This window comes from Thalassoglobus sp. JC818 (assembly GCF_040717535.1).
In the GTDB taxonomy this organism is placed as follows: domain Bacteria; phylum Planctomycetota; class Planctomycetia; order Planctomycetales; family Planctomycetaceae; genus Thalassoglobus.
The window spans coordinates 288,357-403,699 of record NZ_JBFEFI010000004.1 but is presented as its reverse complement, the minus strand read 5'-3'; the positions used below and the strand labels follow the sequence as shown (position 1 = coordinate 403,699).

Below are 115,343 nucleotides of genomic sequence, written 5' to 3'. Positions count from 1 at the left end.
AAACTTGCCTGAGTCATCGCCTGCTCGATTGAATCGTGATACGTGTCAGTGATCTTTAAGCCGGTTTTGTCACAATAGAACAAGTAAAACCCCGCGTCGTTTTCGTATTGAACGATACGCAGCTCAGCTGGAACTGGCAGGAATTCTCCACCACCGAAGTGTCGAGTGTTTCCGGTCGGTCGATTGGCAAGTGTCAATTGAATACGTCGAAGGTGTTTTGGATCGTTCATGCTGCTTAACTCTAGCAAATTCGGGGAGATAGTCGTCAGTAGGACTCTGCAGAACTTGCCCATCAATCGCGACTTGGTACGACGTTTCCCGAGCGATAGAAGCACTTCCTAAGACAACAACTGAGTGAAACGCTACACTGGATTGCCTACAACTGATAGAAAAGTCTTTGTAAGGGCGGTTGATGTACAGCAATGTTTCCAGCCTATTCATGAAGTATGCAGGGGCTGCGGCGACCTTTGCAGCCTTGTCACCTCTGGTTGTCCCGGCTTCTGGGGCACTGGGCTTTTACGCTCTGCTTGCAGTTGGCCTCGGAGTTTTCCCGGCAGTTGAATTCTTCCAGGAATGGGCACAGGGGAAGAAGATTGGCGAGATCCGTGATTACCTTCACAAGAGCATTCTCCCGAAGATCGCCGGTGCCGAAATTGCTGTGGAAGACTTGGCGGCGCGGTATCCAGATGCAATTGCTGAGATGCCTGAGGACGACGCGCGAAAACCATTCGCAGTGTTGCTGAATTTGATGTCCCGCAACTGGGACGATCAAGCCGCTTTTGCACAAGCTTTCGCTGACTACCAAGAAGAGTGGAAGTCGTCGATTGAGGAAAGTCAAGCTTGGCAGGAGCAGCTTTCAAACTGGTTGCTATTGCATCAGGAAACTCTGGTTCGCGAGTTGGATTTTACGCGTGATGACATCTCTGATCTCTCAGTCGCTGTGCACCAACTTCATCAAGAACTCTTTGATGAACTTCGCGATTTGCGTCCGCAACCTCCTCTCATCTTAGCAGAGGAAGTGTACAACCCTGAGGAGCATCAACAGAAATTGGCGCGATTCGTCTTCACGCATCGACGTGTTCCCCACATCGGTCGAGCGACCGAACAAAAAGCACTGAACGACTTCTTAATGAGCGGAACCGATCGATGTCGTTGGTGGATGTTGACCGCTCCCGGTGGCGTGGGAAAGTCACGACTGGCACTGGAGACAGTTTTGTATGCCAAGTCACGAGGCTGGCTCGCCGGGTTTCTAAAAGATCTCGGGAAGAATGATGGCAGCTACAACGATTGGGAAGGTTGGAAACCGGATCGACCAACGTTAATTGTGGTCGATTATGTTGCTCGCCGCGCCGAAGAAACCGCAACGATCCTGAAAGACCTCATTCCTCGCAGTCGCCATTTTGATCATCCTGTGCGCGTGCTGCTCCTCGAACGTAAACATTCTGATCAAGACCCCTGGTGGCAGGATAACTTTGCTTCGCTGGAAGATTATCTGTACGAACCTCCTCGAGAGTTGACTCGCCTCAACGACGATCAACTCTGGACGATCTTCTCGCAGATTTTCGATGAGTTCGAGATCGCTCATCCAGACCGTCGAACCACTCTTAAGACGTTCAAACAAATCGATCCTGAATGCCGTCCCTTGTTAGCAGTGCTCTTTGCAGAGACCTTGATCGACAATCCACAATTCGCCCAAAAATGGAATGTCAGTGATCTCATCAAGGCCATTCTGAATCGGGAAGTGCAACAATGGAAGAAGCACCGAATCGATGAAGCACACGTCAACATGCTGGTACTGGCAACGATGTCCGGCGATGTATCGCGAACCGAGGCCGATGAATTGGCACAAGGAGGCTTAAACCTGCCAACACGCGTAAGCTTCGATGAAGAGCAGATTCACTTACTTACTGGTTTGGGGGGAGCACATGGAAATGATGCGATGGTCCCGCTCGAACCTGACCTTCTGGGCGAACTGTTCGTCCTGGAACGCCTGGCTGGCAGGTTTTCTGTCCAACACCCGAATCAGGGAATTATCACCGAAGAAACCACCGCACTACTCGACGCTGCATGGAGCCGCAATGAACGGAAGATCGGCGACTTCATGGCTCGCACTCTAAGCACCTTTCCCAACCATCAGCAAATTGAGCAGTTTGAGTCACCAAGAGAATCCTCTTACTGGATAAAAGCGATCGCCGCTGCGTTTGGCAATGTGATCAATCCAGAGAATCAAACATCCACCAATCGGTGGGAGGCTCTGTTGCAGGCGCATCCCAGACGAGATGCGTTAGCGATGGCGCTCATTCTTCGAGGCGCAACGCACTATAATTTTGAAAATTTCCAGGCAGCAAGCGAAGATTATACGCGAGTGATCGAGATGGAAGGGGCGCCTGTGCTTCAGGTCGCACTGGCCTATTCTCACTTGGGAACTATACATGGCAGATTGGGAGACCAGAAGGCAGCCATTGAGCATTTTACTAGAGCCATTGAGATGGAGGGGGTACCTGTCATTCTGCTCGTCGAAACCTATTCCAACCGAAGTTATTCGCACGAACTCCTGGGAGACTTACAAGCAGCCATTGAAGATTACTCGCAAGTGATTGATTTGGAGGACGCATCTCATGATCAGGTCGCACAGGCCCGTCTCAACCGAGGTGATGCGCATGGTGAATCAGGAGATTTACAGGCAGCCATTAAGGATTTCACTTGTGTGATTGAGATGGAGCAGGCATCTCTGGATCACGTCACAAAGGCCTATGTCGACCGAGGTGTTGCGTACTTTCAGTTGGGAGACTTACAGGCTGCCATTGAAAATTACTCGCAGGTGATTGAGATGGAAGAGTCACCTTTGGCTAATGCCGTAGTTGCGTATTTTTACCGAGGTATTGCGCGTAGTGAATTGGGAGACTCGCAGGCCGCTATTGAGGATTTCACTTGGGTGATTAAAAGCGAGCAGGGAGATGTGGATCGGCTCTCGGAAGCTTACTATCGCCGCGCTTCCATTCAAGCTGCAATGGGAAGAAGGGAAGAGGCATGTCGTGATCTAAAGAGTGTCATGGAGATTGCAATTGAAACTGAAAATGATCATGTGAGACGCTATGCCGAGCAAGAACTGGAGCGGTTGGGATGCGAGTGTGAGTAGCTGATTTCGTTCTTTGAATGCTGAATAGAATTCCCTGCAATTGGCTTCTCCGAAACTTCCTTGAATTGACCCGAGGAAGAATGTGGTGTTCGACGAACATTCCGTCGCTACTCGGCTATTCATCGTTTCCGCTTCATTAAATTACAAGAACCCCATTGAAGGAGATTAGCGATGACAATGGGTTCTCCCTATCCAGAAGGCTATCCCGAGAAGTTCGAGCCTGTTTCGCTACTGCTCAAGGTTCAATATCAGGTTATTCCGTGGCTGCGTCAGCGTGCCATTGAGTCCGGCATGCGAACCAAGAAGAAACAGGCACGTTTAAAGTGGCTGGACGATGCGGATGGCTGGCTGAACACAGTGATTATGCACATTGAGACACAGCCACTTTTTGCTGTCAAAATTCTCGATCAGAATTTTGTTCAAACCGGATCGTCACCAGGTTCAAAACAGAGCATCTCATATCGACATCGTGGTCAACCATGGCTGGATGTCATCAGGTACATTCTGAAAGAGCTGTTAACTGATCTTTCCACAATCCAACCTGCTCCGAAAGACCACAGGAAGTGGAGGTCTCTGATCGAAACTCTTCTTGCTGGTTTCCCAGCTCGCCCCATTGAATGGCGCCAAGGAGAAGATCTCATATGGATCAAAGAAGAAGGCAGGTATGAAGTCAGAGAGAAAAATGAAGACAAATGAAGAAGGGTCCCCCACGCTTCATCTAGATGGTTGCTCAGGCAAGAATTTCACAACCCCGCACTCACTGTCAGCGACGACCTATTCAGACGCTTTCAGTTGACTGCTGAGATCCATCAAATACAGCCATCAGTGTTCAATTCGGTGAGAATGGGCTGTCGAATTCAAGGTAGTAGGAACCATTTTGCTTACTGCTCTGGCAACAAACGCGTTCGACGAATGGACCAAACGCAGATGTGTTTCGTACACTGAGAGTATGGGTGGTTGTTGAAGAGTACGCGGATGAGAGTTCTTCCCACTCATGCGGCATATCATTTTCGTACAGATTTGTCTGTCCTTTAGCAACTCCGTGATGGAGTGTGCAATTAGATAGAAATCGGCTCGCCAGAAGGGAATTGCTATGGAAAAACCTGAACATCAGAACAAGAACCACGTAGTTCGTGCAACGGGGGTCGTCCGAATCGTCAAACAAGTTGGGAGTTTGCAGCGTGAGCATTCGGTCGCCTGCATTGAAAGAACCTGCAGCAGTTGCGGCGAAACTGTCACCCTTACTCTCGACCAAGCTGGCAAGATTCCTCCCGATCAAACGGACTGTCCAGAGTGCTTTCGCAAGCTGATCAAAGAGGGTTTCGACGAGCTACAGCGGCAAGGAATTATACTGTCGACGATCTCTCAGAATTCCGTCGAATGAGATGACTTTGTGAGGACAGCACACCTCCTGCCAGGTGGCAATAAGGTTGCCATTTCTGTGGTGAGCCCAATCCACAGCAACGACTTTGCCACTTCCAACAACAACAGATTCTTTCCTGACAACCCGCTCATTATGAGGTTGTGGTGCATAGGCATCTAACATTTCAAAGTGTTTTCAATAGAGCATTTTCGGTTCATTCTTGAAGTGAACCCTACGAGGTCATCGTGGAAGTGAGAGTGGGTGCGGAAGTTGATCCTTCCACGAATTGATGTCCACTTGGTGCTGGAAAGGTCAAAGTGCTATAAAGTTCAGATCATCTGGGGGCTGCGTGATTGTTGCGGTCGTCGGTTAAAGAAGCAGTATTTCAAATTTGCTCTGAGGAATTCATGCCCATCACGATGAACGATTTGACGATCAGCCCTAAAGGCGTCGACATGGAAACACTGCTCTCGGAGTGGGAGTGGGCGATGCCTGAGCCACTGCGGCCGGTCTTGTTGACGGCCATGGGCGATGTGTTTGCTCAAGGTGAATCGGGTGAGGTCTATTTTCTCGACATGATTGATGGGGCGATTCGTTCTGTGGCAGTGGATGGCGAGTCGTTTCAGTCGCTGTTGCGAGACAAACAGTTTGTGACCGACCACTTCTTTCCGTCGCGGATTGTTCAGTTTCGAAATGAAGGAATGACATTGGAACCCGGACAAGTCTACAGCCACAAACAGCTACTCGTCCTGGGCGGAGCCGATGACATCGACAATGTCGAAACGACCGATGCCGCTGTCCACATCAGCATTCACGGTCAAGTGCACCGACAGGTGAAAGATCTTCCTGACGGGGCACCAATTTCTGACATCAAGATCGATTTCTGACATCACAATTGACCACTCACGCTGACAAGATCGCGTCGCGGTGGGCACTCAGTGTTCGAGATAGCGACAATTCTGGACGCGGCAGCTCTTGCTTCCTGTGGCGGATTGATATGCATTCGATTGTCACTCGGGTGCCAGGTTATGAGGTTTGGTCATTCGATCGCAGCTGCAAAGTTATATTAGAGCATTTTGTATACTTTGGGGGCACGAGCAAGCACAGCCTCTTAACTTGTGAAACATCGCAAGCGAGTGTACGGGAAAGAGCAACTTGCTCTAGAACGAGCTACGACTCGCTTGTAAGAGAGCGAGAGGACGGGTTTTTCCAATCGAGTAGGCTGGCCAGAGTGCGCTGAGGGTTGCCAGTAATATCAATCCGATCAATCCAATCGAGATTGCATCCCAGGGGATCATTAAATCGGGTTGCATACCGCCGAAGAAACTCATGTACTGTGCCATCCCGCAGCCGCACCATCCGCTCATGACTCCAAATCCCACACTCAGCAAACAAGCCACGACGCCGATCAGAATTCCTTCTGCGAGGACGGTTCGAATTACAGTGGAACTGGTGATTCCGATGCCGCGCAACACTCCGAACTCCCAACGCCGGGCGCGTACTGAGGCAAGAAAAACGTTCAACACACCGATGCTTGCAATGAGTGATGCGATGAGAGGAACTTGGCTGATGACCCAGATCCATCTGCGAGCAGCTCCCCGCGTCGTTTCCCGGATTCGGTCGACGGGAATCACGCGAACGTCTGACTCCGCAGCTGCTTGTGGATGTTCTTCAGCGGTCTGAGAAGCAGACAGGTAGACTTCTGCAGCTTGTTCTCGCACTTTCTCGATGTCGACATCATTCGATGAAAAATCAAACCAGGCGTGCGAGGGATTGGTGATGCTGAAGTCTTCTGCGACTCGGTCATAATTCGCGAACACAAGCGCAGCTGCGCGGTGTGTTCGTGTTCGTAGTCCGGTCAGCTTTGTCTGCCAATGCCACCCCGGAAGTTTAACCGCTCCAGCGATTTCATAAGTCACGACCTGATCGGCATTCTCGGGAGGGACAATCGAGAATGTGTCGCCGAGCTTCAATCCGGTTTCTCGAAGGAAGTGGTCGGGGACGATGCAAGCACGCCCGGACGCCATTTTCTCCACAGCTTCCGACGGTGTCCCAGCGACCCAGTCGAATTGGAAGAAGGGATGCTCTCCGGAGAAAGCGCGAGATGCGTCGATACCGACGATGACGATGTTATCCTGACGAATCACTGAGGCTCGTTCGGCACTGTTGGTGAGATCCTCCTGCATTCGAGGTTGTTCAACAACGATTGGATAAATACGTTGACGATCGATTCCGGGAATCACCGAGACCGCATCAACTTTGTTCATCGGAAGGCCGTCGCTGCCAAATTGAATGAGCGCATCAGGCGCCCACAAACCGGGGATGAAGCCCTCCAGCATTGTAAAACCCCAGACCTGAATCCCGATAAACAGCCCCACACCGACCGCGAGAGAAATTGCTGCGCCAACTGTTCGCCAGAGGTGACTCGTGATTTGACACGTCAATAGCTTTGGGTCGATGCGAAGCAAGCGTGCTAAAACGGGGCTTCCCCACCGGTCGACCGTTGCGACCACTGCAGGCGCTATAAGAATGAAGCCGATCGCCATGCAGGTAAATCCGATGCCCAGAAACAGTGGGATTCCAGCTTCGAAGGGCGGAGGGACGAGAAACGTCAACACGGGATTCACCGCAATCAGTGCCAATCCGATCATAAATCCGGTTCGCGAAAAACTTTCTCCTCCAGAATTTTCAATCGCTGGTGCCATGGCATCAATTGGCTTCACTCGAGTGGCGCGATAGGCGGGAATGATTGAAGCAATAAACGCGCCACCGGAAGTCGCTACCATTCCCAGAATGATGCTGTGCCTGCCCAGTAGCGTTCCATGATCGAGCATCTGCGCAGCCGCCTGTCCTACGATAAGCAAGATCAGCCAACTCAATCCCAGGCCTGTCAGAAATCCGAGGCCTCCCAGAAAGAAGCCTTCAATCGCAATCAACTGCCCAATTTGCAAGCGAGTGAAAGAAAGTGATCGCAAGATTGCGTAATGCCGAATTCGCTCTGTCACTCCCATGCTGAGCGTACATAAAACGACGAGCATGGCGACGAGCATTGCAACGCCCGTCGCTGCGAAAGATTGAAGACGAACATTCGAAGCTGCCGCACTCTGGTCCAGTGCCTCCTCGACTTCAAAAGCCTGTTGGAATTGAACCGGTGTCGAATAGCTGGCTAATTTCGGAGCCCATCCAAACCGGAACTCGTTAATGTCGACACCGTCTTTCAGAGAGAGCGCGATCAAGCTAATTTTCGGAGAGTCGGAGAAGGGCAGGATTCCGTCGGCAGTCTTCACGAAGACTTCACCCTTGCTCGGTGCCAGAATGGGAAGTGCGGAATCTCCAGCCCCTGTAAGTTTCGGGGCATCAAGAATTCCGATGACCTTTAACACGTGGCTGTCGTTTTCCCAGTCGATGACTAAATCGTCGCCAAGGTTGATACCCATGCGTTCGGCTGTTTCTGTGCGGACAACAGCCTGAGGAACTGTCGATTCCCCTTGCTGTAACCACTCGCCTTCAACCATGTCAAAGGGAGGCTCGGGTGCATCGGTCATCATTAACAAACTTCCAGGCAGCATACCCGGTGGCCCGACTGCAGGACCACCATTAAATTCCTGTGGAGGTCCTCCTTCTGCTTCAGATCCTGGAACCATCTGTGGTTGAAGGATCGATTGATGCGAAAGAATATTAACTCTAATAGCCCACATCGGGTCGGCAGTTAATACGCTGGGTGCATTCCTCAAGTCTTGCAGCACTTCGGGCGGAACGAACCGATCTTCGCTTGTCTCGATCGAGGCGATCGCCAGTTCGTACCGTCCCATGGAGAGGTTTGCGTAGTCGTCGAACGTCTTCGCGAGGGCGTCGTATCCACTCGCCACCCAGATCACCAGGCACGTTGCTGCTGCAGTTGCCAGCACGGTTAGGCCGACGCGGACAGGTGATTCCCATAGAAAAGACCAGGCGAGACGTAACACCTTCACCATTAGACGGCCTCCATAGGACGACGCAGAAGTCCCTGATATTGGTTCGCGACTTCTTGCGGATCCCGCGAGACACAGGGTGTGAACTCAGCGACGTTAACACCGTCTCGCATGACCACAACCCGGTCCGCCCACATCGCGACGTTGGGTTCGTGAGTGACTGCGACGATGGTTCGTCCTTGCTCGCGAGACAGTTCGTACAACAACTGGCAGATTTGCTGGCCCGCATCATAGTCAAGGCTGCCCGTCGGTTCGTCCGCTAGCAAGAAGGCAGGGTCGCAAACGAGAGCTCTCGCGATTGCCACACGTTGCTGTTCTCCACCAGAGAGTGCTCCAGGTTTGTGAGATCGGCGCGAAGCAATCTTCAGCCGCTGCATCAGTTCGTCGATTCTCTCGTTGACTGCATTTCCCGAGGGAGCGGGAAGACGAATATTGTCTTCAGCAGTGAGATTCGGCAGCAGGTTGAATGCTTGAAAAACCAGTCCGATTTGTTCGCCACGGAACTTTGTCAGTTGCACATCATTCAACTCGGAAAGGTCCTGACCGTTGATCACAACTCGACCGGCATCCACGTCCGTCAGGCCTGCCATCGCGTGAAGCAGTGTGCTCTTACCTGAGCCCGATGCACCCATGATGACGATAAATTCGCCAGGCAATGCGAATAATTCGACACCCTTCAGGGCAGGGACGATGGTTTCACGAAGGCGAAAGTCTTTACGGACCCCCTCGACGATTAGAGGATGCGTCAGCACTGGCGAAGAATTCATAGTCAGAGTTTTCTAATAGCAGTCGACAAAAAACGAAAAACGTGCCACAACACTGTGTTTGTATTGGGACGCCGCTTCGGATCTCTTCTTCTCGATTGCTCTACGATGGGCCTGTTGAGAACTCAATGGTCAGAGTTCTCGCGTGGGGAAACATTGAGGGCGATCACTGAATGTTCCAGAGTGCAAAAATAAAGCCTTCAAGTGCTGAATTCCGGACATTTCGGTCCAAGGGCAGGCTCCATCGGGCAATTCCTTTGAGCGAACTGAAACACTGATCAGTGCAACACAGGGCATCTCAAAACTGTGACTTTCCTCACAAGGACAGTTACACTGAAGTGCATCGAACGAAGCTCGGCCCGCAATGCCGTCTTCAGAACAGGCAGACTGCTGCGATGGGTGTGTGCTTTGAGACGCTTCATCTCAGGGTAAGGAAAAGAATGACGACACCGCTCACCGACAAGGAACTGGACCATCTTCTGGGTTTCATCGGATACGGTTCACTCTCCGCCTCATCCTGGTTTATCGGAATGGAAGAGGGCGGTGGAGGTGAGGAGAATCTGAGAACGCGGTTGCAGTTTCAAGCTGTCGAGGATTGTAAGGCGGCACACGAAAAACTCGGGGTCACTCGCTTTCATGGCGACAGGCCGCGGATTCAGTCCACATGGGGAAAGATGGCTCGGGTCATGTTGCGTCTCAAGGGAGAGACGCCAACGCGCGAGGCGACTCGGCGCTACCAGGCAGAACAACTTGGCCGATCACACGGTGAAACATTGCTCGCAGAGCTTATGCCCATTCCCAAGCCAAACATTCGGCAGTGGTCTTACGATGATTTAATTCCACAGTTCTCCTCGCGAGACGACTATTATGCTGCGGTCATGCCAGGACGAATTAAATTTTTACGAGCGTTGTTTAACTCTCACCAACCGCGACTTGTGATTGCTTACGGGAAAAAGTACTGGCCAAGCTTCAAGCAGCTCTTCCCTGTCGAAAAGTACTCACGCGAAGACGGGTTTGAATGTGCCAGGTCGGATCGAACTCTGTTCGTGCTCTGCGATCATTTTGCAGCCCGTTCAATGAACGGTAGACTGGAACCGCTTGTTCAATTGGTTGGCTCACAACTTGGTGAGTAACCAGAGACGTTTGTTGTCTGTCAGGTCAGTTCCGTGGTCTTCTGACGTTCGGTCAATGTCTGGAATCGAATTGGTCGTGGATTGCTGAAGTAACATCGTGTTCCGTAACTTGTCGACTTTCGGAGTCTTCAGTATCTCGGGAGTAGAAGTGCAAAGGGAGTGTTGGACTAGCAAGCATAGGCACCCGTTCCGGTCAGCTTAAAGTCAAACTGAAATGTCGGGAAACTGTATAAAATATCCGGAAATATTCTTTCTGAAATGATCCGTTCAAGAGGGGATTGCAGATTGTGCCGGCGAAAAGATGGATTAGAGTTTCAAGGCGAATTGTTGTAAGCATTCGGTCTCGATAGTGTCATCCGAAATAGGGTCTCCTGCATGTCCGCGATTCCTCCCACCGTCACAACGTTGAGAGCTTTTCTGTCGGCGACGACTCCTTCTAACATTTTCAAACGAGGGCGAGGGAAAAAGCTTTCGCAAATCGATACATGCCTGAAAGCGTGGGAGACGGGAGGCAGAACGATTCCGCAGCTGGTGCAGTTAGTTCGTGCCTGTCGTGCCTGGTTGGCTGCGAAATCGGATTCAATGTCCTCAAGAAGAGTTTCACGTCGACAGCATGTGAAAAAACTCGCCAACGAAGCTTTCGCTCGACTGCAATACGATATCTTCCAAAAACGGAAAGCTGACAACGCTTACAATGGCAGCCTCCAGTCGATGGGCGGTCACTATCAGCACGAGCGCATCACTTATATTCACTCAGGCAAGCAACATGCGATTTCCGGATCAACAGCTTCGATGATCATGAATTCGGGAAGGCAGATGCAGTCGCCGACCATCAATCATCATCTTGATTCACTGGGTGCTCTGACGATTGACCAGCTGACGACACAGCAGTTCGAGAATCTCGTTCGGACCTGTGCTCCCAACTGCGGCGAGCCTCTTGAAGTTTACTTCATGAAGAAACAGGAGCGCCTCACGAAATTGATTGTGATCGAAGACGGAACCCTCTACAGCAGTCCGACTAAGAAGTACGACACAGGAGGGCATCCCTTTGCTTATGCGATCGATCAGTATGGGAATCTCTTTTCAGTGGACCACAACAGATTCGACGCAACTCTCGATCCAACAGCGCAGCGTTTCAATCATTCCAGCTTCAATGCAGGTAAAGATGTCATCTGTGCAGGTGTCTTGATCGTCAATCAGGGACGGCTCAAATACATCGACAATAATAGCGGGCATTACAAGCCTGATAAAATTCAGATTCTGAACGCACTACGTTTTCTTCGAGAGTGCGGCGTTGATTTGTTCGCCAGCGTGAAAGTCGGCGTGAAGGAAATGGATCAAGGGCGGCTTGTGATGAAAGAATACAACAATGCCGCCGCTTTCCTTCAGAATTCACGAATTCGTCCCGACACAGTGACGCAGATTTAGTGTGCTTCAAACTCGGGTAGTTGTTAGTCGAGAGTATGACTTGTCGTAGCGAGAAACTTCGTTCAGGAGTTGAAGTGTTAGGGAAGCTCAACTCGCTGATAGATGACTATAGCTTGTTAAAGAATCGTTGAACTCGTTTGCGGTCCTTGTCAGTTGCTCCTGCAACATCCGTGGTTGAGTAGTGGTTCAGGATCTTGATTCGGTTGGACTTCAACCAATGGCGAATGATCGGAATCCATTCCGGATGTCCGCTTGCTTTGTACATTTCACAGCTTGCTTCATAGACAACGTCGATGTCTGCCATGAAGTCGCCGCGTGGGAGGTGTCTTGGTAGCTCGCCGGAATAGTAACTGTGATCAACCTGCTCTAAAGCCACGCAGAGTCCTTCGTTCGTGTGGATTCCCAGGTGCTTCATTAAACGATCTTCGAGAAGGTGGTGTGACTCCACAGTCGTCGGGCCAGTTTTCCTTCTTTTCCCGGTGACTTTGCAGTCATTGAGGTACTTTTTGAGTTGTGGATGAATTCCGATCACGTCGCCGTTGGGAAAGATTCGGACCAGCGGATACTTCACTTTGTCGGGAGCGATTGTGTTTTGAGGAGGGAGACGCTTGAATCGTTTGTCGCCTCGCTTACCCAACTCGTTGAGCTCACGATAGACAGGGCGAAATGCCTCACGGACGAGAATTGTTTTGCCAGCCACGTGCCCACTCCCGACTTGTTTGCAGATTCTCACAATCTGTGCTCATGTCCTCAATTCTAAACGAACCGTCGAACGAAATGAAAACAAATCTGTCGTCAGGGAGTGATGCAGCGTCGCTGGAAGTTTGACTCACTATGCAACCGGCAATTCGTCTGCTCCAGACAATGGACCAGAGTGGGAGTTGGACCACGTTTTGAGGCTTTGAATGTTTCATCGAGTGGGGTGATCGTTGATGAAGTCGCAATCCCCATCTATACACGATTGCGTCATGCGATCGAACGATCACTCGTTGAAACGCCAACTCCCGTTATGGTCCGTGCAGCATGTTCTTGAAGTCTTTCATGATTTTAATTGCCGCAGTACTGGGCTTGGTGTCTGGTCGTCCTGCGAAGTGTTCGCGGACGCGTACGTCGAGATCCAGTCGCCCTTTGACGACACAATCGCTCCGCCCGTTGATGAATTGGGAGCCCTGCGCCCGGCTGATAATCGGGATCATCGTGATTTCATCGTTCGTGAACACTTTGACTGGCCGTTCTTCGAACGTCTTCGGCTCAATCACGACGATGCTGATGTCCGTGACTTCCGGATCCTGTCTCGCTCGCAGCTGATTCTTCATCCTTGCGAGCATCGCTGGCAATTCGGTCGTCGTGAAGACTGAAGTATCCCGCAGGCCGCAACGAACGACAGAGGTGACATGACCCCGGGCCGCTTTGCCGAGCTCAGCGGATGCGCGAGTGATGTAGTTGGCGAAGTTCGGTTCCCATTCGAATCGACCATTCAGGTAACGCACGAGTGTCGTCGCTTCGAGTTGTCCGTAGATCTCTGCTCCCATCTGAGTATTCCACTGATCGACAAGCTTGGCGAGTTTGCACTCGTCAATCCCGTTCCAGAAAATGCTTCCGTTATTGGGCGTGCTGGGATCGAATTCTGCGACGACTAGATCGAGAGCTTCATCGGCAAAGCGAAAGTTTCCGTTGTTATCGAGAAGCTCTCGTTGGTACCGAGTGGCGACTGTCTGCTTCACATTCTGACTGCCGGGCGTTCGCACATTCACCAGATGATGGCCCGCCGCACGATCCTTTCTCTGCGCTCCGGCCAGCATCAGCCATCGCATGTGCACAGCGTTTCTGATTTCCACATTGAAGCGATGTTTGGTGAGTTCTTGTTCATACCGGCGATGAAACATCCGGTTCTGAGAAATACGTCGAAGCCACTGCCGATCAGTTTCGGTCGAGCTGAGTTTGGGAAACGCGTTCAGCAGCGTGAGGTACATCGGAAACGGGATGCGGCTGCCGTGGAGATAGTGCGGATTCGACATGCTTGTCACTTTTCGTCGTTGACTTTGAAAATTTCGTTCACGCAAAAACCGTGAATCAAACCAGGACACTCACTTGAGCGCGAAACGAACGAACTTGTGACAAGAACTTTTTGAAAAAGAAGAACGGGTAAACTGAATCGAAACATCTCACGCACCGGTTGCAACATAGCGTTGACCACCGGTGATTCACCGGTGACTAATTTCGACATCAGAAATCGTCTATCCGTAGAAACGAATATTGAGACACGGCGGAGCGGCAAGCCATACCGGACTCGGCCATTTAGAAGTGCGGTTTAGCCACCGGTGAGTCACCGGTGGCCAACTGTCATGAGCTCACTCTGGTCCTTCCGGAGCGGGCTCTTTGGCTTCGAAGAATTGTCCGTGCTGATCGGGTTATTGGATCGCTTTAGAAGGATCGGACTTTGGGGAAGCGGTAGCTGTTGGAGTCGGCGTGACTGGAGATCCCGTCTCCGGTCGGAACAAAAGCATTCCGCGACAGGGCAGCCTGTGGGCGGGGTGCTTCGATCGACCGAGGACGGGATTCCCCAGCGTCCCCACGAGCATTAGTCTTTTGTGAGTAATCGGTTTGTGTGTTCTGATTGGCCGAAGCTTCTTCGTTTCGCTCGGCTGTGCGGCTGACAGTGACAGCTTCAAGTTGTGGGTTCGATGAAGCTGTTCGCAGTTCGCGGTTGAACATCGGAAGCGGTTGTGGCGCATCGGGAGTCTGCGAGCGAATCACCATCTCGGCAGGTTCTCCCAGGTCAGCTGTGACGTTCGGTGCTGAATTGGCGGCCAGCTGTTGGCCATCGGGAATCTGGAATTCCGGGCTGCCGGCTAGAACCCAGCCGGTCCACTCTTCTTCGAGCTGTCCGACTGTCCGGTGGCCGTAGTGCTTGGCGATGGCTGTTTCCCAGTTGCTGTTGTGAGCGTCTTCGAGGAACTGCAGGAAAATCGCCCGGCCGTTGGTGCCCTTCTGAGAGACGAGGAAGTCTGCGAGTGAATAGCCTTCCGCGTAGAGCGTTAAGACTTCGTGCATGTCTTCGGGGTATTCTCGAATCGTCAGCAGTTTCGGGAGCGGGATGCGTCGATGAGTGCGGATTACCTGATCGAGCAGTCTTGACTGGCGAGCCCGTTCTGAATCGTGTTCGACGAGAGTGGCTGCTCCTTCGTCGGCCCAGCGAGGGAGTGGTCGACGGAAGTAGCTTGCGAAGATCGTGTGGTTGACTTCGTGCGGGATTACCGAATCGAGAATTCTCTCGAGCGTGCCCTGAACTTTCATGTTCCAACCGAAAACTTCGCCGTTGTCGAAGGTGAAAGTTGTGGAACCCCCGGCTCCGATCTGACCGACTTTCACGCTGATTGGACAAGGACGATACCAGTTTGGCAGTTCTTGACCGAGCCACATCACAGCGAGATCTTTCCGCCAGATTTCAGCGCACTTAGCGACTTTGGAGGCGATCTCGTCAGTGGGAGCAGTGACAACAAAGTTCCGTGACTTTGCCGTGGCCCCTGAGGCAATCTGTGGAAAGAGAGTCAGCACGAGGCAAAAAATGCCCGTCCGGAGCTTCGCATCCATGCGTCAAACCGTTGAAAAAGGATTGGGATCGGGGGAGAAGGAAAGGGGTGTCGCGAGTTCCATGCGACTGATGAGTGTGAGAAAAGCAAGTGTCGGGCCAATCGATTCTCAAAACTGGCGAAACCTGCCGGATTCGCTCTCAACTCCAGATTTGACTGGAGATTTCCCCGCCGCAATTTCGTGGTCGCGAATGAAAATCAGAGATTGGAAGAGCTCTCTGTTGCAATTGTTGCAATCGTGTGAAGATTTGAATGAACGATTTTCAGCGAGCCGCCGTTTCGCAAAATGGTCTTGCTTTTTATCGCGAAACGTGCGGTCCACAGTCAGGCGTTTCGGTCACTTCTTCTTGGGGCGAAATGCGACGATATGTTCCTCGTTGGTTTCGAGGAATGGCCCCTCGATGAGATCGATGCAGTAGGGAATGGCGGGCATGACTGCATCTAAGCATTCTTTGATCGCTTTCGGCTGGCCGGGGAGATTGACGATCAGGCTTTTCCCACGCACTCCAGCAGTTTGGCGGGACAGAATGGCTGTCGGCACAGCTTTCAGGGACTCTTGTCGCATCAGCTCTCCGAAGCCGGGAAGGATCTTCTGACACACAGCTTCGGTCGCTTCCGGAGTGATGTCACGAAGTGCGGGACCGGTGCCTCCTGTCGTGACAATCAGGCAGCAGCCTTCGTCGTCTGACAGTCTCTTGAGTTCCGATTCGACGACATCCTGTTCGTCGGGAATGATGACTGCGACAGCTTCCCAAGATGATGAAAGAACCGTTTCGAAATACTGCTTGAGTGCGGGGCCGCCACGATCTTCGTATTCGCCGCGGCTGGCTCGGTCAGAGACGGTGACGATTCCGATTTTGGCTGGGCTACTCATGATTCGAACAGACGTTAAATGTTGAGTGGATCAGAGAGAAGAGTGGTGCAGATCTCTGGTCTGCAACCGGGAGAATGTGAATCGCCAGAGTCAGTTGAGTAGGGCAGCGATTCGATGATGACAGCGGTTGTGGATTGATCGTTTTCCGAAGGATTGTAATGCCTACAAGTTCCGGAGTGCTTTCTTCGCCCGGCTTCTCCAGAAGAGGTTTTTGCGAGCAATCGCTTTCGGGCTGGAATCGATATCGACGATCATGCCGCGAAGATGAGTACGAGCTTCGTCTTTGTCACCTGCTTGTTGGCAGAGTTTGGCGAGCAGAAACATCGCTTCCGGGTGTCTCCACTTTTGAATGTGCTTCTCAAGTTGAATTCGGGCTGCTTCGTTTTCGTTCAGGGCGAGGAGAGATTTTCCGTAAAGCAATGAGACATCACCGAATTTGTAAGTTGGGTCTGCTTCGAGAACTTTTTGCAGCTTTTCCTTGGCGTCCGCAAACTTGCCGAGTTGAAACTCCATGGAAGCGGCACCCCACAAAGCGGCCAGATTGTTGCCGTCTTTCTTGAGAGCGCCCTGAAATGCTTCGTTAGCTTTTTCAGTCATTCCAACTTTTCGAAGAGCTTCACCGTATTGAATGAACTGATGCGCATTCCCAATCTGAAGTGCAGCTGTCTCGAGCTGTCTCAACTCGCGGCTTTTGGTCCATCGATGCGTGAATGAGGGAAGCTGAACGTTGCTGCTGGGGAGCCATCGCACGATGAAATAGAGAATCGCTCCGACCGGTTGGAGCACGAGCATCACGAACAGCCAGACGTAGCGGTCCGGATCGTATTTCAGGCTGTAAAACACCATCCACAGAAGGAATGGAATATAAAGCCAGCTTCCCCAACCGACGACCAAGAACCAGAAAGAGTCAAAGAAGCTCGGTTCGTAAACGGGCGGAACAGGATATTCGGGGACCGGAGCCCCATTGGTTGGCTCGAAACCATTAATAAATGCGATCAGTGTCGAGCTCATTCGCAGGGAATCTTTCGTGCTGGAACGTCGAACGGTCAAGAATATTGTTTCATAGCGCAGCGAGAAATGCATCTTTGCCACTGGACCTTTTCACATCCGGGCTGATGATTGCAAGTGTGATTTGTTCCAAACATTTGATTTGGTCGCCGACGCGGAACTCGAGTGGAAAGTCTGCTAGGCCAAATTTTGCTGGTGAACTATGCTGCATTCATGCAATGCTTCTGCACGGATTCTCATTCAGCAATTGAGGCTGCGTGAGTCGCGAGAAGTTTTGAGATTCCCCAAGCATGCACTCAGAACTTTGGAATTCGAATGAGTTCATACGAAAACGCTGAACGGTACTTCAATCAGGCAGCCCAGGTGATGGGATTGTCTGACAATATGAGTAAATTGCTCAAGACTCCAGAGCGTGAAATTAAAGTGCAGATTGCTCTGGAGATGGATGATGGGCAAATCGGAACGTTCATCGGCTTTCGAATTCAGCACGATCGCGCACGCGGGCCAATGAAAGGGGGCTTGCGTTACCACCCGGAAGTCGACGCCGGAGAAGTCCTGGCTTTGGCTTCTTTGATGACGTGGAAGACGGCCGTCGTCAACATTCCCTATGGAGGCGCGAAGGGGGGCATTGCTGTTGACCCGTCGAAGCTTTCGCATCGGGAACTGGAAACGATCACGCGAAAATTTGTCGACGAGATTCACGACATCTTTGGCCCCGATACAGACATCCCCGCTCCGGACATGGGAACCAACGCGCAGATCATGGCGTGGATCATGAATCAGTATCAGAAGTTTCACGGATTCAATCCCGCCTGCGTTACAGGCAAACCCGTTGAGCTGCACGGAGCAGACGGACGAGAAGAAGCGACCGGTCGAGGTGTGGCAATTGTGACCCGTGAGGCGCTCCTGAAAATGGATCGCGACGTGAAAGGGGCTCGCATCGCGATTCAAGGGTTCGGAAACGTGGGAAGTTTTGCTGCGAGCATTTTGCATGAAATGGGTGCGGTTATTGTTGCTGTCTCAGACGCGTTCGGAGCGATTCAAAATGTCGAAGGACTAAACGTTCGCGAACTTCTGACCTATGTCGCCGAGAACAAACGAGTCAGCGGATTCCCCGGAGCGGAGGAGATGGACAACGCCGAGTTACTGGCGGCCGATGTTGATGTTCTTATTCCTGCTGCGATTGGCGGAACGCTGACGAGAGAGAATGCGGAGGACGTCCGAGCGAAACTGATCGTTGAAGCAGCGAACAGCCCAACGACTCCCGATGCCGATCAGATCTTCGCGAAGAGAGAAATCCTGGTCATCCCGGACATCCTGGCAAACGCTGGAGGTGTGACGGTCAGCTATTTCGAATGGGTCCAGAATCGGCAACACTTCAAATGGGAAATCGAAGAAGTTCGGGATCGTCTGGAAAAGATTATGGTTGGCAGCTTTAATCGAGTGTGGAATGTTGCCACCGAGAAGAAAGTGTCATTGCGTGTCGGAGCGTATGTTCTCGGAATTGGCCGAGTGGGACGCGCGACTGTTTTGGGAGGGATTTGATTTGATGGTCAACTCTGCCCGGAAGCAATTCAATCAATGAGGAGTTTGTCATGTCGGTTCAGTCGATTCGCGATTTCCGTTCAGCTCTTGAGAAGTCACAGATTTTGGAAGGCCTCACCCCCGACGAGTTGAAGGCTCTCGGTGATGTCGTCAGATATGAAGAGTTCAGCGAGGGCGCTGAGATTCTTACCGAAGGGAAGGTCTACCAGGGCTTGTGGGTTCTTCTGAAGGGAAAGTGCGAAGTCGTGAAGTGCAACGATTCGTGCAGCGTGCTCGCGACGTTTGAGCCAGGAAGCGTCTTCGGCGAGATGTCATTCTTCGAGACAGCTCCGCATTCGGCGACGGTCAAATGTTGTGAGCCATCGATTGCTTTGTGTTTGACTAAGGAGCAGTACGAGTTCGCCCGGAAAGGACTTCCGGAAGTCACCGAGAAGATCGCGGTGAACCTCGTTCGAATCCTGTCGAGTCGACTCCGAAAAATGGACGAGTGGACCTGCGAACTCGTCAATGCAGACACGAATCAGAACCGTCATCAGGAATGGCATGAGTTCCGGTCGCGGCTCTACTCAGACATTTACGACGCATAGGATTCGTTTCCGAACTCTCATTTTAAGATCACTCATCAACAGCGGTCTCCATTGATTGTCACTCGAATGTATTCAGCGAGATTCACAATTGAGAAACATGAGTGCCTGTTGATGTGAATTTTCCGTTGAGATTGATGTTTCTCTGACATTGTGAGAGGTTTCTGATCGCCGTAGACTCTAGAAATATAGAGTTTCTAGAGTCGGTCCTAAAACTCTTCGCGAATCGATGACAATCTTCGGACAGAGCACGATTCTTAGATTTTGGGGTCAGTTCTAGGTCATTCCCCAACAGCACCTGCTACGGCCTCGTTGCGCTATGTCGTCGTCAGTACTCAGTTTGAATCCGCAACTGGTCAATAATTCAAGATTTCGGTTGCGGCTCTTCGGTTCGTCCGAAACACATGTCGGCGAGTCTGCACTCTCCGACTCGCTCAGTGTGCAAGAAGGTGCGATTCTTGTCATCGCTGGGATGATGGTAGCCACAGCTTCGATGTTCATCGAGTTGAATTTGAAGGTGCCCGGTCACGCGATTTTACGCTCCGTTTTTCCGATGCTGTGCGGTCTCTCGCTGGTGCCTCGAAACGGGGCCGGATCACTGATGTCAGCAGTGGCACTTGTTTTCGTTGGTGGTTTCTATGTGGGAGGAGTCCTACGCGGCATGAGTTTCGGCGCACTGACCAGTCTCATGGCGATCGGTCCGGCACTCGATTTTGCGCTTAAAAGAACGAAGTCTCCCAAACAGGTATTCATCGGCTGTGCTCTGGCAGGGATGGCGGCGAATCTGCTGGCGCTGTTCGTACGCGGCGGCGCGAAACTCTCCGGGCTGGAAGCACTCGGGAAGAAGCCGTTTGAAATCTGGTTTGGCAGTGCAATCATCACTTATCCAATCTGCGGATTGGTAGCAGGACTCTTCAGCGCGCTGGTTTGGTTTTCATTACAACGGAAGAGCGATTTTGGCACTGACACTGCCGAGCGGGGCGAATCATGATCTTGATCGGAATTGACGACACAGACAACGCGGAATCACCAGGAACAAACCAACTCGCCAAAGCCATCGCGAAGGAAGTGGCTCGCGACTGGAAGTGCGAGCGAATTGTTCGCCACCAACTCTTGCAGGACGTTCAAATCCCGTGCACAACGCGGAATGGAGCCGCTTCCATCTTGTTGAGTCCTCGGTTTGGCCTCGATGAGCTTGAAAGCCAGATGCTCTCACTGATTCATCAAGTCCGTGAATTGATGAAGCGATCATTCGCGCAAGGGAGTGATCCGGGGATCTGTGTCACCTCGACGGAGAATGTGACAGAGTGTGTTAAACAATTCGGCTTTCGATGTCAGTTTGAAATCGTCTCGATGAACGAAGCGATCGAAGTCGCAGACAAATGTTCCATCCACCTCGAAGGCCTGGGCGGCACAAATGGCGGAATGATCGGAGCGCTGGCAGCTGTCGGCCTGGCAGCAACGGGGAACGATGGTCGCGTTGTGCAGATTGGTGAATGGATTGACGATTTGACCGGTACTCAGCCCATCGAGAACATTCTGTCTCGCGGCGTCCTGGTTCGAAACATTGATGACGACGAACCAATCTCAGACGGGACCGTAACGCTCGATAAGAAACTCCGCCCGAGCTTACGCGACAATCGAATCGTGTTGTTCGTTCAGAAACATCGCGTTGGAGAAGCGAGTTCGGGATACCAAGCCATTCGTTTTCAATAGGGCTCGATCGGAACGAGAGAGTCATCCGGCGATGACTCGCATGACCGAATCTTTTCTACTTTGGCTTTGACGTTGAACGACCAGCATTGATGTTACTCCGCACGAACTCCATCGCTTCACATCCAAAACGAAACACTGTCAAGGCCTTCACGTTGATCGAACTGCTCGTCGTGATTGCCATCATCGCAATTCTCATTGCACTGCTGCTGCCAGCGGTCCAGCAGGCTCGAGAAGCTGCCCGGCGGACTGCTTGTCGCAACAATCTCAAACAGATTTCACTGGCGCTACACAACTACATCAGCAGCCATCAGGTTTTTCCGTTTGGAGTTCTCGGACGTTCTGGCAGCGAGTCAAACAACGAGTTGCTCACCACCTGGCCGGTTAGCATTCTGAATGAAGTCGAACAGTCCGCCTTGTGGCAAGCCTACAATTTCAATGAGAGATTCAGCCACTCCAGCAACGCGGAAGTTGTCCGGCAACCCCTGTCTGTTTACCTGTGTCCGTCGCAACCACAGAGTCAGGTGATCGACGACCGTTACGGAAATTGCCACTACGCCGGGAACGCAGGCACCGAACCCGGAAGCGACGATGGCGTTCTCTATCCGCTCTCAAGCATTCGATTTCGTGATCTGACCGATGGGTCTTCGCAGACCATCATCGCAGGAGAAATCGGAGACGAGTTCGGAGGATGGGCTCGTGGTGCGATGAACTCTGGTTCAGGATCTGGTTCAGGATCTGGTGGTGGATCTGGTGGTGGATCTGGTGGTGGATCTGGTGGTGGATCTGGTGGTGGATCTGGTGGTGGCGGCGGGCAGGGGTTTGCTCGCGGTGTCTTACGATGGTGGAAAGCTTCACCTGGTTGTGCCGAGCCCGGTATGAATCCTCCACTCACAAACTGCTCCGATAGTGTGGAACGACGATTTCAATTCGCGAGCGCACACCCGGGAGGGGCTCACTTCGCGATCTGTGACGGAAGCGGACGTTTCATCAGCGAAAACATCGATCAAGAAGTTTTCCGCGGATTAGTGACTCGCAGCGGTCAGGAATTGATCGGCGAGTTCTAGAGCAAGTTGCTCTTTTCTGTGCACACAAAATCAGAAAATGCTCCAGGAGCTTTCCGTCCTTGGAATTCGTTCTCTGGATTCGATCTCACTCTTCGCTGGCGTCTTGCTTTAGACATGCGCAGCTTCGTCATTATGACGATCGACCGGGCGCATCGAAGTCAGCACGAGAACATCTTCACTGTTTGAATCTTCGCTTGGGTGGCGGAATGTTGGTCCAATCGAGATCATGGGACCGCTGTCCGCTGGTTGATAGACTCAAGCGTCAGCCATTCACTCTGATCGAGATGCAGCGCGTTGCTTGAACACAAATTGAGGAAGCATGTCGAAGCTGTCTGCTCGATTGAGGTGTTGAACACGAACTTTCATGACTGGTTCACTCTGAAGAAAAGAATTGAGAACAAATGTCTGAGCTCACTCCGGATACTCTCGCAGAACTCGCGAAGTACGATACGCCAACTGTTTGTAATGTGATTGAGTTGTTCGACGTGCGTCCGCGAAATCTCGGATACATGAATGATTCCATCCGAGCCTGTTTTCCGAAGCTTCCGCCGATGGTCGGATTTGCTCTCACGTCCACATTCCGGAGTCAGGCGCCTCCCAGATCCAGCGATGCATACGGCAGCCTCACGGATCAGGTTGAACTGTTCGCAAGCATGCCGGGACCACCAGTCATGGTCTTTCAGGATTTGGATGAGCCGACTGTTTCTGCCACGTTCGGCGAAGTGATGTGCACGATGTACAAGTCCTTCGGGTCAGCCGGATTGATCACTTCTGGAGCAGGGCGGGACCTCGATCAAGTTGAAGTGCTTGACTATCCCGTCTTCACAAACGGAACGATTTGCTCGCACGGATACTGCCACATTCCACAGATCAATGTCCCTGTAACCGTGGGCGGAGTGGCGATTCATCCGGGAGATTTGTTGCACGGAGATTTGAATGGAGTGACAACCATTCCAACCGAAATCGCCAGCGAAATCCCAGAAGCTTGCGTGGAGTTAATGCGGGCTGAGCAGATCGTGCTCGACTACTGTCGAAGTGAAAGTCCAACGCCGAAGAGACTCACCGAAGCACGTGCTGAATGCGTGGCTGTCATCAACAAGCTGGGAGCTCGTCTCCGCCGCAGTTAGTCACATCCAGCAGCGATGGATCGCCTTAACTGCATTATTCAATCCGTTTGACTGAGCAGTCGGATGGATGAATTCTTCGCACTCATTCCTCACGGAGAATTCGGTCGCTGTTTGCGCGCATCGTTAAGAGTAACCGCCGAAGATCGCGAAGCGGCACATGCGACACTTGACGAGCTTTCGATGATCGGTGAATGATTGAGACAGAGAGCGATTCGTTTGCAGCGTGAGTGATGATTGTTCACGCCTGTTTGTGAAGAGCGGTCGCAACGATACTCAAGGGGAGAAGAAAGACATGATTGTCGGAGTTCCACGAGAGGTGAAAGAGGATGAGTATCGTGTCGGGATGCTTCCTGTGGGAGTTGAGGAACTGACCAAAGCAGGACATCGCGTGTTAGTAGAGCGCGGAGCTGGTTTGGGAAGCGGAATTCCGGATGAGCAATATGCACTTCAGGGAGCGGAGATTGTCTCTGGTCCCGAAGCGATCTTTGGTGAAGCGGAACTGGTCGTCAAAGTTAAAGAGCCGATGCCTGACGAGTGGCCGCTCTTAAGACGCAACCAGATGTTGATGACCTACTTTCACTTCGCGGCCGATGAAGAACTGACGCGCGAAGTCCTGGATACCGGTGTCACCGCGATTGCCTATGAAACGTTGCGCGGCAAGCGTGGAGACCTTCCCTGTTTAACTCCCATGAGCGAAGTCGCAGGGCGGATGAGCATTCAGGAGGGAGCAAAATATCTCGAACGTCCTCAGGAAGGGAGAGGAATTCTTCTGGGAGGCGTGCCTGGTGTTTCCCCCGCACACATTCTGGTGTTGGGAGGAGGGATTGTCGGAAAGAATGCTGCACAAATCGCGTCCGGTTTTCAGGCGGATGTGGTCTTGATGGACATTGATGTCGATCGGCTTCGCTATCTCGATGACATCATGCCACCCAACGTCACAACACTCTTCTCGGATCGACACAACATTCGAGAGCAACTTCAACTCGCTGATCTCGTCATCGGGGCAGTTCTCATTCCGGGAGCGAAAGCCCCAAGCCTAGTGTCGGCATCCGACTTGAAGCTGATGAAAGCAGGTGCGGTCATCATTGATGTCTGCATCGATCAAGGAGGATGCGTGGAAACCAGTCGACCGACAACGCATTCCAATCCGACCTACGTAGAAGAAGATGTTGTTCACTACTGTGTGACAAACATGCCGGGAGCAGTCGGTCGGACGAGCACGTATGCGCTCTGTAACGTCACCTTCCCTTACGTGATGGAAATTGCGCACAATGGTCTTCAACAAGCATGTACGCGGATCGCTGGGATTCGAGAGGCAGTCAGCACTCATCTAGGCAAGCTGACAAGTCGACCGGTTGCTGAGACGTTCGGAATTGCGTACGAAGAATTTGAGCTTGAGTAGACCGTTCATGTGCGTTTTCCGCACTCACGTGATCTTGCTACAATCGATCTGAGGTCCGATTGCTCGTCAGAGCTTTTGGCGTGCGAACGAGTTCGAATTAACGACGTTAAGACGAATTCGTGAACCGGTTCGGGAGAGTTTCAAGACTTGGTGGGAGATGCTGGGTGAGGGTGCTCTTCCATCAGCGAGTCAATCGCCCGGCTGACGTGCCGGACTGCCTTTGCGTAGCGAAGTGATTCAGCCGCAGATTCCGCTGCTTGAATTGCCTGATCGTGCAGCTTCCAGTTGACGTTCCATCCGTCTTCGCGCGCAGCCCGTTGAAGATCTCGTGAGATTTCTGCCAACCTCTCAAACAGTCGTTTCGAATCGAGAGCGACAGCCGTTCGATGTGGTCGACCGGCATGTGACCGAAATTCGCTTTGCAGCTTTTGTCGTGTCTGCCGGAAGGAAGCAACGAGCAGTGCCAGCAGGGCGATCGACGAACACGCAGTGACGGCGATCCCGGCAATCATGCGTTGAATCGCCAGCAACGAAAGTCCTCCTGCCAGAAACATGGCGACGACCCAGAACCCGATGAGCCAAGCCCATCCGAGAGATTGCCGATCGTCAGGTTCTTCGGGGATGAATTCCGGTTCCACATTGGCGGGAAGTTCCCCGACGCGGGCGATGATCACTGTCGAGTTGTCGGGTCCGCCGCGGATATTCGCGAGGTGAACGAGCAGTTTGGCGGCACTCTCGGGAGAGAGTTCGCGGGCGATGGCTCCCATCTCTTCATCTGCGACGAGGTTCGACAGTCCGTCCGAGCAGAGCAGAAAAACGTCGTTTGGCAAAACGGGGTAGGGACCTTCCACGTCAACCTGAACGGTCGGTTCCGGCCCGAGCGATCGGGTGATGATGTTTTTGTGTTGGGCCAAGTCGACCGCTGAAGAAAACTTGTGGTGATTCCGCTCGAGTTCCCATTCGAGGCTGTGATCGAAGGTCAGTTGATCAATGCGATCTCGCCGAATGCGGTACGCCCGGCTGTCTCCGACGTGCGCAACGATGGCTCCCTGACGACTCAGTGTTAAGGCTGTGCACGTCGTTCCCATGTGGAGAAAGTCGGCATTCTGGGTGCCGCGAGCGTGAATCGCAGAATTTGCACTGAGCACGGCTTCGCGAAGCGTCGCCCGGACATCGCGATCATTCGATTTCAGAAACGTGTGCGGAATCGTATCGACAGCGATTCGGCTCGCGAGTTCTCCAACAGCGTGCCCGCCCATCCCGTCTGCAACGATGAACAGATGGCCATGGCGTCGCCATTCCGCTTCGGTGAGGCAAAGGTGGGTTGAATGGGAATCTTCATTGTTCTTGCGACGCAAGCCAATGTCAGTTTCCGTTCCGATGAATACGTTCTGTTCCCAGAACACGCACGCGGACCCTTCGTAAATAGTTGGCGTACTTCTGGCCCGTCAAAAACTTTCCGAAAATTGTTTGGTTCAGGGAACGATCTTAGTCGTTTCGACTCTAATTTCCCAATCAGCGCGTGCTTTCTCCGTCAGAAGTCCGCCAAATCTCGTAAAGTCAATGGAATCAAATCCAAGACTGGGACCGCTCGCACGAAGTTTCCGAAAAAACAAATTATTTTCATCTGTCGCTCGCGACATTGCGTAGTTACAATAGTCTGATATCTGTAAGACTACGTTTTGTTTTTTCCGTAAGATTATTCGATGAATTCACATGAGGGATTCGATGGGCACTTCGATTTATCTTCACTTTCGTGCGATGGGGCCGCTCGCAGTCGCGATGTGCTTCCTCTTCGCTTCAGATTCAACATGGGCTCAGTCAGGGAATCCGCCAGATGGTGGTGAAAACGAAATGGTTTTCGAGTTCCCCGTCTCTGCTTTGATTCAGGCTCAAACGGGTCGCGTCGTTCGGGCTGACCTGCATCGAATGGGGCCGGGAGGAATCCGGTATGCACCGAAAAACGTTCTCTCTTCCGGAATTCAACTGGTTTTTATGAGTTGGGATGAAGTCAAAGTCCTGAATCTTCCCGAAATCAGCATGAAGTACAGCTCCAATGCGTCGGTTCAGGAGTTCCTTGAGTCAATTGCAGACCGGACCGATTTGAGTATCCGAAACCGACATCTCTACCAGGACGGAAATCTGCCTGCCGTGCAGATGGAGTCAAGCAACGAACTTCCGCCGCTGGAATTCCCGCAATCAGATCAAACGTCTGCATCTCCGGAGATGCAGAACGACAACAGTCAAAATGTTGGTTCCGAGGAAGGCGTGGAGGTTCTCTCTAACTTCAACCTCAGCACTGAGTCCATCGTCGTGATTTGTGTGAGTTGTGGTGAGGAGGTCACCGGAAACAGCGAGAGTGGTCAAAACTGTCCGCACTGCGGAATTCTCTGGGACAACAATCCGTTCATCCCTGAAGATCGACCCTTCGTGGCTGTCAATCAGGGTGGATACGGAGACCCGGGCAATGCTGGCGGCGGCGGATTTCAGAATCCGGTCCCGGGTCAGGCGAATGTTCCGGGCGGAGGAGGAGGCCTCGCTCCGGTCGTTGCTCCTGATGCTGCGAATCTTCAGGGAGGACCGACAGAGATTACATTTGCCAATCTTCCAGTCTGGATCAAAGTTGCTGTCTTCGTCGTGTCCAGCGGGGTTTTGTATTACTCCTTCTTCTATCTCCGATAAAATCGCCACTCCGGTTGCGAGCAGTTCATTCTGAATCACCGTCAGAGAAACGTTGTTTCACTTGTCGACCGCAGACGCTAGGATTCTCGTTTCATCATTGAGTTTTGATGCGAATGAGAGAGCTATATGTTGGATTCGACGTGGGGGACAGTTTTCATCCTTATGGTGGGAGTGTGCATTGTCGTCGGATCGATTCTCATTTTCCGGCTGCATGCGTTTCTAGCACTGGTGGCAGCAGCACTCGTCGTCGCATTTTTGACTCCGGAATCGACTCGTCAGCGATATCTCATTGAAAATGATTCGTTCGTCGTGCATGTCGACGCTGATCAGCCAGACGAGCTGCGTATTCACGGTGCGACCTCGAAGCAATTGCCTCCGGGGTCCACAATTTCTGTGGTCCAGCTCGACCCGAAAACACAGCGATACGAAGTTGTCGGCACGGCGAGAGTTGTCTCGGAGGCAGATCCTGAACTCAGTGTGGTGCGAGCTGAATTTCAGCAGACGTCGGACGCGACAGTCGACGACAAACTGCTATTGCGAGCGATTTATTCCAACGATTTGCAATCGATCGGCAAAGAGCTTCGATCGACAATCGGGGCGCAGGTGGCGACGGGATTTGGCAGCACCTGTACGAAAATCGGAATCCTGATCGCGATGGCAGCAATCATCGGCAAGTGCCTGCTTGACAGTGGCGCTGCCGATCGGATCGTACGGACGACGCTGCGGCTGTGCGGAGAACCGGCAGCCCCGGTCGCATTCACGTTCAGCGGGTTCTTCCTCGGAATTCCGGTCTTCTTTGACACGGTCTTCTATTTGATGATTCCTCTCGGCAAAGCCATGCGGCTGCGGACCGGAAAGAACTACTTGTTGTACGTTCTAACGATCGTCTGCGGGGCGACAATGGCCCATTCGCTCGTTCCACCCACTCCCGGGCCCTTGCTGGTGGCCGAAGAATTGGGAGTCGACCTCGGTGTGATGATTCTGGTCGGCACGATTGTGGGATTGTTTTGTGCGGTGTACGGGTACATCTATGCCTTGATTATCAACTCGCGATGCGAACTCCCTCTTCGAGATTCGCCCGATTTTTCACTGGAAGAGTTGGAGGAATCACTGAAGGTCGACGAGTCTCAACTTCCCGGATTCTGGATGGCCAGCCTTCCCATTCTCTTGCCGGTGATTTTGATTTCGGGGCACACTTTGGTCAGCCATCCGAGCTTTCCAATCGATCTGTCGCTGTCAACGAAACGAGTGATCGAGACGTTGGGAGACAAGAACATCGCTCTGCTTCTCTCCGCCATCATTGCAATGGGCGTGCTCATTCGGCAGAAGCGAACCTCATTCGAGGATCTCTCCAAATCGATCCAGTCAGCTCTGGCCAGTGGGGGAGTAATTATTCTGATCACCGCCGCTGGTGGGGCATTTGGTCAGGTGCTGCGGCAGACGGGAATTGCGGACTTAATCCAGAACCTGCCGGATGCGTCCCCGCAAGTGATCTGCACTTTGGCCTTTCTCATCACTACGGCGATCAGAACAGCTCAGGGATCAGCTTCAGTCGCCATGATTACTGCAGCGGGAATTTTGTCCGGAATCGCCCTCGACGGAGGGCTCCCATTCGAGCCGGTCTACCTCGCGTGTGCGATCGGAGCCGGGTCGAAGCCGATCGCATGGATGAATGACAGTGGCTTCTGGGTGATCACGAAGATGAGCGGAATGTCAGAAGCTGAGGGCTTGAAGTACATCACTCCCATGACAGCCAGCATGGGAGTCGTCGGGCTCCTTGTCGTTCTGGCGGGAGTGACTTTCTACCCCAATTTCTAGGCGTTTGTTTTGGAAGATTGCAGCCGTCTCTACACATAAACAAACCTCTCTCTCGTGGAAGAACATTTTAGGGGATCATCCGTTGAGGAGTTCTTTGAAACGTGGCCGCTCTTCAGGCGAGAGCTGCATCTGAACCATATCGTGGTAGCGTCCTTGCTGTTGCATCAGCTCCAGATGAGTTCCCGATTCGATGATCTGTCCGTGATCGAGAACGAGAATTTTGTCCGCGTTTTGGATCGTGCTGAGCCGGTGGGCAATCACGAAAGCTGTGCGATGTTCGAGTAACTCGTGCAAGCTGTTCTGAATGAGCCGTTCACTTTCAGTGTCAAGATTGCTCGTGGCTTCGTCGAGAATAAGAATCTTCGGATCAGCTAAAATGGCTCGAGCGATGGCAAGACGTTGACGTTGTCCTCCGCTCAACTTCACACCACGCTCACCGATGATCGTTTCGTATCCGTACGGAAACGACGAGATGAATTCCTCAGCGTTAGCTGCCCGCGCAGCTGCGGCGATTTCTTCATCGCTGGCATCTTGTTTCGCGTAGGCAATATTTTCCGCGACGGTGCCATCAAACAGAAACACGTCCTGTTCAACGATTCCAAGAATCCCACGATACGACTCGACGTCGATCGAGCGTAGGTCTTGACCGTCAAGCAGAATTCGCCCGTCTGTCGGATCGTAGAAGCGTGCAACGAGATTGCACAGCGTCGTTTTTCCCGCTCCGCTAGGACCGACCAAAGCGATGACTTCCCCCGGTTGGACGGTCAGATTGATGTCTTGAAGAGCCCAGCCGGTGTCGGATTGATATCGGAATGCGAGATTCTCCAGCTTGATCTCCCCGCGAACTTCCTCGTTGATCAAGATGGTTGATTGCTTGTCCGAAGGCATTTCTTTGTCGGTGGCCAGCACATCGAGTACTCGATCCAACGCAGAGAGGTTGTCCTGAAGCGAAGCTGCACTCTCCGCAAGAATTGCCAGCGGCTCCAGCAGCATGAGCAGGTAAACCATGAACATCATCAAGTCGCCGATGGACAAGGTTCCGTGAATGACTTGCCATCCTCCGTACAGAATCAATGCCGATGAAGCGACTGGGATGAGAATGGCCCAGATGACTTCGATCGTCCTCATCCACCACCAGACGTACAGCTCTTGTCGTCCCATGAGGTGATGATCGGTCATGATGCGAACAGTTTCTGTTCGCTGTCGACTGAAGCCACGGACGATGCGAATTCCAGCAAAAGTTTCGGTCGTTTTGCTGTCGATTCCCTGTCTTCGTTCACGAACGTCACGGAAGCGCGGACGGATTTCGGTGATCCAAGTGCGATGACTCAAATAGACCGCCGGAAGGACAGCTAAAGCTCCGAGGAGAAGTCGCCAGTCGACAACAAGCAGAATGATCAGGCTGCCGATCAATTGAACGATGGCTCGCCACGGGTTGTAGAGCAGGCCGAAAATCAAATCACCAACGCTGCCGGCGTCCTGTCGAAGCAAGCTTGCCATGCCTCCTGACTTCATCGTGTGAACTGTACTCAGTGGTAGCCGGATCGCGTGTTCGAAGAGTTGCTTGCGAATCGACATCTGCAGGCGCTTCGTCGCACGGGTCGCTTGCCATCTTCCCCAAATGTGCAGCAACACCTTCAATAAAGAAATGCAGACGATTCCTCCGGTGATCGCCAGCAGGAAGGTCCAGCGATTTTGCACAAACGGAAACGTTTCGATGACAATCGAAGGGATCGGTGTGTCACCCAGAACGGAGTCGACGATGAACTTCGTCGCGGCTGGCGGGACCAGTCCGAGTGCGGTCGATACGGAAAGTGTTCCCAGCGAGAAAATCACAGCTCTTCGATGCGGTCCCAGCAGTTGCCAAAATGAAGTGATCAACTGCCAGAACGTGCGGAGTCGTCGTTTTGACTCTTTCTGGCGGTGCTTGGGATACGAATTTTCGGCCGGGTCCTTGGACGGATCAGGAGCGTCGTTGTTCGTCTGACTCTTTGGGCCCGCAATTGACTGGCGATATTCATGGAACCGTTGGCGGCTCGACTTTTTGTAGCTGTTCATGCGAAAATGATAGGCACCATCTTCGGTTCTGTCGTCCATTCTTTTTTTCTGATTCAGACTGAATCGTTTCGGGCTGCGCTGTGGGTGCGGAGCTGGATGAATTGGCGAAGAGGTGCATTTGCCAGCAATTTCACTATCGAATTTCTCATCGGGAATCGCATAAACTGCAGGTGAACGACTCTCTGATTGCAAACGAGACTCAAAATGCTCATTCAACTCTTGCGGCGAAATTCACCGTCGTTGAGACGAAGTTCACCGCGTTCGTTCGGTTGGGGATCGGTTCTGGCTGTCCTCCTCGTCCTCACAACTTCTTGCGGAACACGGATCGGCGCAGAATCGGCTGACAAATCGGCGGGCGAACAGCAGGATGCCAAGGCAGAGGAACGTCATCAAAACCGTCTGATTCACGAGTCGAGTCCCTATTTGCTTCTGCATGCGCACAACCCGGTGGACTGGTACCCCTGGGGGCCGGAAGCATTTAATCGAGCCCGGGCAGAGAACAAGCCGATCTTTCTTTCGATTGGCTACAGCAGCTGCTTCTGGTGTCATGTGATGGAGCGGAAGGTCTTCGAAAATGAAGAGATCGCCGCTTACATGAACGAGAACTTTATCAACATCAAAGTCGATCGCGAGGAGCGACCGGATGTTGACGAAATCTACATGCTCGCACTTCAGGTCTACCTCCAGATGGCTGGCTCATCGCAGGGAGGTGGCTGGCCACTGTCGATGTTCTTGACTCCCAATGGAGATCCAATTGCTGGAGGGACGTATTTTCCGCCCGAAGATATGCCCGGTCGGCCCGGTTTTCCGAGTGTGATGGAGCAACTGTCGGAAATTTGGGGAACACGTCAAACCGATGTTCTTCGGACCGCCAGCGTCATTTCACAAGAAGTTCGGCGCCTTTCCAATCCGCAAATCGAAGCTCGCGGAGTGGTTTTGAATCAGCAGTCTGTCAATCAGGCGATTCGCTCCGTCGCTGCAGCCTACGATCCAGAATTTGGCGGATTCGATTTCAGCCCCAGTGCACCGGATCGCCCCAAGTTTCCGGTTCCATCAAAGCTGTTGCTTGTGCAGTCGTACGCAGCAAAGAACGCGTCGTCATCGGAGGCACTCGGTAAGCAGTTGCGCCACACGCTCGATGCAATGGCGAATGGTGGGATTTACGATCATCTCGGAGGCGGATTTCATCGGTACAGCACCGAACGGAAGTGGTTGGTGCCGCACTTCGAGAAAATGCTTTACGACAATGCTCAACTGGTCGAAGTCTATACGAATGAGTACGAACGGACGCATCGCGAACAGGATCGAGTCGTTGCAGAGGAGACTCTCAACTTTGTTTTACGGGAAATGACCGATCCGAAAGGGGGCTTCTACTCGGCTCTCGATGCTGAAACGGATGGGATCGAAGGGAAGCACTACGTCTGGTCGCTTGATGAAGTCAAGAGCGTGTTGTCTCCGAGTGACTATCCGGTGTTCGCAGCCGCGTATGGACTGGAAGAAGAACAGGTTTTCGAGCACGGAGCCATTCTTCATCGACCTGCTTCGACGACAGAAGTCGCTCGCGAATTCAATATTCCGAAGGCAGAAATGGCGAAGCGGTTGCAGTTGATGCGGGAACAATTGCTCGCAGTGCGAACACAGCGGGAGCCATTACTTCGTGATGACAAAGTCCTCACAAGTTGGAACGGAATGATGATCCGGGCGTTCGCGAAAGCTGGGATGGTGTTTCAGCGAGAAGATTACATCAAAGCTGCAGAACGCGCGGCGACTGACGTGCTGACCCGCTCGCGTGATCGCGAAGGGCGGTTGCTTCGAACCCCGTTCCGCAATGGCAATCCGCTGCCCGCCTATCTCGATGACTATGCCTTTCTGAGCAGTGGCCTGTTGGCACTTTACGAGGCGACCGGATCATCACGTTGGTTGAACACTGCCCGTCGACTGACCGATACACAGCAGTCTCTTTTCTGGGATGTTCGCGAAGGAGGCTACTTCTTCACAGCCCACGATCACGAGTCTCTAATTGCCAGAACCAAATCCGCGTATGACAGCGCACTCCCCTCCGGGAACAGCGTGAGCATTCGAAACTTGCTGCAGCTCTATCAAATCACTCAGGACGGGAAGTATCTCGACCTCGCTCAGCGAACACTGGCTGCGTTTGCCTCTCAATTCACTCAGTCACCCGGGAGCCTGGCATTCTTCGCAATCGGTTTGGATGAATACTTGCAAGTCGACGGGCCAATTTCGATTAAGTCAGAATCAGTCGACCAAACGCGACCAGCAGAACCGGAGAAACCGGCTGGAGTAATGCCTGAGAATACTGCTCCGGAGAAGCCGATGGAGCCAACTCCGAGCGAGTCGGGGAATTCCATGTTAGTCGCTGGACTGACCGTCGAACCGCGTCAGGCTTCAGATCATCCACGAATCGAAGCTGTCGGCTTATTTGGGCTGGCGCAAGCAGCCCGGGGCTCATCGTGTCCGGTGGCGGTGGTGATTCAAATTGCTCCAGGCTGGCATGTGAACGCAAATCCCGCCCGACCGAAATTCATTATTCCAACCAAGCTGAGTGTGGCATCTCCTGAAGGTTTTGAGCTCACGGAGATCGTCTATCCCGAGGGGAAAGACTTTCAACTCGAAGGAATCGACGAAGCATTGTCGGTCTATGAAGGGAGTGCGATTATCCGAGGTCGCCTGACGATTCCTGCGGATGCTACCGAGAGCGTGAGTGTTTCCCTCAATCTCAGGTATCAGGCCTGTGACAGTCAGACGTGCGAAATGCCTCTCACGCTGACGTTGTCAGGCAATCTGGCTGTCGGAGACGCACCCGGCGCGGCGATCAATGGCCAGATTTTCCTGTCGAGTGGGAATTGAGTGCGCCGAGCAACGTTTCTCTGAACAAGTTGCTCAATTAGCGAGCATTCAGAGGCTTCACTTTTCCGTGGAGTCTCAATCTTCCGCTGACGGCTTTCGTCTCTGCTTTCAGCCGAAATCGCTCGACCCATTCCCGTCGGTGTGGGTGAGAAATGCTCGTGTTGTGCCAGTGATGCGGTTTTGAATGACAATCTCGCGTGGGCCAGAACGGGAGATTGCAGCAGTCGAACCGTTGTTCTGTCATTTTGAAAACTTGATTTGACAATCCTGTTTTCGCAGCGGTCCCCTGTTTGAAGGCGGGTCCGTTGATTCTGTGAAGAAATCAGAATGCGCGCTGGTATTGATGAAATAGGGTGAACATCAAGAGGGCCATTTCACTTCAATATTCCCGCTCTCGTCAGTCCGGGGGACACATGTCAAACGTCTTCAATTTCGGATCTTCATCAGCATTCAATTTCAGTTTGCCGTCTTCACCGAGTGACTGTCGTCGCGCTGGAGATCGCAAACCGCTTCCGATCGAAGTCGAAGTTGAAATTGCAGATCGCAGGCTTCAGGCGATCGTGCGAGACGTCACGATCGACGACAAAAAAGGTCGTGTGATCGGAATTTCTCTGATGCATTTTGAGCCTCTCTCGGTCGATCGAAAATACGTTTGCAGGCCAACAGTCAAGCTGAAGCAACTCCCATCTCCATTCACATTCTGCGTGAGGTGGTGTCGCTACTTCGAAGACGAAGCATTCATCAGCGGGGGAGTTGTCGAGTAGCAATCCAACGCTTGAGCCAGCTGAATTCGTCCTTCCGATGGTTTCATTCGAGACACGATGATGAACACAACGACAACAATTCCCAACGAGACTCCCTTCCGGAATGGAGCTCCGACGGTCGAGAGCGTTCGACAATGGAGGGAAACGATTGACTCCTATTTCAGCGAGGACTGGGAGCACCTTCGGAACATGATTATGCAGCTCGAAGAGTCATTGTGGACCGATGATGAACTCGAACATCAGCGAGAAGAAGCCGCTCTTGCCAAAGCAATTCCGACAGAACTGATGCAGAAGATTGCCAATTCTGAATCTGGAGTCCTGGACGGAGATTCCATGCAGGCCAGCGAGTCAGATCGGGAAGAAGGACAGTCGCACGACCGGTTGAGTGACCTGGCAAGACGAATTGAAGCGCGCTTGCAGAACCAGCAACCGAAAGATCCTGTTCCGAAATCACCGTGAAGGACGCTTCACTTTCGTCGCAAAGGTGTTCGCTAATTTTATTCATCGAAGCGAACGAAAACGAACAGCGGTAAGGACTGAATTCAAGGACACACTGGATGAATCACACGTCAATGTTTTGCATCTTTCGCAAGGGACGAACATGGCTCGCCATGCCGGCGAGCGTCGTGCGCGAAGTGATGCCAAGACCGGCTTTCGTCTCGATTCCGCGGACACATCGAGTTCTCTCTGGGATGTGTCACATCCGAAGCGAATTTATTCCGGTCCTGAATCTGTCATCGCTACTTCCATCTGAAGCGGGTGGCAACGAGCCATTTCTTCTCATTGTAGATGACACCGACGGAGATTGGGCCATTCTCGTCGACGAAGTCGATTCGCTGGCGATGCTTGAGACGTCCGACGCTCCTGAGGACTCTCAATCCGGATGGAACGAAACTGTCATCGGGTGGGCGACGCTTCAGGATCGTGTTGTGCGTCTGATCGATCATGTGCGATTCCGCCAGTTGGCTGAAACAGAAATGAAGGACTCCTGGAAACGTGGACTCGACCAGGGACATGTGCTCACTGATGACTTCTCAGATGAGGATGATGACGAGAGTGGTGAACTGAGTGAGCAGCATGCCGTTGTCATGTCACGAAATTCGTAAAGCAAGAGAGCACTTTCTAAGTGGTCGACTCGATTTCGCTTGTGCGGACAAGACCTGAAATCGAGTGAAGCACATCAGCGAAACACACATCAAATAGCAAGTCGCATCAGCAAACACTCGCAACAACCCACTGCAAACCGTCGCAACAGACATCAATTGACACCCAAGATCGACGTCGGGGTTTTCCTCGGAGATTTCTATGACATTCAGAACTCGGCTCTATTTGACTCACCTGTTATCAGTTTCGATGGCAGGAATACTCGTGTGGCTGCTTTGTTCTTCGCCGTCGTTAATAGAACAACTGATTTACTCATCTCTCTTGCCTGTGGCTGCGGCGGTGCCTGCCGGGATGATGGCCTGGGCACTCAACAGTGCGATTCGAAAGATCGAGGTTTGTGCAGAAGACAATAAACCGATCGGCGATGTGAAATCAGGTGTTACCGAACTCGACGAACTCGCTCGGCACATCAGCAGCAGCGTGACTTGGCATCGCGAGGGATGGAAAGAGATTGAACGACTTCTAGAACAAATCGCCCCGAACAGCAGCAAGAACGGGTCAGCCCGCGCGGTCACAATGGATGGTCGATTGCTTGCACAGGTTCTGGCTCGAATGGCTCGGGCGATCGGAGCCGAAGTGGGGCGCATTCTGAACCATACGAATCAGATTTCCCAGAAAGCTCATGAGTCGGCTGCTGACTCTCGAAAACAAGCAGAAACAGTTGATGAAGTCATTCAATGTTTCGAAGAACTCTCGTCGAATATTGATTCCATTCTCGCTAACGCGGAAGGGGCCAATCAGTCAGCGACGAATGCCTCCGAATCTGCTGACGTTGGGCAGCAACTGATTCAACAGCTGATTCAGGGTATGAACCGAATCAGTGCTTGTGTGGAAGCTGGCGAGCGAAAAATTCAATCGTTGGGTGAGCGGTCCGAAGAGATCAGCTCAATCGTCGAGACGATGGGAACACTTTCAACTCGTACGGATATGCTGGCACTAAACGCGTCGATCGAAGCTGTCCGGGCTGGTGAGCAGGGACGCGGATTCGCTGTCGTGGCAGAAGAAGTTCGCAAGCTGGCTGAACATACAAGCAACGCATCGAGAGAAATCGCTGACCTGATCGAGTCGATTCAAATGGAAACTCAAGACACCATCACCACGATGGCGGAAGAACGAACTCTCGTTCAAGAGGAAGTCGTTCGAGTCAATGATGCTGGGGCGTCGCTTCAGGAGATCAAACAGACCGCGAATGAATCGGCCGAGAAGGTCGGTGAAATTTCCCGCGTGACCATGGATCAGCTTCGCGGAATTCAGGAGATGATCATCTCGATGCGACGCGTTTCGACTTACTCCGAAGAGATGCACGGCCGATCGGTCACCATTCGACAGACAACAACTGACCTGATTGGCGTAACCAAAGATCTGGAGCAATGGATCTCTCCGATGTTCCATTGCGATGATTCCTCCTATGCAGCATCTAGTCGAAGTGGTTCAACTCAAAGCAAGAGTTCTGATACCTCTTCTGCTGAATTGCTGCCCGCAGCCGACTTCCCGGAGCGAAATCTGGTTGAAGCTGGAGCGAATGGAGGTGCGGAATGATCGACTCCGGATCACAAGAGGGTGATTTCGACAAGTCCTCCGACAGACAGAAGCTGGAGCAGCTTCGAGAGCGATGTGTCGGCTTGGCAACCACGGCAGCCGACGCTGGCGCTGATGAAATCGCAGTGGTGGCTTCTACCCTGACGGATCTCGTTTCGATTGCTCAAACGTCGACCGACTTCGATGATGAATCGTCTCCGGCTCAATCGATCAGCGAGTACTGCCAAAACACGCTTCCTCATCTGGAAACAGCTCTGGCTGCATTTCCCTCGACGGATGACGTTGTTTCCGCAATCCTCGATGACATCGAAGCAACATGGGGTGAGTACCTCGATCTCCTTTCTGAGCACGAACGGTTTCGAGCATCTGCAGATGCTGAGTGGGGAGCATCCAAAGCATCCTCGTGGGATGCTTCTTCGTCGATCCATGAAGACATTGAAGATGATTCCGATGACCCGAAGTTCGAACAGATCGATGTCTCGGCGATTCTGACTTCACTCGATCAGCTTCCGAAAGAGATTCCGACTGAAGCACCGAAGCCGGCACCATCACAGCATCCATTCAGCGATCAAAAACCTTCAGAAACAAACTCCGCTCCCCCGCAAATTGAAAACGAAACGATCGATGATCCCGAGCTTGTCACAGCCTACGTGGACGATGCTCAGAATTGTCTAGCGAGTATGGAGAACTGTCTCCTCGAACTGGACAACGCCGAAGATTCAATCGCTCCACTCCAGCAGTTCTGCCGTGAGCTACACACACTGAAAGGGGCTTCGGCAACGGTCGGTTTAAGTGGTTTGGCTTCTTACCTGCATGGGTTAGAGAACGACGTTGAAGCGATGACTCGTGAAGGGGCCAGCGTCAACACAGACCTTCTTCTGGAGGGAGTTGATTCGGTCCGACGACAGCTCGAACAGCTCTTAACTGGCCAGGAATCTCAGCCGGATCAAGAAGACAAGCGTCCGGTTCAAAATGCTCCTCAACTTGATTCCGGATTCTCTGCGAGTCCTGAAGGTGTCGTTCGACTCGAAACGTCTCGACTCGATCGCTTAATGGATCTTCTCGCTGAATTGGTCATGCTGCGGAATCGCCGCGATACGTATGTCAATTCACTCCAAGAACTTCATCACGAAGTTAACAGCTGTGCGACTCGAATTCGTGTGATCGACACGCTGAGCCTGATGCAGCAGCAGAAGCGCGAATCAGGACTCACGACAAGTACACCCGGGCACGGGCGCAGCCTTCAGTCGCAGCTTCAGGATTTGAACTCACTTCTGTCCGAGATCTCTAAAGACGTTGGGGAGATTGGCAGAACAATGAGTCAGATCTGTGATCCGTTGGCACAGGATAACTTTCTCATTTCGCACCTCATCGGTCGGTTTCGAAGTGAAATGCTCGAACTTCGACGTCAGCCGGTGGCGAGTCTGTTCCGACGGCTACAGCGAGTGGCGAGAGAGGCGAGCAAAGTCGAACACAAGCCTGTCGAGTTGATTCTTCACGGAGAAGGAACCCGGGCAGAGCGTTCGCTTCAAGATCGGTTGTACGAGCCGCTGATGCACATGGTTCGAAACGCCATTTGCCATGGAATTGAATCTGGTTCCGATCGACAAAAGCTCGGCAAGCCATCAACAGGAAAGATTCACTTGAAAGCATGGTCGGATGCGACCTCTTTATACATCGAGGTCCGTGACGATGGACGTGGACTGAGCGAAGAGAAGCTCGAAAAGAAGGGCCGGGAAATGGGGCTGATTCGCGTTGGCGAACAGGTGTCTCGGCAAGAGCTTTGGAAACTGATTCTTCAACCGGGATTCTCGACCAAGCAAGAGGTCAATCAGATCTCCGGTCGCGGCGTCGGAATGGATGTCGTTGCATCACAGATTCGCGAGATGCGTGGTCGATTGGACATCGATACCGTCGCTGGCCAGTTTACTTCGATTCGTATGCAAATTCCGCTGCGGTCGACGATTGAACATGCAATGGTCGTCAAGGTTGGCGAACGTCTCTTCGCACTGCCGATGCACTCAATCGCCGGGACAGAAGCGGATGAATCGCAGGTCTCGGATTCCAACCTGGTCTCGCTGCAGTTCCTGCTTGGACTGGACGGTGTTCCGGGAATGAACCAGCGCGTCATTACACTTCGACAACAGGCGAAAGAGCCAGGACTGTCGGGCGGAGCGACTACAGAAAACTCCAATCTCTCCATTCTCGTCGACGCAGTCGTGGGGGTCGAAGAAGTTGTGGTGCGATCATTGCCGCCGATGCTGGCGAATCATGATTGCTTCTCAGGAGTGACACTCTCCGGGCAAGCTGAAATGGTCATGGTCCTCGACGTTCCGCGACTTGTCGAGTACGGACTCACTTCACGTGAGGCTTATGCGGAGTTCGCTGAAGAGAACACACCGGAAGCCCACAAACGACGGCGACTTGCCGAAGTTCGAAAACATGGTTTGAACAGCCAGAACCTCAAGATTCTCGTCGTCGACGACTCACTAAGTGTTCGACGATCTCTCGTCAAGAAACTGCATTCACACGGGTACGAAACGATCGAAGCGTCTGATGGAATTCAGGCCATGAATCTGCTTCGCACCAGTGACTGTGTTGGAATTGTTTCGGATGTCGATATGCCGCGCATGAACGGAATCGATTTCCTGGCCGAAGTCCGGCGGTTGAATCGTTATGTCGATTTACCGTTTGTCGTCGTCACAAGTCGTCAGGATGAAGAGTCGGTCAGTTCACTCGAAGCGCTCGGCGCGAATCGGATCTTTACGAAACCTGTATCAGATTCAATGGTCAAAATGATTGTGCGAACTATCCGCGAGCACAATCGGAGTCATTCGTTGGTTACGAGTTGATCGACATTGGATTCCAACCCTTTAACTCAAACTGCAAAGTAAATTTTGGAGATCTCGCGTCCGAATCATTCGATTCGTGAAGGCTTGAAAATCCTGGAGAAGAAGATGTCAGCACAGACTGTTCTCGTGATCGACGATAGTGCGACTATCCGAAAGATGGTCGACAGCCACCTCACTCAAGAAGGATATCGGGTCGTTTTGGCACCGACCGCCGAGAAAGGTTTGGAGCTTGCACCACAGCTGGTTCCGGATCTGATCCTTCTCGACCATCAGCTGCCTGGAACGACAGGTATTGAGGTCTGCAAGAAAATCATTCAGATGCCGGAGTGTCTGAATGTGCCATTCGTGGTCTCGTCGACGCTGAGAAAGCAGGCCTACATCGAGTACATGGACGTTCCGAACGTCGTCGACTCGCTGCCAAAACCATTCAAGCCAGAACTCTTGAAAACGACTGTCGCCAACGCACTTGAAGTTGGTGCGATGATCGTTTCGTCTCAGACCAGTGGAACAGCTGTTCCGGAAGTCGTCGACGGGCTCGATGACACTTCTCTATCGGGAACGTTTGGTTGGGTCGGCCTTCGAGAAGTCTTTGACTTTTTGAACAACGGCAATAAGTCCGGACTCTTGGAGATTGAGCTCGAACGCCATCGTGTTCTGTTTTTCATTCAAAACGGACGGTTTCAATCGGTCGTTTCCGCGTCAGTGACAGCGGAAGAAGTCGCGGAAACGCTTCCGGAATCACTTCAAAACCTGGCACCGCTACTTCGATTTACCATGAGCAGTGGAGCGTCGTCCCAACTCGATGGCCTTGTTGAGCTTCTCGATCGCAAAGTGATCGATCCACGAATGCTCAAGACCTTATTGCGATTCCAGGCAGCCTACCTGACTCGACTCTGCTTTAACGGAGATGCGAAGGCGTTTAGCTTCTATCCGGAACGGGAAATGCCAGCAATTTCTCGAAGAGCTCCGTTGGAAATCAGTCTTTCTGCACTCCTTGTGGAAGCGATGCTGCACTGTGATGCGAGCGAACTTCCAACTTACGAATACAATATCGGATGGCTCCGACGTGCCCTTCGCGGTCAAAACCTCGACCGTTCCGGTCTCTCGGCAAAGCATGTTCAAGTGCTCGCTCAACTCGATACAGAACCGGTCACGACAGCAGAGATCGCAACGCGGGCTGACCTTCCATTGGACGAAGCGGAACGTGTTCTTGAAGGCTTGCGTTTGGCGGAATGGATTGACGCTCAGCCACTAGCGGAGGGTTCTGAGATGATCGTTCTCGAATCGAATCCGGAAGGTTCCCTTATCTTCCGCGAACTCATCGCAGATACCGAGAATCGCTGGAGCGGAAAAGTTGTTCGCGATGAATTCGGGCTGCAGCTTCTGCTCAAGAGGAGCACTCCAGATGTGATCGTGATCGAACTGTCCAGCGATGAAGAACTGAAGTGGCCAGCCTGTCTTGGAAGTGAATCTGACGTTTCGCAGTTGGACAACTTGTGCCTGATCCTGCCGGAAGAGCGATCGGTGTCAGACATCCCCGAGGCGATTCGTCACTCGCAAGTGATCTCGCGACCGTTTTCGAAGCAAAACGTAGTGACTGCATTGGAAGAGCTGCAATTGCGTCATGGTGCGAAGTCGAGCCAAAGTGATCAGCGACATTCCTCCAACTCAGAGCTGAGTACAGCTGGGAAGATCTAGGGGCGAACTATGGACACCACAGAAGATCGCAAAGTCGGAGCAACAATCTCCGTTCAGATTCCGGGTGGAGCCTACATCACTCGTAATCTCAAAGAAGGCGATGTCGTTTCCGTCGGTTCCGATGACTTGTCAGAACTCCGACTGAATGGAAACGGGATTGCTGGGACTCACTGTATTCTGACGATCGAGAAGGGATTCGTCAGTTTGCGTGATTGCTATTCCCCTACGGGAACGTTTGTTAACAGTCAGAAAGTTCAACAGATCGAAATTGACTATGACTGTGACGTTCAAGTCGGCGAATGTGTGATCGCGCTGAAAGTGATGAATCCGCGAGAGAGCATGGGACCTCCGCCGAGTCCTGCACCGAAGAGTCCTCCGGTGCTTGAGACTCTTCAATCGCTAAGTGATCAACTCTCTGAGTCTGATGATTTCCTCGACGATGAGCCATCGATTGATGACTTTGAATTGGAAGAGGATGAGTCTACGAGTGACAACACAGTCGCTGCGGCTGCTTCAGCGATGGAGATGACGGATCTAGCCATTGAGCTTCAGACTCTCTCTGCGGAGAACGAGATTCTCCGAGAGCGTCTCAGTCAGGCGACCTCCAGAAAGGTCGAATTCGAAGCTGATCCGTTTCAGGAAGAGATGATTGAATTGCTGCGGGAAGAAGTGTTGGCACTTCAATCTCAAGTCAGTCAATTGCAGTCGCAAGATGCTGAAACTGCTCGGGCAGGTCAGGAACTTCTCGACGAAACACTGCCATCTCGTGAAGAAGTTGAACGGCTTGTTCAGCGGCTAGAAGCACTGCTCGATGAGCTTTCCACAAAAGATGAGCAACTGGAACTGCTGCAATCACTGCTGCATACTGCTGAAGACGCGAATCAGGCGGAGACGGAAGAGCGTGAACAGCTCACGCAGTGGTTGTCGGAATTTGAAGAGAGGTTTCAGGAACGCTCGGTTGAGTGGGAGGCTGAACGAAAGTTCCTCAACGAGAAAGTTCGTCTGCTTGAAGAACAACGCAACGAGTCTCTCGTCGCGCGGGAGACCACTGATTCCTCGATTCAGGTGGAATCTTTACAGCGCGTGATCGATTCGCTTCGGCAACAAGTTTCGCAAGTCCAGGATGAACTCGATGAAGTTCACTCTCAGAACACTGAGTTGAAGCAAGAGCTGACCGAAGCTCGCGGTTCAACAACCCGCGAAGAAGAAATTCGACTCTCCCGGGAACGTGCCGAAATCGCCAGAATGCGGCATGAACTGGAAAAACGACGACAGGATCTGGAACCGACTCCGAAAGCGTCGGAAGAAGAAGAGTCTGCAGCGATTAAGGAAGCGGATCTCAAACTACGTGAGATTCGTGAGGAGTTCCGCGAGACCGGGCGCAACGGATCGAGCGGGGCCACTCTTTCAAGCAGGATCTCCAAGCTCTGGAGCCGCTTGAACTCTTGAACAAGGGAAGCTTTCCATGAATGTTCGCACACCCGAAACAATCTCCAGTGAATTCGATTCCGACGGCCTCAACGAGCAGCGTCGAGAGTTGCTCGACTATGCGCGAAGCCTCGACTATCTCGGACGTCGTTTCGAACGATTCGTCTCCATGCAGCTTCAACAGCTGGAAGTTGCCATCGATGACTTTCAGCGGGAACGAGCCGCCTGGCAGCGTCAGCGAGATCGAGAACTGGAAAGAATTCGCGAACAGGCACCGCATGAGTTGCCAAAGGCTGAAGAACTGAGTGTCGCAGCAGTAGCTGGTTCCTCTGCCGTTTTCGACTCGATCATCTTTCCCGATGAAAATGGAAATCTTGACCATTCGAAAGAGATCTCCGGAAGTGCCAGTGCACCGCTCAAGCTGTACCTGCAACCGGGAACAGCTTCGGCCCTTCAGATTGGGCTCATCCTGTTCGAGATTTCCAAGGTGAATCGAGAACTCGGAGGCGGAGGTGTTCGCTTCGAAGTTGGCGTGCCACGTGTCCCCAAGAAACCAGCATTTGGTGGGGGAATCGCTATCGATGAGCCGGGAGCGATCTTATGCCTTGAGGCGTTTTCGTGTCTTCCGTTGTTAACTTATGATGGTCGGCCAACACGTCAGTTACAGCGTTGGGACTACTTCAAATCGCAAGTGCTCATGTCGTCGATGATCGATCAAAAGCTTGGCAAGCAGTACGAGAAAGGACACGACGTTCCGAGAGAGCATGAAGTTCGTGAACTCGCTTTGGAAGCGACCCGCAGAGCTGACCTTGCGAACTGCAAAGTGGATTCGGTCGATGAGCGGTTTGTCCGCCGGTTTCGACCCGCCCAAAAAGAGAAGAGTCCGACTCATCAACAGCTGGAACGCGTGGAACAGGTCGTGCATTACTTGAAGAAAGACTGTGCCCTCTTGCTTCACTTGTCGCTCGTTTAGCACGCACAGTTAGAGACTTGCTCTTTAGTCCTGCGTTTCAGGTGCTGGACTCGATTTGAGGAAGTACTCGAAGAAGGTGTAGATGACCTCGTTGGAGTCTTTGTTCGGGCTATGATCCGGACGATTGTGCATGAACACGCGCGGCTCATCGGTGTAGAGTTGGTTGACTTGGACTGAACGGTTAAGTGCTTTCCAGCGTTCAACCGGATCTTCTGATCCTCCTGAAACCAGAAACGGGCGCGGTGCCATGAGCGCGTGCAGTTCATGTAAGTCGCGACCAGCTTCTCGCAGCTTCGGATAGAGACCACTCGCTGGGTTCTCAGGAGTGACAAGTCCGCGCTTTCTCCACGGAAGTGGTTCGTATCCCAAGTACCACGGCTCCCAGTAATTCACGTTTGGACGATCGTCGTCGAACACAATTCCGGGATCAGACCAGGCAGCGCAGGCGAATTGGTCAAACAGACAAGAGGCAAACATCGCCCACTTGCCACCGAACGAATGCCCGACAATTCCGATTCGTTCAGCATCGACGTCTGGTCGTGTTGCAAGCACATAGTAGGCATTCGCGGCGGCGTACCCCAGCATCGAAAGTGGTTGGACCTCAGCATTATCGATTGACGGGTAGTAGAGCGAGTACGTCTTTTGTGCGGTCGCTTCCGTTGTCCCGATCGAGAGCGTCACGAAACCTCTTTTTGTCAGCTGGTAGGCGAAATCGCGGTATTCTTTCCCTTGCCCAATTGCGGTTTCGGGTTCGTAGTAAACGGTGACGACACCTGGGAAAGGACCTTCTCCAGGCGGCACGAGAATATAAGCCGTTGTGTGTTCCTTCGGTGTCCAGAGGAAGCGAACCTTGAGTTCATTGAATTCATCGCGATCGGTCGCATCAAGAACTTCAACCTGAGGACGTTCGATGAGCGGAGGCCATGCCCCCAGCAACTCAGTCCACTCGTTTCGAAGCTCGCTGTGCCTGACCTGCCATTTCTCCAAAGACGAAAGTTCGTCTCCGTTGCGATCAAGAAGTAGGGAGTGATATTCCCCGAAATCGTTTTTCAACTCCGGCGGAGGAGTGCTGCTTTCAGCGAGAATTTTCGGAAGAGTATCTCTCTTCGGTTCGGCAGAATCACAGACAGCCAAAACGAGCATCAACGTGACTACGGACAAGATCATCAGGACAGTCAAGTTTTGTGGACTTGCTGCAGGCTGAGGTTTGAGCATCGAACGGTCATTCTTCGAGTGATTGGTTGGACTTCTGCATTCTCTGTTGTTCCGACAATCGGAATCAATGCACCGAGGCACGTACGATGTGTTAAAGACGATGTTGAACTGCCCTCAAAAACATCAGAGTTCACGCATGGGACTCTGTTGCTCAGTTGTACTGATCGCTAGATTGACAGCCCAGAGCGTTATTGAACGCCTCCGCATGCGATCAACTGACTGAAGAAGTGCAGGCGAGGGCGGAGACCATCAAAGTGGTCGACACAACCTCGAGAGATGGAAGTTGAGGGCGGCGTGAGTGAATTGTTATTGGCAATCTTGGCCTTGATGCCAATCGTCGTCGTTGGGATCTTTCTGGTTGCTCTCAGGTGGCCAGCGAGTCGAGCGATGCCACTCTCGTTCCTGACAGCAGTCCTGCTGGCCCTGTTTGTCTGGCGTGTTCCGTTCTTTCAAGTCGCAGCTGCTTCAGTGAGCGGGCTGGCGATTGCGCTGCGGTTGCTTTACATCATTTTTGGAGCGATATTGCTTCTTAACGTTCTTCGCGAAAGCGGCGCTCTGAGCAGAATTCGTCGGTCGTTTGTCGATATCTCACCCGATCGACGCATTCAGGCTGTGATCATTGGCTGGCTCTTTGGTTCGTTTATTGAAGGGGCGGCAGGATTCGGAACGCCCGCCGCAGTCGGTGTTCCGTTGATGGTCGGGCTGGGCTTTCCTCCACTCGCTGCAGTGATGGTCGGAATGACGATTCAGAGTACGCCCGTTTCCTTCGGAGCCGTCGGGACGCCGATCGAAGTCGGAGTGGCAAACAGTTTGGCGGGAAGTCCTGACGTAATGAGGTACTTTTCAAGCATCGGAATCGATTCGTCGGATGCGGGATTGCACCTCATCGGGTTTCGAGTTGCATTAATGCACGCGGCCGTGGGATTCGCCATTCCGATGTTCGTCGTCTGCATGCTGACGAAATACTTTGGCGAACGAAAAGACTGGCGGGAAGGTCTGGAAGTTTGGCCTTTCGCGTTGTTTGCAGCGTTCGCGATGATCATTCCCTATGTCGCGGTGGCGTGGCTGCTTGGACCAGAATTCCCGTCGCTTCTCGGGGGCCTGATCGGACTGTCAGTCGTCGTCTTTGCCAGTCGGCGCGGATTCCTGATGCCTCGTTCAGGGATGGAGTGGGACTTTCAGGAAGAGAAGATGTGGCCCGCTTCATGGAGTGGAAGCATGTCTCTCGGCATCGAAAACGATTCTCCTCAGTCACTCGCTCGATCCTGGCTTCCCTACTTGCTGGTGGCGGCGATCCTGGTGATGACCCGTTTGCCGCAGCTTCCGTATCAAGCGTGGCTGAACTCGGTCGTGATTCGAGTTCCTGAATTGTTTGGAACGAACATTTCCATCGAAGAGAAGCCCTTGTACGTCCCGGGTTCAGTTTTTGTGCTGGTTTCGATGATGTCGATCTTCATTTTTCGGATGAAGCCCCCAGCCGTTCTGCAAGCCTTTGGAGACTCCACGAAGACCATTCGCAAAGCATCGATTGCGTTGCTCTTTGCTGTTCCAATGGTTCAGGTTTTTCTGAAAAGCGACGGAGGAAGCGCTGGTTACGATGCCATGCCATATGCCCTGGCGACAGCAATCTCAGACTCTGTCGGACGAATGTGGCCTGTCTTTGCACCCTGGATTGGCGGCATGGGAGCTGCCGTCGCGGGGAGCAATACGAATAGCAATATGATGTTCTCCCTGTTTCAGTTTAATGTCGGTCAAAAAATTGGGGTCGATCCTCTCTGGATGGTTGCTTTACAGGCCGTCGGTGGGGCTGCCGGCAACATGATTTGCGTTCACAACGTTGTGGCAGCTTCGGCAGTTGTGGGATTGATCGGACGCGAGGGTGAAACGATTCGTCGAACGTTGATTCCGTTCTGTTATTACGTCCTCATGGCGGGCCTGCTTGGATTAGTCATCGTGAATATGTAATCAAATCCGCGCTCTACTGTTGTCAGAGCGCCGAAAAATGTCTCAACTATTCTCAGCGGGAGAACGCTGCCCACTCACCGTTTTCGTGTGAGCAGGTGCAGGACTTTCTCTTCAAGGATGGTTGGGGTTGATGACACTCAAGCAAGCGTTTTCCAACATCGTTCGAGTCGTTCCGCATTGGTACGAGTCCGATCATGCTCCGTGTCGATACGAGACACAGGTCGGCGATGATGTATTTCGGTTTTCGACGCATCGCCCGTTGACCTCACGCACCGAACGATTGTGGGAATACATTCAGGACAAGCTGCCGGAGTTTTTCTCGCTCGTCAGTCTTCATTCAGCAAGTATCGGAGACTGCATTCAGGAAGCTCTCGTTGAGAAATGGCTGACCGATCACTCTGATGAAGTCGATTGGAAACGAGTCCTGAAGTATGTGCACTATCTCAGGTATCGCACGTGTGAAAATGCTCCGGTGAGTATGAACCTTGTCTTCTCAGAAGGGACAGGAGTCGGAGATCTGGACGAGGATGCTTTCAACAAGAAGATCGATCGCATCGCGACGTCGGCATACACCTTTGTGCGTTCAGACTTTCAAATGCGGAGCATCTCCTACGAGGAGATTTCGTGGTCGCAGATTGTCAACACGAATGCCGATTCGACCTACCCACAGTTTCTGCATCCGTTTTTCTGCCTGTTGAATGATGATCCCCAAGCTCGGTTCTCATTGCACATCACCGAGAATAGAGACGTCTTGATCATGGATAAAACCGGCGTCATCGCAGCCAGCCGCAAGGGGATGTGGAGGATTTACGACTACGTCCCATTTCAGGAAGCCATCGGCGACGCAGTGGGACACGAGTCAGTTGCGTGCACTTTTCTCAGCATGTTGTTTGACTTAAGTTTTCGGCGACATGGCGGGCTGCTGGTTTATGATCCTGAATCGCTCGTTCTCGATCATGTGATCAATCACGAGAGCCTCTTGTCTGAAATGCGGAACACTAAGCTTCAGATGATTGAGAGCGTCGTGAGTGGAGTAAACTTTCGCGAGACCGGAAACCCATTTGGACGCAAGCGGCGAATTCTCATTGAGCTCTCCAGCATCGATGGAGCCATCATTTTCAACAACGATGGAATCCTCGCGATCGGTGCTCTGGTCGAACAGCATCCCGAAGTCGGAAGTCATGTCGGGGCTCGCACGACAGCCGCCGTTTCTGCTCTCAAGTGGGGAGGGATTCCCGCCAAAATCAGCTCCGATGGTGATGTGTCGATCTACTTCCGAAGCATCGGCAACGGTGGGGAAGCAGACGCGGTGATTCGATTCTCATAGCGGGCACATGACCGGCACTAACTTTTCTTGCTCACCCACCACTCTGCATGTGATGGAACCGGCGTGCATCGACCACGGAATCTGTGACTCGATTGCACATTGCTTGGGGCGATGTTTAGAGTCTTGATGGTGGAACGGAGACTCCTCCCTTGCGAGGCTTCATTCTGCACTCTCGGATTTCCCCGGCGCCTCATGGAAATTGCTTTATGAACCGTCTGTATTTGATTCTCATCGGTCTCATTTTCATCCCATTTCAAGCAGAGAGAGTTCAAGGCGCTGATCAACCGCCGAATATACTACTCATTCTGATTGACGATATGGGATGGGCTGATCTGCAGTGCTACGGAAGTCAATTCCACGAAACACCGAACATTGATCGACTTGCCAGCGAGGGTGTTCGCTTTACCGATTTCTACTCAGCTGGTGCTGTCTGTTCTCCGACTCGTGCTGCGATTCAAAGTGGACAATATCAGGCTCGCCTGGGGATTACCGATTTCATCCCCGGACATCGCCGACCGTTTGCTCCGCTTCTCGTTCCAGAAGTTGCGAATCATCTTCCGCTCGAAATTGTGACTCCTGCGGAAGCACTTCATGAAGAAGGCTATGCGACCGGTTACTTCGGAAAATGGCATCTCGGGAATCAGCAGCAGGAACCGGACAGTCAGGGGTATGACGTTTCGCTTGTGACCGGCGGACGTCACTTTGCTCCGAATTTCCGAACCAATCCACCCGTCGAAGTTCCTGACGAAACCTATCTCGCCGACTTTCTGACCGATCAGACGATTGACTTTATGCGAGATCACAAAGACGAACCGTTCTTCGCGATGCTTTCGCACTATGCGGTTCACATTCCACTCGAAGCGAAGAAAGAAAAGATCGCGAAGTACGAAAAGAAACCAAAACCGGAGGGGGGCGTCAACAACCCGATTTACGCTGCGATGGTCGAGCACGTCGACGACAGTGTTGCTCAACTCATGAAAGCACTCGACGAGTTGGAACTCGCTGAGAACACAGTTGTCATCTTCACCTCAGACAACGGCGGACTCTATCAATCCGCCAGTCGAGGAGGTCCGATCGTCTGTTCAAATGCTCCGCTTCGAGATGAGAAGGGAACGTTGTACGAGGGTGGAATTCGAGTTCCATTAATCGTTCGCTGGCCCGGAGTTGCTCCAGCGGGAGCAGTTTGTTCCGACCCGACGATCAGTACGGACTTCTGGCCGACACTCGCGGAAATTGGAGGAGTGAAAGACGTTGAGCATCAAACTCTCGACGGTGTCAGCCTCGTGCCGGTGCTTAAGAATCCGGAAGCGACCCTTCAGCGAGACGCGATTTACTTTCACTTCCCGCACTATCACCACAGTCGCCCGGCAGGTTCGATTCGGATGGGAGATTGGAAGCTGATCGAGTTCTTCGAGCAGGGAGACCTCGAACTCTACAATCTGGCCGACGATCTCTCTGAAACGAAAAACCTGCTGGCAGAATCCAATCAGTCTGCAGCAAATTCGATCAGACTTAAAACGCGTGCTCATCGGATGCAGCAACAGCTACGCGAGTGGCGCGAGTCAATTGATGCTCAAATGCCTCAACCCAACCCGAACCACGATCCTGAGCGTGAGCTCGAAATTCGCAAACGGAATCGCTGAGTTGAACTCCTACCGCGTAAACAGCACCGAGAAGAGTTGATCAGGATGCCCAAAGCACAAGGTACGCTGTGGGCTGTGATCCCGTTCGGGGGTTAGCTGGCAAACTCTGCGTAAAGGGCAATTCCGAGAGCAATCAAGCTGTAATGAATGGCGACCAGATAGCGGGTAATTGAGCCGCCGATGCCGCCCATCGATTTGAAGAATCCAAGCTGGCTTTCCCACATCCCAATCGGTGTGAGCGGAAGAATGTAGTACGCCCACTGTGGGATGTTGCTGAAGGAATTGGTCTGCCCGATCATCATCATTGCGAAGGCAAAGAAAATCACGGGAAACGCGAGACCCTCTTGTTCATTGGCTTTTGGATCGAGCAGGGCAGCGAGGAAAAGTCCAAAGCAGGCACCGGTCGCAGCACCTGTGATTTGTCCAAAGCCAATGCTTCCTGAAAGCACCATCATGACAGCCCCGATCGCCAGCATGCTGAAATAAGATCCGGTTAGCAGCGGGCCGGACAGTTGTTTCACGAGCGGACGACTCGCGAGGCTCACGATCGTAATCACAGCACTGCCGATCAATGCTGTGTACTGCCATGGAAGTGGCAGGCCCGGATAGTTGGGAAGTAGAAACCAGCAACCAATCAGCGAGACGACAGCATACATCAGGATGCGATCGACGATCGTGGAGCCAGTCGCCTCTGTCACGGCTGACGTCAGCCCCACAAGAATCATCGCGATCGGAAGCCAGTGAAAGTGGTAAGCCGGTGGAAATTGTCCCAGATTCAACAGCCAGTATCCCAGCTGAAACCCCAACACCAATCCGAACATCGGGACATAGCGACGGCCAGCATCCTCGGGCAACATGCGCCGCAACAGGACGAGCGACATCAGTGCTGCGAATGCAGGCAAAAGGAATCCGTAGCCAACGTCAGCAAGTGAAACCGGCACAGTCGCAGTCTTTCTGTTCAATCAACAATGAGGAAGTCGAGGTTGTCGGTCGAAGCGGCAATTGCCTCGGTCCGAATCATTTCAACAGTTAGCAGCTCGCCGCTCTCGTGACCCTTTGCTGCCGGGAGTCCTTGAACGAGCTTCAGGCGACCCAAAACTTGAGCAGGACTCGCGACGTGCAAAAGAACGCATCACCAGTGTGATGGAAGTGACTTACTTGGCGTTCACAGTGATGGTGATTGGAACTTCCTTGTCCACTTTCGTGGGATCAAAGTTGATTCCGAACTCGGTGCGGTCGATGGTGAATTCGGCGTTGACGGTCAGGCCGTCTTCGGTCTTCACTGTCGCAGGAAATGTCACCGACTTTGTCGTTTCGAGCAGCGTCAGATCACCTGTCATTTGGTGTTTGCCATCTTCACCATTTTCGATCGTGGTGGAGACAAATTGAGCAGCAGGGAACTGATTGACGTGGAAGAAGTCCGCGTTCTTCAGGTGATTGTCGAGCTTCTCGTTGCCTGTGGTGAGGGAAGCTGTCTTGATGTCGACTTGAATCGATTCCAGTTCGCCTTCTTTCACAACAGCATGACCAGCGAAGTCCTGGAATTTTCCATGGCGGGCTTCTGGGTCAGGTTTTTCTTCGACAACATGACTTCCGACGAACTCGATCGTCGTGTTCTCAGGAGTCAGTTCGATGGCTCCGGCTGGAACTCCGGTGTCGAGACTGGTCGAGTCGCCGAGGCTCACATCAGATCCTGGATCTGATGATTCAGTACCTGCCTCTGGAGCAGGGTTCACAGCTGGGTCATTGGCGGTCTGTTCGCCACAGCCGGAGGCTCCAATCACAGCCAGTGACAGGGTAAGGCAAGCAGCGAATTGGGGCAGGGAAGCAATCGAAGAGAAGCGAATCATTGGGTAGTCGTCCTGAAAGTGGGAGGAGAAACGAGTCCAAATTGACAGTTGCGGTGTTTCATAGAGCAGCTGTCCGATACTTATCCTCGACATGCTAACAACGCGAACAGAAGTCAACCACTCGACGCAACAACTCACGAAGATCGCCTCATCGTCATCGTGAGACCGGTTGAGAAAATTCGTTCCGAGATTGATGAATGCACTTTTGATTTCGGATAAGAACTCGTTATAATGTTTGGTGATGCCCTCCTTACTCTCCCGCCTACTGTTAGTCCTCCCCACCGGGTTTCTCCTCTTCCACTCGGTACCGGAAGTCTGTGCGCAAACTCCCTCAAGCAACTCGACTGAAGAGGTCGCTCCGGTTTCGGACGATCCCGACAAGTCGCATTTTGAGGAGCACGTTGCACCATTCCTGCGACAGTACTGCTGGGACTGTCATACAGAGGATTTCGCGGAATCGGGTGTGAAATTTGATCGCTTCACGAACTCTTCGAACATCCAGGAAGAAGTGGAATTCTGGGAGAAGGTCACTCGGTTGATTCGTCAGGGGCAAATGCCTCCATCCGACGCCGACCAGCCTTCCGGCGAAGAGTCGATCGAGATCCTGGCTGCTCTCGAAAGAGAATTAGCTTCTTACGATTGTGACAGCGAACGACACCCCGGGAAAGTGACGCTCAGACGTCTCAATCGTCCGGAGTACGACAATACAATCCGCGATTTGACCGGTCTCAACCTGAACCTCGCGGATTCATTTCCCGCGGATGATGTTGGAGCCGGTTTCGACAATATCGGCGACGTGCTGACGATCCCGCCGGTGCTGATGGAGAAGTATCTCGCTGCTGCTGAACAAGTCGCGGAGGCAGTCATCTCAGACGAAAACGTCCGCCAACGAGTCTTTCCACACGTCCCACAGAACGATGAAGAACGCGTCGAAGTGGCTCGTCGAAACATTGACGAATTCGCCTCACGGGCGTTCCGCCGTCCAATTGCCGAAGAAGAATCGCAGCGTCTGTTTGACCTGATGCGTTTTGCATGGGAAAACGACTACTCTGTCGAAGAGATTCAACAAGCTGTCATGACAGCTGTACTCGCGAACCCCAAGTTTCTCTTTCGTGCTGAAGGTGCGACCGAGGAACCGGGCAGCGACAAGATTCGCCATCTCGACAATTATGAATTGGCTTCGAGATTGTCCTACTTCCTCTGGAGTTCAATGCCGGACGAGGAGTTATTTGAACTTGCTCGACGCGGCGAGTTGAGTAATCCCGAGACGATACGTGCTCAAGCATTGAGAATGCTCAAAGACCCGAAAGCTTCAGCTCTCGTGGAAAACTTCGCCGGTCAATGGCTTCAGTTGCGAGATCTGGAACGTCTCAGCCCGGACCCGGAATTGTTCGCGACGTACGATGCGACCCTGCGAAATGCAATGAAACAGGAAACCGAGATCTTCTTCGAGAAGATGATCACCGAAGACCGAAACATCGTCGAGTTCCTGACCGCTGACTACACCTATGTGAACGACCGGTTAGCCGAGCATTACGGAATTCCCGGGATCTCCGGTTCGGAATTCCAACAAGTTTCGCTACCTCAAGGGCGTCGTGGGGTTTTAACTCACGCCAGTATTTTGTTGTTGACCTCGAATCCAACCCGAACATCTCCGGTTAAACGCGGAAAGTGGGTTCTCGACAATATCCTCGCAGAGCCACCTCCACCACCGCCGCCGAATGTCCCGGAACTTGAGGAAGGTGGCGACGTCTTGGGAACTCTCCGCGAACAGATGGAACAGCATCGGGCCAACCCCGCCTGTGCGGTTTGCCATGTGAAAATGGATGCCATCGGATTCGGAATGGAGAATTTTGACGCCATCGGCGCCTGGAGAGATCGTGACGGTCGTTTCGACATCGACGCGTCAGGTGTCCTTCCCGGCGGTCAGGACTTCAAGGGGGCTGATGAACTGATGCAGATTCTTGCCGAAGAACAAAGTGATGCGTTTTGTTTGTGTCTCACACGCAAACTGTTGACGTATGCGATCGGACGGGAATTGGAATCGTTCGACCGATGTGCGGTCAACGAAATTGTCGCAGAGCTTGAGCAGAACAACTATCGATTTTCAGCACTTATTACAGCGATTGTGACAAGTGATCCGTTTCTACTGAGCGAAGTGAGGTGATCAAGATGACGATTGCGAATATACCTCTCTCACGACGTGCCGCCCTGCGCGGCTTGGGCGTGTCATTGACACTTCCGTTTCTCGAATCTGTCGCTCCCCGCGTGGCGATGGCGGGTAGCCAGATTGCGAAACAGCCAGTTCGCATGGCGTACATTTTTGTTCCGAATGGCGTTCATCTTGCCGACTGGACTCCTCAGGAGTTCGGATACGGTTACGACCTGCCGCACATCCTGCAGCCACTTTCACGAGTCCGCGATGACATGCTGGTCATCAGTGGTTTGACTCACGATAAAGGTCGCGCCAACGGAGACGGTCCCGGAGACCATGCTCGCAGTGCATCGGTGTTCCTGACCGGAGCGCAACCTCGCAAGACTGATGGATCAAACATCCGCTCTGGTGTCTCGGTCGATCAAGTCGCAGCCAATCTTTCGCGTGGAACGACTCGTTTCGCATCCCTCGAACTCGGTTGCGAACCGGGACGAACAGCTGGCAACTGCGACTCTGGTTACAGCTGCGCGTATTCGTCCAGCATCTCATGGTCGTCTTCATCGACTCCATTGGGCAAAGAGACCAACCCTCGCTCCGCGTTCGAACGGTTGTTCAGTCAGGGAAGCAGCTCTGAGGTCGACAAGAGCCAGAAGAAGCGAGAACAGCTTCGAAAGAGCATTCTCGACTTCGTGAGCGACGATGCGAAACGGCTTCAAAACCGACTCGGTCGTGATGACCAGAAGAAGTTGGATGAATACCTCACAGGCGTTCGCGAAATTGAAAGACGAATCGAACGAGCCAACGAAGATCGCAGCTCAATTGTCGACATTGACTATCCAATTCCGGAAGGAGTTCCAGGCGATTACACGGAACATCTGAGGCTCATGAGCGACATGATGGTCCTCGCCTTCCAGACGGATTCGACACGCATCGCGACCTGCATGTTCGCTGATGCGGGAAGTAATCGAAGCTATCGTCATATCAATGTCAATGACGGCCATCACGATCTTTCGCACCATCAAAGTAAGCCTGAGAAGCTGGCCAAGATTAGCGAGATCAATCGCTTCCACGTCGCGCAACTGGCTTACTTCCTCGAGAAGATGAAAGCGACTCCTGACGGAGACTCCAACCTGCTCGACAACACAATGGTTTGCTACGGATCTGGTTTGAGTGATGGCGATCGTCACAACAACGAAAACCTTCCCGTGATCCTCGCAGGTCGAGCCGGAGGCACCATCGACACCGGCCGACATCTGGCCGTTCCGACAGAAACTCCGATGTGCAATCTGTTCATGTCGATGCTCGATCGGTTTGGAACCCCGGTTGATTTCGTCGGTGACAGCACCGGCAGAATTCCCGGTCTACAAATCTGAGTGAACGCCGTTGTCACTTCTCGCGATCAAGCTCGATTCGTGAGAAGCAGACCTGTTCGCGGATGGTGACACTCAGTCGATGACATCTGAGTGTCAATTGAGACTCTGTAGAAGTTGGTACTGAAGATAATGACACTTTGAAATGGTTCGAGATCCTGCATTGCTGGTCGAATCAGGGGACTTGTTCAATGCGTGTGGCATCCACGAGATCAATCTGGTCAGTCGTCTTTTTCCTCGTCGCAATCTTCTCGGTCTGTCAGACTGAACTCGTCGCTCAATCGGATGGGCCGACTGTCGCTGAACTTTCAGAGACCCTTCAAACAGGTGAGTTGGAGGAGCGTCGCGATGCAGCCTACGCTCTGGCTGCACTCGGACCCGATGCAGAGCCGGCACTCGAAGCACTCATCTCAGGCCTCAGTGATAAAGATCAACAGGTCTGGACTCAGTCAGCCATGGCAATTGCACGTATCGGGCCTCGTGCCGAGTCAGCGATTCCCACATTGATTGAGAATCTGGACCGCTACGAGGATCAGGTTCGCTATCGTGCTGCCTGGGTCCTAGGTCAGATTGGAAGCAAAGCAGTCGAGCCACTCATTGCGACGACTCGCGGCTATCAGGATCGGGCCCGTGGAGCGGCGGCCGACGCTTTAGGGTGGATTCCAGATTCGGCTTCGACGTCAATTCCCGTCCTGGAAGCATTGTTAAGCGATAACTCAGCGACAGTGCGTGAAAGAACCACTGTCGCACTCGCTCGACTTGGCGGAGTTGCTGAGAAATCGCTCGCTGTCGCACTTCAGAATGATCGCGAAGACGTGCGGATGCTCGCTGCACAAGGTCTTACAACCTTCCCCGTGACCGATCCGAGCGCGATTGAAGGTCTGCAAAAGATTCTGAGCGACGAGAACGAGAGCACTCGGGCAGCTGCGATTCTTGCATTATCGGGGAGCAGCCTCGATCAGGATGAGCTTAGGCCGCTCGTGTTCCGATATCTCGCTGACCCCAGCTCTCAAGTTCGGGGAAATGCCGTCCTCGCGTTGATGAAGCTCGAAGACGAAATGGATTCCGTTCTCGGCGAACTGACGAGCATGCTCAGCAGTGAAGACATTCAGAAGCGATCCTCAGCTGCATTCGCCATCGGAATGTTGGGTTCGACAGCCGCAGACACCATTCCAGCTTTGATTGCTTCTTTGAAGACAGAAGGCTCAGATGAAGAAGTTGTCCGAGCACTCAGCCGAATCGGGATTCAGGCAGTTGAACCGATTCTCGCAGCATTTGAAGACCCTGACCAATCTCGACAGTCGCTGGCACTGGCACTCGCTGGCATCGGACCGACAGCCTACCCTGCGCTCGTTGAGTCACTCGACAGTTCAGAAGCCTATTTGAGAGCAGCCGCAGCTCGTGCGATCGGAAACCTTGAGGTGACTCCTCCTTCAGCTGTGCCTGGGTTACAGCGTGGCCTTGAAGACGAGAATGCTTCCGTGCGAGCAGCTTCTGCCAGAGCGATTGGAAACCTCTCTCAGCTAAATGAGGAAACAACACAGTCCCTCTTAGCGTTGAGGAGCGACCCCGATCCGGAAGTGCGTGCGACAGTGCTTTCCGTCCTCGGCGGATTGGGTTTGCCTGAGAACAAATTCCAGGAAATCGTCCGAGAAGGTCTCGCAGATGATTCAGGAATGGTTCGACAGAGCGCATTGAAAACGGTTGCTGGGCATCCAGAGGTTTGCGTTCCGCTACTTGAGACCGTGACGTCTTCGTTGAGTGACAATGACGAAAGTGTTGTGATTACAGCTTGCCATGCCCTGGAAGCCTTCAAGGAAAGAGCAGCGACAGCTGTGCCAGCTTTGCGAGAACGGCTGCACACCGAGAATCGCGAGATGACTTTAGCTGTCATTTCTGCAATCGAAGCGATTGCTGTCGCTGATAATGAGACTGTGCAACAACTCTCATTGCTTCTCGAAAAAGAAGGCGACGATGTGGAACTCCTGGCCAAAGTCCTGGATGCTTTGTCCACGATGAAGACTCTCGCTGCTGAGAGTTCGCCATCGGTCTTTCGGCTTCTCGATCGAAACAATGAAGATCTGAGGGCCAGTGCTGTCAGGTGTCTGGCTTCGATTGAGCCGGATCGGTCACGGACGATTCCTGTATTCATTGAGGCACTCCGCGACGAGAGTTGGCTAGTCCGACGTGATTCGTCCGAAGCTCTGGGAGAAATGGGTCCCGACGCGAAAGCAGCTGTTCCGGTTCTGTTCGCAATGCTCGACAGCGATGAAGACGAAAACATGGCTCGTGATGCCCTGCGTGCCATCGATGCTGCCGGTCCCGAATCAGTTGCGCTGTTGATCGAAGGTTTGGATTCTGAGAATTACCGCAAGCGCTATTACGCACTCTTCCTGCTCGGTAAGGCTGGCCCGGATGCTCGTGAAGCTCTTCCGAAGTTGCGTCAGCTGTTGGAAGAAACAGAAAGCAGGCGTTATCGTGATTCTATCGAGCGTGCCATCGACGCGATCGACGTTTCAACCGTTGATGAAGAGGAAAGTCCAACCGGGTAGACTGATTCCACGCGGTTATTGTCCTCTGCGGCTCGTTGATGACAAATTCAAGTTCGTCTCCATCAAAAGGTGGTCGCGAATCACTCACCTTGTACGGGGAGACGAGAATGCAGAACTGGGCAGCGGGGGCTTCGATTCTGTCAGCAGTGATTGTGTTGGTCGGTCAATGTTCGGGCCAAGAGCAGCAATCTAAGGACTATGTGCTTCATCGCTTTGAAGAGATTCCTCTGACTTCGGAATACTTCTCCGAAGGAGTTGGCGTCGGCGACATCAACGGTGACGACATTGACGATGTCGTGTACGGTCCACTCTGGTTCGCCGGTCCCGACTTTCAGGTTTCGAATGAACTTGCCCAACCTGTTCCACAAGACCGTAAACGCTACGCCGATCGTTTCTTTAGCTGGGTCTACGACTTCGACAGTGACGGCTGGAACGATGTTTTAACTGTAGGGTTTCCAGGAACGCCTGCTTACGTCTATCAGAATCCCGGAGCTTCCGGGTTGGACGAGCACTGGAAACGGCATGAAGTCTTTGACTGGGTTTCGAACGAGTCTCCACAGTTCGTAGATATCGTTGGAGATTCCCGACCAGAGTTAGTCTGCACGCGAGCCGGGCACTTTGGTTTTGTTTCCGTGAACTGGGAAGAACCATTTGGCTCGTGGACGTTTCATTCCGTTTCCGAAAAAGTGGCGGCCGAGAGATTCGGGCACGGACTTGGAATTGGAGATGTCAACGGGGATGGACTTAAAGACATTCTTCACGCTTCAGGATGGCTTGAGCAGCCAGCGACCGAAGCGACTCGCTCACGCTGGCAACCGCACAGCGTCTCCTTCAGCAATGCTTATGGAGGGGCTGAGATGTACGCTGTCGATGTCGATGGCGACGGAGACAACGATATCGTCACCAGCCATGCTGCTCACGACTTCGGGCTGGGATGGTATGAACAGATCTCTGAAAACGGAGAAACTCGTTTCAAGCACCATCTGATTATGGGAGCACATCCCGCTGAGAATACGTTTGGACTCGTCTTCAGCGAGCCGCATTCGGTCGCGATGCGAGACATTAACGGAGACGGGCTTGAAGACATCATCACCGGAAAAACGTTCTACTCTCATCATGAACAAAGTCCGATGTGGGATGCCGGAGCTGTTGTCTACTGGTTTGAATGTGCGAGAACCGATCATGGCGTGGAGTGGATTCCACACCTGGCAGCCCAAGAGACCGGAATCGGTCGTCAGGTGGTTGTGCGAGATGTGAACAATGATGGTTCCCCAGACATCATCGTCGGGGGAATGAAGGGGGCTCATGTGCTCCTGCATGATGTTCAACCAGTCTCTGAAAGCGTCTGGAAAGAGTCGCAACCTGAGCGCTACGCCGGCCCGAGACTCCCAGAACTCGACTTCGACGTTATTTCCAAACGTGGACCGAAGGCCAAGTTGTCTGGAGCCGAGAAGCGAGCAGAGTTGAGCCTTGAGGCCGAAGCATTGGCCTGGACCGCATCGCGCGGAGGCGTTCGAACTCAGCCAATGGAAAACTTTCAGCAAGACCATTGGAGTGGAGGTGTTCAAGCATTCTGGACCGGTGGCGGACCTGGAGACACGCTCACGATTCCGGTTGATCAACCACCGGGACGTTATCGTTTGGAGGTTGTCTTTACGTGCGCTCCCGATTACGGCGTGGTCGATGTTCTATTCAACGGGGAATCGCTTGGGCATCCCGTTGACCTTTACGAGAAGACAGTGAAAACGTCCGGCGTTCTGGAAGTCTTTGAGTGCGAAGTGACCGGTGACGATCAACTCTCAATCCGCGTCGTTGGAACCAATCCCCGCGCCAAACCTGCTTACTACGTCGGGATCGATTTTCTCCGCTGGACGAAACTCAGTGACGACTCCGCTGCTGACTGAGTTGATGTGCTTGGTCCAAGCATGCGGAAAGTGAAAGTCCGAGACGATGGCAGTCGCATGAATACTCGTTATGGAAGAGCGACCTGGCTGGTGGACATCAGGTAGCCGAAAAGATTGATGATTTCCTCTTCGGTCATCTTGTCGAGTTGTCGTTCGGGCATCATCGAAAGTGAAGAGTTTCGACGTGCGTCGATGTCTTCTGTGAGGAGTGTCATTAGTTCGTTCGGAGTTTGAACTTTGATCGTTTCCCCTGACTCTTCGATGACGACTCCACTGACAACGCGTCCATCGGCCAAAGCGATGATCGACATTCGAAACTTTTCAGCCACCTCTGCACTCGGGTCGACAATGTTTCCGATCAGGTAGTTGAGGTTGGATCGCTGTGATCCAGTCAGCTCGGGCCCCAGCGTTCCGCCGTCTCCATAAAGCTTGTGACAACTTGAACAGGTCTTTGCAAAGATCGCACGGCCAGCTTGCAGGTCCGCAGTTTTCAGGCGATCAGAAGTCAGCAGCGATCGAAGCTGATTGGCTCTCTCTTCTTTCTCCTGCGAAGTGTGTCTCCATTCCGGATACAGTTTTTGAAGCAGCGACTGAATTTGCTCATCTTCGAAGGCGCGTAGCTGACGCAGGTAAAACGGAGTCACAGCTGTCGGTTGGATTGTCCCCTCGTTGACTGCATTGAGCATGGCGATGGCGAAATCTGCCCGCGACGAAAGAGTTTCGATGGCGACAGGTTGAACGTGTCCTCGCAGCGAACGGAAACGACTGATGATGAGATGGGAAGTTTCCTCGTCACCAATAACGGCCAGCCCGCGGATCGCGTCCACTCCCAGGTCTCGATCTGTGACAAGTTGCTTGAGTAGCGGGACCGATTCCTGATCTCTTGCGGCGACGAGAGATTGAATCGCATTTCTTCGAATCGAAACATCCGACCGAGAATCACCCGCGATTTTTCTGACGTCATCAAGTGCTTGACCGTCTCCGAAAATCACCGACAGCTGTCGCGTCGTTTCGGTGATTGATGCGGACTGACGATTCGCAAGATTCTCGGCAACCTGTGCCCAGTTCGAAGGCGGCTCCATACGGCGTCGACCTTCTAGCGCAGCTTGAACTCCGATCAGAATCTGTTCCGTAATCGCATCGTCTGCTTGGCCAGCGAGCGCGATTAACTCTTTCATCGCTGCCGGGTGCTGTCTTGATTCGTTGGTAATTCGACGTGCGATGAATGCATTCAGTTCTGGATACTCGGAAACAGAAATCAGCGCAAGTGAATCTTCCGGGTAAGCTGCCACTGCGGGTTCGATGCCGTACCAGATCATCAAAGGGAGTCGCAGGTCGTCGCGAAATTCTTGTCTCTGCACAAGTTCCGCCCCGATTGCGAGTCGTTTCTGGTCAGGGACTTCTTGCAACAGTGAGGCAATGTACGTTAACACCAGACCGGATGAGTCTTCTTGTGCCATTTGCAGGACCGTATCTTGCGTCTGTTCGGTCCAGTGGGATGGGTCGATCATCAGCTGATCACGCAACAGTCGAAGCCCCCAGCACCGAACGTTCTCTTGCTGGTCGTTCATTAGTGACAAGATCAAGTCAGAATCGACAGCGTCGATCGCGAGCAAACCCCAGAGTGCTTTCAAGCGAGTCGATGCTTCTTCGTTGCTGCGAAGTACCTGTTTCAGTTCGCTCACGAATTCACCACTTGGGGGATTCGTGCGAGAGCTTTCCTGAAGTCGCCGACGAGCCATGCGATGATGCCAGCTGTCATCGGAGAGCAGGGCAGTTTGAATTTGATCCTGATCGTCGAAGTTCAGTTTCAACGTCTTCGAAGAGTCCGGGCTTCCGTAAGAGACTTTGTAGATTCGCCCGGACGTCCGGTGAATGCCATCGTTGTCGTGACACTCACCGATGTCTGACCAGTCGAGAATGTAAACGGCTCCATCGGGACCTTGCCCCAATTCGACACCGCGATACCACTGGTCCTTGGTCTTCGCCAGATCGGGTGCGTGGCGGCCGACAAATCCTGCTCCCTCACGTTCGAGAAGGTCGCGATTAATTCGCAGCCCGTGCAGATTCAATGTGAACAAGTCTCCGCGATACTCTTCAGGCCAGTTCGTGCCTTGATAAATCATCATGCCGCAGTGTGCGTGTCCGCCTCCCGCTGCGTCGGTTGTGTTGGTGACGCCAGTTTTTCGGATATCGGACCATGCTTCGGAAGTGTCCCAGTGAAAGTGATCCGCTGTTTGTGGCATCAGTCGGTAGAGATGCGGATTGAAATCCTGACCGAACATTCGTTCGAAGTGTGCTCCGGGAACCCCGTGCCACAGGTGTCCGATGACGGTGTTGATGAAAAAGAGTTCGCCGTGTTCATCCCAATCGTGCCCCCACGAGTTTGTTGTCCCATGGCAAACGACTTCGAACTGTCGCGTGATTGGATGGAATCGCCAGATCGAACAGTTCAGTGGCTGTCGAAGTTCTTCCGGTGTCTCTGGCGTTCCTACAAATGAAGTGGTCGTGATTCCGTGCCGTCCGTAGAGCCAACCGTCTGGACCCCAGTGAAGGCCGTTGGCGATGTTGTGACGGATCGATGCGTTATCGAACCCCGTCAGCATGACTTCCGGCTCACCGTCGGGGATGTCGTTCTGATCACGATCAGGAATGAACAGAAGGTCAGGAGCACAGAGCACCCACACACCGCCGAACCCTAGTTCGACGCTAGTCAAATGCTGGCCTTTGTCCCAGAAGACATGCTTCTCGTCGGCAGTACCATCATGGTTCGTGTCTTCCAGGATGATGACTCGGTCGTGCTGTTGTAGGTCATATCCGACAGACTGGTCGGAATAGGTGTCGTTTTCCGCGAGCCACAGCCGTCCTCGGGAATCAAACGTCATCGAAATTGGTTGTCGAATTTGAGGTTCGGAAGCGAAGAGTGAAACGTGGAAACCTTCGGGCCAATTCCAGGCTTCGAGTGCTTGTTGCGGAGATAGCAGTGGAATGGTTTCCTCCTGAGTATTCTTCACCTCAGGCGGGTTGGCGGTGCACGATTGCAGTCCAATCCATGCCAGAGCGAGGAAAGCACAGAACGAACGTTTTAGAGAGGAGGAAACGGAAGGAGTGTGGCGGGGTGAAACACAAGTCATGTCTGATCCTGGTGGGGCTGAACTTTTCAGAATCTGTTTATATGACTCACAGCTCAACCATGCTACCGAAACGGCAATTTCTCAAACCTGCAATGTTGCCTGTCTGCTCTGACGGGTACAATTCAGAACTGGTCCGGCTTTGTCATCAGTAAGTTGGACATCGCTCGAGTCATCATCTCAACGAGACGAGTTTTCATGGAACGTTTTTTCCTTTTTCTGGCGACATTGTTCGTGGTCAGTTTTCTGGTGTACGGGGTTTTTATCTCTCCCGAAGCTGGTCAGCTGCAACCCGATGTGGAACTCATGCAGCGGCTCCCCAAGTCGGAACCAGACAACGAGTGGTTCAAGGAGACTGTCCTGTCGAGTTCGATACCAGTTCTCGTCGACTTCAAGGCGGACTGGTGCGGTCCATGCCGAGCACTGCACAAAGTGATCGATGAAGTTTCGAAGACTTATGCTGGTGAAATTCGCATCGTTCAGGTGGACGTCGATGAGCACAACGACCTGGCCTACTTTTATCACGCGGATGCCATCCCGATGGTGCTGATGTTTCGCGACGGGAAACCGGTCGATGGATTTCGCGGGTTGGTTTCAGCGAAAGAGCTCGACGGCTTCGTTCGCAGGAACTTGAGTGCACCGGAAGCGAGTGACTCGGCAGAAGCTTCAGGGACGGTTCGTCCGGAAGAAGTTGAATCGCCTGAGACTGTCGAAGTCTCAGCTGATGAGGCATCCATCTGAGACGAATCGAATCCATCCGAGTTCGATTCGTCTGTTGAACTGAAGAGTCGGGATCGGTTAACCGAGTGATGCGTCCAGCTTCTCGAACTGGCGCGCTGCCAACTTGGTCAGGATGAATCCGCAGAGGGCGATGGAAATCCAGACACCAACGCCGAAGATGATGCGTTGATTTCCGAGAGTGCTATGAACATCGGCAAGCTGCGAGGCTATTCTGCCGGAGAGCATGGCCCACCCGAACATCAGAGCGAAGACACAGGCGAACGCCAAACCCTTCGCAGTGAAGATCACAGTCGTCCGCAGGAAGACTTCGATTCCCTCTTGCTTCAGTCGCTGAGGGAAGATGAGAAAGATGAGGTTCTCCCAGCTGTAGATGGCCAGGTTCATTACCGGAAATGACAGGACCGAAGCGAGAATCAATCCCGGCGACATTCCTCGAACGAGGGCTGCGATGGCAATCATCGCCAGTTGAAAGCCGGTCGTGACGAGGACTGGCGTGGCAATTTGACTGAGCACGACCTTCCAGGCGGGCTGCGGGAGCATCTTCAAAAGCAAGAGATAGTCATAGTCTCTTCGGAAGTCGAACTTCATCGCGGATGGAAGCAGCAGGAACGTGTAGAACGTCAGTCCTCCCAGGAAGTTGACGATCGCGATCTGGTCGTTGATCTGCGGCATGAACAACGGAATCGATGAGAGAATCGCTGGCGGAATAAGTGCGAGCAGGATTCCGGTCGAGTGCCGCTGTAATCCAACAAATTGCCGCCAGGTGACCGCACCGCCGAGTTGCTGAAAGACCGTCGCGGGCAGCTTCCAGTCGTTGAGGTCATCACTTTGCGATTCGGCTCTTTGCAATTCATCGAAGTTGCGAAGGTCCTTCTCCCGTCGAACGTGCTGCTGTACGTTCCACTTGTCGAGCCGGATCACGAGTCCGGCCATCGCTGTAACCATTAAAAGGACGGTGACGACTTCAATGGCGGTGGCTGCGGTGAGGGTTGGTGTCAGAATCAACTGGACGAAGACCAGCATCGGAGCTGAAGCAATCAGGCCGGGCGTTGTCGTGAACCAGTCCTTCACAACGTGCATTCCGCTCTTCATCAGAATGATGAATGTGGGAAGCTCGGAAGTGCTCTGAGTAATGCGAGTCAATTCCAACGCGTTGATCGTCAAGACTGAAAGTAATGCTGCTCCGCCGACAGTGATGAACGCGCGCATCGATCGGTAAGCGTCGGGATTAAGACCGGTCGCTACCAGATCACAAACAATGCGGAACAGTTCGATCATTGCGAGACCGGTCCACAGCCCGAGAAATCCGAGCCACGGAATCGGCAAGTCCGGCAATAGCAGGATAGCTCCAATCGCTGCTTTGATTGTGGTCGCACTCAGCACGGTGAACAGGCGAAACTTCAGGAGCTCACTGCGTCGAAACGGGCTGGTCATGAGCCACATTTTTTCGGCGGGAGTCCATTCGATAGCTGCTTCCGGGCGTTGCCAGCTGACGCGTAGCAGATGCCAACCCGCGTAGATCGTCAGCATCGCCGTCATCCAAATCTGAAAAGACTTTGGATCGTAGCTTTCACGGAACAGGACGCTCGCGATGGCATTTCCCAGCCAGACGAAGGCCAGGACTGACCCCAAAATCGAGATCACCAGCCGCCGTGGATGAGTGAACGATGAGAGTAACGAACGAATTCGTCCTGTGGTCCGAAACTGAACCAACTCCCAAAGCGATGGATTGAGAAAAGGCTGCATGGGTGGACGATTCGCTATTCAGACAATGATGGAACGAGAGAGGGGGCTTCAGCATCCGTCGCATGGAAGAAGATTTGTTCCAGCGTCATCGAGTTTTGGTGACTGACGAAGGAGTGTTTGAGTTCGTCCAGTGTTCCACAAAATCGCTGCTGTCCATTCTTGAGGATCAGCACGTGCGTACAGAAGTCTTCGACCATGGCGAGCAGGTGCGAACTGATCACAATCGCCGCTCCTTGTTCCGCTCGAACCTGAATGGATTCTTTCAGCTTACGAATTCCGTGTGGATCGAGACCGGTCATCGGTTCATCCAGCAGGATCACTTCCGGTTCGTGGAGATAGCCACAGATGATGGCCAGCTTCTGCCGCATACCGCGTGAAAGGTCTGAAGCACGAGTGCTCTTTTTCGAAGCGAGCTCGAATGTCTCAAGGAGTCGAGCAGCTTTCTCGCTGGCGTTTTCGACGTTGTAAACGCTCGCAGTGAAGGCGAGATGCTGTTCAACCGTCAGGTCAGAGAACAACGGCGGATCGTCAGGAATGTAGCAGAGGCGTTTCTTCGCTTCGATCGGAGCTTGTTCGATGTCATATCCGCAGACGCTGAGGTGTCCGGATGTCGGGACAACCAGACCACAGAGCGATCTCAAGGTCGTGGTCTTTCCAGCTCCGTTGGGGCCGATCAGCCCCAGCACTTCTCCCGGTTTGACGGAAAAGCTGAGTTGGTCAACGGCGAGCAATCCATCGTAGACTTTTCGAAAATCTTGTATCTCGATCACAATACGTCTCGAAAGGGAGGGGCGACGTGGGGGAGTCCCTGATGATCGATTTTGAAACGTCAGCTTCAGTCTGTTCTAGAGGCTTCAACGTTCCGACCGAGGAATTGAGGCTTCATCGAATGAAGTACATTCAGGCGAATGCAGACAAACCGAGGCATTGGGCAGCGACGCAATTTCATGGATCATCAAGTGTTGGAAACCTAGCTGATGTTTCCGCAACCTGAATGTGAAACGTGAAATGCACACACGCGAGCGAGGACTCAATGTCCGGTTGTGACGTATTTGCCGACGAGAGCGGTGAAATCACTCGTGACGGAGTGCTTCAATCGGATCGAGACGAGCAGCCGAGCGGGCTGGATAAACTCCGAAGACGAGCCCGGTTAACACGGAGAATCCAAACGCCACCGGCAGCGACCAGATGGCAATCTGCGGAGTCATATTGAGGAACATCTGACTCATGTCCGACTGCGCGGTTGAGGACTCCATGATGTAGTTTTCGACAATGAACTTGATGAAGCGAAACGCAATGGGAGTTGCCAGGCCGAGAGCCACTCCGATGATTCCGCCTGTTCCGGAGAGCACAATCGTTTCGACGAGGAACTGTTGGGTGATGTCGATTCGCCGCGCACCAAGAGCTCGACGAATTCCAATCTCGCGAGTTCGTTCCGTCACGGTCGCGAGCATGATGTTCATGATGCCGATACCGCCGACGAGCAGACTGATCCCGGCAATCGATCCGAGAACGACGTTAAAGATATTACGCAACTGCTCTGCCTGTTTGAGCAATTCGAGCGGGACGATGACATCGACATCGCCCTTGTCCCCGTGGTTTTTGTCCATGGTTTCGCGAACCATTTCAGCTGTCGCGATGATGACGTCCGGTTCGTCAACAATGTTCGGGTGGTTGATCTTGAGCGTAATCTGATTGTAGACGAGCGACACCGCGCTGAAGCTGCCCGATGTTCGCTTGATAATGGTGTCTTTGTTGTTGATGCGAGACTGGAAGGTGTCCAGCGGCATGTAGAGGTCTTTGTTGTAATCTTGCCCTGACAGACTTCCCCCGATGGCAGCCGATGCTGTTCGCTCTTTGGTTACTCCAATCACTCGATACGCCCGGTTGGAGATCTGGACGGTTTTTCCGAGCGGGTTTTCGAGTGGAAAAAGTCTTGTCGCAGTGTCGGAAGCAATCACGACGACATTGGCCAGCTTTCGCATGTCTTCGTCGGAGAGAAACCGCCCCATCGAGATTTCCAGGTGGTTCATATCCTGATATTCGGGTGTGCAGCCGACGACACGAGGATTCATTTCGAATTCTCGATTTCGAACATTCAACGTCACTTCCCGAACCGGAACGATTCCTTCGAGACGCGGGACAGTTCGTTGCAGCACGCGGAAGTCATCGCGGTTCAACCCGTACCGTTTGATGCTTCCGGAACTGCTGCCGCTGCTGCTGTCTTCTGGAGGCTCAACACTGACGACGATAATGTTGCTCGCCCCGAGCTGCAGAACTTGTTCCTGAGCTTGTTTACTCGCCCCTTCACCGATCGCCAACATGGCAATCACAGAGAAGACCCCAAACACAATCCCCAGCATCGTCAAACCTGACCGCAGTTTTTGCAGCATCAGGCTCTTAAGTGCCATACTAATTGTTCGAAGGAGATTTGGCATGAGGCTTTGAGGGTGAGAAAGTCGGGTTGGCAGGAAGTGTCTCCCCCATAATGAGGAGATCGTGGCAGTTTATCCTTTGAAGATTCCGGTACCCGCAATGAGCCCGTCTTTCATGAAAATCTGATTCTTAGCTTGTTCGGCGACGTCGTCTTCGTGCGTCACCATGATAATGGTTCGCCCTTCAGCATTCAGCATTTTGAGCATTTCCAGAATCTCCTCGCCTGTTTTGGAGTCGAGGTTACCAGTCGGTTCGTCTGCCATGATGATGGCTGGGTCATTGATCAGCGATCGAGCGATGGCGACACGCTGCTGTTGTCCCCCAGAGAGCTGATAGGGGCGGTGGTCGGTTCGCTCGCCGAGACCCACCATTTTGGCGAGTTCGTTACAGCGATCCTGATCTTCCGACGTGATCGCCGGGTAACCCGGACGATAGAGAAGCGGTACTCCGATATTCTCGAGAACCGTGTACTGAGCGATCAGATTGAATGACTGAAAAATGAAGCCAATCAAGCTGTTTCGGATCGCGGACAGCTCATCGTCAGAAAGTGTCGCGACGTTCTTCCCACGCAGGAAATACTCGCCTTTTGTAGGGCGATCGAGTCCCCCGAGGAGGTTGAGCATGGTGCTCTTTCCACTTCCGGAAGAACCCATGATGGCGAGGAAATCCCCTTTGGGGATGTCCAGTGAAACACCGTTGAGCGCTTTCACGACCACAGAACCGAGGTCGTAGTGTTTATGCAAATCGACGAGTTTGGCTGTCAATTCCATCGTGGATTGGTATCTCTCGGGGAAGTCTGTGGGCGACTTCTGGATTGATGGCAAATCGCGACTTGGTTGCCGCTGGATGAAGGCAGGATTTGGATTCGGCAGGACTCGCAGAGAGGACACTCGCTTGTCGGATACTGCGAGCCTGTCAATCCTTATTCAGAAGCGACCGCTATTAACCGGGGCGGCCTGCTGAAAACTCTTCTTTCGAAATCTTGCCGTCTCCGTTTTTATCTAACGTTGAGAAGTTCGATTTCATGCGGTCAGGAGCTTCATCCTCGCTGATTTGCCCGTCTCCGTCTTTATCGAGACGCTGGATGATGGCGGATGGGTCGCCGCCTCCCGGAGGTCCATTTCCTTGAGGACCACCACCACCGGCACCGTTCCCCGGACGGTTTTCGCCACCTTGAGGGCCACGATTCGGCGGACCAGCCTTATCTTCGCTGTTGCCAGCTGGTGAGTCTTCGGTGGCTGCGTCGTCATCTTTCTTCTTGGAGAGTTCTGCTTCCAATTCTCCGATCTCGTCAGCGAACTGGCTGCGAGGATTCATGACAACATTCTCACCTTCTTCAACACCGTCGATGACTTCCACATGGGACTGATTCGAGAGACCAATTTTGACTGATCGTCGTTCGACTGATCCATTCGGTTTCACGATGTAGGCAAATTGCTGGCTAGCCACTGACAAGATGCTCTGAACTGGAACCTGAAGGACTTTCGCCCGATTGTCGACCAGGATTTCGACCTGCGCTGTCAGACCCGGACGAAGTTTCATGATCTTCTCGACCTCGTCTGTCAGGTGAATTTCGGTCGCGTACTCACGAAGATCGGTGTTCGGCCATTGTCCGGCCATTGGGACAGATGAAACGGTCGCGACGACACCGTTGAAGTACTCATCAGGATAAGCATCGATTCGAATCCGAGTGCGAAGCCCTTTGCGAATCGCTCCGATGAGTGACTCGTGGATTCGGCAGTCAACACGCATCTGAGAAACGTCGGGAAGGTTGATGATCGCTTGGCGCTCACGGACGGTTGCCCCTTCTTCGATGTTCACAGGCTCGCTGGAACGGCGGCTGGATGACATGTTCGCGTAAACGACTTCGCCGTTTTGCGGTGCTGTCAGAGTACAAGCTTCGATCTGTTCAAGATTAAGATCAAATTGTTCCTTCTCAACCTGATACGTCAGCTTGGTCGCTTCGACGTCAGTCTCATATTGAGTCAACGACGACTTGGCTTTCAGCTTGACGCGTTCCAGTTCGCGTTCGAACTCTTTAGCGTTCGCCTGAAGCTCAGCGACGGTTCGTTTGCGGGTGTACTCAGTCAAAACCTTGTAAGCTTCTTCCGCACCTTGAAGCTTGAGTTCAGCTTGTTTGACGGCAAGTTTGGCAGCTTCCAGGTCGTCTTGTGTGCGATAACCCTTTTTGACCTGCTCAAGCGTGAAGTCGTAGGACTCTTCGTTTCTCAGCAGCTCTTCTTCAGCAAGTAGAACAGCACCCGCGAGTTCTTTTTCTTCTTTCGGATATTGGCCTTCGATGTAGCTTTCGAGGTCGAGCTTCGCCAGTTCCCATTGCAGTTCCGCAGCTGAAATATCGCTCTCGTTTTGTTTTTCCTGAATCTTCAGTGCTTCCTGCGCCTGCTCCATGGAAGCTTTAGCTTGAGTGACGGTGATCTCCTGCTGCTTCGTCTTCTCACGCAGAACAGAAGAATCCAGCACGCAAAGCACGTCGCCTTTTTCGGCCAGTGTTCCTTCCGGGACAATGCTGATGATTGTCGTTGAACCTTCAACCTGACTTGAGAGCGTGACGTTGCTTCGACTATCGAGGTTTCCCTGCACGCTCAGACTGACGAGGAACGGCCCGCTGACCGCTTTGGTGGTCAGCAGGTTGCTCGGAATTCGGCTACTCGACGACGTCCAGGGGAGGAAGCTGAACAACTCCGGTTTGAGGGTTTTGGCCGCCAAAGCCAAGCCCCCCACTCCCGCCAGGATCAGACCAAGTAGTATCCAGGGCGTTGTTTTGCCGGTTCTCGAAGCCATTTTGGTTCTCACGAAAGGTGTTGTCGATGTTTCGATAGACTTCGTCGTTCCAGATCCCATCGGGACCGATCTCCATGATACCCATATCTCGGTAGATGTTAATTCGATTCTGCTCGTAATTCACCCAGTTTCGAATGAGCTGGTTTTGAGCCGACAGAATCGAGTTCAAGGCACGGGTCAGGTTTTGTCCTTGCAAACCGCTGGATCGGTTTACCGCCGCTCGTGGGTCACGAGGTTCGCTCAGTTCCGCGATGGCACTGTCATATTGCAGGGCTGCAATTCGAAGACCGACTCGAGACGTTTCCAGGTTCTGGCGAAGAACTCTTAGCTGTCGCCAGGCACGTCTCACATCTTCCTTAACAAGGTCTTCAGCTAGCATATAGTCCCGACGGGCTCGTTGGTAGGCGACGAGCACACGTCGATAGGCATTTCGTTCATCAATTTGATCGAGTGGAGTATCGAAGGCGAGTGAAGCACTCAGGACTCCAGTATCGTCACGGAAGTCAAACGGATCCTTTCCGCCTGGATCTGTCGAGATACTTCCATCAATTCCAACGTCCAGCACTCCTCGGAGTGCGTTGGCCACAACTTCCACACGACGCCGTGCGTCCATGACTTCAGCACGAGCATTCATGAGGTCCAGGCGATTTTCCACAGCTAACTGAGTCGCTTGCTGCAGTGACAAGTCAAACGGAGCCACATTGATCAGCTCGACTCGTGCACTCACCTGCGGAACAGCGGCAGCTTGAATCACCGTTAAAAGTTCCTGCCGAATTTTATTCAACTCGGCGGGCACAGTCACGAGGACATCTTCTGCCGGATTGCTATTCAACGTCGCGAGCAGCCTGTCCATCAACTGGCGAATTGCCTGGAAGTTGCTCTCCGAATTTCGGAAATCTTCTTTTGATTTTGCGTAATCGGACTGTAATCGGCTGCGAAGCTCAGGAGTCTCAGCGGCTGCGAGTCGATCATCAATTCGCTCATCAAGAGTTTGCATATCCTGACGAACTGTTTCCAGAACGTTTTGCATCGACTCGTCGATGAGGTTCGAAAGGGCTGTCGCCGCTTCCTTCAGGTCTTCCAGAGGAATTGCCTGTCCTTCAGCCGTATTGAGTTCCAACTCCTCGAAGAGGACGTCGACGAACTCTTCGACCGCGTTTTCCTGATCGGTCAGCCGATCGTCGATCACCTCGAATGGACTCAATAGGGATTCATCGAGTGTGATTTCGATGTCAGGTGGCAAACCCAGAAAGATCTTGAACGAATCCAAACCGTCCTGGTAAGAACGCTCCAGAGAACGCAAGTTGTTGATCGAATTCGTCAGATCGAACTGCAGTTGCAAGACATCGAGGGGGCTTGATGGAGTGGGAAGTCGATTCACGAGGTCGTCGATTTTGAGTTGAAACCCCTCTCCCGGCACAAGGTTTCGCAGAATTTGCTCTTCTTCTGCAGACATTGTTCCACGCCAGAAGAATCTTCCCAAGCGATAAGTCAGCTTTCCTTTGAGTTCATCCGGGACGACAAACTCGTTCTCCGGCCCAAGATCACCAATTTCCACACGAATCTGGATGTCGCTTGAATCGCTGGTCGCCAGCAGGGTTTCGACCTGTTTCGTCAGTCGAACAATGTTTCCCTGTTCGTTGCGAATCGACTGAATCGATTGGGCAAGCGAGAGATACTGGCTAACGATGTCTGAGAACAGGATCTTGCGGAATCGGGCAAGATCACGAGCTTGATACAACAGGTCACGTTCAGATTGCGTCAAAGCTTCGAGGTTGACCTTTCGACCAGCCCCATTGAACAGAGGCTGCAAAATCGAGAACGACAGTGTCGAAATCGACGAAGTCTGGCTTCCGTTTCCGAATGACCAGATCGTCGTATTTGCAAGCTCAGTCGCGAGTTGCGTTCCCCACGGAAGTGATTGACTGATTCCGATACTGTTGACACCGAATCGGCCGAATCCGCCTCCGTTGTCAAGAGATTGCGTGATGACACCATTCGGTTCGAGATATCGAATCCCCAGTTGGTACCGCTCGAACGTTACCGTAAGTGCAGTTAGAAAGAGGTTTTCCAGCTGAGTCTGATAGTCGCGGTTTTGGATCTGAGCCAGTTCCACAGACTGGGTGAGAGTCATGTCCTCGATCTTTGGAACGGGAGCGATGTATTCCCCCGTTTCCGGATCGATCATTTCCACAGTCTGGCCAAACTGTGCGAGCCACTGTGGATTCTCCACAGTCATCAAGTCACCGAACTTATGCCAGCACTTGTAGCCTTCCCAACCGTCAACCCAGTGCATGTAAACATGCGCGGCGGGATCGTCCGGAGGCAGTGGCTCACAGTCCGGATCGTAAGGATCATAGAATCGACTTCGCGGATCGGGATCGATGTCGATTCGAGGCAGCGCCCAACGTTCGTTGGTGAGGTGCTCCGTGATCGCTGTGTAGGAATCAACGTCGGCCTGTTGACGCCAGAATGTCCTCGAACATCCGACTGAAGACGCTAACAATGCAGTCCCGAGAACGTATCGAGACCAGTTCTTCCAACGCTTCATATGAGACATGAGTTACGCTGCCCTCCTGGCTGCGTCAGCGGCCTGATCTTGGTGCTGAATTGTTTGGGTGATCCGCGCGAAAGTTGAATTCAGTTGAGCGAGCTCGTCGTCAGACAGAACTTGTTGCAACCTGACTAGTACCTCGTCATCCACTTCGTGAATCTGACGGACGAGGTCGCTTCCAGATGGCGTCAGGTTGAGCCGTGTTTTCCGACGATCAATTTCAAGACGTGATCTCTTCACCAGCCCTTCGCGTCGCAAGCGTTCAATCAGTGTGCAAAGCGTCGACTCAGAGAGGCACAAGTCTTCTGCGAGTTCTGACTGCGTCCAGTTCAAGGACTGCCGGTCTCCAATTTCCCTCAGGACCGCAGCTGCATTCAGCGTGATGTTGAGACGTGTCTGATAGCCATGCGAAAGTGCATGCTTGAAACGCTCGACAAATCGGAGCACTGTTCCGATCTCGATTCGCTGTCGTTGGTCATGTTGAGCTAAATTCATCCGCGCTCGCCTCGTTTCGCAATCGCGATTCTTCCACAGTGGATAGTTCGGATTGGAATGATTCGCAGGGTCAGCGAAACGTGGGAGATTTCCGAATTTGACGGTTTTTCGGATTTCTGAATCCCGAACTTCCCCAATCACATTTGCTCTTGTGAAGATTCGTTCAAGTTTTTGCGCCCGTTCTGCCATCAAATCCGGCACAATCGTTCCGAGCTGAATCCGTTCTGCAGTTTTTACAATCACTTGCCCGATCCCGATTTGCCTAATTTCCCTAATGCTGCATCTTTCACATGAAGGAATGTCTCTCGTGTTTCGTACTGTCGGTCTCTGGGATGATCTGGATGGCACCTTCTTCCCGACGGTACTAACCCCTCAAGCGGCAATGCGTTAGGAGTTTTGGAATGACGGACGACTTAATGGGACTGGCAGAAGCCAAAGTGGATCGACGACGTGCAGACCGACGCGTCAGTGCTGAGCGACGCAATACTCAGGACGACTTCGATGGTGACGATCGACGTGCCGCGGATCGCCGAAACGGTGAGCGACGCAGACAGATCGACCCCACCACCTGCGAGCGAGACTACAAGCCGGACGAAATCGAATTCATGAAGGCTATGGACGACTACAAACGTCGAAGCAATCGTCAGTTCCCAACCTGGAGTGAGGTTCTCGAAGTGATTCGCGACCTCGGCTACCGAAAAGTTGCCGCTCCATCGAGAACATACGAGTAAAAAACAAATGACGGACGATCATCTTTCCTCCGGATGATCCGACAATTGCGTTTCAAGCCCACCTGCGAATCAGGTGGGCTTTTTCATTTCGTGAATGTCGTTCTTCCCGGCATTTGGCCTGCGGGAGAGAACTCGCTATCACTACACCGTTCAGTCAAGACCTTCACGACGAGGTGCGACTCCACTCAGCGAACTGAGTGGACGACCGCAGCACTCACAAAATGATTTCGAGTTGGAGCTCAACTCTCGAGTGCGTGAACGGAATCTGTAGATCAAGAGAGCTAGGTTGTGTCCGATTCGGGGAGTGTTGTCAGAAGCACAAGGGTTGCTGTCATTGGAGGAGGACTGGCCGGCATCGCTGCCGCAGCCACTCTCGCCCGGGAAGGATTTCAGACGACACTCTACGAGTCACGAAAGACACTCGGAGGCCGGGCTGGCTCTTATCTTGATCGTCAGTCAGGCGAAGAGATCGACAACTGCCAGCACGTCAGCATGGGATGTTGCACGAACCTGCAGGCCTTCTGCGAGATGCTGGGATTGGAAGAGTTCTTCTCAGAAGAGCGAGAACTCGTCTTCATTGGCCCTGACAATTCTCAAACCACCTTCGGCGAAAGTTTCTTACCCGCTCCGTTCCACCTCACATCTTCATTTAAGAAGTTGCCCTACCTCTCGTGGAAAGAGAAGCGAGAATTCGCTTCGGGGATTCGAGCTCTTTCGAAGACTGATCCCGCACAACTTTCAGGAGTCAGCTTCGAATCCTGGTTAAAACAGCATGGACAATCGGATAGCGTGATCCAGCGTGTCTGGCATGTTGTTCTCGTGAGTGCGTTGAGCGAGTCGATTTCCCGGATTGATGCAAGGTACGCTCAGAAGGTTTTCTTCGATGGATTCCTGTCGAATCGACAAGGCTGGCGGGTGCTTATCCCGAATCGTTCTCTCGCGGAAATCTATTCGAGCGCTGCTCGAGAACGAATGAACGAGTTCGGACTCAACGTGGAACTGAATACGCGACTCGATGAACTGCAGGGAAATCAAAAACAGGTTGAAGTTGCAAAGTTCCGCAACCGCGAACAACTCGTTGAAGCGGACGAATTCATCCTCGCTGTACCACCTCATCAGATTGGAAAATTGGTTTCATCGGAAGTGGCTTCAGGGCTTCCCGTTGAACAGTTCGAGCAAATTGAAACCGCGCCGATAACTTCCGTGCATTTGTGGTTTGATCGAGAGATCACTCCAATGCGACACGCCGTTCTGGTTGATCGCGTCGGGCAGTGGCTCTTCAATCGACAAGATCTCACCGAACAGGCGGGTGACGATGTTCACCGCTATCAGGTGGTCGTCAGCGACAGCCGAAATTTTGATGCGAAGAGCAGTGACGAAATCATCAGCACGGTCGTGGATGAACTGAAAGAGATCTGGCCAGCAACAAAATCAGCCAAGATTGTTCACTCGCGTGTGATCACGGAACGGCGGGCAGTTTTCTCTGCAGTTCCCGGCATCGATTCGCTTCGTCCGCAGCAATCGACCGCGGTCGACAACCTGTTTCTCGCTGGAGATTGGACCCAAACCGGATGGCCAGCCACGATGGAAGGCGCAGTTCGCAGCGGATTTCTGGCCGCCGAATCATTGCTGCGAAAATATGGGGTCGATCGAAGTGTCGTCGTTGATGATCTCCCGGTCTCTCGACTGTCGCGATGGATCTTTGGCAACAGCCCAAGAAGAAGCTCATGAAAGAACAAGAAGCAAATCGTCGCGCCTGGGATCGACTGGCCCGCGAAAACAGTCAGTTCGCACGGACAGCGACGGATGAAGAATGTGCCCAGCCACTGTTAGCACTCGATCGGCGAGGATGGCTGCCGGGATCGGTACGTGGTCTTGATGTGTTGTGTCTCGCTTCTGGTGGAGGCTGGCAGTCGATTCTCTACGCAGCTGCGGGAGCAAATGTGACCGTGGTCGATCTCAGTCCGGAAATGCTGAACCGAGATGTCGTTCAAGCGAAAGCGAGGAAGCTTTCCGTGAAGACGATTTGTGCTTCCATGGACGACTTGAGCGAATTGTCAGATGGCAGCTTCGACATCGTTCATCATCCCGTCAGCACTTGCTACATCAGGAATTTACTCGACGTTTATGCGGAAGTTGGCCGCGTCCTTCGACCGGGCGGGCTCTATATCAGTCAACACAAACAACCGACGAGCTTACAGATCGTGGAACGCGATCACCGCAATCGTTACGTGGTCGGCGTCTCGTACTATCACAGCGGAGAGCTTCCAGCCGTTCCGGATACTGCTTACCGCGAACCGGGAGCTGTGGAATATCTCCATCGATGGGAAGATCTCGTTGGTGGGTTATGTCGGGCTGGCTTTGTGATCGAAGACCTTTCCGAACCTCGACGCGGAAACCCGAAAGCATCTCCGGGAGACTTCCGGCACCGGGGCATGTTTGTCGCTCCTTATGTGCGGATTAAGGCCCGTCGACAAAGTCCGGAACGGCAAGTCGCCGATGCTCCGACACTTTGGACTCCGGAATCGTCCTGAACGAATTCTGCAGCTGTGAACGCAATGTTCTCTTTTTGCGAGTGTGCACTTTCAATCAGAGATTGTGCTGAGATTGCTGGCGTCGTTCAGGCAGGCATGAGACCTTCACGAATCGCGAAGCGGGCGAGTTCCACGCGATCGTGAATTCCGAGCTTTTGCATGATGCGATACTTGTGACTTTCAATTGCTCGTTCGGAAAGAGTCATCGTTTTCGCGACTTCTTTCACACTCTCTCCTCGAACAAGGTGACGCAGAACTTGGAGCTGTCTCAGGGTCAATGTGCTCAGATAGGACTGCGATTTGACTTGGTATTCGCCGGTTTCCGGGCTGTATTCGAGTCGTTCGAGGACTCGCTCCGAGAAGTACTGATCACCGTTGATGATCGACAGGCAACCGTTGATGATGCGATTGGTTGGGTCTGTCTTCAATGCGTAACCGGCAACTCCGATCTTGAGTGCGAGATCGAGAAAAACGTCGGTGATGTAGTTCGTCAGAAAAGCCAGGCGCGTTGCTGGCAGCCGTGATTGAATGTGCTCAGCGACGGCCGTCGCCCCGCGTCCAGGAAGTTCAATTTCCATGATCACCAAGTCCGGCTGCCGTTCGAGAATTTCGAAGAAGGCACGATCCGAATCACCGAGACTGGCAACCACTTCGAATTGATTCGTCGCGTGAAGTCTTTCCGTGAGCGCCTCGACGACGATCGGATGCGGGTCGACGAGGATCACCTGATGTGGGCGGCTTCGGTTGGTATTCTTTGTGGACATGGGTGTCGATCGTTTCTATTGGCGTTGGAGTGCCTGGAGAAGTGACATCAACGGACATCATCATGATGTGTTGTTGGCTGGATGAAGTGAAGTTTGACGGCGGTCGGTTGTGGAGTGAACGTCTGAATACATACTCCTGATATTTCGTACCATTTCAAATTCTGCGGAGTCAATCACATTCTGTGAAAAGTGTGATTCAGGAGCCGGACCCGATTGCGGTCTTATTTTGCAAAATGGCCAGAGCCGAAATGCTTTGGCACGCGGTAAATCGTCTCGAGGTAACCGCTTATGTCTTAGCGGCTCAAATCGCTTGCCGTGAAGTGCGTGTTTTGACTGCACTCCGCGGAAGACGACGGAAACTCCTCGGGCAGTCAGAGTTTTCCAAACAATTCAAACTCGACTCGGGCGATGACTTCGAAGACGTTTCCTTGTCGAAGCGGGCAATGAGAACTTATCCTCCTCCCGCGATAGAAGAGCGAACATTCGGAATTCAGGAGGGCAAGTGGATGGCTTCGATGCGACGAAAAGTTTCCTTGGGGATCATCCTGCTGCTGATCGTCGCTTTCGGGATCGCTCTATTTAAAGTCGTTGCTCCTTTCTTCCTCCCGCTGTTTCTGGCCGGGATGACGGCGGTCGTCTGCCAGCCGTTGTTTCGATATTTCCTGATGCGGACCAGTGACCGAGAGCAGGTCGCAGCTGGACTCACGACAGGTGTGATTCTGGCAGCGATTCTCATCCCGCTAGTGACCGCGATTCTTATTGGCTCCCTGCAGCTTTACGTTCTGGCAGCCCATCTGGTCGACGATCAACGTCTCCTCGAGATCTTGCGAGGTGATGAAACCGTTCAGGTGGACATTAGCCTGGCCGAACAAGTCGCAGCAGACGACGATCCCGCGACCGTTGAGGGCAGTGAAGAGGTCTCACCCGAGACGAGTGAGGCTCAAGACGATGAGAATGAAACTGCTCCAAGTGACGGGGCGCCGTCGGTTTCGAATTCTGAATCGACAGATGAAGACGCAGCCAAAGAAACTGCGACTCCTCCCACAATTCAAGAGACTGTGACGAAGATCGGCACGACAGTCGGGAGCGATGTGAAGTTGCCAGCTGGAGCTGGTTCGCCGATCGCCCGACCAGCCAGAGATTCGTTCTTCGATCGGGCTGTAGCTTGGGGAAATTCGTGGCTTCCGCCTCAGATGAAGAGAAGTCCGGAATCGGTCGCTGAGGAAATCCGACATCGCGTCTGGGTTTCGATTCAGGATTTGGGGAATCGTTCACTCGGACGTGCTGCTGGCACGACCTTTGGAGTCGTGACGGAAATTCTCGGTGTTCTGGTCTCTGCCTGCATCGGAATTTTGATGTTCACCGTCGCGTTGTATTACTTCCTCTCCGACGGCAGCAGCTTGATCGAAGCGGGCGAGTCGCTCATTCCAGTCCACGCGAAGTACCAGCGGCAACTCATGGAGCAGTTCGCACTGGTCGTCAGGTCCGTTGTGGTCGCCACGTTCCTGGCTGCATTCGCTCAAGGTTTGGCGACCACCCTCGCACTGTGGGTTCTGGGCTTTCCACACATCGTGATTCTCTTTCTGCTGGCGACGTTTTCGGCTCTCGTTCCGATGCTGGGGACGTGGCTCGTCTGGCTTCCCTGTGCAATTGCTTTGTTCAGCGGAGGTCATTGGATTCAGGGAATTCTACTGACGGTTTATGGTGCCGTTTTTGTCGGTTTTCTCGACAACGTTATTCGAACGTACCTGTTGAACAGCGACACAAAACTGCATCCGCTGCTGGCATTCATCAGCATCCTTGGCGGACTTCAAACGATGGGACTCTGGGGAGTCTTCATCGGGCCAATCATTGCTTCCTGTCTGCACGCCTTGATCAAGATCTTCAATCACGAGTTGGTGGAACTCAATCAAGAGAACGAGACTCTTGGATTGAAAAAGAAAGAGGCGGTGGCAAGTACCGGTTCCGCGAAGGCAAAGCTGCCTGATGAGAAGGGAACGTCGCAGCTTAAAGAAACACCTGCGAAAGATGGAGGCTCGTCCGGAACTGATTCTCCGGAATCGAAGTCGTGATCTTAATTTCGATTGCCTGCATGCTTCACAAGGCGATCAAAGAGTCTGCTTGAGCGAAGAGGGGACTCCCGCAACATTCAATTAAGAGGCGGTTCAAACTCGTTCTTTTGGATCGAAACTTCTTCCGGATGTTCCAGCACGAGGTTTGCCGATTGACCGCTGACCGACATCAGTTGAAAAGAGACGTTGTAGCAAACGTTGACAATCTGATGACGCTGAAGACTGACTTTTGTCTCGCGACCGCCTGAGAGCTTTCGCATCGAAAAGATAATCGACCGCGCGTCAGCGTAAATGAGAACAAGTTGAACATCTTCGATCAGAAGAGATTGTCCAACATCACAGGTGAGTACAAGCATAACCGAGGCACCAACCTGATCATCAATTGGTGGTTGATCCAATCAGGTCTTCAAAACGCGTCCACGGTCAACTCAAAATGATCACTGTGCCAACAGCTTGCCGAACTGATCCTCCAGCGAGATCGGAGATCAGTCGGCAATCCCTGCGTTAACAGAGTGTAACTACTTCGGTCGCTGTGGATCGCCTGCCAATGGGAGATCGATGCGCTGACCTTCCCAAGACGACTGGTAAATGGCGAGGATCAATTCGACGCTCTTGCGTCCTTCGTATCCGTCGATTTGAGGTGTCCGATCCTCCTGGACAGCTTTGATGAAATCTTCGAATTGTTTCTGGTGACCGATGAAGGAAATCGCCTTCGGATCGGCGGCTCCGCCGGATGTCGCACTGGATGCTCCGCACTCTTCCAGGATCTTCGCATCTTCTGGGCGAGACTCTTCGAAGTCCCAGACGAGAATCGAGTCCTGCTCAATAACGGCGGACCCTTTTGTTCCGTGGATTTCGGTTTTCTTGAGCAATCCCGGAAACGCGGAAGTCGTCGCTTCGAGGTTTCCAATCGCTCCGTTCTTGAATCGAACGACAGCCGAACCAACGTCTTCAACTTCGATACGTTCATGCGCCAGCGTGGCTGTCATCCCGATGACTTGCGACACGTCACCCATAAACCAGTACAAAAGGTCAACGTTGTGGATCGCCTGATTCATGAATGCCCCACCGCCATCGAGCTTCCATGTGCCGCGCCATCCGCCGCTGTCGTAATATTCCTGGCTTCGCCACCATTTGACGAAGGTATCTCCCAGCGTGAGGGTTCCAAAGCGACCTTCTTCGATGGCTTTCTTGAGAGCCTGATTCGCCGGGCTGAAGCGAGAAGGCAGGATGCTTCCCAGCTTCACGCCAGATTCTTCACAGGCCTGAATGATCTGATCACATCGAGAGAGTGTAATTTCAAGTGGCTTCTCAACGAGAACGTGTTTGCCTGCTTTCGCAGCAGCAACCGCTGGATCGAGATGGGCACCGCTTGGAGTACAGATCGTGACAACCTGCACATCAGGATTCGCGAGCATCTCGTCGAGATCGGTGTAGGCCTGACAGCTGTTCTCTTCTGCGAATGAATTGGCGCGATCACCGACCATATCGAAGCAGGCAACAAGCACTGCATCGGGAATCGCTGCAATCGCTTGAGCATGGAACTGAGCAATCATGCCAGTTCCGACAATTCCGAACCCAATTGACATCTGCGGTCGATCTCCTGAACGGATGAGTGGATTGATTTTGATCTAAGATGGAGGCTTCGTTCATCTCAGCAGGTCGAATGAACCCCGTCAACGGAGGCAGTCGACAATTCTGTGATCAGTTGCGGAGAAGTTTGCGGATCGGCATGTTGTTCGCTCCCAGCAAAGTTCTAGAAACTGTTGAGAATCCAGAGCCATTCGTCCAGACTGATGCGATGGACAACAAACATCAGCAAGCCGGGCACAACTCTTCGAAATGTGACAGCGAGTGATCTCAGCGTGTTGAAAAACGTGTGAAGAAAGAGAGCTGCCAGGCGATCTGTACAGCATGGTTTCTGGAGGTTGTGCGGTCTGTGTGATCGCTCATAAATCATCAAAACATTGGTATCCGCTCATCCGAGCCAAGACGAGAGATTAATTCGATGGAAACGCCTGAAACAATCGTCTCTAAACTGAGATCGTATGATCAGGAACATCTACTGAAATTCTGGAATGAGCTTTCCGAACAGCAGCAGCAGCAGTTGCTCAAGCAGATTGAATCGATTGATTTCGACCTCATCGCTTCGTTGATCAAACAACGTGATGAGTCGCAAGGCGAAACCGTTTCCGTCGGACGAATTGAAAGGGCTCAATCGCCAGCTCAACTGGTGCGTTTGTCCGATTCTCCAGAATCTCAAGAAGCCTGGAAGAAGGCAGAGAAACGCGGAAACGAACTGCTTGAACAAGGCAAAGTGGGAGCGATTCTGGTCGCTGGCGGGCAGGGGAGTCGACTCGGCTTCGACGATCCGAAAGGGATGTTTCCCATCGGTCCGGTCAGCGGTCGGACTCTTTTCCAAGTAATGTGCGAGCAACTTGTTGCGAGGTCTCGTCGACACGGCAAACCAATTCCATATTTCATTATGACGAGTGAAGCGACTCACGAGCCGACCGTCGAGTTCTTCAAAAAAAATAACTTCTTCGGGATGGGAGAAGAGAACGTTTTCTTCTTTCAACAGTCTTCGCTGCCAGCGGTCGAACATGATTCTTCTCGAATTCATCTCGCTGAGAAGGGGAGAGTGGCCACGAGCCCGGATGGCCATGGTGGTATGCTGCGGGCGCTCGACAAACATGAACTCCTGCAGGTGATGCGTGATCGTGGAATTGAGCATCTGTATTACCATCAGGTCGACAACCCGACAGCCATTTTGTGTGACCCGGTGATGCTGGGATTTCATGATTTGCACGAGTCCGATTTGACAACGAAGGTGGTCGAGAAAGTCTCCCCCGATGAGAAGATGGGTGTGCTGGTAACGATCGATGGTCAGACCGAAATCATCGAATACAGCGACCTCACTCCTGAGCAGGCGCGCATGAAGGATGAAGACGGGAACTATGTGTTCTGGGCTGGCAACACCGCGATCCATGTCTTTCGGCGAACCTTCATCGAGCGTCTTCTGGAAGATGAGTTTTCTCTGCCGTTCCATATTGCTCACAAGAAAGTGCCTTGTGTCGATTCGTCCGGAGAGCCAGTCGATCCAGACACGCCGAATGCTCACAAGTTCGAGCAATTCATCTTCGATGCGCTTCCCAAGGCCAAGGTTGCACTTGTTGTGGAAGGAGTTCGCAGCAGGGAGTTCAACCCTGTCAAAAACGCGGAAGGGAATGACTCGCCTGAATCATCCCGCAAAGCCCTTCAGGAGATCACGCGAAACTGGGTGGAGAAGGCAGGGGGCAAAGTCAATTCAGGTGCGACGGTCGAAGTCTCTCCGTTGTTTGCTCTCGATGAGAATGAACTCGCTTCCAAAGTCGATCCCGGACGTGAATTCCACGAAGACACCGTTCTCGCTCCGCAGTAATGACTGCTCATCTCGGAGTTATTGATCTGCGAATTCTGACATCTCACCATTCCCGGTTGCTGGTCGCCGAATTCGGAATCCGCAATACTCAGGGAAGCCGTTGTCCACCAACACATTGAGGAATAAAAGCATGGCGAACGTCACCCTTAAGGGAAATCCTGTCACACTTGCTGGTAGTGAACTGAAAGCAGGAGATTCCGCACCCGATTTCAAATTGCAGGACAATGGATTGCAGGAAGTCACACTGCAAGACAGTGCTGGCAAGACCCGCATCATCGCGACTGTTCCATCTTTGGATACAGGCGTCTGTCATGCTGAGACCAAGCGATTCAATGACGAAGCCGTTTCGCTCGAGAACGTGGAAATCCTCGTTGTCAGCACAGACTTGCCGTTCGGGCAGAAACGCTGGTGCGGAGCTGAAAACGTCGACAAGGTGAAATGTTTGAGCGATCACCGAACTGTCGAATTCGGCAAAGCGTACGGAGTGTTGATCGACGGTGGCGGACTTGACCGCTGCCTGTGCCGGGCGATTTTCGTTGTCGATGGAGACGGAAAACTGAAGCACGTTGAGTACTGCTCAGAAATCGCCGAACACCCGAACTACGATGCTGCTCTCGACGCTGCCCGAAGCTAGAGCAAGTTGCTCTGTCCTGTGCACTCGCTTGCACTGTTTCATAAGTTAAAACGCTGTGCGTGCTCGTGGGAGATTGTGCACACCAAATCAGAAAAGGCTCTAAGTACTTTTAAGTTCGGACGAGCAATCATTTGACGTATTCAGGAAAACAAGAGGCTTCAGGTTCGACACTGCGTCGAGTCTGAAGCTTCTTTCATTGAACGACACGATTTCCTGTTTGGCGGATCAGTTGATTGTCGCGACAATGGTGCGATCAATTCTTAGGTGTGGCCAGCGTCACTTTGAGAGGGATGCGTTCTTCCCCCCTTAAGACAACGACGTCGATTTGATCGCCCGGTTCTAACTCTCGTAGCGCGAGGTCGAAGTCATCGAGTCCTCCAATTTTCTTACCTGCCATTTCGATGATGACGTCTCCTCCCTTCAGTCCACCTTCATCAGCTGGGCTGCCGGGAGCGACTCCGGAGATGGCATATCCGCGCGTCTCCTCACTGAAGTCGGGGATGCTTCCGAAGTAGGGGCGACTTCCGGTTCTGGTCAGTGCAGCCGATCCAGCGATCTCGATGTAATCCGGGCGTTCTTCTAGCTCCGCAGTCGCCACGACGAGTTCTTCGAGAAGCGACAGCGTTCGTGACATCCCGGAGATGTTTAACTTGTCCCAGTCATCGCTAGGGCGGTGGTAGTCGTCATGAATGCCAGTGAACAGGTGCAGCACGGGAATCTGTTTTCCGTAGAAAGCTGCGTGATCGCTCGGTCCGAAGCCTTCAGGCTTCTTCACCAATTCGAGATCGACTCTCTCAGCTCCGGCGTCAAGCATTGATTCCCAAACTGAGGATGTTCCCGAACCGAAGACGGTCAGCTTGTCGTCGACAAGTCGGCCGATCATGTCCATATTGAACATCGCAACCGTTTTCTCCAGCGGAAACAAAGGGTTCGCGACGTATTCATACGCACCCAAAAGTCCGCGTTCCTCGCCATTGAACGCGATGAAGACAACGCGACGCGGAAGCGGCTGTTTCCGTTGTCCCAGGCGTCGAGCCAATTCCAGTAGTCCCGCCGTTCCGGAGGCATTGTCGTCAGCTCCGTTATGAATCTCTTTCGATTCTGGCATCAGAGATCCCTCTCCCCCACGACCGAGATGATCGAAGTGGGCACCAATGACAATCGTCTCGTCGGAATTTGGGCCTTCTCCTTCGAGGACGCCGACAACGTTTCGAACGGGAACACGAATGATCTCGAGGTTGGATTCAGCGGCGATCTCGCACTCCGGCAGGGGTTGGCTGGCAGGCTCTCCGGTCTCGTCAATCTGTTGTTCAAGTTCAACGAGCGACTTGCCAATTGCTGCTTTCAGAATTTTGTTGCATGCATTTTTCGAAATGTGAAAAGCAGGCAACGACTTTCCCGAGCGTGTCCCGCCGTAGCCGAATTCCATGAGTGGATCATCGTCGAGTTCGCTGAGGAGTTTCTCCAGTTGTCGAAGGTGAACTTTCGCATCCTTCGCTTCCTGAGTGGTTTCGTCACTGAGTTCTTTCAATTTTTCCTGTGCAGCTTTGAGCTTTTCCTCCAGTTGTTCTCTTTTGGAACGAGCCGTAAAAGTATCACTGACGAAGAGAACAGCACCTGCACCGCGGCTGAATGCCTGACTGAGTTTTGTGGTGAGGGCAGCGTGACGAGAAATCCCGTGGCCGACAGCGAACGGACCATGGGGATTCGACTGGAATGGGTTTCGACGAACGATGATGACCGTCTTGTCTTTGACATCGAGATCGTCGAAGTCGTTGTATTCCAGGTCTTCAGCGACGATTCCGTAGCCCGCGAAAACGATGTCGCCACTGACCTTTCCCGTTCCTCCAAACGAGCAGACTTCGAAGTCTTCACCTTGCTTCAATTCGAGCACCTCGCCACCGGGCAGCGTCACTTCGATAAAGTTGTTTTCACCGAGCCGAGCTCCGTCGTTGATGTCAAACTCTTGAAATGCATCGCCGCCTGCGGTTGTGACGTCGAGTCCCGATTCCCGAAATGACTCAGCGATGAACTCAGCCGCTTTCTTCAGTCCTTCGGTCCCGACACCCCGGCCTTCCCACTCATCCGAGGAGAGTTGCTTCACGTCATTTAAGAGACGCTCGTCGGATGTTGGACTGTCACTCTCTGCGACTGCTTCGAGAGTCATCATGGTTAGAGCGAAGATGAGCCCCGAGATCACGGACACAGATGGAGACAAATCGTGGAAGAGTCGACGGCGTGCGAACTTGGAAGTTGTCATTAGCGAACGATATCCATCAAAGTCAGGAGGGAAAGTACTTGAACGATTCTTGAGGAGCACAAATTCGTTTCGAGCCGGTGCTTCAGGAATTCTTCAAGATTCCGATCGGTCAGGCAGTCTGATTCTATGCCATGCGGGGGAATCTGAGTATGTTGCAGAACTGAAGATCACGTCAACCGATTGAAATTGAGAGCTTGTGAATTCGCTTATGGACTTTCAACTTCTCCTTCCGCCGAGGGTGCATTTCGGATGGGGTGCTCGCAAAGATTTGGGACATCTGACCGCGACTGTCGGGCATCGCATTTGTCTCATTGCTGGCTCGCGTGCCCTTCAGAAATCAACGCTTTGGGAAGAGATGACTACGAACCTGAAAGAGCATCAGGTGGAAGTCGTGTCTCAGGTTGAGATTCATCGCGAACCGACTGTCGAAGACGTCGATGAGACAGTTCGAGAGATCACCGGTCGGAAGCCGTTTCCGGATTGTGTTCTAGCGATTGGTGGAGGGGCTGCCATCGATCTCGGTAAAGCAGCGTCTGCCATGCTGACCAATTCAAAAGGGAGAAGCGTTCGAGAATTTCTCGAAGGAGTGGGGACAGGAGCACAACTGGAGGAAGCCCCACTCCCGCTGGTCGCTGTACCGACGACTTCCGGGACCGGCACAGAAGCGACGAAAAACGCAGTGATCTCTGTATCTGAACCAGCTTGCAAGAAGAGCCTTCGTTCTGAGCAGATGGTTCCAAGAGTTGTTGTCGTCGATCCGGAACTCACTGTGTCATTGCCTCAGTCGACGACCGCAACATCGGGAATGGATGCGCTCACGCAACTCATCGAGAGTTACACCAGTTGTCGAGCCAATGTGTTCACGCAGTCGCTGTGTCTGGACGGTCTGCGTGACGGATTCTCAAGTCTCGAAGTCGCATACCGCGACGGTCAAAATCGAGAAGCACGAACAGCGATGAGTTATGCCGCACTTCTTTCAGGAATGGCTTTGGCCAACTCCGGATTGGGGATGGCACATGGCGTTGCAGCTGCACTCGGAGCTGTTTGCGGAATTTCGCACGGACTTGCATGTGCGGTGATGTTGCCGGTCGCCATGAGAAGCAATCGTAAAGTTGCGCTCAGCCGATATGCACACATTGGACGGACGGTGCTTCCTGATGTTACAGGGACAGACGACGAAGTGACTGATGCATTGATCAAACGTGTGGACTCGTTGTTGGCTGAACTCTCGATTTCGACACGCCTGCGAGATTACGGGGTTCGAGAAGACCAGCTTCCGGAGATTGCCATCGGGTCTCGTGGGAACAGTCTTTCCGGGAATCCGCGTCCAATCGAAACTGAAGAGCTTCAAAAAATACTGGAGAAGTGCTGGTGATCTTTGTAGCTGGCCTGTCACCTGCGTGGCAGCAGATCATGGAATTCGAAAAGTGCCGCTGGGGAGAAGTCAATCGCGCTCGATCAGTGAACTGGTGTGCTTCGGGAAAGGTGCTGAACGTCGCCATTGCTGTTCATCATCTCGGCGCAGACACGACAGTCGCGACAGCAGTTGGAGGACCATCGGGAGCGGCGATCGAAGACGAGTTTGACAGCTTCGGGATTCGCAAGATTCTCCTCGATGCCGGATCTCCAACTCGTGTTTGCACAACGCTTCTCGAAGACTCAGGAGTGACCACCGAGTTAGTCGAGAACACAGCGGGAATGCCGCTCGAAACGATCGAAGAATTCCACGATCAGTATCGAACCTATTCCTCAGTTGCCACTGTTGCAGTCCTGACTGGTTCCATGCCATCGGGAGTGGGCGATGACTTTTACGCACGGCTCATTCAGCAGATTCCGACGGAAACAATTCTGGACTTTCGAGGCCCCGGTCTGCTGAACTGCCTTCCGTGGGGACCGTTTCTCGTGAAGCCGAATCGAGAGGAACTGAGTCAAACATTACAGCGACCGCTCAACGATGAAGCCGAATTGATTTCCGCGATGCGCGAACTAAACAAGCGAGGTGCGCAAGCTGTCGTCGTCAGTGATGGACCGAAATCTCTGTATGTCACCACGGATGATCATCAGCTTCGTTTCATTCCTCCGCAGGTCGAAGTCGTGAACCCGATTGGCTGTGGAGACTGCCTAGCAGCGGGAATCGCGACAGCTCGTTGTGACGGAGCCAGCTTGATCGATGCTGTTCGATTTGGCATGGGAGCGGCAGCGATGAACGCCGGAATGCTGCTTCCGGGGCGTCTTGATCGAGAAGCCGTTTCTGAACTGGCCGATCAGGTTGAGGTCGAAGAAGTCCGTTGAGAGACATTTCGTGTGAATGAAACGATGACTCCGATGATGAGGACAGGCAGACTCAACAGCGTGAGTTCTTTCGCGTAATCAAGACTCTTCCAAAGCATGAAAATCGCGGAAGCCACAAACAGCAGCGGTGGCAACGGGTAGAGCGGAACACGGAATGGACGTTCACGCTCCCCATCTTTCACGCGAAGCACAATCACAGAAAGTCCCGACAGAGCGAAGAAAATCCAGAAAACAGGCGCTGTGGCTGCGACGAGCATTTCGAATCCGCCATCAAAGTTGTCCCATTGAGGCTGCGGTAAGTGCAGGGAATCGATGCACAACGTCGTGATTCGCTGACCAGTGTTCGTCCCGACAGCAAGAACGAGAAGCAGAGTGATGCTTGTCGTCGTGACGATCGAACGAACAGGAACGCGCCGAGCATTCCACTCGTTCCACTTCCTGAAGAGTGGATAGTCGCGACCGACGGCAGACAGCAGACGCGATGAAGAAAACAGCATTCCATGAACAGCTCCGAGTGCGGACAGCATCACCAAGCAACTCATGACGATCCCTCCCGGGGCTCCCAAGGCCGACTCGACCACATCTGTCGCTGGGATTGCGGAGTTCCTGACTCCTTCAACTCCTAGAACTTTGACGAAAGCCACATTCAAACCGAGATACAGGACCGCAATGAGTGTGAGTCCAATCAACAGCGCTCTCGGCATGTTGCGCTGGTAGTCTTTCACCTCTGATGTAACCATCGCAGCATCATTCCATCCGCCGTACGCATAAAGCACAAAAACTAACGCGAGGCCGATATTGGAACCTGATTCCGAAACTGAAGTCTCGGTGAGGTTCGCAGGGGCAGTCAAAAACAACCCGATCACCAGGATCGAACCGAGCGAAACAATTTTTGTCAGACTGAGTAAGTTCTGAACCAGCTTGCCGATGTGAACGCCTCTCAAGTGAATTCCTGCGAGAAGGCACAGCGCGCCGCTCGCCAGCATCGCTTCTGTCCCTGCGAGTCGACCATCCAGGCCGACGGCATAATCGGCGAACACGAAAGCCATCGCTCCGATGCTGCCTGTGAGAATGACGGTCAATTGCATCCACGCGAAGAGGAATCCAGTTCTCGCACCGAATGCCCGCGACAGATAAACGAACTCTCCACCTAAAAACGGATACGTCGTCGCTAACTCGCAATAGCACAGTGCACCGCAGAATGCCGACGCTGCTCCCAATCCCCACAAGAGCATGGCCGTCCCCGCATCGGGGGAAAATTTAAAGACAAGCGGCGGGCTCTTAAAGATTGCTGTACCAACCACAATTCCAACGAGTAAACCGACCACATCCCAGACTCCCAACGTTTGAGGAATCGAAGATCGGTCCATGTTGGATTCGGAAAGTGGAGGATCAGAGTTGGGAGCGCTCAATGGAGTCACTTTCCTGGGATAGCGAGTCGAACTCGAAACAGGGAAAGGTCTGGGGAGGTTTTCTCGTTTGAAAATCCGTTGTCGTACGATGCTCGTCGAAAATGTGACCTGCGTCTGCTACAAAATCATGACTTTGCCAGTGATTGAGAACGAACAGATCGAGTACGTCGACGAGAATAACCTGAAGGATTTCCCATGAGAGTCGCTGCCGTTCAGATGGATGTCAAGATTGGGGCGCCTGAGCAGAATCTCGCTTCGATGTTAGATGCGTTCGGTACGGCACGTCAAAACGGGGCAGAACTTGTCATCTTTCCAGAGTGTGCTCTGACCGGTTACTGCTTTGAGAGCGCCGAAGAATCCTTACCGTTTGCAGAAGAGCTATCTGGTCCAGCTGTTTCTACGTTTCAGAAAAAGCTTCAGGAACTCGGCGGCGCAGCTGTCTTTGGAATGTTGACCCCGAGTCCGGATGGTGTGTTCAACACAGCCGTGCTCCTCAACGGCGATGGTGTGATCGGAGCCTATCGAAAGATTCACTTGCCGGGGTTGGGAATCGATCAGTACGCCACTTACGGCGATGAGCCGTTTCGCGTTTACGAAGTGGGCGAGATTCGTGTGGGGTTGGCAATCTGCTACGACTCTGCCTTTCCGGAGTCGAGCCGGGTGATGGCTTTGCAGGGAGCGGACCTGATTGCCTTGCCGACCAATTTTCCGACCGGTGCAGAGAATATGACTCGCTACACGATCAATACACGGGCGATGGAAAACAAAGTTTATTTCGCCGCGGTCAATCGAGTGGGGAAGGAGCGAGGGTTTCGATTTATTGGCGAAACGACAGTCGCTGACCCGAATGGAAATACACTCTGCAAAGGATCGGAGACAGCTGAGGAAATCTTGTACTTCGACGTCGATCCGGCAGAGTCAAGAGAGAAGCGGATTGTGCGCGTCCCAGGTAAACATGCGATCGATCGCGTGGCGGACCGACGTCCAGAAATGTACGGATCGCTCGTTGAACCACACAATCTCCCGCGGCCGGGTCGAGAATAGACTCGCTGTGCATGCGACATTTCTTTCTTCAATTCTCCGAACTCAAACACTGAGCCGGTTACATGAAATTCGACTCTCGATACGTCCGCACCATCACTTGCGCAATTTTCTGTCTCACTTCTCAAGGCATTATTTCGGCCGATGACTGGCCGCAGTTCCTTGGGCCGAATCGGAATGGAATTTCGAAAGAAACCGGATTGGTGGACTCTTTCCCGTCGTCTGGTCCGAAGGTCCTGTGGAAGAGCGATGGAGGTGTCGGCATGTCCGGCGTCGTCATCGCCGAGGGAATCGCCTGCACCTTGATTCAGGACGATCGACAGCAATACGCGCTCGCGCTTGATCCACTGACAGGTCAAACGCTTTGGAAAGCGACACTCGCTCCTTCGTACAAAAATGCGATGGGGAACGGTCCACGTGCGACTCCAGTCATCAATCGTGGTCAGGTTTTCGTTTACACCGGGGAAGGAGTTATTTGCTGCCTGGACGCGAAGAACGGTCTGACGAAGTGGAGCGTTGACGCAACGACCTCCAACGGAGGAAAGCCTCCAGAATACGGAGTTGCCTCATCACCTCTGACGACGGAAGAACTTGTCATCGTCACCGTCGGGGCTCCCAATGCAACCGTGGTTGCTTACGATCGCGAAACTGGAGTAGTTCGCTGGAAGGCTGGAAGTGCTCATCCGGCTGGATATTCTTCAGCTGTACTTCTTCCTGTGCAAGGCACTGTGCAGCTTGTGGTCTTTCATGGACAAGGAGTCATGAGCCTCTATCCGGGGACTGGGGAAATCTTGTGGGAGTACCCTTACGAAACACCGTACGACTGCAATATCGCCACGCCGATTGCGATCGGCCAGAACATCCTGATCTCAGCGGGGGAGAATCACGGAACCACGTTGTTGCAAGTTCCGCAAGAGAAGGGGCAGGCTGTTCAAGTTGCCTGGGAGTCACTGGGAAACCGCAGTGTTCTTCGGAACGAATGGCAAACGTCGATTCTGCAGGACGGGAAACTTTATGGTTTTGACAATGTCGGGAGTGCTGGACCAGTCACGCACCTGACGTGTGTTGATGCTCAGAACGGTCAGCAAATCTGGAGAAAAGCCCGATTCGGGAAAGGAAACTGCATCGCCGCTGATGGGAAATTGTGGTGCTCGCTGATGACCGGAGAACTTGTCATCGTTCGCGTCGACGCAGGCGGGTTTGACGAGTTAGGCAGGGCGACAGTCATCGGAGAAACACGGCAAGCTCCCGCAATTTGCAACGGGAAGCTTTACCTGCGAGACAACTCCGAAGTGGTCTGCATCGATATTTCGAGAGAGCGCAATTAGAGACGACTGTGCGTCGACAAAAGCTGTCGTTATCAACTCGACTATTTACGCTTCAACTTCGCACGTTACCCGACGATCAATTCTTTGATCGGCTCAACATCCGGTTCAGCAAGTCGAATTGGTCTGCCGACCGAAGACATATTCTGATTGGTGTGATCGATTCCCATCGCTGCCATGATCGTTGCGATCAATTGATTGACTGCGACCGGTTGGTCGGTCACTTCCATGCCCGAATCGCTTGTCGCGCCGAAAACTTGTCCTCCGCGAATTCCACCGCCAGCGAGAACAGTGCTCCACGCGTTTGGGAAGTGGTCACGTCCGGTCTGAGGATTGATGCCCGGCGTTCGGCCGAATTCGCCCATCCAGACGATCGTTGTTGATTCAAGAAGTCCACGGTCGTTGAGGTCTTGAATCAGCGTCGACCAGGCTGGGTCCAAGGTTCCGCATAGCGCGGAAACAGCAGTGAAGTTCTCAACATGTGTGTCCCAGCCAATCTGGTTTTCTCCGTTCGGACCACCCAAAGCGACCTCGACGAACGGAACACCGCGCTCGACGAGTCTTCGAGCCAACAGGCATCCCTGTCCAAACCGATTTCTTCCGTAAGCTTCGCGAAGTTCGGTCGGCTCTTCGTCGAGATTGAACGCCGACATTGCCTTCGAATTCATCATTTGCACAGCTTGTTGATACGCAGTGCGATGGCTTTCGGTCGGGAGTCCCGGACGTTGGAGAGAGAACCTCGCTTCGACGAATTCCAGAAGTTCCAGCCTCGATCGAGACTGGCGATCGGAAACCGTGTCCCGTCGCTCCACGTTCTGCACTTCGAGCGGAGCACCAAATTCCGGCATCTCATCGTCACCCCCCGCGATCCGATTCTCTCCGCCCACGAGCAGCGGAGCATGTTGCGGACCAAGGAATCCCGGCCCGAACGCTCCGGGGTTGAGCACAGGGTTCGAGAGAATACTGACGTAATTGGGAATGGATGCACGATTCAGTTCGAATTCGTTTCCGACCAGTGATCCCAAGGTCGGATACGAGATGGGACCGCTCGGGCGATAGCCTGTTCGCAGATGATATGTTGCGCGGCCATGATCGCCTTCTTTGGTCTTCATGGAACGAATGATGGCCAGATGCTCCATCTGCTGGGCAACTTTCGGCAGGTGCTCAGCGATCTGAATTCCTGGGACGGAAGTCTGAATCGCTTCAAACTCACCACCGTTCTCGTGGTCCGGTTTAGGGTCGAACGTGTCAACCTGACTCGGTCCGCCCGGCATCCAGAGCAGAATGCACGACTTCGGATGGTCCAGTTTTCCGGCGGTCTGATCCGCGAGAAGCGGGAGCCATCCTGAGAGTGATGTGGCAGAAAAGCCCGCTGCTGCCAGCTTGAGAAAATCTCGTCGATGTTGCATCTGGTCATCCCGCAGGAAACTGAAATGCTGAGGAAAGAATCCGTTGAAGTGAAAAGTTCACCCGAAGGTCATTCGCTCGCGATTGTGGGAGTCGTGAGCCTTGAAAAGGCTGTCTTAAGATGTCTCATTGCAAGAGTTTCGAGAAGCTGGCTCGATTCGATTGCAGCGTCCAGACATCCTTTAAAGGATACGGATTTCAGCCGATGTCTGTGAAATAATAATCGGATTTTCGGGTAGATTTCCGTCATCATTGACGTGAATTGACGGTGAGACGTCGAGAACAGGACCCCGGATTGCTACGATGGCCCTCGTTTCGTTCTTCGGCAGTCTCCTTTTGAAATGGCATCAATCATGCGTTTTCTGTGCATGCTGTTATCTATTCTGAGTCTCACGATCTCCTTCGGGCAGTCAGGCTCCGTCCAAGCTGCCGATCGTCTTCCGAACATTGTCATCCTGCTCGCAGACGATCTCGGATACGGCGAGTTGGGATGTCAGGGAAATCCGGAGATTCCGACGCCGCATATTGATTCGATTGCTGAAACTGGAGTCCGAATGACACAAGGTTACGTCACCGCTCCCAATTGCAGCCCGTCTCGGGCAGGGCTGTTAACCGGGCGAATTCCGACACGCTTCGGGTACGAGTTCAATCCGATCGGCGCTCAAAACGAAGACCCAGCTGCCGGCCTCCCTCCCGGAGAATTGACGCTGGCTGAGATGTTGCAGGATGTCGGATATGCAACAGCTCTGATTGGGAAATGGCATCAGGGTGGGGCGGCGGTCTATCATCCGTTTCGACACGGCTTCGACGAGTTTTTTGGATTCACTCACGAAGGGCACTTCTTTGTTCCGCCTCCATATCATGGAGTGACGACCATGCTTCGCAGGAAAGCTCTGCCCGGGAATGAGCGAGGAAGATGGGTCAGCAATCAATTGATCCTCTCGACACACATGGGCCACAGCGAACCGGACTATGACGCCAACAATCCAATTATTCGCGGCGGGCAACCGGTCGAGGAGAATTTGTATCTCACTGATGCTTTCACTCGCGAAGCGGTTGATTTCATCGAGAGAACACAGGATCGACCCTTCTTCCTGTATGTGGCTTACAACGCCGTTCACAGCCCGCTGCAGGGTGCCGATGCTTACATGGAAAAAATGAAGTCGATTCCCGATGTGCATCGCCGAATCTTTGCCGCGATGCTTGCGAATCTCGATGACAGCGTGGGGTCGATTCTGAGCCAGATCGAAGAGTGCGGACTCGAACGAGATACACTCATCGTGTTCCTCAGCGACAATGGGGGACCCACTCGTGAACTCACTTCGAGCAATGCTCCATTGCGAGGTGAGAAGGGGCAGATGTACGAAGGGGGACTTCGTGTTCCATTCGTGATGAAGTGGAAAGGAAATCTCCCGGAAGCTGTGACATATGATCAACCGGTAAGCAGCTTGGATCTTTATGCGACATCCGCAGCGATCGCCAACGCCGAAATCAATCACGAAATCGACGGGGTCAATTTGCTTCCGTACCTCAAAAAAGAAGTCGACGGTCGCCCGCATGACGAATTCTTCTGGCGACAGGGAAGTCGATCGGCACTGCGGTACGGCGATTGGAAACTCGTCAACATGACTCGCAGGGGCCCAAGCAAAGATTGGGAGCTCTACAACCTCGCCGAAGATTTGTCGGAGGAAACAAATCTCGCGGACTCGCAACCTGAGCGTCTTGAGGAACTGATCCAACGTTGGGAGAAACTCAACTCAGAAATGCGGGAACCTTTGTTTTAGAACATGACTCGAAGCTGTCTACAATTCATTGAATGGCCGGCAGGTGCATGCATCGAAACTTCGATGTTGTTCTTCGCCAATCTTTACGGACTGAATACGGAATGCAGGAATTGACTCACGACCAGCCCACCACTGAAACGACCATCCCCCCGCAATCCGGGAAGAATTCCGGACGCTGGACTGTCGTCGCGATGTTTGGATTTGCCATCACCATGATTGCGATCCTCTTCCTTTATTGGGAGCTTTACACCAAGCCGTTTCGCCCTTTGCAGTATGCCATCGCAGCGGAGTTTCCGGACTCAAGCCCAAAGGTGATTGGCGGCCAGCACAAGAGCCACAAGGACATCTCTCCGGTCTTGTTGCGGATCGTCGTCTACGTCCCGGAAGGCGACTTTGATCCAACGCTTGATGAGTCAAAGAGCGAGGAGCGATCACTGAATCTCGTCCGACTCGCTTTTGAAAACCATGACGTTGAACAGTACGAACAGATCGATGTCGTGCTCTTGCAAAGGGTTCCCGAAGGGGCTCGAAAACGCTGGTCCGTGACCCATCCCGTTGAAGAGTGGAGAACACTCCTTCAGAAATCCGGATGGACTCAAGCGAAGTCTGAAGAGAATTCTTGAACGCAATCTGAGGTGAATGTGTCGCGAAGGAATTCGCTGAAATTCGCGATTGGAGAAGCGAGATGAGAATTCGAGTGCGGTCAGCAACGATTCGACTGATTCAGGGCGACATTACTTCTCAATCTGTCGATGCCATCGTCAATGCAGCCAACAGTCAACTCGCTGGAGGCGGCGGAGTCGACGGTGCAATTCATCGTGCTGCCGGACCCGCGTTAATGGAAGAGACCAGACGTCGATACCCCGAAGGCTGTCCAACCGGTCAGGCGGTGATCACTGGCGGAGGAAATCTCGACTGCCGCCATGTCATCCACACGGTCGGCCCCGTCTGGGACGGTGGTTTGGATGGAGAGCCTGATCTGCTCAAGTCCGCATATCGCAATTCTCTGCAACTTGCGGTCGTCCACAATTGTCAGACAGTTGCATTCCCCGCGATCAGCGCGGGGGTGTATGCGTATCCCATTGATCTCGCTGCTGAGCATTCCCTTCAAGAGGTCACGAACTTTCTTCGCGAGTGTGAAGAAATCGACGAGGTGCGTTTCGTGCTCTTCAGCGAGGGCGCATTCGGAGCCTTCGGAAGAGTCCTCGAGCGATTCGAAGACATTGTCAAAGAGTGGTAATGCGACCAGCCTCAACGCTCAATCGAATGGTCGTTTTCAATCGGCTCGATTTGATTCACAACGATCGTCTATGAACCTCGGGCTTCTTTCATCTTGCTGACGTAAGCACTCGCCAGTTCCTGAATGCGAGCCATGTCACCACTTTCGAGTGCTTTCTTCTCGACCAAGGCGCTGCCCAATCCCACGGAGCAGGCTCCTGCTTTCACGAAGTCCGGAAGCGTGTCGAGGTTGACTCCTCCGGTTGGCAGCAGACGAACCTGCGGAAGCGGTCCATGAACGGACTTCAGATAGCTTGGTCCACCGACATCTGCTGGGAAGACTTTGACGATATCCGCCCCAGCGTCCCAAGCTGTCAGAATTTCGGTCGGTGTGAACCCGCCTGCCATGACGAGTTTTCCGTATCGCTGGCAGAGTTGGATCACGCTGGTGTTCACCGTCGGAGTGACAATGAATTCCGCTCCGGCCAGCATGGCTGCGCGAGCCGATTCCGGATCAAGAACGGTGCCGGCGCCGAGGAGGATTTTGTCGCCGAGTGATTTCCTCAGATGAGAGATAATCTCAAGGACACCCGGGACGGTGAAGGTGACTTCGATGACATCAATTCCGCCCGCGTAGAGTGCTTCCGCGACTTCGAGGAGTTTCTCTCCGGACGGTGCTCGAATGATTGCAACAATTCCCAGATCGAGTACTCGTTGAAGGTCAGCTTCTTTTGACATGTTGGCGAATTCTAGAGCAAGTTGCTCTTTCCTGTGCACTCGCTTGCACTGTTTCATAAGTTAAAAGGCTGTGCTTGCTCGTGCGAGATCGTGCACACAAAATCAGAAAATGCTCTGGAGAACTGCAAGTGCTCTCGTCTGGGTGAAATTACTGGCTGCTGCTCGAAAACTGTTCCGCGAATTCGAGGACGCGATGATCGATCATCTCTTTGAAAGAGTCCATATTGAACTCATCCACTTTCTGGTAGTTCGTGCGATTCATGATCTCGCGGTTTCGAACTGTTCCCTTGGTGAGCAGTTCAACAATCGCCGTTGGTGTAAACGGAGAGATTGTCATCTCTAACCGGCTGTATCGGGTTGAGGCAGATTGTCCCGGTTTCAGCTCCAGGTCATCGCGAGACAGACGGCCACCCCATCCCTCTTCGCTCACGATGCTTTGAAATTCGAATCCGGGCATCTGATCAGCAAGTTGCTTCAGGCACGACTCGATGTGATCGGCCAGTTCGAGTCGGAATCCGGAATGAAGTGTCTTCAATTCGCCGAGGGAAAGCTGTTCCCTGGCTTCGACTTGCGCTTGTTCAACACGTGTCTTCTCGCCGCGCTCAATTGCCCGTTTCAGTCGTTCTTGGAAGTCCATCGAGAGTGATCTCTTCTGCAGAATGTGATGTGAATTTGGATTTTACGAAGTATTGGCCACGAGGCAAAGAAGGGAAGTCGAGTCAATTCGTGGTTTTCAGCTGGAACTCGTGAAGTTCAATTGCCTGAAATGTGCTTCGTCAACGGGTTTGAATGTTGTCGCTTGTGTCTCTTTCTCTCGAGTAGATACCCGCCTATGATCGTGAACTTGTTTGGAGAGATCGCCGCGATTTCGTTGCCTCAGCGTAACGATCTGTTGCCACGAAACTGCGGGGAAGAAGCCTTAGGACGGTTCAGATAGTCCCGTTCAATTCCGAAAGACATCTCAAAGGAGTCAGCGACAAGTGATGGAGTTGCCGATCGATGAATCGGGCAGTTCAGTCCCGGTTTTTGACTGCCACGTTTTGATCTCTGGTCCTGACGCGGATGGAAATTGTCACGGTGTCGTGTCCAATCTTCCTGAAGTGACAGCGACGGCGCGGTCTGAACGCGATCTTCTGAGGAAGATCAGCGAGCAGTTTAAGTCGCGAATTGTTGAATATCGCCAAGAGAAAAAGACGATTCCGTGGGAGTCTCAAAAGAAACCTGCCAGCGGAGAGCGACAACGCTGGTTACCGGTTCATCTTTAGGGAAAGCTGATCGGGGCAACTTTTTCGTGCTACTCTGCTCGCGTTGCCCTATGCATTTCGTGAATGCTGCGATTGTTGATGCGGATCGTAGGGCTTTCGTTATTTGAGCGGTTATTCAATTTCACGTGACTCAGTCTTACGGGCAAATCACAGGACTGGCCGATTTGTCCTCCGAGAATTCAATTGCAGGCTGGTAAGGGGTTTGAGATGTTCGGTTCCATTGAGCCTACCGAGTACGACCTGCGATTCGAACTGTTGGGGGTTCCTGTTCGTGTCTCACCCTGGTTCTGGGCGATGGCTGCGATTCTCGGGTTCGAATCAGTGAAAATCGGTGTCGGATATTTGATCGCATGGATGTCGGTCGTCTTCGTCTCGATCATGGTCCATGAATTTGGTCATGCACTGGTCGCGATGAGATTTGGCTATCCTCCCCGAGTGCTCTTGTATCAGTTTGGAGGACTTGCATTCTTTGAACCACGTCGGGGTGACTTTACTCGATTCAAATCAATCACAATTTCTCTCGCGGGACCGTTTGCAGGGTTCGCACTATTCGGTTTGACGCTGGCTTTTGGAAGGTTCTTTTACTACCCGTTCGCTCACAATTTGAGTGAAGAATCCGCCCGCCTGATCGACTTCACAATTATGCAGATGCTGTTCGTCAACCTGTGGTGGGGGCTGCTCAATCTTTTGCCGGTCCTTCCCCTCGACGGGGGACGAGTGAGTCAGGAAGTTTGCCTTTGGATATCACCTTTGCGTGGGATTCAGATTGCTGCCACGATCGGGGCCATTGTTGCAGGAACCGTGGCTTTGGGATTCTTCACAATCAAGGATTACTATCCGGCGATTCTCTTTGGCATGCTGTGTGCTCAGAATTTTACGCTGCTTCAGGACCGACGCTGGTAGAATTCGAAAGCGATCGATTCCAGCACTCAGTCCTTCGATTCTGAATTGCCTGCGCAGAAGTCGCCTGCACCGCCCAGAACGAATTGACTGTCGAACTTGCTTCTGCGGAATTCCTGCCTGTTTGAAGGGAAGGAACGAATTCGATTTCGAGTTCTTACTGAAGAAGACTGAGAGTGCCCGACGATAGAGAGTGTTGCTCTGAACCGAGTGAACTCAAAGAGTTTGTGTGAAGACACTTTCGTGGATGTTGAGACTGCGAGTGACAGACAGACGGGATGAAACGGATGGAGTCAACAAGTTTTTGAAGAGAAACGACAGCTTGAGGTTGATCGATTCTGGCACGTGCAGAATCATGCACGTTCACTAAAATGATGCGATGTCGGTAAAAAGACACCGTCCCATCGTATTTCGGCGATGCGAGTGTCGTTCAAACCGTAGAATACGGAAGGCATTCGCTGCCGTAGAACTTACACCTTGATGATTGCTTGCAGAATTTTGGGACTTTCGGTGCTCACTTCGAGACTGACTGGTCTGCAATTTTGCAGGTTGTTCGAAAGACAAGCACTGTTCCATGAGTACTGTTCGACATCGGAGGCTGCTCGCTGATTACGAGGCGATCCAACAGTACGTCAACCGTCACTCCAATCTCCAATTGGTAGAGGTTGAAGGCGACCCACCCGAGCTCTACAGGATTTCCTATCTCCTCAACAGTTTGGCCCGTGTCGATGGAGAAATTGTTCCCGTCGATCGACAGATCGTGGAGATTTCGCTTTCGAGAAACTACCCGCGAGTTCCTCCAAAGTGCCGCATTTTGACACCCATTTTTCATCCGAACGTCAAAGGTGACACACTTCACGTCGATCTTCGTTGGAATGAACACGGAAGTCTTTTGTCAGTCGTGACATGCGTTGGCCAGCTGCTCCAGTTTCGTGAACTTAGCGAGACGAATGCAGTCAATACCGAAGCAGTTGACTGGTTGAAGTCGAATCCGCAGGGAATCCCCACGGATTCGGTGTCGTTTTCACTCGACGATGAGCCTGTTAGCGAAACGGAAACAACCGAAGCGAGCAGTAAGAAAACTGCGAGGGACTTCCCGAAACCGCAGGCCGAAACGACTCCTTCGATGAACACGCTGTCAGAGCACGACTATCCTGACGTGATCAGAGTCGAGTGTCCCGCCTGCCGTGCATCTTACAAAGTCCGGCAGAACGCACTCGGAAAGTTCGTACGCTGCAAACGCTGCCAGAATGTCTTTCAGCTTCGCGCTCACCCTCAGGTCGAAGACTAGTCAACCTCACCTTCAGGTTGAAAATTACTCGACTGTCGAGTGGCTTCCGGATCAGGCGCGAATTTTGTCCACTGCCAGTCGTTCTCGAGCAACTGGTCCGAGATGCTTCTCAGATCCCATTGCTTCCAGCATCGAGTTGTAAACGTCGATCCCTTCTGCTCCGACGTCCATAATCTCCCCGGTCTTGAAGCGACCATTGGCCCCGGTGATCGCGTGAAAGACTCCGGACAATTCACGCTTCACGTTGTTGTGACGACCATCACCCGATTCGGTCGAGATCGTGATCATCGAGTTCTCAAGAATCGATTTTCCATTTGCATCAATCGAGTCTTTGTCGTCGAGTTTCTGAAGGAAGTAAGCAACTTCGCGCATCTTCATGTGAGCATGAGCGCGAAGTTGTTCGTTCTTCTTCTTCTCATCGAACTTGTGCCACCACTCATGGCTACAACCTTTTGATCCCGACGCCTTCAATTCGTTCGAGTCGTTGAAGGTGTATCGATGCTGGCCATCGTAAGTGTAGTCGCCGGTCATGCGCAAACGTTCGCCCGCAGCCAGAAATGTGATGGCTCCGAATCTGGCGCGGTCGCACTGAATGGAGAGTGCGTACAAATCCGCGAGCAGACGCCATTCTCTCGTCAAAGCTTCGAGAGTCATGTCGATGCCCTCTCCGCCGGGATCAGCTTTTCCACCGTGGGCAATTTCCGAGCGCGGCGGCAGCGGCGGAGCATCTTGAGAGATCGCAGCGAGTTCGTAAGCTCTCTGCTCATATTCACGAATTCTGTCGAGGTGATCTCTCACGCGAGTTCTGGAGGCTGAACCCAGCGGTGAATTTTGGCTCGAATAGTACTTGTACTGATCGACGACGGAATCGAGTACGCTCCGTTTCAATCGCATGCGGGCTGCGTCTTTGGTGTCGTCACCGATGGAGATCGTTCCGAAAACTCGTTCGAACAGATCGCGAGGCTTTTCCTGAATTGTCGCAGCGACGGTTCCGTCTTCGTTGTAGCTGTGAACGTACCGACTGACGCGGCTGCGCCGAAAAAACGTGCCCGCAACCAGCGACGGGACCATGCCCTTCGGAAGGCCTTGTTGATAGTGAGTCGCCCGCACGATTTGATCGATCGAGGCTCCGCCTGCTTTGGCTTCTCCATTCGGCGGTGTCGCGGTGAAGGCTCCGGAAGCTCCATCGAAGTGAGCGTTGATCCCCGACTGATCGCAACGAACCTGATCGACGTTGCGCATGATCAGAAGCTTGTCGGACAACGGCTTGAGTGGTTCGAGAACTCCGTCAAACCCTTCCGTTTGAAGAGGTGCCGGAATGCCGAGACCGAAGAAAACGTTGAAGGCTCGAATCGGAGCTTCCGCCGTCGAAGCTGCGTGAGCCGACACCGGGGCGATCATCTCTTCGAGCATGGGCAGACCGATAACGACGGACCCCACACCTTTCAGGACAGTTCTTCTGCTGACTTTTCTGCTGGTCATTCGTCGGCCTCGGTTTGAGTCAGTTGGATGAGATCACTCTTGATCAGTGCATGCACTGTCGATTGATATGTTCCGCCTTGAGACATGGCTGTGCTATGAATGGACTGCACCGTTTTGGCGTCTGCTGCAGTCAGAGGACGGCCCAGCGAGAACTGGACCAGCTTCCAAGTCAGGCTTTCTTTGACTCGTTCGCTCTGTGCGAGCAGGTCCATTAATTCTGCAGAAGTTGCGTACTCAACGGATTCGCTGTGTCCCGGAATGAGAAACTCGCCATCTTCCCGCAATGGATTGCCGTATTCATCGTTCTGATGGAATGTCCCCAGCCCGTCGAACTTTTCAAGTCCGAAAGCGAGTGGTTCAAAACGCTGATGGCATCCGCCGCACGCATGGTTTGAGATTCTTTCGAGAGCGATTCCGCGCTGCGTCAGTCCCTCTCGAGTCGGAACCGGCGTCGTATCGACACATGGCGGCGGATCTTTCACAATTCCGCGTAGCAAGTCGTGAAGCACAAACAGCCCGCGAGTCACCATTGACGCATTATCTCCCCCGATCGTGAGGATGCTTCCCTGAGTTAGCAATCCGCCACGTTCAGGAACGTCTGACAAATCACGCTTTGATAGGGGGGCGTCACCGTCGTGCGCCATTCCGTAGTGACGTGCCAGCTCGGGTGTCAAGAATGTCACTTGTGCGTTGAGCAGGTCCGCAAGTGGCCGGTTTTGTTCCCAAACGATTTCTTTGAAGAATTTCAGCGTTTCCGCCTGCATGTCGTCAGCGATGGCCGGGTCCCAGTCGGGGAACTTTTCTGGATTCGGTTGCAGGTTTTGCAGTCGTCCGAGATTCAGCCATTCTGAAACGAACTCTTGGGAACGCGAAACTGCTTTAGGGTCAGCGAGCATGCGATTGATTTGTCGATCGAGTTCTTCTGGATCGAACAACGCTCCCGATTCCGCAGCGTCGAAGAGTTTCTGATCCGGCGGAGATCCCCAAATTGTGTAACTGATGCGGTTGGCGAGTTCGTACCTGTCAACCGGCAGCGCTCGTCCGTTCCCGCGTTGGTTTTCGATACGGTAAAGGAATCGCGGAGACTGAAGCATTGCTTCCAGCACGAAAGAGGCAGCATCATCGAAGTCTCCGCCGGCACTGGCGACGGTGGTCGTAATACCTCGATAGACAGCAACTTCTTCTTCGTCGAGCGGTCCGCGCAACACCCATTTGCCCATCCGTGAAATGAACTCACGCATGTTGTCATCAATCAGGAGATGATTCTTCGCAAACTGATCCGCAAACTGAACCACATCCATTCTCGAGACGACTTCTTCCGCAAGGTTCGCGTAAGCCTCAACATGTTTGAGGTCGACAGTCAGGTTGTAAGCGGTGTTCGAAAATCCATCCGCACGAAAGTCTTTCGGAAGGACTTGCCCAGCGACGTCTGAGATGTCGACTCCGGTCGCAACTCGCACTGAGGCGATGTATTCGGATTGAGTCAGTCGCCGAACCCAGTGCTGGGATTCGCCAGCTGAATGTGCAAAGATCACCGGGTCGATGACGTCCAGTGAGAAGACAGCGCCGCTGTTGATCCACTCTTTCAGGTGTTGCTTTTGTTCTTCGTTGAGCGGCGGTCGGTCTTCCGGCATCTCGTCGTTTTTGACGCGTTCCCAAAGAAGACTTTTGTGCAGGTCATTGGAGACAATCGCCAGTCCCGAATCTCCTCCGCCCAGAGCAGCCGATTTTCGCGAGAGATCGAGCCCTCCTTCACTCTTGGCAGCATCGTGACACTCCAGGCAATGATGTGCGAGAAGGGGAGCAATTTTCCTTTCGAAAAAGAGGGCACGTTCGTCAACTTCAGCGTGTGAATCAGTCATGGATGACGAAGCATCCGGATCAGCACGGAAGTTGAGTTCGACTTCGTGATCTGACAGCGCTCGACTGTAAAGTGCGACCAAGTGCAGTCCACCCAGCCATTGTCGGCCGCCGCCATGTTCATCACCAAGGATTAACCGGTACGACTCATCCCAATTCGTGAACGCTCCGCCGATTTCCTTTTCAACGTTCAATTTTCCGTCGACGTAAAGTCGGGCTTTCCCGGAGCGGTTTCGTGTGAAGACGACATGAGTCAAGTTGGTTGACGCTGTCCCGGATTTGGATGAAACAGACGGCAATCCGTTTGAGCTCGTTTGCGTTGATCGCAAGCGAACATCGAACTTGTCCCCATCCTGTCCAAGCGTGAAATTGCGATTGCTGGAGTCTCGCGAGAAAGAAAAGATCCTCGCGGGTCCGGACTGCTTGGTGTTTTCGGGACGAATCCAGGCTTCAATGGTCAGCCCATTCGTTCGTTGAAACGTGCTCGCGAGTTGTTTGTTTCCGCCTTCAATGACCAATGCGGTTGGTCGATGAAAGATAATCGCGCCGTCCACTTGCTGAACAGTTTCCGGGACGTGAAATTCAGAGTCGATCCCACTGACAGCCTGCACGCGATTGGTCAGTAACCCATCTTCTGACGGACGAAAATCGAAGAGGAGTTCGAGGCCACGCGAAACACGAAGCTCACTTTCTGCTTGGCTCGCAACAGCTTGATCATTAGCGATTCCTTCGCCGCTGATTGCCCCGACGAAGATCGTCACACATGTCAACAATTGCCCAATTCTGGAGTGAATCACTCTCATTCGCGACCTCATTACCTCACAATTCGTGAAGAACACATCATCGCGTGCTTGTGCGTTGTTCGCAAGGCTGAACCGTTTCTTCGCCGAGTGATCTTAAGAGGTGGCGACACAGTTACATGCGAAAATCGGGTTGGACAGAATTCACAGTTTTTGTGTTCTCATTCAGGCTCGGCTTCCGCCCCGAAAGTCTCACCAACCCATTTTGCTCACTGCGAACAAGGAAATCGATCGTGCCGATTGATTAGCCTATTGGGGGCGGCGATAAGTCCCACCTCATTGAAGCCCAGCCTGTCGAAGAGATGCCCGAAACAAAAAAACTCCTCATCAACAAAGTGATGAGGAATTTGAAAAGTGGTCAGGGGCGGGGTCGAACCGCCGACACCAGGATTTTCAATCCTGTGCTCTACCAACTGAGCTACCTGACCTCTCAAAAACGCGAACGCGATTTCTAGTCGTCATTGAAAGACATTGCAAGTCAGGTCGAGGTTCAATTCTTAACCAAAACAACTCTGAGGCCATTCTTGCCGACGTGATCCTCGATCCAGACATCCGGATGGCTGTCGTTTACTAGCTGTGACGGATGATTTTTCGATTCATCAGCCCCTGTTTTCGTTGGGTCTCGAGAATCCTTGTCATTGGAATGACCCGATTTCAAGGGGGGGATTGACTTCGAGTTTTTGCAGTTATCAGTTGTGATGGGGGAATTCTTTGATTATCCTTGACGATTCGGCGTTTGCCGGTGCAACCGCACTCTGCTCATCGGGATGTGTCGAACATTCGGTGAGCCAGTAGCGAACTTGGCACGCTGAGTTGTTGATCAAAACTGATTGAACTTTGTCTTGAAAGGGACAGTCGAAGCATGGGTGTTAAGAAATCTGGAAAAGGACGTCGGAAGCTGGGACGAAAAAAGCGACGGATGCGAGCTAAGATTCGCCATCGCAAGGGATAATCTGCTTCGCAGGAGTTCTGGAGATCGACATGGAAAGCGATTGGTCTTTCCCTTGTTGATTGAAGCGATGCTGCCGCTTGCAGCCTAAGCGAATCAGATTGACCGAATTTCTGACTCGGATCCTGTTCGCGTTGCAAGCCTCTCCCATCACAAGGTCATCCACGCCACGCTTGACCGGTGAGAGCTTGTCGTCTTTCTCTTCCGCTCAAACTGAAACAACTCGTTTTCCACACACTTCGGTGAATCTTCGTTTTGCCGAACGAAGGTGGTCTCGAGCAGTTTGGCGCTGCGCGGTTACTTGCTTGGTGGTATTTATCGATAATCGGTCCGAACAGAGCCAAGAACTTCGTGAGCTGAGCAGGTGACTGGGCAAATCCGAGGGATGATTGAACGCTGGATGTACTCCGCTTCGAGACAATCAGCTGACAGTCAAACTTTCGCAACCTCGATGAGCGGACCGATGTTTGGCTTCTTTCTAATGTCAGTGATCTGAAATACTCGTTTGATGCATGCTGATGCATCAACATGGTTTGCAGTTTCCCGAATGTGTGGGCTAACATATGGCGGTCACTGAACATCTGGGTTCGCCACTTGTTCGAGAGCATTCTTGAAGTGGTCTTTGTGAAGTCGCACGAGCAGGCTGGACGAAAATCATGTCGTCTAGTTTTGACGAGTGGATTAGCAAGGACAGCGTGCTCGAAGTGGAAAACTCATTGGTCTCTCCGGAAAATTTCAAAGACTGAATTCCTTTCCTCCCATGAGCAAATCGACCGACATCCGTGTCGTTGACGCGATCCTCACCACAGAAGAATTTCCATTTCGGACGCCACTGAAATTCGGTGGGCGAGTCATGGACAAGCATCGCGTGATCAATGTCCAGGTCACCGTTGAGGACCGGGCGGGAAATCATGCAATCGGGCTGGGGAGCATGCCGATTGGAAACGTCTGGGCGTGGCCGTCCAGCGTGGTCACCGCGGAGCAGGCCGAAGCAGCGATGGAAGCCTTCGCAACGCGAGTCGTCCGGCTGACGGACTCACTCGACGAATTCGGCCATCCGATCGATCTGATCTATCACGTTTCGGCTGAATACTTTCATCAGGCAAAAGTTGTCGCCGAACTTCATGGGCTGGACGAACCTGTGCCTGATTTGGCGCAGCTGGTCGCAGCCAGTCCGCTCGATGCCGCTCTGCACGATGCGTTCGGAAAGGTCCATGATCGCAACTCGTACAACATGCTCTCGAAAGAGTTCATGAGTCGGGATCTTTCCGAGTACCTCGACGAACAATTTAAGGGCGAATATCTCGATCGCTATACGCTTCGGGAGCCGAAGGAACGGTTGCCGCTTTATCACCTTGTCGGTGCGCTCGATCCGTTGACCGATGCGGACATCGAGAAGCGAATCGACGATGGTTTGCCAGAAACACTTCCGGAATGGATCGCTGCCGATGGTCTGAGTCACCTGAAGATTAAATTGAACGGTGACAATCTAGATTGGGATGTGAATCGTGTTCTGGACGTCGATCGCATCACCTCCGAAGCTCAGGCTGCACGCGGTTGTAACGAGTGGTTTTACTCAGTCGACTTCAATGAGAAATGTGAAAACGTCGATTACGTCTTAGGATTCTTGAACCGAGTGCGCGAGGCGGCTCCGCAGGCGTACGATCGAATTCAATACCTGGAACAACCGACGAATCGGAACTTGGCGGACCATCCAGAAAACAAAATGCATGAAGCGGCGAAGCTCAAGCCGGTAGTCATCGATGAGTCGCTCGTCGACTATGAATCGCTTCTGCTCGCGAGAGATCTCGGATACAGCGGCGTTGCTCTCAAAGCTTGCAAAGGGCACACGGAAGCCTTGTTCGCAGCTGCGGCCGCTCAGAAGTTTGAGATGTTTCTGTGCGTTCAAGATCTTACCTGTCCCGGGTATTCGTTCCTGCACTCAGCAAGCCTGGCAGCCCGGTTCCCAACCGTGGCAGCCATCGAAGGCAACAGTCGCCAATATTGCCCAAGTGCGAATCATGTTTGGGAGCATCAATACCCGAGCATGTTCGAAATCACCGATGGAACCGTGGGGACTGGTGTCCTGAGCGAAGTCGGTTTGGGCATGTAAACTCGGGGAAAGTTGTCACTCTTCTGTAACGAGCTGAACTCGTGCTTCGGCACCATGAGGTCGCTTTGTCCAGGAGTGATTAACTCTTGTCCGAAGGTTGATACTTTTGAACGAAGCTTCGGTCGATCCAATTCTTCAAGTGCAACGCCCATGCACCCTGGAACGAAAAACCTCGCCACACTCCCGCTGCTGATCTATTGCCGAAGTTCATCAGCTTCAAGAAATTCTCTTGCGGTTCGAACTTCTTCGGCGTCTTACCATCCATCAATCGCTGGAGGTTGTCCCACAAAATGGGACCCTGTCTGACCGCATAAACGCCAGCTTTCGGAACTGATTTGTGCTGAATCGACCCGGAATCTCCGACAGCGAATACTGGCTCGCCAGAAGTTGATTGCAGCGAATCATCGGTGAGGAGAAAACCGTTGTCGTCTCGAGGAAGTTCGAGTTGACTGAGGAGTGGCGGAGGGGCAGCACCGGAAGCGAGAATGGCAAGATCGTTCGGGATCGTCGAACCGTCTTCCAGATGCAGTGCTCCAATCGAGATTTCCCGGACGCGGTGACCGGTCGTCAGGTGAATGTTTCTCGACTTCAATTCTTTGCTGACGCGGCGACGAAATCGGGATGGCTCCGATTGCAGGATGTTCTCGGCGTCGTGGATGAGTTTCAGCTCAAAAGGAATCTCTGTAGCTGTCTGCGAAAGCCGAGCCTGCAGGCAAAGAGCGATTTCGCATCCCGCCATCCCTCCCCCGATGATGGAGACCTTGATTGGTTCGGAGCGATTCTGGAATCGAAGCCGATCGAGACGCTCGCCGAAGCGTTTCGTGAAGTCCTGCATTGGCTTAATCGACAAGCAGGCAGGGTGGGCGATCTCGATTCCTCGGGTTGAAGGAATTGATCCGATCCCGACGGAGAGCACGTCGAAGGCGATCGTCGTTCCATCAGCAAGGATGAGCTGGCGACCGCTGCGATGTGTGACGTTCCCGATGACCAGTTCCACTCCAGCCCAGTCGCAAAGACGCTGAAGATCGATCTCCGCAGCTCGAAGCGGAAACTGTCCAGCCAACACACCCGGGAGCATTCCGGAGTAAACCGTCGTTGGAAAGTTGGAGACGCAGACGAGTTTCGTTTGAGGAATTGGATTGCGTTTCCAGTTTCTGACAATGTGCGCATGAGTATGTCCGACACCCAGCAGAAGAATCGTCTTCGTGTGCTTTGTGTCGGACATGTTCACTGCGTCGTTGTGAGGGGCGACTACTGCTTCATCGCTTCAGCAAGGATGCGAGAAGTTGTTTCTCGCATGATGCGTGGGTCGACGAGTTCGCCTTTCTGGAGAGTGGCTCGCACGTCTTTTCCGGAGATGAAGACCGGCTTTTCGTCGGAGTGATTCTCCATCAGGTCGACGCGTCCCATCGATTCGTAGTACGCAGCGAAACCGACTTTGACCGGTTCAATCAGCAGTTCGCCGTCGAGCTTGTCAAAGATTTCGTGAGCATCGAAATCACCCCAGATGGCTGTGCCGTCTGCGAACGGAACGTCGGCGTGCTTTCGTCCGATGACGATGTTTGTGTAGCCCATGTTCTGGCGGTAGATGGCGTGCATGATGGCTTCTTTGGGGCCACCGTAGAACATTTTGATGTCCAGCCCGAGGAGCTTAACGCGGTCCGGAACGGAATCGTCGCGGCTTCCCCAGAGTTCTGGATCGCTGTCGCCATCGCCGAGAGCTCGTTCGCTGATGAGCTTCTCGTAAGTCTTCATTCGGATTTCGGCGTTGACGTCGTCGCCCTTGGTTTCGCCGATCAGCGGGTTCAGAACAGCACCTGCGTTCTTGCCTTCCTTCAGAAGAACTTCGAGAGCGTAAACGAGGGCGTACTCGTGGGCGCGGTGAAGTGGGTTTCGTGTCTGGAAGGCGACAACTGCGTCCCAACCGGTTTCGCCGATCAGTTTGCGGACTTCGCGTGGTGTGAGAACGTACTGGCCGAAGTGTGGATTCTTAGGCTGTGGCAGTGCTCGGATTTCTCCGCCGATGAGGTGCGTCTTGTCGGCGTCGGTTCCTTTGAGAACCATGTCGGCGCCGGGATGATCAGTTCGATCGGTCAGGTAGACAGAAGAAATGTAAGCTTGCTTGTCCCACTCATAGACGTCGTTGACGTCGAGGGTTGCAACGATTTCACCTTCTGGGTTTGTGAGGGCGACTTTTGTTCCCGCTTTCAGGCTCGCGGCGAGTTCGCTGGTCACAGGAAACGCGATTGGAATTGTCCAGGCGTACTTCTTACCATCATTGACAATGACAGATTCACTCAGCACTCTGTCGTAGGTCTCCTTGTTCATTGGACCGGTGAGAGGACTGAGAGTCCCGTCGGCAAATCGGTACACGGTCGACAAGTCAGCGGCGGAGACAGGAACCTTTGGAAGGGAGGCTGCTTCTGCTTTGAAAGAGTCAATGTCAGCAGCTGCGACTGTGCAGCAAACGGGCTCCGAAAGGCCGCCGTGTGGAGCGATAAGATCAGCCATGGCTTAAGTTCCTAAAGTGAGTTTTTGCAGTTGGATGGACCATTCCTGCGCTTGTGAAATGTTGTTTTTGAAAGACCTGTTTGAGACGCGAGACTAGGGCATGCCGGATTGACCGTCAAGACCGGTGAAATCCTGAATTGGAACCGATTCGCAACGATTGATTTGCTCTTCGCGGAAGCGGTTGGGAAGCTATCGTTTGCACAACAGCGGCAGGGCTCGTCCCAGGTTTGAGAATCGATGATTGAGGGCAGTGATGCCATATCCCCCGAACTGGTTGCTTCGACAGATCCTGGCTCCAGTGATCCGACCTGCAACACGGCTGATCATCGGGATGTTGGCAATTCCCATGCTTCGCGTATTGCGAAAGAAAGTCGCCCGCTCCAAGGAATGGGACGATGAGTTCGAAAAGGACGTCGAACAGTGGTTTCGCAGCTCGTTGCTTCTCTTTTTTGCAACTAAGAATGTCGAATTGTGGCTGGGATCGTGGCTTGATCTGAAGTTCAATTTCACACTCGATCACTGGTGGGTGACCGCTGGCCGACTTTTGCTGGCAATCGGAGTGGTCGAGTCGATGCCGGATCAGGAACTGTTCGCCATCGTCCATCCCGGTCCTCCCCGCCCGAAATGGGTGAAAGGGCGAGGTCTGATCGGGAATGTGTCTGATCAATTTCGGCCGATACTTCGAGGTCTCGTCTGCCAGCATCTGAATCGATCGTCACCGGTTCTCGCGATTATGGCAGCCATCATGGGCGGCACCGTAGGTTGGGTCTGTTATGCGATGGCGATCACGCAATACCTTATCATTGGTCTTGTGACCTCCCGTGATAAAGCTCGCGATGTGCTCTCTGAGTTCGATCGCCAGGTGGCGAGGCGGCGTCAGGAACTTGTCGAAGAGTTCGAACTCGACGACGAAGACTCGACCGATGATGAGCTTCCTCAAGCTTCGGAAAGTGACCCGAAACCCATCTAGCGAGTTCATCTTCGCTCGCCCATCGAGGCGAAATCTGTTTTCGAACGAGAACTCCAGTTTCAAACTGTCAGAATTGGCTGTGCATCGACTACGATTCTTCGACAGAATTCAGAGACTTGGGAAGTGATCGGTTATGTGTGGAATCGCGGGCGGAGTCTGGTCCGCCAACTCGGAGCCCTTGAGTCAAAGTCATCTGGAGAAAATGCTCCATGCGATCCGTCATCGCGGTCCGGACGACTACGGCGTCTACTTTTCGGCGACCGAGGAAAACAGAAACGAAACACTATCCGCATCTGCCGCACTCGGGCATCGACGACTCTCGATCATTGACCTGAGCGGCGGACGGCAGCCGCTGTCGAACGAAGATGGAACCGTCTGGGTTTCGTTCAATGGGGAGATCTACAACTACCGGGAACTCCGGAAGGAATTGATTCAACAGGGGCACGTGTTCCGGACTGACTCGGATACGGAAGTGATCGTCCACCTGTATGAGGAGTACGGGGTTCGGTGCGTCGACAAAATGCGAGGCATGTTCGTCTTCGCAGTTTGGGATGAATCCCGCGAGCGGCTGCTCCTCGCGCGAGACCGGCTCGGTCAGAAGCCGTTATTCTACCGTCAAGAATCGGGTCGACTCTTATTCGCGAGTGAACTGAAAGCAATTCTTCAGGTCCCGGGAATTCCTCTGCAAGTTAATCGGCAGGCCATTGATCTCTATCTGACCTATCAATACATCCCGCATCCGACATCAATACTCACTGGCTTTCAGAAGCTTCCTCCAGCTTCCATCGCTGTTTATGAGCGGAATGAATTGACCGTCGAACGGTACTGGAAGCCACCTTACGACGATCTGATCGAAGCGACACCGACAGCACGCGCTGAAGCATTGGAAGAGCTTCGCAGCACGTTGACTGAAGCGGTTCGCTTGAGAATGCGATCGGATGTCCCGCTCGGGGCGTTTTTGTCCGGAGGGATCGACTCGACGATCATTGCAGGATTGATGCAGTCACTGTCGGAGCAACCGGTTCACACGTTCTCGATTGGCTTCCCGGTCCATGAATACGATGAGCGGGCTTACGCTCGTGAGGCGGCCAAGTTTCTCGGAACGGAACATCACGAGTTTCTTGTTGATCCGTCGGCACTGGAAACGTTATCGACGCTGATCTGGCATTATGACGAACCCTTCAGCGACAGTTCTGCAATTCCGACGATGGCACTATCGGAAGTGACTCGAAAGATTGTCACCGTCGCATTGTCCGGCGACGGCAGCGACGAACTCTTCGCAGGTTACCATCGATATCGAGCAGTCGATCTGGCGGGCAAAGCTGATTGGTTACCGGGTCCGGTGAAGGCTGCTCTGGCAGCGAAGATCTGGCAGAAGATTCCGACGTCCACCCGCCAACGTTCTCTCGGTCGTCGTGCAAAGCGATTCATCGCCGCACTGGGACAGTCTCCGGAGCGACGGTACTTGCGCTGGATCGGGATCTTCGATGAAGACTCCCGCCACAATCTCTACACGCGGGAGTTTCAAGAGTCGTTGAACGGCTACGACAGTGGTGATTTCATCGATGATGCCTACGCCGAATTTCCCAATCGTGACTTCCTCACGCGAACCACCGCGGTCGATGTCATGACGTATCTCCCGTGTGACATTCTGACGAAAGTGGACATCGCGAGCATGTGTCACAGCCTCGAAGCACGCAGCCCATTTCTTGACCATCACGTCGTCGAACTCGCTGCGCGAATGCCGATTGAGTGGAAGTATTCCAACGGAAAGGGGAAGCAAATCCTCATCGATGCTTTCTCCGATCTGATTCCCGAATCAATTCAGAATCGCTCGAAAATGGGATTCGGAGTTCCGATCGATCACTGGTTCCGCAACGAACTCAAATCGTTGATGAAGGAGACACTTTTGTCGGACCGGTGCCTCGATCGCGGTTACTTTCGACCAGACTCACTGAAATTGATGATCGACGAACACCTCAACGGACGTTGGGATCACTCGTATCGATTGTGGAATCTTGTGTGTCTTGAACACTGGCACCGAGTCTTTTTGGAAGGAGACCGACCAGAGGAAACTGTCCCAGCATGATCGAGTCGCAAGTCCTTCATCGTCGCTGGCTGATCGCGATTTTGTTCGTCGCTCTCGTGTTTCGCGTGGGCGGAGTGGTTGTGCTTCAACAGCGACTCGACGCGAAAGGTCAGCAATTTTTGATCGCTGGCGACGCAGAGGGATACTGGCAGCTTGGCCAGAAAATTGTGGAAGGCGAAGACTACGCGATTCACACGCCGCCGCGATATGTGCATCGAATGCCTGGGTTTCCGGTCCTGCTCGCTGCGATCATGGCGGTTTTCGGACAACACTTTCTGCCCGTTCGCATCGTGCTTGCAGTCATTGCCACGTTGGCCTGCCTGCTTGTTTACTGGCTCGGAAAACGAATCGGAACCGAGCGGACAGGGCTCATCGCTGCTGCGATTGCCGCAGTGTCGCCGACGTTTGTCGGATTCTCCGGATTGATTCTTTCCGAAACAACGTTCAGCGTCGCGCTGCTGCTGGCCTCGCTCGCGTGCGAACGACTAGGCCGACTGATTTCTTCGCCATCAGCATCACTCTCTGCGGTCCTGCAACAGGCGATTTGGGCGGGAATCGCGTTTGGGATCGGAGTGTATCTGAAGCCAAGCTGGATTCTCGCTGCTCCGTTGTTAGCTGGAGCGATGATTGTTTTGCTGAGACCATCTGTGCGAACGATCGCATCGGCAGCCATTGTTGTTCTGGCAATGGTCGTTTCGCTGTTACCGTGGGCCATTCGAAACGAGCTAGTCTCCGGTCACTTCACGCTCACAACTTTTTGGATGGGACCGAGTCTCTATGATGGGGTTCAACCGGGAGCGAATGGTGAAAGCGACATGCGTTTCTTCGATGATGATGGATTGGCAGGAGAAATGACCGAATACGAAGTCGACCAAGAGTATCGAAAACGATCTCGAGAACTGATCTTTGCCGATCCTCTCCGGGTTGCCCATTTGTCCTGGTTGAAGCTTGTTCGATACTGGAATCTGTGGCCCAACGCAGATCAGTTTCAATCTTGGCCGCTCAAGGCTTTACTCAGCTTTTTCTATTTGCCTGTCTT

The 115,343-nt window shown here is 52.8% G+C and carries 86 protein-coding genes and 1 tRNA gene (2 of these 87 cut by a window edge); 53 read left to right on the top strand and 34 right to left on the bottom strand.

The features are described from left to right. Nucleotides 1-230: the 5' portion of a hypothetical protein gene (locus tag AB1L42_RS12630; protein ID WP_367055724.1), read on the bottom strand. It extends 73 nt beyond the left edge of the window; 230 of the gene's 303 nt are visible here — the first part of the coding sequence; it begins with the start codon at nucleotides 228-230; the stop codon falls past the left edge of the window. A 182-nt stretch (nucleotides 231-412) separates the two neighbouring features. Here AB1L42_RS12630 and AB1L42_RS12625 point away from each other — a divergent pair, with 182 nt between their 5' ends. The 4 genes from AB1L42_RS12625 (at nucleotide 413) to AB1L42_RS12610 (ending at nucleotide 5,389) form a co-directional block, all read left to right on the top strand. Then, the gene (locus AB1L42_RS12625; RefSeq protein ID WP_367055721.1) at nucleotides 413-3,139 is read left to right on the top strand and encodes a tetratricopeptide repeat protein; all 2,727 of its coding nucleotides are present in this window, start codon (nucleotides 413-415) and stop codon (nucleotides 3,137-3,139) included. Between the two features lie 171 nt (nucleotides 3,140-3,310). Continuing rightward, nucleotides 3,311-3,835: a hypothetical protein gene (locus AB1L42_RS12620; protein WP_367055718.1), complete on the top strand. Its 525-nt coding sequence runs from the start codon at nucleotides 3,311-3,313 to the stop codon at nucleotides 3,833-3,835. Between the two features lie 397 nt (nucleotides 3,836-4,232). Beyond that, nucleotides 4,233-4,523: a hypothetical protein gene (locus AB1L42_RS12615; RefSeq protein ID WP_367055715.1), complete on the top strand. Its 291-nt coding sequence runs from the start codon at nucleotides 4,233-4,235 to the stop codon at nucleotides 4,521-4,523. A gap of 386 nt (nucleotides 4,524-4,909) precedes the next feature. Beyond that, complete coding sequence (locus AB1L42_RS12610; RefSeq protein ID WP_367055712.1) at nucleotides 4,910-5,389, top strand: T6SS immunity protein Tdi1 domain-containing protein; 480 nt, start codon at nucleotides 4,910-4,912, stop codon at nucleotides 5,387-5,389. A gap of 273 nt (nucleotides 5,390-5,662) precedes the next feature. On the opposite strand, the gene AB1L42_RS12605 is transcribed toward AB1L42_RS12610, so the two are convergent. Both AB1L42_RS12605 and AB1L42_RS12600 read right to left on the bottom strand, forming a co-directional pair. Next, nucleotides 5,663-8,476: an ABC transporter permease gene (locus tag AB1L42_RS12605; protein WP_367055709.1), complete on the bottom strand. Its 2,814-nt coding sequence runs from the start codon at nucleotides 8,474-8,476 to the stop codon at nucleotides 5,663-5,665. Beyond that, complete coding sequence (locus AB1L42_RS12600) at nucleotides 8,476-9,246, bottom strand: ABC transporter ATP-binding protein (RefSeq protein ID WP_367056653.1); 771 nt, start codon at nucleotides 9,244-9,246, stop codon at nucleotides 8,476-8,478. Before AB1L42_RS12600 ends, AB1L42_RS12605 begins: the two co-directional genes overlap by 1 nt. A gap of 431 nt (nucleotides 9,247-9,677) precedes the next feature. Between AB1L42_RS12600 and AB1L42_RS12595 the strand changes: the two genes are divergently transcribed. After that, complete coding sequence (locus AB1L42_RS12595; RefSeq protein ID WP_367055706.1) at nucleotides 9,678-10,370, top strand: hypothetical protein; 693 nt, start codon at nucleotides 9,678-9,680, stop codon at nucleotides 10,368-10,370. A 375-nt stretch (nucleotides 10,371-10,745) separates the two neighbouring features. Continuing rightward, nucleotides 10,746-11,798 carry a hypothetical protein gene (locus tag AB1L42_RS12590; RefSeq protein ID WP_367055703.1) on the top strand — a complete coding sequence of 351 codons (1,053 nt, stop codon included), beginning with the start codon at nucleotides 10,746-10,748 and terminating at the stop codon, nucleotides 11,796-11,798. 106 nt (nucleotides 11,799-11,904) lie between these two features. Here the strand turns inward: AB1L42_RS12590 and AB1L42_RS12585 are convergent, their stop codons facing one another. The 5 genes from AB1L42_RS12585 to AB1L42_RS12565 form a co-directional block, all read right to left on the bottom strand. Further along, complete coding sequence (locus tag AB1L42_RS12585; RefSeq protein WP_367055700.1) at nucleotides 11,905-12,498, bottom strand: hypothetical protein; 594 nt, start codon at nucleotides 12,496-12,498, stop codon at nucleotides 11,905-11,907. A gap of 307 nt (nucleotides 12,499-12,805) precedes the next feature. Then, complete coding sequence (locus AB1L42_RS12580; protein WP_367055696.1) at nucleotides 12,806-13,816, bottom strand: hypothetical protein; 1,011 nt, start codon at nucleotides 13,814-13,816, stop codon at nucleotides 12,806-12,808. Nucleotides 13,817-14,222: 406 nt separating this feature from the next. Continuing rightward, the gene (locus AB1L42_RS12575) at nucleotides 14,223-15,392 is read right to left on the bottom strand and encodes a hypothetical protein (protein WP_367055693.1); all 1,170 of its coding nucleotides are present in this window, start codon (nucleotides 15,390-15,392) and stop codon (nucleotides 14,223-14,225) included. Nucleotides 15,393-15,728: 336 nt separating this feature from the next. Next, nucleotides 15,729-16,265 carry a molybdopterin adenylyltransferase gene (mog, locus tag AB1L42_RS12570; RefSeq protein ID WP_367055690.1) on the bottom strand — a complete coding sequence of 179 codons (537 nt, stop codon included), beginning with the start codon at nucleotides 16,263-16,265 and terminating at the stop codon, nucleotides 15,729-15,731. Between the two features lie 162 nt (nucleotides 16,266-16,427). Further along, nucleotides 16,428-17,276, bottom strand: a complete 849-nt coding sequence (locus tag AB1L42_RS12565; RefSeq protein ID WP_367055687.1) for a tetratricopeptide repeat protein — start codon at nucleotides 17,274-17,276, stop codon at nucleotides 16,428-16,430. Nucleotides 17,277-17,588: 312 nt separating this feature from the next. Between AB1L42_RS12565 and AB1L42_RS12560 the strand changes: the two genes are divergently transcribed. From AB1L42_RS12560 to ald, 8 genes are all read left to right on the top strand, one after another. Continuing rightward, on the top strand, nucleotides 17,589-18,818 hold the full coding sequence (locus tag AB1L42_RS12560; RefSeq protein WP_367055684.1) for a Glu/Leu/Phe/Val dehydrogenase dimerization domain-containing protein: 1,230 nt from the start codon (nucleotides 17,589-17,591) through the stop codon (nucleotides 18,816-18,818). Nucleotides 18,819-18,868: 50 nt separating this feature from the next. Beyond that, the gene (locus AB1L42_RS12555; RefSeq protein ID WP_367055681.1) at nucleotides 18,869-19,405 is read left to right on the top strand and encodes a cyclic nucleotide-binding domain-containing protein; all 537 of its coding nucleotides are present in this window, start codon (nucleotides 18,869-18,871) and stop codon (nucleotides 19,403-19,405) included. 490 nt (nucleotides 19,406-19,895) lie between these two features. Further along, a complete protein-coding gene (locus AB1L42_RS12550; protein ID WP_367055678.1) occupies nucleotides 19,896-20,393 on the top strand; it encodes a hypothetical protein in 498 nt (165 codons plus the stop codon). Beyond that, on the top strand, nucleotides 20,390-21,118 hold the full coding sequence (locus AB1L42_RS12545) for a hypothetical protein (protein WP_367055675.1): 729 nt from the start codon (nucleotides 20,390-20,392) through the stop codon (nucleotides 21,116-21,118). The genes AB1L42_RS12550 and AB1L42_RS12545 overlap by 4 nt, the downstream gene beginning before the upstream one ends. Before the next feature lie 89 nt (nucleotides 21,119-21,207). Further along, nucleotides 21,208-22,182, top strand: coding sequence for a DUF1559 domain-containing protein (locus AB1L42_RS12540; protein ID WP_367055672.1), 975 nt, complete (start codon nucleotides 21,208-21,210; stop codon nucleotides 22,180-22,182). 401 nt (nucleotides 22,183-22,583) lie between these two features. Further along, on the top strand, nucleotides 22,584-23,309 hold the full coding sequence (locus AB1L42_RS12535) for an RraA family protein (RefSeq protein WP_367055669.1): 726 nt from the start codon (nucleotides 22,584-22,586) through the stop codon (nucleotides 23,307-23,309). Nucleotides 23,310-23,372: 63 nt separating this feature from the next. Next, a complete protein-coding gene (locus tag AB1L42_RS12530) occupies nucleotides 23,373-23,504 on the top strand; it encodes a hypothetical protein (protein ID WP_367055666.1) in 132 nt (43 codons plus the stop codon). A gap of 97 nt (nucleotides 23,505-23,601) precedes the next feature. Beyond that, on the top strand, nucleotides 23,602-24,711 hold the full coding sequence (ald, locus tag AB1L42_RS12525) for an alanine dehydrogenase (RefSeq protein ID WP_367056650.1): 1,110 nt from the start codon (nucleotides 23,602-23,604) through the stop codon (nucleotides 24,709-24,711). 140 nt (nucleotides 24,712-24,851) lie between these two features. Here the strand turns inward: ald and AB1L42_RS12520 are convergent, their stop codons facing one another. After that, a complete protein-coding gene (locus tag AB1L42_RS12520) occupies nucleotides 24,852-26,117 on the bottom strand; it encodes a PP2C family serine/threonine-protein phosphatase (protein ID WP_367055663.1) in 1,266 nt (421 codons plus the stop codon). 322 nt (nucleotides 26,118-26,439) lie between these two features. On the opposite strand from AB1L42_RS12520, the gene AB1L42_RS12515 reads away from it, so the two are divergent. Together AB1L42_RS12515 and AB1L42_RS12510 are read left to right on the top strand one after the other, a co-directional pair. Continuing rightward, nucleotides 26,440-27,393 (top strand): hypothetical protein, encoded by a 954-nt coding sequence (locus AB1L42_RS12515; protein ID WP_367055660.1) that lies wholly within the window; start codon nucleotides 26,440-26,442, stop codon nucleotides 27,391-27,393. 126 nt (nucleotides 27,394-27,519) lie between these two features. After that, nucleotides 27,520-29,211, top strand: coding sequence for a GntP family permease (locus tag AB1L42_RS12510; RefSeq protein ID WP_367055657.1), 1,692 nt, complete (start codon nucleotides 27,520-27,522; stop codon nucleotides 29,209-29,211). 75 nt (nucleotides 29,212-29,286) lie between these two features. On the opposite strand, the gene AB1L42_RS12505 is transcribed toward AB1L42_RS12510, so the two are convergent. Then, entirely contained in the window at nucleotides 29,287-31,308 is a 2,022-nt protein-coding gene (locus tag AB1L42_RS12505; protein ID WP_367055654.1) for an ABC transporter ATP-binding protein, read from the bottom strand. Nucleotides 31,309-31,473: 165 nt separating this feature from the next. Here AB1L42_RS12505 and AB1L42_RS12500 point away from each other — a divergent pair, with 165 nt between their 5' ends. From AB1L42_RS12500 to AB1L42_RS12460, 9 genes are all read left to right on the top strand, one after another. After that, nucleotides 31,474-34,137 carry a DUF255 domain-containing protein gene (locus AB1L42_RS12500; RefSeq protein ID WP_367055651.1) on the top strand — a complete coding sequence of 888 codons (2,664 nt, stop codon included), beginning with the start codon at nucleotides 31,474-31,476 and terminating at the stop codon, nucleotides 34,135-34,137. Nucleotides 34,138-34,550: 413 nt separating this feature from the next. Continuing rightward, complete coding sequence (locus AB1L42_RS12495; protein WP_367055648.1) at nucleotides 34,551-34,901, top strand: hypothetical protein; 351 nt, start codon at nucleotides 34,551-34,553, stop codon at nucleotides 34,899-34,901. Nucleotides 34,902-34,958: 57 nt separating this feature from the next. Continuing rightward, nucleotides 34,959-35,360, top strand: coding sequence for a hypothetical protein (locus tag AB1L42_RS12490; RefSeq protein WP_367055645.1), 402 nt, complete (start codon nucleotides 34,959-34,961; stop codon nucleotides 35,358-35,360). Nucleotides 35,361-35,458: 98 nt separating this feature from the next. Next, nucleotides 35,459-36,007: a chemotaxis protein CheW gene (locus tag AB1L42_RS12485; RefSeq protein WP_367055642.1), complete on the top strand. Its 549-nt coding sequence runs from the start codon at nucleotides 35,459-35,461 to the stop codon at nucleotides 36,005-36,007. A 199-nt stretch (nucleotides 36,008-36,206) separates the two neighbouring features. Continuing rightward, complete coding sequence (locus AB1L42_RS12480) at nucleotides 36,207-37,604, top strand: methyl-accepting chemotaxis protein (RefSeq protein ID WP_367055639.1); 1,398 nt, start codon at nucleotides 36,207-36,209, stop codon at nucleotides 37,602-37,604. Beyond that, entirely contained in the window at nucleotides 37,601-40,456 is a 2,856-nt protein-coding gene (locus tag AB1L42_RS12475; protein ID WP_367055636.1) for a response regulator, read from the top strand. The genes AB1L42_RS12480 and AB1L42_RS12475 overlap by 4 nt, the downstream gene beginning before the upstream one ends. 105 nt (nucleotides 40,457-40,561) lie before the next feature. Continuing rightward, the gene (locus AB1L42_RS12470) at nucleotides 40,562-42,154 is read left to right on the top strand and encodes a response regulator (protein ID WP_367055633.1); all 1,593 of its coding nucleotides are present in this window, start codon (nucleotides 40,562-40,564) and stop codon (nucleotides 42,152-42,154) included. A gap of 9 nt (nucleotides 42,155-42,163) precedes the next feature. Then, on the top strand, nucleotides 42,164-43,603 hold the full coding sequence (locus AB1L42_RS12465) for an FHA domain-containing protein (protein ID WP_367055630.1): 1,440 nt from the start codon (nucleotides 42,164-42,166) through the stop codon (nucleotides 43,601-43,603). Nucleotides 43,604-43,619: 16 nt separating this feature from the next. Further along, nucleotides 43,620-44,555 (top strand): hypothetical protein, encoded by a 936-nt coding sequence (locus AB1L42_RS12460; protein WP_367055627.1) that lies wholly within the window; start codon nucleotides 43,620-43,622, stop codon nucleotides 44,553-44,555. 24 nt (nucleotides 44,556-44,579) lie between these two features. Here AB1L42_RS12460 and AB1L42_RS12455 read toward each other — a convergent pair whose 3' ends face one another. Beyond that, a complete protein-coding gene (locus AB1L42_RS12455; protein WP_367055624.1) occupies nucleotides 44,580-45,770 on the bottom strand; it encodes a sialidase in 1,191 nt (396 codons plus the stop codon). Nucleotides 45,771-46,064: 294 nt separating this feature from the next. On the opposite strand from AB1L42_RS12455, the gene AB1L42_RS12450 reads away from it, so the two are divergent. From AB1L42_RS12450 to AB1L42_RS12440, 3 genes are all read left to right on the top strand, one after another. Next, on the top strand, nucleotides 46,065-47,735 hold the full coding sequence (locus AB1L42_RS12450) for an L-lactate permease (protein ID WP_367055621.1): 1,671 nt from the start codon (nucleotides 46,065-46,067) through the stop codon (nucleotides 47,733-47,735). 130 nt (nucleotides 47,736-47,865) lie between these two features. Next, nucleotides 47,866-49,062 (top strand): hypothetical protein, encoded by a 1,197-nt coding sequence (locus AB1L42_RS12445; RefSeq protein ID WP_367055618.1) that lies wholly within the window; start codon nucleotides 47,866-47,868, stop codon nucleotides 49,060-49,062. Between the two features lie 206 nt (nucleotides 49,063-49,268). Next, on the top strand, nucleotides 49,269-50,705 hold the full coding sequence (locus AB1L42_RS12440; protein WP_367055615.1) for a sulfatase: 1,437 nt from the start codon (nucleotides 49,269-49,271) through the stop codon (nucleotides 50,703-50,705). A 92-nt stretch (nucleotides 50,706-50,797) separates the two neighbouring features. On the opposite strand, the gene AB1L42_RS12435 is transcribed toward AB1L42_RS12440, so the two are convergent. Both AB1L42_RS12435 and AB1L42_RS12430 read right to left on the bottom strand, forming a co-directional pair. Beyond that, nucleotides 50,798-51,646: a hypothetical protein gene (locus AB1L42_RS12435; RefSeq protein WP_367055612.1), complete on the bottom strand. Its 849-nt coding sequence runs from the start codon at nucleotides 51,644-51,646 to the stop codon at nucleotides 50,798-50,800. Between the two features lie 213 nt (nucleotides 51,647-51,859). Beyond that, entirely contained in the window at nucleotides 51,860-52,555 is a 696-nt protein-coding gene (locus AB1L42_RS12430) for a YceI family protein (RefSeq protein WP_367055609.1), read from the bottom strand. A 241-nt stretch (nucleotides 52,556-52,796) separates the two neighbouring features. On the opposite strand from AB1L42_RS12430, the gene AB1L42_RS12425 reads away from it, so the two are divergent. The 4 genes from AB1L42_RS12425 (at nucleotide 52,797) to AB1L42_RS12410 (ending at nucleotide 60,536) form a co-directional block, all read left to right on the top strand. Next, a complete protein-coding gene (locus tag AB1L42_RS12425; protein WP_367055606.1) occupies nucleotides 52,797-54,722 on the top strand; it encodes a DUF1592 domain-containing protein in 1,926 nt (641 codons plus the stop codon). Nucleotides 54,723-54,727: 5 nt separating this feature from the next. Further along, nucleotides 54,728-56,083 (top strand): DUF1552 domain-containing protein, encoded by a 1,356-nt coding sequence (locus AB1L42_RS12420; protein ID WP_367055602.1) that lies wholly within the window; start codon nucleotides 54,728-54,730, stop codon nucleotides 56,081-56,083. A 188-nt stretch (nucleotides 56,084-56,271) separates the two neighbouring features. Next, a complete protein-coding gene (locus AB1L42_RS12415; protein WP_367055599.1) occupies nucleotides 56,272-58,632 on the top strand; it encodes a HEAT repeat domain-containing protein in 2,361 nt (786 codons plus the stop codon). A gap of 107 nt (nucleotides 58,633-58,739) precedes the next feature. Continuing rightward, nucleotides 58,740-60,536 carry a VCBS repeat-containing protein gene (locus tag AB1L42_RS12410; protein WP_367055596.1) on the top strand — a complete coding sequence of 599 codons (1,797 nt, stop codon included), beginning with the start codon at nucleotides 58,740-58,742 and terminating at the stop codon, nucleotides 60,534-60,536. A gap of 68 nt (nucleotides 60,537-60,604) precedes the next feature. On the opposite strand, the gene AB1L42_RS12405 is transcribed toward AB1L42_RS12410, so the two are convergent. Next, nucleotides 60,605-63,670, bottom strand: coding sequence for a PVC-type heme-binding CxxCH protein (locus tag AB1L42_RS12405; protein WP_367055592.1), 3,066 nt, complete (start codon nucleotides 63,668-63,670; stop codon nucleotides 60,605-60,607). A gap of 195 nt (nucleotides 63,671-63,865) precedes the next feature. Between AB1L42_RS12405 and AB1L42_RS12400 the strand changes: the two genes are divergently transcribed. Next, nucleotides 63,866-64,408 (top strand): thioredoxin domain-containing protein, encoded by a 543-nt coding sequence (locus tag AB1L42_RS12400; RefSeq protein WP_367055589.1) that lies wholly within the window; start codon nucleotides 63,866-63,868, stop codon nucleotides 64,406-64,408. A gap of 57 nt (nucleotides 64,409-64,465) precedes the next feature. Here the strand turns inward: AB1L42_RS12400 and AB1L42_RS12395 are convergent, their stop codons facing one another. The 7 genes from AB1L42_RS12395 to AB1L42_RS12365 form a co-directional block, all read right to left on the bottom strand. Continuing rightward, nucleotides 64,466-66,154: a hypothetical protein gene (locus tag AB1L42_RS12395; protein ID WP_367055586.1), complete on the bottom strand. Its 1,689-nt coding sequence runs from the start codon at nucleotides 66,152-66,154 to the stop codon at nucleotides 64,466-64,468. A 14-nt stretch (nucleotides 66,155-66,168) separates the two neighbouring features. Continuing rightward, nucleotides 66,169-66,924 (bottom strand): ABC transporter ATP-binding protein, encoded by a 756-nt coding sequence (locus AB1L42_RS12390; RefSeq protein ID WP_367055583.1) that lies wholly within the window; start codon nucleotides 66,922-66,924, stop codon nucleotides 66,169-66,171. Between the two features lie 303 nt (nucleotides 66,925-67,227). Further along, a complete protein-coding gene (locus AB1L42_RS12385; protein WP_367055579.1) occupies nucleotides 67,228-68,592 on the bottom strand; it encodes an ABC transporter permease in 1,365 nt (454 codons plus the stop codon). A 69-nt stretch (nucleotides 68,593-68,661) separates the two neighbouring features. Then, the gene (locus AB1L42_RS12380) at nucleotides 68,662-69,360 is read right to left on the bottom strand and encodes an ABC transporter ATP-binding protein (protein WP_367056647.1); all 699 of its coding nucleotides are present in this window, start codon (nucleotides 69,358-69,360) and stop codon (nucleotides 68,662-68,664) included. 172 nt (nucleotides 69,361-69,532) lie between these two features. Continuing rightward, the gene (locus AB1L42_RS12375) at nucleotides 69,533-71,323 is read right to left on the bottom strand and encodes a hypothetical protein (protein WP_367055576.1); all 1,791 of its coding nucleotides are present in this window, start codon (nucleotides 71,321-71,323) and stop codon (nucleotides 69,533-69,535) included. Next, nucleotides 71,256-73,952 (bottom strand): TolC family protein, encoded by a 2,697-nt coding sequence (locus tag AB1L42_RS12370; protein WP_367055573.1) that lies wholly within the window; start codon nucleotides 73,950-73,952, stop codon nucleotides 71,256-71,258. The genes AB1L42_RS12375 and AB1L42_RS12370 overlap by 68 nt, the downstream gene beginning before the upstream one ends. A gap of 3 nt (nucleotides 73,953-73,955) precedes the next feature. Continuing rightward, a complete protein-coding gene (locus tag AB1L42_RS12365; protein ID WP_367055570.1) occupies nucleotides 73,956-74,441 on the bottom strand; it encodes a MarR family transcriptional regulator in 486 nt (161 codons plus the stop codon). A gap of 401 nt (nucleotides 74,442-74,842) precedes the next feature. Between AB1L42_RS12365 and AB1L42_RS12360 the strand changes: the two genes are divergently transcribed. The 3 genes from AB1L42_RS12360 to AB1L42_RS12350 all read left to right on the top strand — a co-directional run bounded on the left by AB1L42_RS12360 (nucleotide 74,843) and on the right by AB1L42_RS12350 (nucleotide 77,706). Continuing rightward, the gene (locus AB1L42_RS12360; protein ID WP_367055567.1) at nucleotides 74,843-75,172 is read left to right on the top strand and encodes a hypothetical protein; all 330 of its coding nucleotides are present in this window, start codon (nucleotides 74,843-74,845) and stop codon (nucleotides 75,170-75,172) included. Nucleotides 75,173-75,460: 288 nt separating this feature from the next. After that, nucleotides 75,461-76,903, top strand: a complete 1,443-nt coding sequence (gene hpnE, locus AB1L42_RS12355) for a hydroxysqualene dehydroxylase HpnE (protein ID WP_367055564.1) — start codon at nucleotides 75,461-75,463, stop codon at nucleotides 76,901-76,903. Continuing rightward, on the top strand, nucleotides 76,900-77,706 hold the full coding sequence (locus AB1L42_RS12350; RefSeq protein WP_367055561.1) for a class I SAM-dependent methyltransferase: 807 nt from the start codon (nucleotides 76,900-76,902) through the stop codon (nucleotides 77,704-77,706). Before hpnE ends, AB1L42_RS12350 begins: the two co-directional genes overlap by 4 nt. An 86-nt stretch (nucleotides 77,707-77,792) precedes the next feature. Here the strand turns inward: AB1L42_RS12350 and AB1L42_RS12345 are convergent, their stop codons facing one another. Continuing rightward, nucleotides 77,793-78,470: a response regulator transcription factor gene (locus AB1L42_RS12345; protein ID WP_367055558.1), complete on the bottom strand. Its 678-nt coding sequence runs from the start codon at nucleotides 78,468-78,470 to the stop codon at nucleotides 77,793-77,795. A 248-nt stretch (nucleotides 78,471-78,718) separates the two neighbouring features. Here AB1L42_RS12345 and AB1L42_RS12340 point away from each other — a divergent pair, with 248 nt between their 5' ends. Continuing rightward, nucleotides 78,719-80,542 carry an AI-2E family transporter gene (locus AB1L42_RS12340; RefSeq protein WP_367055554.1) on the top strand — a complete coding sequence of 608 codons (1,824 nt, stop codon included), beginning with the start codon at nucleotides 78,719-78,721 and terminating at the stop codon, nucleotides 80,540-80,542. A 77-nt stretch (nucleotides 80,543-80,619) separates the two neighbouring features. On the opposite strand, the gene AB1L42_RS12335 is transcribed toward AB1L42_RS12340, so the two are convergent. Both AB1L42_RS12335 and AB1L42_RS12330 read right to left on the bottom strand, forming a co-directional pair. Beyond that, nucleotides 80,620-80,898, bottom strand: coding sequence for a hypothetical protein (locus tag AB1L42_RS12335; protein ID WP_367055552.1), 279 nt, complete (start codon nucleotides 80,896-80,898; stop codon nucleotides 80,620-80,622). A gap of 162 nt (nucleotides 80,899-81,060) precedes the next feature. Further along, the gene (locus AB1L42_RS12330) at nucleotides 81,061-82,131 is read right to left on the bottom strand and encodes a Gfo/Idh/MocA family oxidoreductase (protein WP_367055549.1); all 1,071 of its coding nucleotides are present in this window, start codon (nucleotides 82,129-82,131) and stop codon (nucleotides 81,061-81,063) included. Nucleotides 82,132-82,550: 419 nt separating this feature from the next. Here AB1L42_RS12330 and AB1L42_RS12325 point away from each other — a divergent pair, with 419 nt between their 5' ends. After that, nucleotides 82,551-83,963, top strand: a complete 1,413-nt coding sequence (locus AB1L42_RS12325) for a UDPGP type 1 family protein (RefSeq protein WP_367055546.1) — start codon at nucleotides 82,551-82,553, stop codon at nucleotides 83,961-83,963. 130 nt (nucleotides 83,964-84,093) lie between these two features. After that, the gene (tpx, locus tag AB1L42_RS12320; RefSeq protein ID WP_367055542.1) at nucleotides 84,094-84,597 is read left to right on the top strand and encodes a thiol peroxidase; all 504 of its coding nucleotides are present in this window, start codon (nucleotides 84,094-84,096) and stop codon (nucleotides 84,595-84,597) included. 253 nt (nucleotides 84,598-84,850) lie between these two features. Here the strand turns inward: tpx and AB1L42_RS12315 are convergent, their stop codons facing one another. Beyond that, nucleotides 84,851-86,857, bottom strand: a complete 2,007-nt coding sequence (locus AB1L42_RS12315; protein ID WP_367055539.1) for a M28 family peptidase — start codon at nucleotides 86,855-86,857, stop codon at nucleotides 84,851-84,853. A gap of 196 nt (nucleotides 86,858-87,053) precedes the next feature. On the opposite strand from AB1L42_RS12315, the gene AB1L42_RS12310 reads away from it, so the two are divergent. Continuing rightward, complete coding sequence (locus AB1L42_RS12310; RefSeq protein WP_367055536.1) at nucleotides 87,054-88,232, top strand: iron-containing alcohol dehydrogenase; 1,179 nt, start codon at nucleotides 87,054-87,056, stop codon at nucleotides 88,230-88,232. After that, nucleotides 88,229-89,149, top strand: a complete 921-nt coding sequence (locus AB1L42_RS12305) for a PfkB family carbohydrate kinase (protein WP_367055533.1) — start codon at nucleotides 88,229-88,231, stop codon at nucleotides 89,147-89,149. Before AB1L42_RS12310 ends, AB1L42_RS12305 begins: the two co-directional genes overlap by 4 nt. Here AB1L42_RS12305 and AB1L42_RS12300 read toward each other — a convergent pair. After that, on the bottom strand, nucleotides 89,122-90,561 hold the full coding sequence (locus AB1L42_RS12300) for an amino acid permease (protein WP_367055530.1): 1,440 nt from the start codon (nucleotides 90,559-90,561) through the stop codon (nucleotides 89,122-89,124). The genes AB1L42_RS12305 and AB1L42_RS12300 overlap by 28 nt on opposite strands. 195 nt (nucleotides 90,562-90,756) lie before the next feature. Between AB1L42_RS12300 and AB1L42_RS12295 the strand changes: the two genes are divergently transcribed. Together AB1L42_RS12295 and AB1L42_RS12290 are read left to right on the top strand one after the other, a co-directional pair. After that, nucleotides 90,757-91,605, top strand: a complete 849-nt coding sequence (locus AB1L42_RS12295; protein WP_367055527.1) for a carbon-nitrogen hydrolase family protein — start codon at nucleotides 90,757-90,759, stop codon at nucleotides 91,603-91,605. Nucleotides 91,606-91,667: 62 nt separating this feature from the next. Next, complete coding sequence (locus AB1L42_RS12290) at nucleotides 91,668-92,930, top strand: PQQ-binding-like beta-propeller repeat protein (protein WP_367055524.1); 1,263 nt, start codon at nucleotides 91,668-91,670, stop codon at nucleotides 92,928-92,930. A 65-nt stretch (nucleotides 92,931-92,995) separates the two neighbouring features. Here AB1L42_RS12290 and AB1L42_RS12285 read toward each other — a convergent pair whose 3' ends face one another. Continuing rightward, nucleotides 92,996-94,336 carry a DUF1501 domain-containing protein gene (locus AB1L42_RS12285; protein ID WP_367055521.1) on the bottom strand — a complete coding sequence of 447 codons (1,341 nt, stop codon included), beginning with the start codon at nucleotides 94,334-94,336 and terminating at the stop codon, nucleotides 92,996-92,998. A gap of 351 nt (nucleotides 94,337-94,687) precedes the next feature. Here AB1L42_RS12285 and AB1L42_RS12280 point away from each other — a divergent pair, with 351 nt between their 5' ends. The 3 genes from AB1L42_RS12280 to AB1L42_RS12270 all read left to right on the top strand — a co-directional run bounded on the left by AB1L42_RS12280 (nucleotide 94,688) and on the right by AB1L42_RS12270 (nucleotide 97,358). Beyond that, nucleotides 94,688-96,118, top strand: coding sequence for a sulfatase (locus AB1L42_RS12280; protein WP_367055518.1), 1,431 nt, complete (start codon nucleotides 94,688-94,690; stop codon nucleotides 96,116-96,118). 101 nt (nucleotides 96,119-96,219) lie between these two features. Continuing rightward, nucleotides 96,220-96,741 (top strand): hypothetical protein, encoded by a 522-nt coding sequence (locus tag AB1L42_RS12275; RefSeq protein ID WP_367055515.1) that lies wholly within the window; start codon nucleotides 96,220-96,222, stop codon nucleotides 96,739-96,741. Nucleotides 96,742-96,803: 62 nt separating this feature from the next. Beyond that, nucleotides 96,804-97,358, top strand: coding sequence for an O-acetyl-ADP-ribose deacetylase (locus AB1L42_RS12270; RefSeq protein WP_367055512.1), 555 nt, complete (start codon nucleotides 96,804-96,806; stop codon nucleotides 97,356-97,358). Between the two features lie 68 nt (nucleotides 97,359-97,426). On the opposite strand, the gene eda is transcribed toward AB1L42_RS12270, so the two are convergent. Both eda and AB1L42_RS12260 read right to left on the bottom strand, forming a co-directional pair. After that, nucleotides 97,427-98,074 carry a bifunctional 4-hydroxy-2-oxoglutarate aldolase/2-dehydro-3-deoxy-phosphogluconate aldolase gene (eda, locus tag AB1L42_RS12265; RefSeq protein WP_367055510.1) on the bottom strand — a complete coding sequence of 216 codons (648 nt, stop codon included), beginning with the start codon at nucleotides 98,072-98,074 and terminating at the stop codon, nucleotides 97,427-97,429. 148 nt (nucleotides 98,075-98,222) lie between these two features. Further along, nucleotides 98,223-98,711, bottom strand: coding sequence for a hypothetical protein (locus AB1L42_RS12260; RefSeq protein ID WP_367055507.1), 489 nt, complete (start codon nucleotides 98,709-98,711; stop codon nucleotides 98,223-98,225). A gap of 343 nt (nucleotides 98,712-99,054) precedes the next feature. Here AB1L42_RS12260 and AB1L42_RS12255 point away from each other — a divergent pair, with 343 nt between their 5' ends. The 3 genes from AB1L42_RS12255 to AB1L42_RS12245 all read left to right on the top strand — a co-directional run bounded on the left by AB1L42_RS12255 (nucleotide 99,055) and on the right by AB1L42_RS12245 (nucleotide 101,530). Then, nucleotides 99,055-99,339, top strand: a complete 285-nt coding sequence (locus AB1L42_RS12255) for a hypothetical protein (RefSeq protein ID WP_367055504.1) — start codon at nucleotides 99,055-99,057, stop codon at nucleotides 99,337-99,339. A gap of 207 nt (nucleotides 99,340-99,546) precedes the next feature. Continuing rightward, the gene (locus AB1L42_RS12250; protein ID WP_367055501.1) at nucleotides 99,547-100,242 is read left to right on the top strand and encodes a site-2 protease family protein; all 696 of its coding nucleotides are present in this window, start codon (nucleotides 99,547-99,549) and stop codon (nucleotides 100,240-100,242) included. Nucleotides 100,243-100,813: 571 nt separating this feature from the next. Then, on the top strand, nucleotides 100,814-101,530 hold the full coding sequence (locus tag AB1L42_RS12245) for a ubiquitin-conjugating enzyme E2 (RefSeq protein ID WP_367055498.1): 717 nt from the start codon (nucleotides 100,814-100,816) through the stop codon (nucleotides 101,528-101,530). Nucleotides 101,531-101,581: 51 nt separating this feature from the next. On the opposite strand, the gene AB1L42_RS12240 is transcribed toward AB1L42_RS12245, so the two are convergent. The 3 genes from AB1L42_RS12240 to AB1L42_RS12230 all read right to left on the bottom strand — a co-directional run bounded on the left by AB1L42_RS12240 (nucleotide 101,582) and on the right by AB1L42_RS12230 (nucleotide 106,100). Further along, nucleotides 101,582-103,012 carry a DUF1552 domain-containing protein gene (locus AB1L42_RS12240; RefSeq protein ID WP_367055495.1) on the bottom strand — a complete coding sequence of 477 codons (1,431 nt, stop codon included), beginning with the start codon at nucleotides 103,010-103,012 and terminating at the stop codon, nucleotides 101,582-101,584. Further along, the gene (locus AB1L42_RS12235; protein ID WP_367055492.1) at nucleotides 103,009-105,675 is read right to left on the bottom strand and encodes a DUF1592 domain-containing protein; all 2,667 of its coding nucleotides are present in this window, start codon (nucleotides 105,673-105,675) and stop codon (nucleotides 103,009-103,011) included. Before AB1L42_RS12235 ends, AB1L42_RS12240 begins: the two co-directional genes overlap by 4 nt. Nucleotides 105,676-106,027: 352 nt before the next feature. Continuing rightward, nucleotides 106,028-106,100: transfer RNA gene (locus AB1L42_RS12230), tRNA-Phe, on the bottom strand. A gap of 1,281 nt (nucleotides 106,101-107,381) precedes the next feature. Here AB1L42_RS12230 and AB1L42_RS12225 point away from each other — a divergent pair. Further along, nucleotides 107,382-108,734, top strand: coding sequence for an enolase C-terminal domain-like protein (locus tag AB1L42_RS12225; protein WP_367055489.1), 1,353 nt, complete (start codon nucleotides 107,382-107,384; stop codon nucleotides 108,732-108,734). A gap of 79 nt (nucleotides 108,735-108,813) precedes the next feature. On the opposite strand, the gene AB1L42_RS12220 is transcribed toward AB1L42_RS12225, so the two are convergent. Then, the gene (locus AB1L42_RS12220) at nucleotides 108,814-109,959 is read right to left on the bottom strand and encodes an FAD-dependent oxidoreductase (protein WP_367055486.1); all 1,146 of its coding nucleotides are present in this window, start codon (nucleotides 109,957-109,959) and stop codon (nucleotides 108,814-108,816) included. Nucleotides 109,960-109,985: 26 nt separating this feature from the next. Beyond that, a complete protein-coding gene (locus AB1L42_RS12215; protein ID WP_367055483.1) occupies nucleotides 109,986-111,245 on the bottom strand; it encodes a sulfate adenylyltransferase in 1,260 nt (419 codons plus the stop codon). Between the two features lie 253 nt (nucleotides 111,246-111,498). Between AB1L42_RS12215 and AB1L42_RS12210 the strand changes: the two genes are divergently transcribed. The 3 genes from AB1L42_RS12210 to AB1L42_RS12200 form a co-directional block, all read left to right on the top strand. After that, nucleotides 111,499-112,215, top strand: a complete 717-nt coding sequence (locus tag AB1L42_RS12210; protein ID WP_367055480.1) for a DNA topoisomerase I — start codon at nucleotides 111,499-111,501, stop codon at nucleotides 112,213-112,215. Between the two features lie 133 nt (nucleotides 112,216-112,348). Next, complete coding sequence (gene asnB / locus AB1L42_RS12205; protein WP_367055477.1) at nucleotides 112,349-114,304, top strand: asparagine synthase (glutamine-hydrolyzing); 1,956 nt, start codon at nucleotides 112,349-112,351, stop codon at nucleotides 114,302-114,304. Then, nucleotides 114,301-115,343 carry the 5' portion of a glycosyltransferase family 39 protein gene (locus AB1L42_RS12200; protein WP_367055475.1) on the top strand. The gene runs 229 nt beyond the window's last position, so only the first 1,043 of its 1,272 coding nucleotides appear in the window; it begins with the start codon at nucleotides 114,301-114,303; its stop codon lies beyond the right edge, outside the window. Before asnB ends, AB1L42_RS12200 begins: the two co-directional genes overlap by 4 nt.

What these genes read in the sequence shown, in the direction of transcription:
- AB1L42_RS12625 (WP_367055721.1), top strand. Translation starts at nt 413, where the DNA reads ATGTACAGCAATGTTTCCAGCCTATTCATGAAGTATGCAGGGGCTGCG.
- AB1L42_RS12620 (WP_367055718.1), top strand. Translation starts at nt 3,311, where the DNA reads ATGACAATGGGTTCTCCCTATCCAGAAGGCTATCCCGAGAAGTTCGAG.
- AB1L42_RS12615 (WP_367055715.1), top strand. Translation starts at nt 4,233, where the DNA reads ATGGAAAAACCTGAACATCAGAACAAGAACCACGTAGTTCGTGCAACG.
- AB1L42_RS12610 (WP_367055712.1), top strand. Translation starts at nt 4,910, where the DNA reads ATGCCCATCACGATGAACGATTTGACGATCAGCCCTAAAGGCGTCGAC.
- AB1L42_RS12605 (WP_367055709.1), bottom strand. Translation starts at nt 8,476, where the DNA reads ATGGTGAAGGTGTTACGTCTCGCCTGGTCTTTTCTATGGGAATCACCT.
- AB1L42_RS12595 (WP_367055706.1), top strand. Translation starts at nt 9,678, where the DNA reads ATGACGACACCGCTCACCGACAAGGAACTGGACCATCTTCTGGGTTTC.
- AB1L42_RS12590 (WP_367055703.1), top strand. Translation starts at nt 10,746, where the DNA reads ATGTCCGCGATTCCTCCCACCGTCACAACGTTGAGAGCTTTTCTGTCG.
- AB1L42_RS12580 (WP_367055696.1), bottom strand. Translation starts at nt 13,816, where the DNA reads ATGTCGAATCCGCACTATCTCCACGGCAGCCGCATCCCGTTTCCGATG.
- AB1L42_RS12575 (WP_367055693.1), bottom strand. Translation starts at nt 15,392, where the DNA reads ATGGATGCGAAGCTCCGGACGGGCATTTTTTGCCTCGTGCTGACTCTC.
- mog (WP_367055690.1), bottom strand. Translation starts at nt 16,265, where the DNA reads ATGAGTAGCCCAGCCAAAATCGGAATCGTCACCGTCTCTGACCGAGCC.
- AB1L42_RS12565 (WP_367055687.1), bottom strand. Translation starts at nt 17,276, where the DNA reads ATGAGCTCGACACTGATCGCATTTATTAATGGTTTCGAGCCAACCAAT.
- AB1L42_RS12560 (WP_367055684.1), top strand. Translation starts at nt 17,589, where the DNA reads ATGAGTTCATACGAAAACGCTGAACGGTACTTCAATCAGGCAGCCCAG.
- AB1L42_RS12555 (WP_367055681.1), top strand. Translation starts at nt 18,869, where the DNA reads ATGTCGGTTCAGTCGATTCGCGATTTCCGTTCAGCTCTTGAGAAGTCA.
- AB1L42_RS12550 (WP_367055678.1), top strand. Translation starts at nt 19,896, where the DNA reads ATGTTCATCGAGTTGAATTTGAAGGTGCCCGGTCACGCGATTTTACGC.
- AB1L42_RS12545 (WP_367055675.1), top strand. Translation starts at nt 20,390, where the DNA reads ATGATCTTGATCGGAATTGACGACACAGACAACGCGGAATCACCAGGA.
- AB1L42_RS12540 (WP_367055672.1), top strand. Translation starts at nt 21,208, where the DNA reads ATGTTACTCCGCACGAACTCCATCGCTTCACATCCAAAACGAAACACT.
- AB1L42_RS12535 (WP_367055669.1), top strand. Translation starts at nt 22,584, where the DNA reads ATGTCTGAGCTCACTCCGGATACTCTCGCAGAACTCGCGAAGTACGAT.
- AB1L42_RS12530 (WP_367055666.1), top strand. Translation starts at nt 23,373, where the DNA reads ATGGATGAATTCTTCGCACTCATTCCTCACGGAGAATTCGGTCGCTGT.
- ald (WP_367056650.1), top strand. Translation starts at nt 23,602, where the DNA reads ATGATTGTCGGAGTTCCACGAGAGGTGAAAGAGGATGAGTATCGTGTC.
- AB1L42_RS12515 (WP_367055660.1), top strand. Translation starts at nt 26,440, where the DNA reads ATGGGCACTTCGATTTATCTTCACTTTCGTGCGATGGGGCCGCTCGCA.
- AB1L42_RS12510 (WP_367055657.1), top strand. Translation starts at nt 27,520, where the DNA reads ATGTTGGATTCGACGTGGGGGACAGTTTTCATCCTTATGGTGGGAGTG.
- AB1L42_RS12505 (WP_367055654.1), bottom strand. Translation starts at nt 31,308, where the DNA reads ATGGACGACAGAACCGAAGATGGTGCCTATCATTTTCGCATGAACAGC.
- AB1L42_RS12500 (WP_367055651.1), top strand. Translation starts at nt 31,474, where the DNA reads ATGCTCATTCAACTCTTGCGGCGAAATTCACCGTCGTTGAGACGAAGT.
- AB1L42_RS12495 (WP_367055648.1), top strand. Translation starts at nt 34,551, where the DNA reads ATGTCAAACGTCTTCAATTTCGGATCTTCATCAGCATTCAATTTCAGT.
- AB1L42_RS12490 (WP_367055645.1), top strand. Translation starts at nt 34,959, where the DNA reads ATGATGAACACAACGACAACAATTCCCAACGAGACTCCCTTCCGGAAT.
- AB1L42_RS12485 (WP_367055642.1), top strand. Translation starts at nt 35,459, where the DNA reads ATGAATCACACGTCAATGTTTTGCATCTTTCGCAAGGGACGAACATGG.
- AB1L42_RS12480 (WP_367055639.1), top strand. Translation starts at nt 36,207, where the DNA reads ATGACATTCAGAACTCGGCTCTATTTGACTCACCTGTTATCAGTTTCG.
- AB1L42_RS12475 (WP_367055636.1), top strand. Translation starts at nt 37,601, where the DNA reads ATGATCGACTCCGGATCACAAGAGGGTGATTTCGACAAGTCCTCCGAC.
- AB1L42_RS12470 (WP_367055633.1), top strand. Translation starts at nt 40,562, where the DNA reads ATGTCAGCACAGACTGTTCTCGTGATCGACGATAGTGCGACTATCCGA.
- AB1L42_RS12465 (WP_367055630.1), top strand. Translation starts at nt 42,164, where the DNA reads ATGGACACCACAGAAGATCGCAAAGTCGGAGCAACAATCTCCGTTCAG.
- AB1L42_RS12460 (WP_367055627.1), top strand. Translation starts at nt 43,620, where the DNA reads ATGAATGTTCGCACACCCGAAACAATCTCCAGTGAATTCGATTCCGAC.
- AB1L42_RS12455 (WP_367055624.1), bottom strand. Translation starts at nt 45,770, where the DNA reads ATGCTCAAACCTCAGCCTGCAGCAAGTCCACAAAACTTGACTGTCCTG.
- AB1L42_RS12445 (WP_367055618.1), top strand. Translation starts at nt 47,866, where the DNA reads ATGACACTCAAGCAAGCGTTTTCCAACATCGTTCGAGTCGTTCCGCAT.
- AB1L42_RS12440 (WP_367055615.1), top strand. Translation starts at nt 49,269, where the DNA reads ATGAACCGTCTGTATTTGATTCTCATCGGTCTCATTTTCATCCCATTT.
- AB1L42_RS12430 (WP_367055609.1), bottom strand. Translation starts at nt 52,555, where the DNA reads ATGATTCGCTTCTCTTCGATTGCTTCCCTGCCCCAATTCGCTGCTTGC.
- AB1L42_RS12425 (WP_367055606.1), top strand. Translation starts at nt 52,797, where the DNA reads ATGCCCTCCTTACTCTCCCGCCTACTGTTAGTCCTCCCCACCGGGTTT.
- AB1L42_RS12420 (WP_367055602.1), top strand. Translation starts at nt 54,728, where the DNA reads ATGACGATTGCGAATATACCTCTCTCACGACGTGCCGCCCTGCGCGGC.
- AB1L42_RS12415 (WP_367055599.1), top strand. Translation starts at nt 56,272, where the DNA reads ATGCGTGTGGCATCCACGAGATCAATCTGGTCAGTCGTCTTTTTCCTC.
- AB1L42_RS12410 (WP_367055596.1), top strand. Translation starts at nt 58,740, where the DNA reads ATGCAGAACTGGGCAGCGGGGGCTTCGATTCTGTCAGCAGTGATTGTG.
- AB1L42_RS12405 (WP_367055592.1), bottom strand. Translation starts at nt 63,670, where the DNA reads ATGACTTGTGTTTCACCCCGCCACACTCCTTCCGTTTCCTCCTCTCTA.
- AB1L42_RS12400 (WP_367055589.1), top strand. Translation starts at nt 63,866, where the DNA reads ATGGAACGTTTTTTCCTTTTTCTGGCGACATTGTTCGTGGTCAGTTTT.
- AB1L42_RS12395 (WP_367055586.1), bottom strand. Translation starts at nt 66,154, where the DNA reads ATGCAGCCTTTTCTCAATCCATCGCTTTGGGAGTTGGTTCAGTTTCGG.
- AB1L42_RS12385 (WP_367055579.1), bottom strand. Translation starts at nt 68,592, where the DNA reads ATGCCAAATCTCCTTCGAACAATTAGTATGGCACTTAAGAGCCTGATG.
- AB1L42_RS12380 (WP_367056647.1), bottom strand. Translation starts at nt 69,360, where the DNA reads ATGGAATTGACAGCCAAACTCGTCGATTTGCATAAACACTACGACCTC.
- AB1L42_RS12370 (WP_367055573.1), bottom strand. Translation starts at nt 73,952, where the DNA reads ATGTCTCATATGAAGCGTTGGAAGAACTGGTCTCGATACGTTCTCGGG.
- AB1L42_RS12365 (WP_367055570.1), bottom strand. Translation starts at nt 74,441, where the DNA reads ATGAATTTAGCTCAACATGACCAACGACAGCGAATCGAGATCGGAACA.
- AB1L42_RS12360 (WP_367055567.1), top strand. Translation starts at nt 74,843, where the DNA reads ATGACGGACGACTTAATGGGACTGGCAGAAGCCAAAGTGGATCGACGA.
- AB1L42_RS12350 (WP_367055561.1), top strand. Translation starts at nt 76,900, where the DNA reads ATGAAAGAACAAGAAGCAAATCGTCGCGCCTGGGATCGACTGGCCCGC.
- AB1L42_RS12345 (WP_367055558.1), bottom strand. Translation starts at nt 78,470, where the DNA reads ATGTCCACAAAGAATACCAACCGAAGCCGCCCACATCAGGTGATCCTC.
- AB1L42_RS12340 (WP_367055554.1), top strand. Translation starts at nt 78,719, where the DNA reads ATGCTTTGGCACGCGGTAAATCGTCTCGAGGTAACCGCTTATGTCTTA.
- AB1L42_RS12335 (WP_367055552.1), bottom strand. Translation starts at nt 80,898, where the DNA reads ATGCTTGTACTCACCTGTGATGTTGGACAATCTCTTCTGATCGAAGAT.
- AB1L42_RS12330 (WP_367055549.1), bottom strand. Translation starts at nt 82,131, where the DNA reads ATGTCAATTGGGTTCGGAATTGTCGGAACTGGCATGATTGCTCAGTTC.
- AB1L42_RS12325 (WP_367055546.1), top strand. Translation starts at nt 82,551, where the DNA reads ATGGAAACGCCTGAAACAATCGTCTCTAAACTGAGATCGTATGATCAG.
- tpx (WP_367055542.1), top strand. Translation starts at nt 84,094, where the DNA reads ATGGCGAACGTCACCCTTAAGGGAAATCCTGTCACACTTGCTGGTAGT.
- AB1L42_RS12315 (WP_367055539.1), bottom strand. Translation starts at nt 86,857, where the DNA reads ATGACAACTTCCAAGTTCGCACGCCGTCGACTCTTCCACGATTTGTCT.
- AB1L42_RS12295 (WP_367055527.1), top strand. Translation starts at nt 90,757, where the DNA reads ATGAGAGTCGCTGCCGTTCAGATGGATGTCAAGATTGGGGCGCCTGAG.
- AB1L42_RS12290 (WP_367055524.1), top strand. Translation starts at nt 91,668, where the DNA reads ATGAAATTCGACTCTCGATACGTCCGCACCATCACTTGCGCAATTTTC.
- AB1L42_RS12285 (WP_367055521.1), bottom strand. Translation starts at nt 94,336, where the DNA reads ATGCAACATCGACGAGATTTTCTCAAGCTGGCAGCAGCGGGCTTTTCT.
- AB1L42_RS12280 (WP_367055518.1), top strand. Translation starts at nt 94,688, where the DNA reads ATGCGTTTTCTGTGCATGCTGTTATCTATTCTGAGTCTCACGATCTCC.
- AB1L42_RS12275 (WP_367055515.1), top strand. Translation starts at nt 96,220, where the DNA reads ATGCAGGAATTGACTCACGACCAGCCCACCACTGAAACGACCATCCCC.
- AB1L42_RS12270 (WP_367055512.1), top strand. Translation starts at nt 96,804, where the DNA reads ATGAGAATTCGAGTGCGGTCAGCAACGATTCGACTGATTCAGGGCGAC.
- eda (WP_367055510.1), bottom strand. Translation starts at nt 98,074, where the DNA reads ATGTCAAAAGAAGCTGACCTTCAACGAGTACTCGATCTGGGAATTGTT.
- AB1L42_RS12260 (WP_367055507.1), bottom strand. Translation starts at nt 98,711, where the DNA reads ATGGACTTCCAAGAACGACTGAAACGGGCAATTGAGCGCGGCGAGAAG.
- AB1L42_RS12250 (WP_367055501.1), top strand. Translation starts at nt 99,547, where the DNA reads ATGTTCGGTTCCATTGAGCCTACCGAGTACGACCTGCGATTCGAACTG.
- AB1L42_RS12245 (WP_367055498.1), top strand. Translation starts at nt 100,814, where the DNA reads ATGAGTACTGTTCGACATCGGAGGCTGCTCGCTGATTACGAGGCGATC.
- AB1L42_RS12240 (WP_367055495.1), bottom strand. Translation starts at nt 103,012, where the DNA reads ATGACCAGCAGAAAAGTCAGCAGAAGAACTGTCCTGAAAGGTGTGGGG.
- AB1L42_RS12235 (WP_367055492.1), bottom strand. Translation starts at nt 105,675, where the DNA reads ATGAGAGTGATTCACTCCAGAATTGGGCAATTGTTGACATGTGTGACG.
- AB1L42_RS12225 (WP_367055489.1), top strand. Translation starts at nt 107,382, where the DNA reads ATGAGCAAATCGACCGACATCCGTGTCGTTGACGCGATCCTCACCACA.
- AB1L42_RS12220 (WP_367055486.1), bottom strand. Translation starts at nt 109,959, where the DNA reads ATGTCCGACACAAAGCACACGAAGACGATTCTTCTGCTGGGTGTCGGA.
- AB1L42_RS12215 (WP_367055483.1), bottom strand. Translation starts at nt 111,245, where the DNA reads ATGGCTGATCTTATCGCTCCACACGGCGGCCTTTCGGAGCCCGTTTGC.
- AB1L42_RS12210 (WP_367055480.1), top strand. Translation starts at nt 111,499, where the DNA reads ATGCCATATCCCCCGAACTGGTTGCTTCGACAGATCCTGGCTCCAGTG.
- asnB (WP_367055477.1), top strand. Translation starts at nt 112,349, where the DNA reads ATGTGTGGAATCGCGGGCGGAGTCTGGTCCGCCAACTCGGAGCCCTTG.